This is a genomic window from Patescibacteria group bacterium (genome assembly GCA_024654625.1).
GTDB lineage: Bacteria > Patescibacteriota > Minisyncoccia.
The window spans coordinates 1-105,920 of record JANLHB010000005.1 but is presented as its reverse complement, the minus strand read 5'-3'; the positions used below and the strand labels follow the sequence as shown (position 1 = coordinate 105,920).

Sequence of the window (105,920 nt, the reverse complement as noted above, 5' to 3'; positions counted from 1 at the left end):
CCGTATTTGTCTCATTGTTTTTTGTGCCCCGTGAGGGATTCGAACCCCCGACCATCTCCTTAAGAGGGAGCTGCTCTACCAACTGAGCTAACAGGGCATATTTGATTATTTAATTCTTCATTTCACTCCTTGTGCCGAAGGAGGGACTCGATTTTCTTATGGAAAATCCCGAGGAATGACATTGGTCATTCCTTTCTCGTCCCTCATTTTTTAATATGCTTTCAGCATATGCCGAAGGAGGGACTCGAACCCTCATCCCTTGCGGGACATGATTTTAAGTCATGCGTGTATACCATTCCACCACTTCGGCATCAAAATATCTTTGAGGCCTGGGGGAGAATCGGCTACCACATAGCCAGGTGATTTTCCATCTCAGAACCTCCGGTTCTTCTATAAGGAAAATCCTTTCGATTCTCCACGAAAGCAAAGCAGTTTGCTTTCTCTATGCCTAATAATTCACTTCGTTCATTCTTAGGCCTGGGGGAGAATCGAACTCCCGCGTAAGGGTTTTGCAAACCCTCGCCTTACCACTTGGCTACCAGGCCATTGTCACTTTGTCTGTTTAACTGGAAAAGCTAGACTCTCGCCTGGACTCTACCCGCCTCTTCCTTGGCGGGACTTGGCTACCAGGCCAATTACTATCTCCTCTGTTGTTTATCTGGTTGTTAAGCGCTGTCAATCAGCTTATCCATTTTTCTTTCTTTTTTTAAAGATTCATCGATTCTAAATTCAAATGTCGGCAAGAATTTTGTCTTCATATTTTCTTTTACAAATCCCCTGAATTCTCCAGGCCTGATTTTCTCTAATATTTTATCCTCCTCTTTCTCTGGGAATACAATAATAAATACAGTGGCACTTTTCAAGTCGGAAGTTATTTCTATCCTAGTTACACTTACAAGTGTTTTCCTGTCTAATTCGCGAGATAAGAATTTTGCGGCAAGATTTCTTATCAGTGAATTTACTTTTTCTTGGCGCAAACTCATTGTAATAGATTAATCTAATTTTGTGAAAACTTCAAGATGGTCGTCTTTCACTATTTCAATTTTTGATTCAACTACAGCTCCGAATTGTTCGCCTGTTGGCGCGCTTTCAATTTTTTCAGCGCCTTTTTGAAGGCTTAGTATTTCTCCTTTAGATATAACAGACCCCCGCCGTTTTATATTTACAGCCATATTTGGCTTAATTTCCCCTTTGATAACTTCTCCGCCAAGAGTATATTTGTTTCCTTTAGTTTCAAAAATTTTTAAGACTCTAACTTCTCCGGAAATATTTTCTTGCTCAAATTTTGTTTTCTTTTCAGTTATAATTTCTTTTAACCAATCTGTTATGGCGTATATTATGTCAAAGTTTTTTATCTTTATATTGAATTTATCCGCAAAGTCGCTGACACCAGACTCTGTCTTCACATTGAATCCTATTATATAAGCGTCTTTTGCGCTGGAAGCTATTTTTGCGTCGTCTTTATTTATGGCGCCTACGCTCTGACGGAGAATATTTATCAATACATTTTCTTCCGACAGTTTATTTATTTCGCTTGCGATTGCTTCTAGTGACCCCATAACGTCAGCTTTTATGATGATAGATATGACAATTTTACCGCCTGTTTCAATTTGTCGCTTATCTTTATCTTTATCAAAAGATTTTGATCTAGATACTGCTTCAACGGCATCCTTTTTGGATTTATAAGTTTGGAATTTAGATCCTATTTTAGGTAATTTATCAAAGCCTATAATTTTAATGGGGGAAGAGAAACTCTTTTCTTCAGCTTGTTGTCCTTTGAAGTCTTCGAAAATTCTTACTGGCGCCAATGCATCTCCAGATACGACAAACATTCCTTTTTTAATTGTGCCGTCAAGTATGAGGAGCGTTGCGGTTATGCCTCGTTTTTGGTCCAAGTTGGCTTCTATAACTATACCGCTTGCATTGGCGTTTCTATCAGCTTTAATATCTTCCATTTCAGCCGTAAGAAGGATTGTATCAAGGAGGTCAGGTATCCCTTCTCCTGTTTTTGCGGATATATTTACTACAGATACTGTTCCTCCAAAACCTTCCACGAAGACATTGTTTGACGCAAGTTCATTCTTAATACGATCTGGTTCAGCGTTTGGTTTATCTATTTTGTTTATAGCTACGATAAAAGGAATTTTTTCCTCTTGGATTATTTTTATAGCTTCAATAGTTTGAGGTTTTACGCCTTCGTCCGCCGCCACCACAAGGATAGCAATATCGGCGACTTTTGCTCCTCTGGCCCTCATCTTGCCAAATGCTTCGTGCCCGGGCGTATCAAGAAATGTTATAAGTTCTCTTTTTTCTATGTTATTAGGCATAGGGTGAACTTCTACTTCATAAGCGCCTATGTGCTGGGTTATGCCTCCGGCTTCTTTGTCAACAATGTTACTCTTTCTTATATAATCAAGAAGTTTTGATTTGCCGTGATCAACATGACCCATCACTACCACAACAGGAGGCCTTTTTATTATATTTTTATTTTGTGATTTATCAGTCATAATAGTATTTAATAAGTAAGCTTGCGGTGTTAAGCTTAGTCTATGATTAGACGACCAATTTAATATTTAACGTTTTATAAAAATCCGGAAATCTAATTATTGGGTTCTTTCTTTATTACAGCTTCCTCTTCAGCTGTAAGTTTATGTTCAGATTGAAAGTTGGCGATAGGTTTTGCGTAGACATTGATTTTTTCTCTTGAGTGAAGGCCTGTTATAACAGCTCCATCTCCTTCTTCGTTTAAGAGAGCCATCGTGAAGCTCTGATTTGAACCGGAGTTGTTAAATGGATTGAAACGCAGCATTCTCACGCTCTTGATTGTATTTTTAAGTCTGCTTTCAACGCTTCTTAAATACTCTTCCATTTGCTTGTTGGATATATGAAGCGCTTTAAAGTCGGCATTAATATTCATTAATAGTCCTTCCAGCCCCTCAGGCTTTCCTCCTTTAAACAGCTTTTTTAAGCGGAGCTCAAGCATAATTACCCATATAAATAGGATTATTGAGAAAACTCCCAAAATATAAATAATTATATTCGCGGTTGATAACATTGCTATAAAGTATAGAATATTTCTTGATATTTTGCAAAACAATCAGAAAAGTTATATTTTAGATATATGAGTCTAAGACATTATACTTACAGTCATACGGGAAGAGCCAGCGACCTTGCCGGCAGAGACCGGTTATTTTATAGAGCGCTTGAAATTTTGCCGGGAACTTTATCTTGGGGAAGTATCCTTACTCTTATTTTTTTGTCTTGGGTGGTGCCTATCTGGGCGGCTTTTTTCATAATAACTTTTGATATTTACTGGCTTGTAAAAACGGCTTACCTTTCTTTCCATCTCAGGTCTAGTTGGAAGAGGATGAAGCACAATATGGCGCTTGACTGGGAAAAGAGAATGGAGAATATAAAGTATGATAAAATTTGGCAATTAGTTATTCTTCCTTTTTATAAAGAAGATTTTGATATTATTTCAAGAACAGTGGAATCGTTGATTGAGAGTAAGTGGGACAAAGAGAAGATGATTATCGTATTGGCGCGCGAGGCGCGCGCCGGAGATAGCGCTAAAAATACAGCAGAAGAAATCTTCAAAAAATATAGCTCATTTTTTGGAGAGTTTATAATTACCAGCCACCCGGATAATCTCCCCGGCGAGATGGCGGGCAAGGGTTCAAATATCAGTTTTGCCGCCGAAGAGGCGAGAGTTAGAGTGCTTGATAAGAATGATATAAAATATGAAGATGTATTGATTTCTGCTTTTGATATAGATACGCGTGTTTATCCTCAATATTTTCTCTGTTTGACTTGGAATTTTCTTACAGCTGAGAATCCTTATCGTTCTTCGTTTCAACCTGTGCCTGTGTATAACAATAATATTTGGGAAGCCCCAGCTTTCTCCAGGGTCGTTGCCACAAGCGGTACTTTTTGGCAGATGATACAGCAGGAGAGACCGGAGAGGCTCGCCACGTTTTCGTCTCACTCTTTAAATTTTAAAGCGCTTTATGATATAGGCTATTGGCAGAAAAATATGGTATCTGAGGATTCGCGTATTTTTTGGAATGCTTTTTCCCATTATAATGGAGACTACAAAGTGGTGCCTTTGTCTTATCCCGTATCAATGGACGCCAATCTCGCCATATCATTTCTTGAGACAGCTAAGAATACCTATAAGCAACAGAGGCGATGGGCATGGGGCGTAGAGAATATTCCGTATATACTTTTTGTATTTTTTAAAAATAAAAAAATTCCCCTTAAAAAAAAGATTTATATTTCTTTTGTGCAATTAGAAGGTTTTTGGTCTTTAGCCACTAATCCGCTTATAATATTTTTACTTGGCTGGACTCCTCTTGCTTTAGGCGGCCAGGCATTTAACAAAACGCTTCTATCTTATAATCTGCCTATAATCACAAGAGACCTGATGGCGCTTGCAATGGTCGGCTTAATCCTGTCAGTTATTGTTTCTATGAGTTTCTTGCCGCCTAGACCTAAACATCGCTCCAAGTTTATTTACTTCTTTATGGCAATTCAGTGGATACTCGTCCCTCTTACTATAAATATATTCGGTTCTATTCCTGCGCTTGATGCGCAGACCCGCCTAATGTTTGGCAGGTACATGGGCTTCTGGGTCACGCCGAAAGGCGGCACCCAGAAGCGGGAAGGGGGTTTCACCGCCAAAACGGGACAAGCGGGAATCCGCCAGTCGGCGGACTAGTTTCCCCGTGTAGGAAAACAGTAAGACGCTAGAAACCGAGGGTTTCTAGGGATCGAGCAAATCGAGCGACGCTTTTGTGGTGACGCCGAAGAATATGAAGAAAATTGATAAGCTAAATCAATCAAGTTAGCATGAAAATTGTGCACCACTCGGTGGTGCACAATTTTAAATGGTTTAACCGTCCAAGGTCTCACCTTGGACGGTAGTTTTTTCTTTTTTCTCGGAAATAATATATAATAGGGGGACGTATGGGAAGTGAATTTGTAAATTTAGGTAATCTTTCAATAGTCATTATCGTTTGTGGCTTTTTGTTTGCTTATTTTTACGGAAGAAAAACTAAACAATTTAAATGGAATGAATATTTAGCGATAATTACACCCCATTACTGGTAGTGTTTATGTATGTATATTTTATAAATATTAAAATACTATATTTATTTATTATAAGTTCGATTGTGGGTTTTATTTTAGAGTATATTGTGGGGCTTCTATATCATAAGACTTTAAATAAGAGACTTTGGACATACAACCGGTTATCTGTTGGAGGGTATACAAGTATACTTTCTATCCCTCTTTGGGGAGCGGCGGGCGTTGCCTTTTGGCTTTTGAGTAAAGCGCTTGGTTTGTAATATATTGATTTAAGAATTGTGCACCACTCGGTGGTGCACAATTCTTAAATGGTTTAGCCGATGATTGTGCAACATTGAATGTTGCACAATCATACACCTAAACGGCTCATCCGCCGATTTCAAAAGGTATTGAGGCGCTTAAATAGGTTTAAATAAAACTGTGGACAAAAATATGGCTTATTAGAGCCATAAAAATGCAAAATTATTTAAGATCATTGATTCTTTATAAAAAAGAATATATAGTAAATATGTGTTTGGGGGGTTTTTACCCCGTCACGGTCAATGGTTAAACTGTAACCAAACACACTAAAAAACACCAGCGTTAGCTGGTGTTTTTTAGTATTAGACTAATCTTCTTCTAAATTCCCAGAATATAACTTAAGCCCTTTGTTATTATTCCAAAAAGGAATGATGCTCCAAAAGTGCTTATTACCGCCATCTATTTGTCTAACTATAACCTTAACTCTTTTTTTAAAAGACCCATCTTCTATTATAGATATAAACCCGTAATAAGTCGCATTTTTTAAAATCTTTTCTTTTCTAGTGTTTGTCTTTACCTCAACAAAAATATTCCTTCTTTGAATTTCTTGGAGTGTTGAACTTTTTAATAAAATAATTGGAGCTAAATGTACATTCTTTAATCTCATAAATTGATCTTTTCTTTCGCGTGCCAATCTATCTGCTTTAAATTTTATATGCTTTACCCCTCTAGAATTAAAAGCCACTTTTTCACTAAAATAAGGACAATAAACCTCTTTAATGTCCTTAAATACTTTTTCTGCTTCTTTTTTTACTTTTTCCAGATTCTTATCAACTTCCACCTAAGGATTATAACAAAAATACTTAGATTGTAAATGATCAAACCCTTGTGCAACATTCAATGTCGCACAATCATATACTTAAACGGCTCACTCCTCCAGATGAAGGAATGATCCGTTTAGCTATCCAAGGGGCCCCCTTGGATAGCAGTTTTTTCTTTTTTCCCAAAAATAATATATAATAGATAAATATCTTTATGATTAATAATGATAAAAACTGGATAGATGTTTCCGCTCCTGGTAAAAAAGCGCCTCGCGGACATCTTCACCCACTAACTCAAATTACCGATAAGATTTCAGACATCTTTTCGGGTATGGGTTTTGAGATTGCTGAAGGTCCTCAAATTGAAGATGAGTGGCATAATTTTGACGCATTAAATGTTCCTAAAGATCATCCTGCGAGAGACATGCAAGACACTTTTTGGATTAAAGACAGGGAAAACAAACTATGTCTTGCTGGGGAGAAATCAAAAAAAGGAGAGAAGCTTCTACTTCGTACCCATACTTCATCGGTACAGATTCGTTATATGAAGAATCTGCCCATTGGCGGACATCCAATAAGGATTATTGCTCCCGGGCGAGTATTTAGATATGAAGCGACTGATATGACGCATGAATCGCAGTTTTATCAGTTTGAAGGATTGATGGTGGATAAGAATATTAATCTTGCTAATTTAAAAGCGATCATAGAAGTATTTTTTCAGAGATTTTATAATAGTAAAGATATTGAAGTGCGTTTAAGGCCTAGCTACTTTCCTTTTGTTGAACCTGGTGTTGAGATAGATATAAGGAGAGGTCGAAATGGGAAATGGCTTGAAGTTGGCGGTGCTGGTATGGTGCACCCGAGAGTCTTAGAGAGTGTCGGGTTAGACCCAAGGGAATACAGAGGGTTCGCTTTTGGTATGGGGGTTGATAGGCTCGCTATGCTTAAATACAAAATTGATGATGTACGGCTTTTTTATTCAGGGGATTTAAGATTTATCAAGCAATTTTAATATGATAGTAAGTTATAAATGGCTACAAAGTTATTTTAGTAAAGACATTCCTAAGCCGGAAAAATTGGCTAATCTTTTGACAATGCACTCTTTAGAAGTGGAGAGTGTTGAGAAGAAAAAAGGCGATTATATTATTGATATAAATGTTACTCCGAATAGAGCGCACGACTCCCTAAGTCATTTGGGAATAGCAAGAGAAATATCGGCTATCGTTGGCCTAAAATTAAAAACTGAGAAGTTAAAAATAAAAAGCTACAAATTAAAAATAGATTTTGATATTGATGTCAAAGAACTGAGTTTGTGTAGACGTTATGCCGGCGTGATGATTGAGGGCGTAAGGGTAAAGTTATCACCGAAATGGCTTAAAGATAGGCTTGAGGCAATAGGACAGAAATCTATCAATAATGTGGTTGATATTTTAAATTTTGTTATGTTTGACGTTGGTCAGCCTATGCATGCTTTTGACGCTGATAAGATAAGTGGAAGCGTTGTAGTAAGAAAGGCAAAAAATGGAGAAAAAATTACGACTCTTGATAATCAGGATATTGAACTTGATGAAAATATTTTAATAATTGCTGATGAGAATGGTCCGCTTGCCTTGGCAGGAATAAAAGGCGGTAAGAGGGCAGAGGTGGGTAGTGAGACGAAAAATATAATCTTAGAGGCGGCTAATTTTGAACCGATAAATACAAGGAAGACTTCTCGACGAGTCGGGATTAGAAACGATTCTTCTGTAAGATTTGAGAATGAAATTTCACTTAATCTTGCGGGACAGGCTTTAGAAAAGGCGACTTCTCTGATTCTAAAAGAGGTTGGCGGTAAAAGTAGTGCTGTAAAAGATTTTTACCCCAGGAAGGTCAGCCAATATAAGTTAGGTCTTCACCCTAAGGATGTGTCTTCGTTGTTGGGACTTGAGGTCTCAGAGAAAGATATCGTCAAAATATTGAAAAGTCTGTCTTTCGAGGTTAAGAAGATAAAACCGATTGATAACATTTTAAAAATTGCGCAAAGCTTAAAAGGCAAACCTTATAAATACGGCGCGAGTATATCATATGACGCGCCGGAGTTTTTTGATTGTTCTTCTTTTGTGAGTTATGTATTCGCTCATTCGGGTGTGCAGGTTCCGCGTATGACTATAGATCAGTATTTTTATGGAAAGCCAATTGAACAAAAAGATTTGAAGCCGGGTGATTTGGTTTTTTCAAATACAAAAGTTCTTATAAATAAAATACATTACGAATCGGTAAATTTTATGAAAGGAACGAAGATAAAAGAAGGAGTTGATCATGTCGGCTTATATTTGGGTAATGGAAAAATTATATATACATCGAGTTTCACTGGCAAAATAGTAATAAAAGATTTAAAAAAAATAAAAGAGTTTAAAAACCTTCGCGGATTTAGAAGATTCATCACTGAGGCAGATGATTTACTGCTCGTCACCGTCCCTTCTAGCCGACTGGATGTAAGGATAAAAGAGGATCTAGTAGAGGAGGTGGGCAGAATATATGGGTATGAAAATATACCGTCCGTTCTTCCGGAGAGCGCTTTGGTTCTGGCTATTAGAAACGAGGGCTATTACTTATCAAGAAAGATAAAGGATATTTTTGTCGGCGCCGGTTTTAGCGAAGTATATAATTACTCATTTGCAAAAAGGGGCGATATCGAACTTCAGAATCCAATAGCGAAGGGCAAAGAATATTTAAGGTCAAGCTTAGTGGAGGGATTTTTAAATAACGTTGAAGAGAACCTTAAATATTTTGACGAAGTTAAAGTGTTTGAGATTGGAGAAGTATTTAGGATTGATAATAACGGGTGTGTTAGTGAGAAGAAGATGATAGGCGGATCTATTGCCTATAAAGATAAAAAGAAAAATAAAGAACACGAAGTTTTTTATGAGATTAAGGGAGTCTTAAGCACTCTTTTTGAAAAACTCGGTATTTTAGGCGTACGTTTTGGGGATGACGGGGAAGATACAGCTCTGATAAAATATAATGGCAATATTTTAGGTATCATAAGTAATTTTTCTGCGCAAGGCGATCCAGTTCTAGGCTGGGAAATTGATTTTGATATATTGAAGAGTATCTCGAGTGAAGAGTTGGAATACTCTCCTGTTTCTAGGTACCCTTCTGCCGTTCGAGATCTTTCTATTTTTGTTCCGTTTCGTACAAAGGTTGAAGAAGTGCTTGATGTTATAGAAAATATGGCAGGCGAACTTCTTTTTGACACGGACCTTTTTGATATCTATGAGAACGAGGAGAGGAAATCTTTTGCTTTTCGCTTTATTTTCCAGTCTTATGACAAGACACTGTCGGACACTGAGATAAACGAGATTATGGATAAAGTGATGAAAGCTCTCGACGAGAGGCCTGAGTGGGAGGTGAGAAAGTCGACCTAGCGACTGACTAAAACAAGATTTTGTCATAACTTTTTCTGATTTTTTATCCGTTCTCGTCTTAAATAAATAATATTCGCTATATTTCGTTAAAATTTCTCCTCGCAAGCAGGAAGCCAGAAATTTTATACTCAATCGCTCATTTATTTATAATTAATCCTCGAAAGGATAAAAAATCAGAAAAAGTTATAAGTATTAAGCATCTTAATTTTTTATGGCAAAACATATTTTAGACGTTCCTTATTATTCTCAACACATTGATGTCTTGGATGAAAGTTGGCAGTCTCGTGCTTGCGGTGTCATCTGCCTCAAGATGGTTATGGATTTTTATAATTTAAAGTCCGGCAGGGTGATTATATCAGCGGATGATTTGATAAAAGAGGGCGCATATATAGAAGGGAATTTGCCTGCATACGGCTGGTCTCATAATCATTTGGTCTTGCTTGCCAGAAATCATGGTTTTATGGCTTATCCCCAAGAGTTTAGAAGCCACAAGATAGATTATGCCAATAAGAAAGAGGAGGTGAGCGAGTATGAAGAGGCTCTTATTGATAAGGGAATAGAAAAAATAATTTCTTCATTGGAGAATGGACATCCGGTGATAGTCTCTATTTTTAAAAATTTTGAAATTGGCGATAAATTTCACATGGTGCTCTTAACAGGGTTTGAAAGTGGCAGAGGGGAGGTAAAAGGCTTCTATTATCACGACCCGGATTCGGTAGATAAGGAGGAGGGAAAGCATAGATTTGTCCCCACTGAAACCTTTAAAAAGTACTGGAGAAAAATGGCTATTTATGTTAATATATAAATAATTATGGTGAAAAAAGATGCAGAAAATAAGCCTCATTATGGGGCTTCAGATATTTATGTCTTGGAGGGGCTTGAGCCAGTGCGTAAAAGGCCGGGTATGTATATCGGTTCGACCGGTATAGATGGCCTCCATCATCTTATATGGGAAGTCTTTGATAACTCGCGCGATGAGGCGATGGGCGGTTTTGCCAATGAAGTGGAAGTGGCATTGTTGCCGGGAAATAGGGTTAGAGTTGCAGACAATGGAAGAGGCATACCTGTTGATACTCATGCTAAAACAAAAGTCTCCGCTCTGGAGACGGTTATGACGACACTTCATGCCGGGGGTAAATTCGGCGGCGAGTCTTACAAGATTTCCGGCGGTTTGCACGGGGTGGGTATTTCTGTCGTAAATGCGCTGTCTATTTGGCTTAAAGCCGAGGTTTATAGAGATGGCGGGAAATTTGTGCAGGAATATTCCAAAGGCATTAAGAAGAACAATGTAAAAAGAATAGGGGCCAGTAAATTAAATGGAACAGTTGTAACTTTTGAACCTGATAAAGAAATATTTAAAGAGACGGATTTTGATTGGGAGAAAGTAGTAAACAGATTAAGGCAACAGGCTTATCTTGTAAAATCATTAAGAATTAGAGTAATGGACTTGAGAGATTATGAGGGTAAAATTGACTCTGACAGCGTATTATATCTGGACTCTCTTAATCTTCCTGTTAAATCTTATTCTTTTTATTTTGAAGGCGGCATCATATCGCTTGTTGAATATTTAAATAAAGACGAAGAGAAGATTAATGAGAATATTTTTTATGTTGATAAAAAGCCTAGTGACGGGTCAGTTGAGTCTGTAGAGGTCGCGTTGCAGTATACAGACAATATAACATTGAAAGAAATAAGTTTTGCTAATAATATAAATACTGGTGAAGGCGGCTATCATCTTACGGGGTTTAGGACGGCTCTTACAAGAATTTTAAATGATTACACCAGAAAAAATAATTTTTTAAAGGCAGATGAGGATAATCTCACCGGGGACGATGTGAGAGAGGGTATAACAGTTATTGTGTCTGTTAAGTTAAGGGATCCGCAATTTGAAGGCCAAACAAAAGCCAAACTTGGCAGCCCTGAGGCCAGGGGAGCTGTTGAAACTGTATTTGGCGAGGCTTTTTCCTCTTTTCTTGAAGAAAAGCCAGGTGACGCTAAATCTATTATCAATAAAGTGATTCTTGCATATAGAGCAAGGAAAGCCGCAAGTGCCGCAAAAGAAAGCGTATTGAGAAAAGGCGCTCTTGACGGACTTACTTTACCGGGCAAACTTGCCGATTGTCAGTCTAAAGACGCCAGTGAGTCTGAAATTTTTATCGTTGAAGGAGATTCTGCCGGCGGTTCTTCAAAACAGGCTCGCGACAGAAGAACTCAGGCAATCTTGCCGCTACGCGGGAAGATATTAAATGTTGAAAGAGCTCGTATAGATAAGATGTTGGCTTCAAAAGAGATCAGATCGCTTGTGATTGCTCTTGGTGCTGCTATTGCTGAGGAACTAAATGTTGAGAAGCTTCGTTATCATAAAATAATCATTGCCACAGATGCTGATGTTGACGGCGCGCATATCCGCACACTTCTTTTAACCCTGTTTTTTAGGTACTATAGGCCAGTTATAGAGCAAGGTTATCTATACATCGCTCTTCCTCCTTTGTACAAAATACAAAAAGGAAAAACTGTTAAATACGCTTATGCGGATGCGGAGAAAGATAAAATAGTAGATGAGATGAAAGAAGGAGTAACAATCCAGCGTTATAAGGGTCTTGGGGAGATGAATCCTGCTCAATTGTGGGATACGACAATGGATCCAGAGACCAGAACATTGAGAAATGTAACAATTGAAGATGCTGTGGCCGCTGATAAGATATTTGATGTATTGATGGGAAAGCTTGTAGAACCCAGGAAAATTTTCATCCAGACTCACGCTAAAGCGGCAAATTTGGATGTGTAATTTGACAATGATACTGCTGTAGTTTATAATAATAATGGGTCATCTAGTGACCTGCCTCCGCCCTAACCAAAGAAGAGCGCCAGCCTTTTTAATATTTCACCACTAAAAGGCCCGCACTCTTCTTGGTTAGGGCTATTTTTTTGTAATTTCTTTTGTAATAGTATCTATAAATTTATCAACTTCAATAGCGCCTTCATCTCCTTTTTCTTTTGAGCGGACTGATATTGTCTTATTCTCTTCTTCTTTTCCGCCAACAACGATTATGTAAGGTATTTTTTTTATTTCAGCCGTTCTGATTCTTTTTCCAAGAGTGTCATTTGATGTATCAATTTCTACCCTGATATTGTTTTCTTTTAATTTATCTAGAATTGTGTCGCCGTAATCATTGAATTTTTCTGATACCGGTATAATCATTGCTTGCACAGGAGAAAGCCATAGAGGAAATTCTCCGGCAAAGTGTTCAATTATGACTGACAAGAAACGTTCTAAAGATCCGGCAATGGCTCTGTGTATCATAACCGGAGTTTTTATCGTTCCGTCTTTGTCTGTGTATTTTAGCTCAAAGCGTTCTGGCATAGAGAAGTCCACTTGGATAGTGGCTAACTGCCATTCTCGTCCAAGAGAATCTTTGAACATAAAATCAAGTTTCGGCCCGTAGAAAGCCGCTTCGCCTTCAATTTTTTTGTAATTTAGGTCTTCGCTTTTAGCTACTTTTTCAAGAATCTTTTCAGCTTCATCCCAATGTTTTTCATCTCCAATATAGTTTTCCGGTGTTTTAGAATCTCTTACTGAAAGCGAGACCCAGTAATCTTTCTTATCAAACATTCCAAGCAGTGTATAGAATTCTCTTATTATGTGGATTATATTTTTTACTTCTTCTTCAACTTGTTCTAAGGAGCAGAAAATATGCCCATCGTCCTGAGTCAGTGATCTTACTCGTGAAAGTCCTAAGAGCTCCCCGGGCTGTTCGTCTCGGTAATTAGTGGTGATCTCTACAAAGCGTATAGGTAAGTCGCGGTAACTCTTTGGAGTAGAAGCGTAGATTTGAGTATGGTGCGGACAGTTCATCGGCTTCATTACAAATTCTGTGTCTGACTTTCCTTTTACATGAAAGAGACTGTCTTTGTATTTTGCCCAGTGTCCGGAAATCTCATATAGTTCCTTTTTCGCAATATGAGGAATCCACACTTTTTTATAATCAAATTTTGATTGTATTTCGTATATTTTATTTCCTATCAGATCGCGCAAAAGAGTTCCTTTTGGCGTAAAGAGAGGCAATCCGGAGCCGACAAGATTAGAAAATGTAAACAGATCAAGTTCTTTCCCTAATTTGCGATGATCTCTTTTTTCAGCTTCCTCTATATTTTTTAAATAATCATCCAGTTCTTTTTTTGTCTCAAAGGCTACACCGTAGATTCTTGTCAGCATTTGATTATTTTCATCTCCTTTCCAATATGCTCCCGCAATTTTTGTTAGACGAAATGCTTCCGGATTTATTTCTTTTGTTGATTCTATATGAGGACCTTGACAGAGATCTATGAGATCGCCGCTTCTGTAGATGGATACAGTGTCGCTTTTTTGCTCCAGTTCTTTTATTAGCTCAAGCTTATACGGCTCGCTTTTAAAGATTTTTTTGGCTTCTTCTATAGAGATTTCTTCGCGTGTGAATTGGATGTCCTGCTTTATCAGGCTCTTCATATCGTCTTCAAGTTTAGATAAGTCTTCCGAAGAAGGGGTATGATTTTGAAATTCAAAATCATAATAAAATCCATTTTCTATAGCAGGTCCCATTCCGAGCTTTGTGTCGCTCCATCTTCCTTTTACCATTAAGGCTAAAATGTGGGCAAGGGAATGCCTTGTTTTTTCTATATTTTTAGAATCTTTTTCCATAAATAGAATATTAGCATAATTTACTGAAATTAAAAATGACTCTTTATTTAAGTTCTTTTATCTTTTCTGCCAAGATTGAGACGCTTCCGTTTCGTCTTGATATAGTCCCTTCTATGGCGAGTATTTTATCCATTGTTAGCAAATCTTTATGGTCAGTGAATTTTTTCGGGAATACCACAATTTCAATATTATCAGAAAGATCAGCTATTTTCATAAAGCACATTTGTTCGTCTTTTTTCGTTGTTATTAATTTTATCGACTCCGCTATGCCGGCAACAACAGTTGAAATGCCATTCATCAGTTCTTTTGTATTTTTTATTGAGATATTTTTTTCTTTAAATCTCTCTTTGAATTTATCAAGAGGGTGTCCTGATATATATAGTCCGAGTAAATCTTTTTCCCAAGAAAGTTTTTCTTCCGGAGGCATACTTGGACTTTCTTTTAGAGTAAATGCCGGTATGCTTGTCTGGTCTTCCATCAAGCCGAAAAGTGAGTTTTGATTTTGTCCCGCTGATTTTGTTATTTCTTTATTGTATAGAAGCGCTTCTTCTATATTATTTATAAGTTGCCCTCTTTCGCCTAATGAATCCATGGCGCCGGCTTTTATAAGACTTTCTAGTGATTTTTTGTTTAGATTTTTATGACGGACTCTTTCAAGGAAATCAGAAAATGAATTAAATTTTCCATTCTTTTTTCTTTCTTCTATTATCGCTTCAGCTATTTCCGCGCCTAAGTTTTTTATTGTATATAATCCAAAGCGAATTTGATCTTGTCTTAGTGATGTATCTTGTTTAACATTGATTTCATTATGAGCATAATCGATAGCAGGCTTATTGGCATCTTTTCCTTTTATAACGGTAAATTTGCCGAAACTTTCATTAACATCAGGCGGTAATACCGGAATGTCCATTTTTTTACATTCATTTATTATTTCAGCGATTTTTTCAGTGTCTCCTGATTCAGCGGTAAGTACGGCTGTCATATATTCAGCAGGGAAGTTTGCCTTCATATAGGCTGTCTGATAAGCTACTCTTCCATAACTTGCGGCATGCGCTTTATTAAACCCGTAAGCGGCAAATGGCTCTATCAGTCTCCATAGCTCTTCCGCTTTATTTTTATCAAGTCCGTTTTCTGTAAAACCGGTTAATAGTTTTTCTTTTTGGGCGGCCATTTCTGCCGGAATTTTTTTACCCATAGCTTTCCTGAGTTTATCGGCTTCTATCCATGTGAATCCGGCTAAGTTTATGGCTATAAGCAGAACATCATCTTGGTATGTTATCACTCCGTAAGATTCCGACAAGATTTCTTCAAGCCTTGGGTCTAAGTATTGTATCAATGCCGGGTCATATTTTCTTTTGATGTATTCAGGGATGTTTTCCATCGGACCGGGCCTAAAAAGCGCAACCATGGCGTTAATATCGTGTATCGTTGACGGCTTTAGCTCACGAAGCCACCTTGTCATACCCGCTCCGCCCAATTGGAATAATCCCATTGTTTCTCCTCTTCCAAGAAGTTCAAATGTTTTTTTGTCGTCAAGCGGGATATTTTCCATATCTACATCTATGTTGCGAAATTTTTTGACAAGGCTCACCGCATTTCCAAGTATTGATAAATTTCTTATCCCCAGGAAGTCAAATTTTAGAAGCCCGGCATCTTCAACAGCATGCATATCGTATTGGGTTATAATTTTTTCTCCTTTTGGCTCAAGCTGAAGAGGAACAAAATCGGTAAGTTCAGTTGGTGATATAACCACACCGGCGGCATGTACGGAGATATGTCTGGCGCAACCCTCAATCTTCTTTGCCAGGTTTAGAATTTCTTTTACTTTAGCGTCTTCTTTGTATAGCTTGGAGAGCTCAGGTGTTATTTTGAGCGCCGTATCTATTGTCATTGGGAATCCTTGCGATCCTAGCGGAACGAGATTTGCTATTCTGTCTCCTAGATCGTAAGGATATCCAAGTGCCCGAGTCACATCTCTCACGCTTCCTTTCGCCATCATAGTACCGAAAGTTCCTATTTGAGCGACTTTGTTAGTGCCGTATTTTTCTTTTACATAATTAAGAATAATATCTCTTTTATCGTCTGCAAAATCCATATCTATGTCAGGAGGAGATGGCCTGTCCGGGTTTAAGAAACGTTCAAAAGGAAGTTTGTATTTAAGCGGGTCAATATTAGTGATACCTATAAGATAAGATGTAAAAGAGCCGGCGGCCGAACCTCTGGTGTTTGTAAAAATATTATTTTTATGAGCGTAGTTTATAATATCGGCAACTATTAAGAAATATGGAGCGTAACCTTTTGTGTTTATTATATTAAGCTCGTATTTCAGTCTTTCTTTTGCTTTATTTTTAATTTCATCGTTTAATTTTTCGCGATTGATAAAATCCTCAAGTTTTTCATGGGATACTCTACATAACTCATCTTCCGGCGATATGTTATCTTTAGTTTCAACTTTTGGAAAAACCCATTTGCCAAGTTCAAGCTCAATATTGCACATATCGGCTATCTTTAAGCTGTTTGTAATTGCTTCCGGAATATTTTTGAAGTTTTTTGCCATCACTTTCGGAGAAGTGAAAGAAAAATCTTCGTCTTTCATTGTGAGTCTGTTTGTATCGCTTAGCGTGGAGTTTGTCTGTATGGCAACTAGTGTATCGTGCGGTATATTGTCTTCCGGTTTTATATAATGCACATCTTGAGTAGCTACAAGAGGAATGCCGGTCTTTTTAGAAAGGAGAGGCATTTTTTCATTAAGAGCATTGAACTCATTTATTGTCGGATGATAGCCGGTTTCTAAGAAGAAATTGCCCTTGCCGAATATTTCTTCATATTCAAGCGCGACTTTTTCAGCCCTATTAAGGTCTGATTCATTTAATATCGCTTTTGGAACTTCGCCGGCAAGACAAGCAGAGAGTCCTATCAATCCTTCATGGTGCTTGCGTAAAATTTTTTTATCTATTCTTGGCTTGTAGTAATAGCCTTCAAGGTTAGATAAAGTTACAAGTTTTATAAGATTTTTATAGCCAGTTTCATTTTTTGCCAAAAGGACAAGATGGTATCTTTTATTGTCTATCCCTGGCCGTTTATCATGAAGCGATTCAAAAGCTACATAAACCTCTGATCCTATGATCGGTTTTATTCCGGCTTTTTTGCACTTCTTGTAGAATTCAATGGCGCCATACATATTGCCATGGTCAGTCAGGGCAAGAGCCGGCATTTCATATTCTTTGGCTATTTTTATCAGGTCGTCAATTTTAGCCAATCCGTCTAAAAGGGAATAATGACTATGGACGTGAAGATGTACAAATTCAGCTGGCATAAGATTCCCGTATTATAGCAGAAATAACTATCTCAAAGAATGTTGACAATTATTTAGTATAACCTTATAAATAGGAAGGAAATTTGTCTATCTAAAAAGGAGGCATAAGTTATGCACATAACAGAGATGTGCCGTGAAAAAGAGTAAGGACCCGTTATAGTAAGAATTTATCTTGATCCATATGAAGTATGTCCCATAATGGAAGGTTGCAAATTCACAGATTGTTGCGCGGGGATAAAGAAGACGAGAGACAATGATTTTACTTGCGACCTGGAGGAAATAAAGAGACTATTTGATAAACAAAATAAGCAAAAAAGTAAAATAGCGAAATTTAAGTAATAGACCCGGAAAATATCCGGGTTTTCTTTTTTTATTAGTATATATTTAGCAACGACCGCATCATTTTGTATACATTAGTGTATAACGAGTGTATAATGGAAACATGGATAGAAAAAAGCAAATCAAAGTTGCAAAAATAATTCTAAAAACCGTCGCCTTGGCTGGTGTTATAAGTATAGCCGTTTTGGCGCCCAATGCACTACAAGCCCTAGATATTTTTTACAATAAAAATAAAAGAAAATATAATAAGAATCAATATTTGAACCAAAGCATTGAAAGATTAAGATCCGGTGGCTATATTGAATTTAAAAAACAGAATGGTAAAACTTTTGTTAATTTAACTGAAAAAGGAAAAGAAAGGTGGCTTAAATATCAGCTCGGTGATATTGTTATAAAAAAACCTAAGAAATGGGATCAGAAATGGAGAATCATTACTTTTGATATCAAAGAAGAAAGAAAGAATTCAAGAAATATTTTAAGAAAAGAATTGATAAACTTAGGCTTTATTAAGCTTCAGAATAGTGTTTGGGTTTTTCCTTATGAATGTGAAAGTGTGGTAATTATGCTTAAATCATATCTAAAAACAGGAAAGGATATTTTGTATATCACTGCAGAGAAAATAGAAAATGATAAATGGCTTAAGAAAGAATTCAATCTTTTTTAGAAATATATATTTAGCAACGGTCGTCTCGTTTTATATACTTTCGTGCCGGTATATTTTTGAAGTTTTGAAGCGATATGTTTCTTTTTAGTGTAAAATATTACTTATGCATAGAAAGCCGAGATACATTGTAGGTGTAGATGAGGCCGGGAGAGGTCCTCTGGCTGGGCCGGTTTTTGTCGGTGCTGTTCTGGTGGATACTAAAGATAAACGCAAATTAAAGATTCTTAAGGGGGCAAGAGATTCCAAGAAGATAAGCAGTAAGAAGAGGGAAGAATGGGATAAAATTATTAGAGATAATTTTGAATGTCATACTGCATCTGTGAGTAATCATATTATTGATAAGATTGGTATACAGAAGGCGGTTCTCCTTGGGGTAAAAAGAGTGCTGGGTAAGATGAAAACAAAGCCAGACCTCGTTTTGTTAGATGGTCTTCTGAAAGCGCCGTGGCAGTATAAACAGAAGACGATTATAAAGGGAGATGAGAAGATTTCTGTCATATCAGCGGCATCAATTGTCGCCAAAGTTGGCAGGGATAAGAAAATGATGTTTATCCACAGCAGATTTCCTGAATATGGTTTTGACAGGCATAAGGGTTACGGGACAAGGCTTCATTATGAGAAGATTAGAGAAAATGGCTTATCCTCTTGCCATAGGAGGACTTTTTGTGTAAACTATAGAAACTATGTCAATCAGAATGAGGCACACAAGGGCTCACACCCGAAATAGGAGAAGCCATCACTTTTTAAAGAAAATCGGTCTTTTATCGTGTTCAAAATGCGGAGAACCTTCATTGCCGCATAGAGTATGTAAAAATTGCGGTTCTTATAAGGGAAAAGAAGTAATAGATGTCTTGGCAAGGCTTACTAAAAAAGAAAAAAAACATAAAGAGAAAGAGCTACAATCTCAAGAAGGGAAAACCAAAGAAGGGAAGACGCTTAGTGCTCGAGAACTTTCGCAAAAGTAAATTTATAGGTACAGTTTTTTAAAATTTTCAAATAACGTGGCAAACAGACATTTATCAAGAAGTGTAGCAATTCAGGCCCTCTTTGAGTGGGACTTTAACGATAATGGTAAAAAAAGTATTAATGAGATATTAGATCGTGATATCTTAGAATTTGCTCCGGGGATTGATGACGCAAGCTTTGCAAGAAAATTATCTCTTGGGGTTGTTAAAGAAAAAGAAAAATTAGATAAAATAATAGAAAAAGCAGCGCCTGAATGGCCCATTGACCAAATTTCTGTTATTGATAGAAATATTCTCCGGCTTGGTCTTTATGAATTGCTTTTTGGCAATAGGAAAGAAGTCCCGCCAAAAGTGGCGATTAATGAAGCAATTGAACTAGCTAAAGCTTTTGGCGGTGATTCTTCAAGCCGTTTTGTAAACGGTGTTTTAGGCACAGTATATAAAGAGCTGGGCGAGCCGCAAAAAGGAGATACTAAAAAAAATGACAATTCTCAGATCAACAGCAATAATCTTCCTGAAGATATGTTAGCCGGCGCAGTTGTTTATAGGAGAGAAGGTGGCAGAATTATATTTGCTTTCGTCCATGATGTTTTTGGCTTTTGGACTTTGTCTAAGGGCAGAGTTGAAAAAGGCGAGGATTTAATGGTTGGCGCAAAAAGAGAGATTAAAGAAGAAATGGGGTTAGATATGGATATAGAAAATGAATTGGGTGAAAATTCATATATAGCTTCTGACCCGGAGAGGGGAAAAGTAAAAAAGAGAGTTTTTTACTTTCTTGGGCAAGCAAAACAAAAAGAATTAAAAAGGTCTGATTCAGGCGGGCTTGACGGAGTAGATTGGTTTGAAGCAAGAGAGGTGGCGAACTTAAAGATGTATGATGATATAAGACCTATCATTATTAAGGCTGTAAAAATATTGTCGAATAAATCTGTCGCAGTGTAATCTTTTATTTTATTTATTATGAATTTTTCAAAATTTGAGAAGGATATAAACATTAATTTTAATAATAAAAATTTATTAAGGCAGGCTTTTACCCATAGGTCTTATATAAATGAAAATCCTGAAGCTGGCGAACATAATGAACGACTTGAATTTTTGGGTGATGCTGTCTTGGAGCTTGTTGTAACAAGGCATCTTTATGATAGATACCCGGATAAGACGGAGGGTGAATTGACGAGCTATAGATCCGGATTGGTTAACACTAATACTCTTTCCGACAATGCTTCAAAGCTTAATATGAATGACTATCTTCTTCTTTCAAAAGGCGAGTCAAAGGACATTGGCAGAGCCCGGCAATATATTCTTGCGAATACTTTTGAAGCTTTAATAGGCGCTATATATATTGACCTTGGCTATGATGCCGCTTCTCTTTTTATAGCAGATAATTTATTCGGATATATTGACAATATGGTTGATAAAAAATTATGGAAAGATGCTAAAAGTTTTCTTCAAGAGAAAGCTCAAGATATAAAAGGATTAACTCCTCATTATAAACTGCTTAAGGATGAGGGGCCTGACCATGCTAAGGAGTTTACAGTTGGTGTATATATCGGAGATGAACTTGTTGGTGAAGGTGTTGGTTTATCAAAACAAGAGGCAGAGCAAAAGGCAGCCGAAGATGGGCTCAAAAAAAAGGGATGGTATAAATAATTTATGCGTTTAAAAAGATTAGAATTATCGGGATTTAAATCATTTGCAAGAACTACCAAGCTTGAATTCAGCGAGCCTGTTTCAGGCGTTGTTGGTCCAAATGGCTCCGGTAAATCTAATGTTGCCGAGGCTTTGCGCTGGGTCTTGGGAGAGCAATCTATTAAAGCTCTTCGCGGAAAGAAAGGAGAAGACCTTATTTTTAACGGTTCCCAAACTGCTCCTAAGCTTGGTAAAGCCAGCGTTACTTTGGTTTTTGATAATACTGACGGGATCTTCCCGTTGGATTATGAAGAAGTGATTATAACGAGGAAAGTTTTTCGTGATGGGCTTAATGAGTACCTGATCAATGATTCTAAAGTCAGGCTTAAAGATGTGGTGGAGATTTTAGGCAGTGCCGGGCTTGGCACATCTGCGCACCACATAATAAGCCAGGGTGAGGCAGACAGAATCTTGAATACTGCGCCAAAGGAAAGGAGGAGTATGATTGAAGATGCTCTTGGTCTTAAAATTTATCAAATAAAAAAAGAAGAAAGCGAGAGAAAGCTTTTGAAGACGGAAGATAATATCAAACAGGTGGAGAGCCTCCGCAGAGAGATTCAGCCGCATTTAAGATTTTTAAAAAGTCAGGTTGAGAAATACGAAAAGACATCTTCTCTAAGGGAAGAGCTAACTACACTTTATACAGAGTATATCTCTAAAGAGGAAAATTATTTAAAGAAAGAATCCGATGAATTATATAGATTAAAATCAGAGCCGCAATTAGAGTTAGCTAAAGTTGAGGAAGAATTAGGCTCTCTTAGGAGAGAAGTTTCAAAAAAAGATAAGAAAGAAGATCATTCCCCGGAATTTTTGTTAATTGAGGAAAATCTTAGCGCAATGCGCAAAGATATAGTTTCTTTGGAAAGAGAAATAGGAAGATATGAGGGGGTGATGGAGTTTGAAAAAAAGAGAATTGCGGAGGATGAAGGAAAAACAATCCCTAAAAATATAATTAAAGATTTTATCCTGAAGATAAGGGGTTATTTGGAGAGAAACGAATTTTCTAAAATGAGAGAAGAAGTGGATTTTTTCTGGTCCAATCTTGATAGCCATGAAGAGTATTCGCAGACGAATATTTTAGAAGCTGAAGCTAAGCATAAAGAGCTTTTATTGAAGCTTGATGATTTGCATAAAGAGGAAAAGAAATTATCGGACAATCTTTCATTTATAAAACTGATGGCGGATAAAGAGATGAAAGATTACAGGGATTCTGAACATAAAATTTATGAGAAAGAAAAGATAGTGAATAATTTAAAAGGTATCATAATGGAATTCAGTATTAAAGAAGAACGATTAAACGCCCGCAAACAAGAAATCAATAATGAAAAAGATGAAGCAATGAGAATTCTCGGCAATGTGGAGATTGTATCATCATCCGCTATTCTTGATGATATAGAACGAGATAAGATAAAAAGAGATATTAATAGAATCAAGATAAAGCTTGAAGATTCCGGAAGTGTTAGCGAAGATATATTAGTTGAGTATAAAGAGGTTGAAAAGAGAGATGAATTTTTTAATAAAGAATTATCCGATATGAAGAATGCCACTCTGGTATTGAATGAACTTATGAAGGAGCTTGAGGAGAAGATTGAGAAAGGCTTTAAAGATGGAGTGGAAAAAATCAATAATGAATTGAATGACCTTTTTTCGCTGATGTTTGGCGGCGGCAAAGCGGAACTTAAGATAATAAAGCCGGTAAAACAGAAGTCTGAAGATGAAGACGGTAATTTGATAGAAGATGACGATGGAGTTGAATCCATTGAGTCAGCCGGCGGTGTTGATATTTCAGTCAATCTTCCGAAGAAAAGAATTAATACAATGTCTATGCTATCAGGAGGTGAAAGAGCGTTGACGTCAATAGCTTTGCTTTTTGCAATGTCCAGAGTAAATCCTCCTCCATTTCTCGTTCTTGATGAAACTGATGCCGCGCTTGATGAAACAAATTCATCTAAATACGGAAGGATGTTAAAAGAACTCTCCTCAAATATTCAGCTGGTTGTGATAACTCATAATCGCGAGACTATGAAGCAGGCCGGTATTTTATACGGCGTTACTATGGGGTCTGACGGTATCTCAAAGCTTCTGTCCGTTAAACTTAATAATTAATTTTCTATTTTAAAATCTCGCAATTTATGAGAAAATAAGAGATATGATAAGAAGAGACACTCTTGCTTCATCAAGAAAAATAAAGAGAAAAAGATTGGCGATAAGGGCATCTTTTTATCTTCTCGCCGGAGTCTGTCTTTTTGCCGTTTTTGTCGCTTTTTTTTATATACCTGAATTTAAAATAAAAGAGATTGAGATAATCGGTATTTCGGAATTTAATAAAGACAAATTAGCAAGCAAATTTTCCGGAGTTATAAAAGATAAGTATCTAGGTATTTTCCCGTATGGCAATATCTTTATTTTCCCCGAAAAAAGGCTTAAAGCTGAAGTGCTTAGCGCATATCCTGATATAAAAGATATAGAGTTTGAAATTTTTTTTCCGGAGAAAGTTTTAACTATAGCTTCAGAAAGAGAGCTTTTTGCCGTCTGGTGTTTCAAAGAAGGGGATTGTTCTTTTGTTGATGAAGACGGGTTTGTTTTTAAACCGTCCCCGGTCTTTTATGGCGGTCTTTTTCTTGAATTTTTTGATGAGCGCAGGGACAGTTCTTCTCTAGATATTGATAAGGGGAGACAAGTTTTGCCTAAAGATGATTTCAAGATGATTATTGAGTTTATCAATCTTGCTGCATCAAGAGATATATTTATTTATAAAATTTTCATTAAAGACGAGGATGTATATGACTTGGAGGCAAGTTTTGGTTGGCGCATAATTTTAAATAATCATAATAATCCGGAAGATGCATTTCAGAATTTAAAGATAATATTAGACAATCAAATAAAAGAAGATTATATGACAAAAATAGGATATATTGACCTGCGTTTTGGCAATAAGATATTTTATAAATTCAATGATGAATGATAATTTAAAAATATTTTTTCGTAAATTAATTTGGGCTTCTGCCGCTATATATCTTGGTATTCTAGTTTCATCTTTGGGTTTAAAAGCCGTTAAAGTCGCTTATGTGAATATAAAGCCAAATATTAATTTAAATACGAGTTTGGCAGTTGTATTTTTTTGGGCAGACGACCTTATTTCTTTGTATAAAGAAGATAACGCGGCAGAAGTTGCGCCGATTACCGCAGATATTTTTTCATCTGAAGTTAAATATATCAACGTCAATAACGATGAGAAAAATAATGAAAAAGAAATATCGTTCACATTTGTCGGAGATATAATGCTTGACCGTAATGTTCAAAATTCTGTTTATAAAAATGGCGGCGGTGATTTTTCTTTTATTTTTGAAAATGTTGATTTTTTGTCAACAAGCGATATAACTTTTGGCAATCTGGAAGGCCCTGTATCGGATAAGGGCATGGACTTAGGTAATTTATATTCATTTCGCATGAACCCTCTCGTTTTATCGCCTATTAAAGATGCAGGTTTTGATGTTCTTTCTGTCGCTAATAATCATTCTGCTGATTGGGGGGAAGGCGCATTTGTAGATACGCTTAATAGGTTGGAGTTAAACGGCATCAGTCCGGTTGGAGGCGGTATTAATAAAGATGATGCGGAGAGTATAAAAATTATAGAAAGGAACGGTCTTAAGGTCGGTTTCTTGGCATTTTCTGATGTGGGGCCTAAGTGGTTTGAGGCGGGGAATAATAAACCGGGCATACTTTTGGCTAAGACGGAGCTTGTTAAAGAGCTGGTGTTAAAAGCAAAGTATAAGGCAGATTATGTCGTCGTCTCTTTTCATTTTGGCAATGAATATGAAACGGTAGCAAGTTATAGACAGGAAGAGCTTGCGAAGCAGGCGGTAGATGCCGGGGCAAATATAGTGATTGGCCATCATCCTCACGTGGTGCAGAAGATAGAATTATATAATGGCGGACTTATTGCTTACAGTCTAGGTAATTTTATATTTGACCAAAACTTTTCCGAGGAGACAATGGAAGGATCGCTTCTTAATGTGGTTTTCAGTGGGCAAGATATCGTCTCTATATATAAGAAGAGAGTTGAGCTAAATGATTTTTTTCAGGTTTATCTTTCAGATTATGCTGATTAAAGTAAAAATTTTTCCCGGGATAAAGAAAGAAGAGGTGACGGAGAAAAATGAAGGAGTTTTTGAGGTGAAGGTGAAAGAAAAAGCTGAGCAAGGGAAGGCGAATAATAGGCTTATAGAGCTTCTTTCAAGGCACTTCCAAATTTCTGAAAGTCAGGTTAAAATTATAAGCGGATCTAAGAAACGCAATAAAACAGTATCTATAAAGATATAGATAGAAAGGAGGTTCTTTGTGGAGATAAAGAAAATAGACAGAGATGACGTGGAAGAAATATTCGTCTGGATAGGAGTATTGCTTAATGCTAGGCATTGTGATAATGCTGTAGCTTTGGACAGGATGAAAATTCTTCTGGAAAAATACAAAAAAGCAATTGGATTCTCTAAGGAGGATGAGAAAAAAATAAAATCGGTAGAAGATGAATATGGCCGTAGGATTGCCGTATTGAAAGAGAGCAAGAAGAAAGAAGAAGGGGAAAAATCACGCATTACTCTTGACGAAAGAAGCAAGATATTTATGGACATAGTCGGTGGTCACTGAGGGGCAGAGTAGGTTTACTTTGCCCCTTTTTTATTTATATAATTAAAATATGAAAGAAAAAGTAATTTTAAAGACAATTGATAATAAAGAAATAGTTGGCAATTATATAGAAGTTTCTGGCGCAAAAGGCGCCGGTTTATTACTTCATATGATGCCTTCTACTAAAGAAAGCTGGAATGGATTTGCCAAAGAACTGCTTGAGGCGGGATTTTCTTCTTTGGCTATAGACTTAAGAGGGCATGGCGAGTCAGACGGAGGGCCGGAAGGATTTATGCGGTTTGATGATAAGGAACACCAGAAGTCTATGTTAGATGTTAAAGCCAGCATTGAATTTCTTAAAAATAAAGGGGTGGCGATTGGTAAGATTTTTCTGGCAGGCGCTTCTATTGGGGCAAATCTTTCATTGCAATATCAGAAAGAGAACCCTGAGATTAAAGCCTCAATTTTACTTTCCCCGGGGCTTAATTACAGGGGCATTTTAGGAGGAGAGCTTGCTAAAAATTTAAATGACAATCAGGCAATTTTTGCCTCCGGTAGCGAGCATGATTGCGGCTATCAGGATGCTCGCGGATTGTCAGCCGATAAGTGCGCCAGCGATATGGCAAAAGATATTTTTGAAGCAGCACCATCTAAAAACAAGCAAATCAAAATTTTTTCTAACTCGGCGCACGGTACAACAATATTATTGAGAAATGAAGGCTTCTTAAAAGAGCTTATTTTATGGCTCGGTAAAATATATGTCTAAGTTTAAATTAAAGTCTAAATTCAAGCCTGCCGGTGATCAGCCGAAGGCTATTAACGAGCTTGCTAAGGGTATTCACAGCGGCTTATTGAGACAGACGCTTTTAGGTGTTACAGGTTCAGGTAAGACATTTACGGTGGCTAATGTCATAGAGAAAATCCAGAAGCCGACATTGGTCATAGCTCATAATAAGACCCTTGCCGCTCAGCTTGCTTCTGAGTATGAGGAGTTTTTTCCTGACAGCGCTGTTCATTATTTTGTTTCTTATTATGATTATTATCAGCCGGAGGCCTATATTCCAATAACTGATACTTATATAGAGAAAGAGACGCAGATTAATGAAGAGATAGACCGTCTTCGCCACGCTTCCACTCAAGCGCTTTTAAGCCGTTCGGATGTTATCATTGTCGCTTCCGTCTCTTGTATTTATGGATTAGGGAGCCCAAAGGAGTATGAAGAAAGCCTGTTAAAAATAGAAAAAAATGAAAAAATGTCGCGCGTAGATTTATTGCATAAATTGATTGCTATTTATTTTGAAAGAACTAATGCGGATTTACTTCCCGGGAAATTCAGAGTAGTCGGTAATTCTATAGAGATAATGCCTGTGAATGAAAGGGTAGTGTATAATATAAAAATTTCCGGAGATTCCATCGGCGAGATACTGAAGATAGACCCTGTTTCAAGCCATATTTTAAAGAGAGAAAAAACTATTTTTCTTTTTCCGGCTAAGCATTTTATTACCGGAAAAGATAAAAGAGACGCAGGTATAGAGTCTATAAAAAAAGAACTAAGGGCTCATTTAAAGAAACTTGAGAAAGAAGGTAAATTGCTTGAGGCAGAAAGACTCAGGCGAAGAACATTAAATGACATCGCTCTTATAAGAGAGATAGGTTATTGCAATGGAATTGAAAATTATTCCCGTCATTTTAGGGGCGTGCCGGCCGGTACAGCGCCGGAAACACTGCTTTCATATTTTCCTTATGCTAAAGACGGGAAACCTGATTTCCTGACTATTATTGATGAATCGCATGTGACCGTTCCTCAAATTGCTGGTATGTATGCCGGTGATGCGTCAAGAAAAAAGACTTTGGTAGAATATGGGTTTCGTCTGCCTTCAGCTATGGATAATAGGCCTCTTAATTTCAAAGAGTTTGAAGAACGTGTAGGTCAGGTCGTATATACTTCAGCGACTCCTGGAAATTATGAGAAGGAAGTAAGTGAAAATATAGTGGAACAGATTATTCGGCCGACGGGACTTATTGACCCTGAGATTAAAATTAAGCCGATAATTGAGAAAGGGAAATATAGGGCTAAACCACTTGGTGGTCGCCCGACTCAGCCGGAGGCTGAGTATAGGGGCCAGATTGCCGATTTTATAGAAGAGGCAAGAAAGACGGCTGAGAAAGGAGAGCGTTCTATAGCCACAACTCTTACCAAGAAGATGGCTGAAGACTTGGCTTCGTATCTAAAAGAACAAAAAATCAAGGCAGAATACTTGCATAGTGAAATTAAGACTCTTGATAGGATAAAAATACTCACAGATTTTAGAAGGGGTAAGTTTGATTGTCTTGTCGGCATCAATCTGTTGAGAGAAGGACTTGATTTGCCGGAAGTTTCTTTTATCGGAATACTTGATGCCGATAAAGAAGGATTTTTACGTAGTGAGACGTCTCTTATCCAGACCATCGGCCGAGCGGCTAGAAATTCTGCCGGAAGAGTCATTCTTTATGCTGATACGGTCACTGGTTCTATGAAAAGGGCAATAGGCGAAACAGAGAGAAGAAGGAAGATACAGATTGCTTATAATAAAAAGCATAAAATTACACCTAAAACTATTATTAAGAAGATTCATGATATTACAGAAGCGCTTGAGAGTCAGCATCAGAAAACGGTAAAAGCTGTGTTTGAAATGGATAAGAAATTATTTGAAAAAAATCCTAAGAAACTGATTAAAGACAAAGAGAAACAGATGAGTCAGGCGGTAAAAGAGCTTGATTTTGAGACGGCTGCTATATTGAGAGATGAAATAAAAGAAATTGAAAAGATGCGAGATGAAAAAATCAAAGAAAGAAACAGCTCAACGCGTTGAGCCGTTTCTTTCTTTGCGGCACGCGGGGCTTTCTTTTTTATCTAGTTGGTATAATATTCTCTATATACCCCTCATTGAATAAAAGAGGGAAAATTTTGGTTTTCTGAGGATATAAACAAGAACTCGGAGATTTGACTTCTTCCAGAACGGTCATAAGGGAAATTCTTCAGAAGCCAAATCTCCGAGTTCTTGTAGAAAAATATATGAAAGATAAAGATGAAAAAATAATAATAAAAGGCGCCAGAACGCATAATCTTAAGAATATTAATCTTGAGATTCCTAGGGGTAAGATGATAGTCTTTACCGGCCTTTCAGGCTCGGGCAAGTCTTCGCTTGCTTTTGACACTATCTTTGCCGAAGGACAAAGGCGTTATGTGGAATCTCTTTCCGCTTACGCCAGGCAATTTTTAGCTCAAATGCAGAAACCGGATGTGGATGAGATTCATGGCCTTTCACCAGCCATCTCTATAGATCAAAAGTCTCGTTCCTCAAACCCGCGATCAACAGTGGCGACCATTACTGAGATTTATGATTATTTGCGTGTGTTATACGCGAGGATAGGGAAACCGCATTGTATTAAATGCGGAAGAGAAATTAAGCGTCTTTCAAATGAAGAAATAATAAACGTTGTTTTAAAAAATATTTCAAAAGTTAAAAGCAATGTCAAAGCTGGTTCTAAACTAGGAAGTATATTAGTTTTTTCTCCGATTGTGCGCGGAAGAAAGGGAGAGTATTATCAACTTCTCTATGATCTTTTGGGAAAGGGTTATGAGAGCGTGAGGGTTGACGGTAAGATAAAGAAGCTTCGCGGGCAGATAATATTGGCAAAAAATAAAAAACACGATATAGATATTTTGATAGACGAGATATCTCTCTCCGGCAAGGAGGGGATTAAGGGTGATTTTAGGTCGCGATTGGCTGAAGCTATTGAGCGCGCTCTTCGCGAGGCAGACGGTATTGTTAAGATTAATTTTCCGGATACTGATGAAGAATTTTTAATGTCGTCTTCTTTTACTTGTCCTTACGACGGCTTCTCTTTCCCTGAGATTGAGCCTCGCTTATTTTCTTTTAATTCGCCTTATGGAGCATGCCCGGCTTGCCATGGCCTCGGGACAAAACATCTTTTTGGCGATGAACCGTGCGATATTTGCCATGGCGCTCGCTTAAGAGAAGAAGCTTTGCATGTGTTTGTAGATGATAAAAATATAGTTGAGCTTATCGCTTTATCTATTTCAAGCGCTGTAAAATTCTTTAAAGATTTGAAGCTCAGTGAACGCGACAGGGAAATATCCAAAGTTTTGCTTAAGGAAATTGAAAACAGGTTGCAATTTCTTCTGTCGGTCGGGCTTGATTATATGTCTCTTGATAGAAGAGCTAATACTCTTTCAGGCGGAGAAGCGCAGAGGATAAGGCTTGCTTCTCAGCTCGGCTCTCAATTGGTGGGGACTCTCTATGTCCTTGATGAGCCGACTATTGGTTTGCATCAGAGAGATAATGACAGGCTTATAAAAACGCTTAAAGACCTTCGTAACTTGGGCAACACAATTATAGTGGTTGAGCACGATGAAGATACTATCCTTGCTTCAGATTATCTTGTGGATATCGGTCCTGGCGCTGGAGTTCATGGCGGAGAGATTGTGGCGTCAGGTTATATTGAAGATCTTTTGACTGGAAAATCAAGAAAAGGCAAATCGCTTACTTTGGATTATCTAAGAGGCGATGCCAATATTCCTGTGCCTGAAAGAAGAAGAGTTTCGGAAAGAGGAGCTATCAAGATAAGAGGCGGAAAGATTTTTAATATAAAAGATTTGAATGTTGATATTCCTTTGGGTAAATTTTGCGTTATAACCGGTGTTTCAGGGAGCGGGAAATCAACGTTGCTTTATGAGATTTTGTATAAGAATCTCGAGGCAAGGTTTGATAGGAGATATAGAAGTAATGAAATTTTTAATTGCGAGTCTTTCTCAGGCACGGAATATTTATCAAGAGTTATAATGATAGACCAATCGCCGATAGGCAGAACTCCGCGTTCAAACCCCGCAACATATACCGGAGCTTTCACTTATATTCGCGACCTTTTCGCTTCAACCGAAGAATCCAGGATGCGAGGCTGGGGTCCTTCCAGATTTTCTTTTAATGTGAAGGGCGGAAGGTGCGAGGCTTGCCAAGGCAACGGTACGGTGGCTGTTGAAATGCATTTTTTGCCGACAGTTTATGTAGGGTGTGATATTTGCGGAGGGAAGCGTTTTGATAAGGAAACATTGGATGTCAGATATAAGAAGAAAAATATTTTTGAGACGCTTCAAATGACAGTTGAAGAAGCCCTCGTCTTTTTTGAAGATATACCCGCTATTTATGACAGGCTGAAGACTTTAAATGACGTAGGGCTTGGCTACTTGGAGCTTGGCCAATCGGCGACGACTCTGTCTGGCGGCGAAGCGCAAAGGGTAAAAATATCTTCTGAACTTTATAGGCCTATGGTTCAAAAGACTATTTATCTCTTAGATGAGCCGACTGTCGGTCTTCATTATGAGGATGTGAAAAATCTTCTTAAGATATTGAATAAACTGGTTGATAAAGGAAATACAGTTGTGCTTATAGAACATAATATGGATGTGATAAAAAGCGCCGATTATATTGTGGATATGGGCCCTCTAGGCGGTTCAGGCGGCGGTAATGTGGTAGCAAAAGGCTCCCCGGAAAAAGTGGCGAGTGAAAAAGATTCTTATACTGGTTCTTATCTTAAAAAATGGTTAAAGAAATAAAATCCGCCACTTTATTGAAAGTGGCGGATAGAATTTGAATCAAGGATTTGTGATTATTTGCACCCGTTATCTATGATGTCATAGATACTGGTTGCAAGCTCGAGCCTGTGTTCGCTCTCTCTTTCGTAGTAGTCTCCTCTTTCTTCAAGCGCTGTCCATAAAGGATTTGTGCTTTTTAGGTGATGAATGCTCATTAGAAAGAGCATTTCATTGAATACGCCCTTTTTTAAGTTTGAAATAATCGCTATTTCTTCGAGCGATTCACGGAACGATTTCAGGGCTTTTATTATCTGCTCTTTGTAAAAAAGGCCGTGTTCAAATGTTTCTTTGTTGGCATCATAATTCTCGCATTTTTCTTTGGCTTCTTCATTACTCTTATTTATATGATAATATATTACCATTTCGTAATCTATCAGTGTGTTTATGTGAGAATGTATTTTGTCCCAACTTTCCGCCATAATCGTTCTCTTTGATATGTTTTCGGCGTTTACTTTGGCGCTTAATAGTGTGAATACAAGTGCAAAAAGCAGAAGAGATATTGATATTATCTTTTTCATCATATCACCCCTCTTATTTATGGGTTAATTAAAGAGCATCGTATCCGTATTATTTATATAATATTTTATTGATATAGTAAATAGCCATAGCGGACTTAGCCGTTGAAAAACATTAAGGATTTATCTCTTCTTCCAGTGAATCCATAAACCTTTCAATAGAGTCTTCGCCCGGAAGGTCGAAATTCTCAGGCTTCTTTCTATCTCCACTTCCGGCGAGCAGGCGATACGCCTCATATTTATGAAGTTCATCTTCGCCGTGCTTTTCTTTTAGTTCTTGTCCAAACAGGGCTATTTTATTCGACATTAGATTTGCATCTTTTCTATTCAGTGATTTCAATTTTTCCCTCAAGACTTTTGCCTCAGGAGAATATTCAAATTCCTCCATTTTAAAATCAATTTCCGGCTCCTCGTTTTTATTTATATTTTCTCCGTTTTCCATAATTATTTTAGAAGTTGTGTTATAAGGGCAATCATCTGATCTTTTTTAGTCGGATTACTTTCAGCGATAAGGAGAGTGAGTGCGGTAAGTGCCGCAGGGTTAATGTTTCTACTCCGTTTACTGCGCGCTTTTCGTAGAAACCATATAAACGCAAATGCGCCGGAGCGTTTATTCCCATCGGTAAATGGATGATTCTTTACCATAAAGTAAAGCAAGTGCGCAGCCTTCTCCTCAATAGTTGGATATACCGGTTTGCCATTAAATGATTGCACGACGTTACCTACAATCCCTTCTATGCTTCCCGGTGAGCGTTCATGCGCGAAAATATCTGTTGTTTCGCCTCTTTTTATTAGATCTTGGCGTAGTATTGCAATAGATTCCAAAAGTTCATCAGTGGAAATTTTTACTGATTTTTTAGTAGCGCCAATCTTTTTGAGCGATTCTTTGTCATACGCGTCCAGCGACTGCCATGTATTTGAGAATTCTTTTACCAGTTCAAGTACAGACTTTGGGTCAAGCGCAATATGTTCCGGCAGTAATGCTTGAATGTCTCCTACGGTCTTTATAAAGGCATTGTAGTTCTTCATAACTTGCTTGCGGTTTATAGTATAACCGATGACAATGTGTTCTCTAAGTGTTTTAGTTGCCCACTGGCGGAATTGTGTAGCGGTCTTTGAATTTACTCTATACCCAACAGAAATAATTGCATCTAAATTATAATGATTTGTATTGTAAATTTTTCCATCAGATGCAGTTATCCGGAATTTCCGGATAACTGATTTTTCCTTCAATTCATGAAATTTAAATATGTTTTTCAAGTGTTCGTTGATTGTTCTTACATCAACTTTAAATACTTCAGCAAGTTGTCTTTGCGTAGCCCAGACTGTTTCGCGCTTCACATCCCCTTTCAACTCAATGGCCCCGCTCGGCGCCTGGTATATGATTATTTGGTTTTTTGTATTAACCTTTTTCATTTTATGTAGTCTTTATTTAATTATTTTTTAATACTAGCACTAGGCGAGGCTCTCCATCTCCGTAGAAATTTTCCTTTCGTGATTCTATAATGAATCCTAAAGATTGATATAGCTTAAGAGCTCTTACATTATCAGGGTGAGTTACCATGTCGACTCTTGATATATCTTTCAGTTTTTCCAATATTCTTATCATAGCTTCTCTGGCAATGCCTCGACCTTGAAAATGAGGATCAATAGCTAAGCCACTGATATAAACATGATTTTTATCTTTTTCTCTATATGAAATATTACCCACTGTGGCACCGTCATGTACTATCAGGTAGACATCACCTCTTTGTAATTCTTCTTCCCATTCATCAGCTTGCAGCATTGGTGAATAAATATTTGTTCCAGCAACACTTCTTTCAATTTCTATTAATGTTGGAATATCAGAAATGGTAGCCTTCTTGAGATTTATATTTTCTCCGTTTTCCATGGTTATTTTTATTATTTAAAATTACTGGTGGTTAGGATTAAATTTCTCGACAAAGTTTAGTAGGGATTCTACTGTATCCCCGACGAATACATTTGGCTTACCCTTTATACCATCAAGCTCCACCAAGGTGTCCATGTTGTGACTCGAGCCTTTAAGGTAAGCGCAGGGGAGCGCGTAGTCAGTCGCTCCGGAGATGAAGTCGGTCATAGTGCCCGTCCTTCCGGCAATAGCGATGATAGCGTCAGATCCTTGGACTTGGCGAAGGTTGCGGGTAGGGTAATCTTCTTCTACCATAATCTTCTCATCCGGCTCGAAGGTATATACTTCTCCTACTTTTGCCCGCGCCTCTTCTCTGGGGTAATACCCCACACTCTTAGTTCCTCCGGCGCGTCGATAGGCGGCGCCTACGGCGCCGTAGATACCGGCACCTGGAGCGACGACTGGGATATGCTCGCGCTCAGATATAAGCTTACCGAGCTCCTCGGTCTCTTTCGTAAATTGTCTGGCGATGTCGTTATGCCACGAACCGAGGATAAGTATGCGTAAAGGCTTCATCTATACAGTATACCGCATTTGGCCGGAGAATTGAAAATAGATATTATTTTTGATAATCTTAATATATGAAATTATTGGATCAAGCTAAAAAGTTGCCGCAAAGCCATGGAGTGTATTTTTTTATTGATTTGAAAGGGGAGCCCATTTATATTGGCAAAGCGACATCTCTGCGTTCTCGCGTACTTTCGTATTTTCGTGATTCGCAGGGAAGAATGGATTCAAGAATTAAGGAGATGGTGAATTCATCTATAAGAATAAAATTTCAAGAGACAGATAGCGTACTGGAGGCTCTGATACTTGAAGCGAATCTTATAAAAAAATATCAGCCGAAATATAATATTAAAGAAAAGGACGATAAGAGTTTCAATTATATTGCAATTACTGAGGAGGAATTTCCGCGTTTACTCGCGCTTCGCCGCCGTGATATTGAGAAAGATGAGAGGAAAGCCAAAAATATTAAAGTTAAATATTTATTCGGTCCGTTTCCTCAAGGGGGAAGCCTAAAAGACGCTCTTAAGATTATTCGCAAAATATTTCCTTTTAGAGACAAGTGCCTGCCCTTAAGCGGGAAGGCTTGTTTTAATAGGCAGATAGGGCTTTGCCCCGGAGTATGTTCAGGCGAGATTTCAAAAGAAGATTATGCCAAGATAATAAGAAATATAAAATTATTTTTTGAGGGAAAGAAAAAGAATATATTGAGAAATCTAAAGATAGAGATGAATCTTCTTGCGAAAAATCGCGAATTTGAAAAAGCCGATATTATAAAAAATAAAATTTTTTCTTTAAATCATATACAAGATGTGGCTCTTATAAAAGATGACGATTATCCTTATAAGCCGGTTCGTCGCATTAGAATAGAAGCTTATGATGTGGCTCATATCTCAGGCAAGTTTACAGTCGGTGTATTTACGGTCTTAGAAGACGGCAGACTTAAGAAGTCAGATTATCGTTTATTTAAAATAAAAGGAGTAAAGAAGTCCGATGATATCGCTTCTTTGAGAGAGATTTTGTTAAGAAGATTGTCTCATAAAGAATGGCCTCTACCTGATTTGATTGTTGTAGACGGCGGTAAGGCTCAAAAGAATATGGCTGAGAGAATACTGAGAGAAAATAGATTAAAAATATCGGTAGTCAGCGTGGTTAAAGACGAGAGACACAGACCGTCCGGCTTCTTGGGGTTAAAAAAACAGATTGATAATTTTAAGAAAGAGATACTTCTTTCTAATTACGAAGCGCATCGATTTGCCATCGGATATCATAAAAAATTAAGGTCTGTGATATAATCTGTGATATAATTATAAAAAAGAATTAAGAGAAATAAATTATAATAATTTTATGGGTAGGATAAAGGTAGGAATTTTTAGAGGAGGACCATCTGGTGAATATGAAGTATCTTTAAAGACAGGCGGAAGTATTATTTCCGCTCTTTTGCAGTATTTTCCTTTAAAATATCAGATAAAGGATATTCTTATTACAAAGGATGGAACATGGCATATAAACGGCTTACCCGCTTCTCCTCAAGAAGTTTTTAAAAATATTGATGTTGCGTTTAATGCTCTTCACGGCAGTTATGGGGAGGATGGAAAGATTCAGCAAATCTTTGACAGCTTCAGAACTCCGTATACCGGCTCCGGAGTTGCCGCTTCTCTTTTTGCCATGGATAAGGCTATGAGTAAAAAACTTTTTTCCGATGTCGGCATAATGGTTCCAAGGGGTATTGTTATTTCAAATGAAGTGACTCCAAAAGAGGCAGCCCTTTCCGTATTGAAAGTTCTCGGTCCTTCGTGGGTTGTGAAGCCGGCATCATCAGGTTCGTCTCTGGGCGTATCTGTTGCAAACGGCTTTAATGACCTTGTTTCTTCAATATCTCTTGCTTTTGAATATAGTTCTAAGATATTGGTTGAAGAATATATAGTTGGCAAAGAAGCGACTTGCGGTATTGTTGAGGGTTTCAGGGGGAGAGAGCATTATTCTTTGCCGGTTGTTGAAATTGTGCCGCCTAATAACAGATTATTCTTTGACTATAACTCAAAATACAGCGGAAAATCTGCGGAAATTTGCCCAGCTGGTTTTAAGAATGATATTAAAAAAAAGATTGAAGGTCTTGCCAGTTTAGCTCATAAAACTCTAAATTGCAGACATTATTCAAGGTCTGATTTTATAGTATCAAAAAATGGAATTTATTTATTGGAGACCAATACATTGCCCGGTTTGACTGCTGAGTCGCTTCTGCCAAAATCGTTAGAGGCTGTAGGGCTGTCGCTTCCTAATTTTGCGGATCATATTATAACTATCGCGCTTAAGCGATAGTAAAATGGTGAAATAAAATATAGTACTACTCAATACTTAGTATTTCACAGTCTTTTATTCCGCCTGGTGTTTCAATTTTAATTTTTTCTCCAAGGAGTTTCTCCATTAGAGCTCTGCCTATCGGCGATTGGTAGGAAATCTTTCCTTCAAGCGGGTCAGATTCGCTCGGACTCACTATATGGAAGGTCTTCTCCGAATTATCAATTTTTGCTTTGACCTTGGAGCCTATTTGAATTTTATCGCTTTTATTTTTTTTGGCGACTACTGAATTTCTTATTGCGTCTTCAATTTCCATTATTCTCTCTTCCATAAGACCCTGGGCGTCTTTGGCTGATTGATAGGAAGCGTTTTCTTTTAAGTCGCCGAAAGATATGGCTGTTTCAAGTTCTTCGGCTATCTCTTTTCTTTTAACAGTTTTTAGGTGTTCAAGCTCTTTTTTCATCTTTTCCAAACCTTCAAGTGTTAAGTACGTTGTCATATTAATAATAATTATACACAAATAATGGAAAAACAAAACCCCCGTCTGTGAAGAGGGGGTTTTGACGTTGTGGACCGGACAGGACTCGGCTATTACATATCCAGGTGATTTTCGATTCTCTCACCTCCGGCTCGTTCATAACGAAAATCCTTTCTCGTCCTGACACGAGCCAAACATTTGGCTCGCTTCGGGTCCACCAAAAAACAAAAAGCACCTTTTCAGGTGCTAATGTTTTAAATTGGTGGACCGGACAGGACTCGAACCCGCCACCTCCTCAGTGCAAATGAGGCGCTCTACCAGATGAGCTACCGGCCCAAACTTACTAAAACATTCTACCTTATTTTTATTCAAATGCAACCTTAGCGTCCGTGTTACTCATATTATATAATTTCCTAAGCGCCTGCCTCCCGCATGCGCAGGCATGGCGCATGCAGGAGGCAGGCCTCTCTTGAACGGCTCAGCTGGTCGAGCCGTTGGATTCATGTCAATCCGCCTCGGGGTTTGCTAAAGAGGTGCCTAGGATATAAACTTATATCTTATGCTAACGAACGCGAAGAAAACTAAGATAGTGGCGACCATCGGTCCGGTGAGCGAGAATGAAGAGACGCTCCTTAAGATGGCAAAAGCCGGGCTCAATGTCGCGCGCCTCAACTTCTCTCATGGTAACTACGCTGAGCACCTTGCCAAGATCAAGATGGTGCGCAAAGTCTCTAAGGCACTTGATAAGCCTATGGCTATCTTGGCAGACCTTGCCGGACCGAAGATAAGGATAGGCGACTTCAAAGACGGTAAAATATTCCTAAAGAAGGGCGCCAAGTTCACTCTTACCGTGGACGACATAATGGGGGACGAGAGTATCGTCTCTATCAATTGCAAAGACATAACCCTAAAGATAAAGAAGGGCGATTTTGTAATGTTGGAAGACGGCTCAAAGAAGCTTGAGGTGGATAAGGTCTCGGGAAATAATGTCTTCTCTACCGTCATTGTGGGAGGGGAGCTGAAGTCGAAGAAGGGGGTGAACCTCCCCGGTGTCTCCGTAGGTATTTCGGCTCTCACTGCTAAAGATAAGAAAGACTTGGAGTTTGCCTTAAAGCATGATGTTGATTTCGTGGCGCTCTCTTTCGTGAAGAAGGGGGAAGATGTGAAAGTGCTTAAGAAGATTATAGAGAAGAGTGGTTCTTCGGCGGGAGTTATCGCTAAGATAGAGACAAAGGAAGCCGTCTCAAAATTAGACGAGATAATAGACGAGGCTTACGGAGTAATGGTGGCGCGTGGTGACCTCGGCATAGAAGTGCCTTTAGAGGAGGTGCCCCTCATCCAAAAAATGATAATAAAAAAATGCAACGAGAAGGGGAAGCCCGTCATCACCGCGACTCAGGTCTTGGAGTCGATGATAAAGAACCCTCGGCCGACAAGGGCCGAAGTGAGCGACATAGCTAATGCAGTGCTTGACGGCACAGACGCTATAATGCTCTCTGAGGAGACGGCTCTCGGCGCTTACCCAGTGGAGGCTATTGAGACGATGGCCTCAGTCTGCCGGCACACGGAGAAGTCTTTCCCTTATGAGCAGGTTTTGAAGTCTATAAGCGACGGGATCAACCTCTCGGTGGTAGATTCTATAAGCGCATCAGTCTGTCGGACGGCTTATCGCTTGGACGCTAAACTTATCGTCGTTTTTACCAGCTCCGGTTCTTCAGCCAGAATGATCTCAAGGTGGCGGCCAAAGCAACCGGTCCTCGCCCTTACTCATGACGAAAAGGTGCGCAACATGATGGCCTTAAGCTTCGGCACATTTTCAAAAAAGATAAAAAATATAAAAGACCATGACGCCATGATAGATGTCGCTAAAGAAGAGGCGGCAAAGACCGGTCTCGTGAAGAAGGGAGATAAAATAGTGATCTCAGCCGGTATTCCCTTCGGCTCCTCGGGGACGACTAATCTTATCTTGGTGCAGGTCGTATAGTTATTCCTTAGGCGGGAGATTCTTGTAAACTTGCTTGAGGATGAATATTATCACGACGAAACTTAGTGTGCCGGCTATTATTTGATAAGAAGTTGGGAGTTCAACGGCGTAAGCAAATAAGAAAGCGAATGGGGTGAGGCCTATCACCGTGGCATACATAAATACACTAAAAGGTATTTTGGTGAGAAGTCCTAATGCGTAGCTTAAAAGATCCACAGGTAAAGCGAGTCTTAGAAATACAATTGTCCAGAAGACATGCTTGGACGGAACGATATTTTCAAAACGTTCTATTTTTTTAATGTTTATAAATTTAGAGACGAGCGGGCGTCCATATTTCCTTGCGAGATTAAAGGCTATAGCTGAACCGATAGTCCACCCGATAATGCTAAGTACGGCAGATATAAATCCTCCCCATAAGACTGAGGCGATAGCCAGAAATGGAAGAGTGCTTACTGGCGCGAAGACTACGGCGACTACGGTGATGAAGACATATAGAAGCATGCCAAGTATGCCGTCTAATATTACCATTTCTCTGATTATTTCCGAATAGCTTTGAGTAAGATAAGAAACGATTATAAAGAGCGCAATAATAATTATTATTGCGATAATATTTTTTAATGTTTCCTTATCTTTCACTATCATTATCTTAATGATAAGTTAAACATTCTTTCAGGGCAAATAATGTTGTCAACCTGCCACGTTGACATCGTGTCAGTTCTTGCGTTAAGGATTCTTTTGGGTTAGATTTTATATAGAAGTAAATTATCGTCCATTGGTTCTCTATAATTGAATAACGGAAGGTGAACAAAAAAAAGGAGGGTTTGCTTATGGCAAAGAGAGTGAAAGGCCGTCCACGTAAATGTGACAATGACCCTGACTCAAAGGCTTGTAGGAAGATGCAGAAAAATAGTCCCATCTGTAAAGATTGTACCGCTACCTCTGGTAAACCAATCTCGCGATAAGAAAGGCAGGTGTCTTATGTCAAAGAGAGAGAAAGGAAGAAGGAGATATTATAAAAGTGTTCCACACACACCTCAATGGATATGCGGTGAACCGGAGAGAGAATCTCACTGCCAGAAATATATAAAAAGAGTAGGCAGGAGTTATTGCGAGAATTGTATATATCGTAAAGTAACGTAACTCTAACTGAGAGGGTCGCCTATGGGAATATCGCAGAGGAAAAGGGGAGACAGGAATAAGGCAAAGAGAAAGAAAGAGAGAAAGAAAAAGAGGGTGGATAGATTAAAGAAGTTTTCCTTCCAAGGCAGGGACAAGTGTAAAGTTCTTAACAGGGAGACAGTTTGCCGTAGTGACATAAAGGAAACAGGAGGGGCCTGTTGTCTCGATTGTATTTCCCTTTACAGATCTTATTTTTAAGATTCATCTCAAGCGGTGCGCGGATTTTTTTTATCCGCGCGCCGCTTTTTATTTTTATGAGAATCTGTTAGATTAGTAGACATGTCATTATCTGTAGGAATTGTCGGTTTGCCAAACGTGGGGAAGTCCACGCTCTTTAATGCTTTAACTCAGAAAGGGGTTGATGCCTCTAATTACCCTTTCTGCACTATCGACCCTTCGGTAGGTGTGGTGGAGGTGCCGGACGAACGGCTCAGCCGGTTGAGCCGTTTACTGGACTCGAAGAAGATTATCCCTGCGGCGATGGAGTTCGTAGATATTGCCGGACTAGTGAAGGGTGCGGCCGAGGGCGAAGGCCTGGGGAACAAGTTCCTCTCCCATATAAGAGAGGTAGACGCTATCGCTCAGGTGGTGCGTGTCTTCAAGAATGATAATATTATCCATGTCCACAACAAGATAGACCCCTTGAACGACATTGAGATTATCGAGACGGAGCTTGTGCTTGCTGATCTTGATACTGTGACCAAGAGGGCTGACAAGCTTAAGAAGGAAGTGAAAATGCAAGACAAAGAGGCGGTGAAGAAGATGAGTGCCATAGAGAAAGTGAAAGCGGCCTTGGAGAGTGGTAAGCCTGCTCGGGAGAGTGGCTTCGATGAAGGGGAAGCGGAGCTAGTGAAAGATCTTCACCTCCTTACCATGAAGCCGGTCTTGTATATTTATAATTCCTCAGGCTCTTCTCTGATACCTGAGGAATTGAAAGCCAAGAGGCACATCGTCTTGGATATTAAACTTGAAGAAGAATTGAGCAGTATGACAGAAGAGGAGATGAGGGAACTTGAAGTGGAAAGTGATATAGATAAACTTATTACAGAGGCATACGAGCTTTTAGGGCTTATGAATTATTTTACTGTCGGGCCGGAGGAGACTCGCGCGTGGACTATAAAGAAAGGCTCTACAGCTCCGGAAGCGGGAGCCGCTATCCATACTGATTTTAAAGAGAAGTTTATACGAGCCGATGTTATAAATTGGCAAGATTTGTTGGCTGCAGGCTCATACGCAGTCGCGCGTGAGAAAGGGCTTTTAAGGACGGAAGGGAAGGAGTATATAGTAAAAGACGGCGATGTGATTGAGTTTAGGATATAAAATTCGAAAGAGCATTTTTAAATAAAAAAAGCCGCAAGAATTACATCAGGATGATAGTGCTGCGTACAATGTTATTGCACACTGGTTTTTCGCTCGTCGCTACTCAATCTCCTATCCCTGACTCTTGCGGCAGCCTAATTCATGTCGTCCCCTTTCGGAGAAATAGAAAAGGTGGCCAGTCCTCTCTATGAATAAGTTAATACTACCAATTTTATTATGAAAATCAATGCAGCGATGTAATGGATTTAAGAATCCAGCAATGTATACATTTTGAGACGGTCGTCTCATTTTGTATACATTAGGAATATAGCTGGTGTGGTGTAGATATTTCTACTCTTTACTAAATTCAGCCGTTGTGTTATAAGTTACACTAGATTTAGTGATGATAATTGTTTTTTGATAATCTGAAAACTTTTAAACAAAAAAAGGGGGTAGCGTGATGATTGTTAGAAGAAGGAGAGGAAGTTGCCGTATCAATCATAACTATTACAGTAGCGTCCTCAATGTTGTGGTTGGACGTTTTGAGGAAAAGAAAGTGGACAACATCATCCGTGACGTAGTCACGTGCCTGGGCGAGATGATTCTGGACGGGATAATCAGAGGAGGGAAGATTTTAAGAGTCAAAATAGATTATCGCCCTGCCACTGTAGGAATCCCTGTGGCGATTGCCATCGGTCGTGCGACGGCCGACCTCTACAGGGCTGTCGCGGTTTTTGACCCAGAACTTGCCAAGTACGTCGTGACGGCCACGACGTACGAGGGACACTACAAGTTGGGTGAACTGATTGATTAGTGCACCCCGTAGTCGCAGACTTCAAACTTCTAGCCCTGTTCCGATCCGTCGGAGCAGGGCTATTTTTTATTATTTATAATTAATCCTCAAAACGATTGAAGATCTTATTAGTTTATTAGACCAATGTATATAAAATCTACGACCGTAGAAAAAATATACTTATAGTTTTAAAGGTGACATAAAATTTTGTTAATTTATTAGATGTTTTCTTTATCTAAAGAAATAATATATAATAGTTTTCAATATGGCTTACGATTTTTCAAACATTAAGAAGAGGAAGACGGAGATAGAAGAGTGGTTAGGGAGAGAGTTCTCTGGCCTGCGGACCGGGCGCGCCACACCGGCTATCTTGGATAGTATCTTTGTGGAGTCTTATGGTAGTAGACAGCCGATAAAACATATTGCGGCTATTACTGTGGAAGATGCTAAAACTATTGTGATTAAGCCATGGGATCAGAGTTTGATGCAGGCTATAGAGAGCGCTATCTCTTCTTCAAATTTAGGGATAAACCCATCAACTTCAAATGTGGGTATAAGAATCTCTTTTCCTGAGTTAACTTCAGAGAGAAGGGAGACATTAAATAAGATTATCAAGGCCAAGCTTGAAGAGGCCAGAATTTCACTTAAAAAAGAAAGAGATGAGGTTTGGAATAAGATACAGAAAGATGAAAAAGACGGCAATATTTCAGAGGATGATAAGTTCAGATTAAAAGACGAGCTTCAGAAAATTATTGATGAAGGGAACAAGGTATTGGAAGAGATGTCTTTAAAAAAGGAGGTAGAAATAAAAGGATGACGGTCAATTACCAGTTATCAATGATCAATTTTCAATTAATTACCAATGATGCAATCTTCAAATAAATATGATTTGGAAGAGAGAACTTCAAAATTTGGTGAGGAAATTATTGGATTTTGTAAGAATGTAAAACAGGATATAGTTACGAAGCCGGTTATTAGTCAACTTATTCGTTCCAGTACAAGCGTGGGCGCAAATTACATGGAAGCTAATAATGCCAGTTCTAGGAAAGATTTTAGAAATAAAATTTTTATTTGCAAGAAAGAGTCACAGGAGACTAAATATTGGCTAAGAATGATTGAAAAGTGCATATCAGAAAATAAAGAGGAGATAAAAAAATTATGGCAAGAATCACACGAGTTAACGTTAATTTTTCAAAAGATTACTTCATCTTTAGGATAAGTGTTTATAAAATTAAAAAATTGATTATTTAATGAAAATTGAAGATTGTTAATTGAAAATTGTCTTATGAGTATTTTATTATTTTTTATAGTATTGGGTGTTTTGATATTTGTCCATGAATTCGGGCATTTTATCGTTGCCAAGAAGTCTGGTATAAGGGTAGACGAATTCGGTATAGGTTTTCCTCCGCGTCTATTTAAATTCAAGAAAGGAGAGACAGTTTATTCTATAAATCTTATTCCGTTCGGCGGTTTTGTAAAAATTTTTGGAGAAGATAATGAGAGCGGTCCAAGGAGTTTTGTGAGCAAGCCTATTTATATAAAGGTGGCAGTGATTGCTGCCGGGGTGATTTTTAATGTTATCTTGGCGTGGTTTCTTATAACAGCAGGTTTTGTTGCCGGTTTTCCTACTAGTGTTGCCGGTGCTCCAGAGGGCGCGGATATAAGGGATGCCAAAGTGCTTATATTGAATGTTAAAAAGGATTCTCCGTCTGAGAGAGCCGGTCTTAAAGCCGGAGATGCGATTGTAAGTTTGTCTTTAAAAGACGGTGAATCGCTTGTGTCTCCATTATCAACAGAGACCATCCAAAGTTTTATAGTTTCAAGTGAAGGCAAAGAGCTGGAACTTTCTTATAAAAGAGGAAAGGAAGTAATTTCTGTTTTTATACAGCCTGAGAAAGGTATCTTTGGGGAAAGTCCGGCTATAGGTATAGCAATGGATGAGATAGGCGTTGTGAAAATGCCTTTTTATAAAGCAATGTATGCCGGATTAAGAATGACAATAAATCTTACCGTAGGGACGGCTGTCGGTATGACAAGTTTCTTTAAAGATGCTTTTACGGCAAAGGCGAGTCTTTCTCAGATAAGCGGACCCGTTGGAATTATAGGCTTAGTTGGCGAGGCCTCTGAATTTGGTTTTATATATCTGTTAAGTTTCACCGCTTTTCTTTCTATCAACCTGGCTATTTTAAATATTATTCCATTTCCTGCGCTTGATGGAGGGAGAATATTTCTCCTCTTAATAGAGGCGATAAAAAGATCTCCTATAAATGCGAAAGTCACCGGGATTTTAAACGGAGTTGGGTTCGCTATCCTTATAATATTGATGATTGTTATCACATTTAATGATATTATTAAATTACTGTAGTATATATAATATATAAGTAGTATAATAAAATAAAGTATGAATAATAAAAAAAGTTTTATAAATAAATATTTTGTGATAGCAGTTATATTGATAGCGGTAGGAAGCGTGTATTATTTTAAATTTTATAGAACAGATGATTCGGTTATTGATAATGGCGATGGTGAAGCTGATAAAAGCGGCTTAATAGAAGAAAACAACAATGCTTTGATTGACGAGAATAATGTCCCCGCTCAAAAAGTAATACCGAAAGCTTCAAGCGAACCCACTTCTCAGGCCGAGCCAAATCAGACAATTCTTCTCAAAAATAATTTTATATCAATAAAAAATAATGCTTTCAGTCCGTCGGTAATTGTTATAAAAAGAGGAACCGAGATAACTTGGACAAATGAAGATAACTTTGCGCATCAGATAGCCTCTGATTCCAGTATTGTGAAAAATCCATTGCCCGAACTTGAATCTAAGATTTTGGCAAAAGGTCAGAGTTATATATTTATGTTTACAAGACCCGGCACATTTGATTACTATTGCAGGATACATCCTTTTATGAAGGGAACAATCATTGTTACGGATTAATAATAAAAAGATAAAAATAAAAATAATGAAAAATTATGCAAAAGTTGGAGGAAAGAAAGGGAAGCCCGGCTATAGGACGCCTTCTCAGTTCATAGCCATGAAATCTATTAATGTCTCCAAAATAAGACAGATACGAAAACCTACCAGTGGTTCTAAGGGGTAGGTTAGGTGAGTTTCATTATAAATCCACAGATTTTTTATTTGTTCTCGTCTTGGATAAATAATATTCCTTTTGCTTCATTAAAATTTCTCCTTGCAAGCAGGAAGCCAGAAATTTTATATTCAGCCAGTCATTTATTTATAACTAATCCTCAAAAGGATAAAAAATCTTGTGAATTGATGATGTATATAAAAAGCAACGACCGCATCAAAATGTATACTTGTTTAAACGCCTCACTCCTTCTCGAAGGAGTGAGGCGTTTTATTTATTTTTGACTAACAGGCGGTTTTCGGATATTATTATCTCTAATGCTACAGTCTAAACTCTTTACGAAAACAATTAAAGACGCCCCAAAGGATGAGGTGTCAAAGAACGCCTCTCTTCTTATAAAAGCCGGTTTTATAGATAAGACTATGGCGGGTGTCTATACGTATCTCCCTTTAGGCTTGCGTGTCTTAAGAAGAATAGAAAATATAATAAGAGACGAGATGAATAAATCAGGCGGGGTAGAGCTTCTGATGCCTTCAATGCAGCCGAAAGAGAATTGGGAAAAGACAGGCAGATGGGAGACAATGGACGATCTTTATAAACTCTCTGACTCGGGCGACAGGGAGACCGCGCTTGGTCCTACTCATGAAGAGATAGTTGTTCCGCTTGTTAAAAAATTTGTTTCGTCTTACAAGGATTTGCCTGTTTATGTTTACCAAATTCAAAACAAATTCAGAATGGAGCTTCGCGCAAAGTCCGGTATTTTGCGTGGAAGGGAATTTATGATGAAAGACCTTTACTCTTTCCATAAAGACGAAGACGACCTTAAAAGATATTATGAGATAATGAAGCAAGCTTATAAGAATATTTTCAAAAGAGCCGGTATAGGAGATGAGACTTATCTTACTTTTGCTTCCGGGGGGAGTTTCTCAAAGTATTCTCATGAGTTTCAGACTATAACTTCCGCTGGTGAAGATACCATATATGTCTGCAATAGTTGCAAGGTTGCCATAAATGATGAGATTATAAATGAGCAGAAAGTTTGCCCTGAGTGCGGTAATTCTAATTTCAAAACAGAGAAAGCCATTGAAGTGGGGAATATTTTTGAACTAAAGACAAGGTTTACCGATGCTTTTGATCTAACATATAAGAATGAAGACGGAGTAAATACTCCGGTTCTTATGGGTTGTTACGGGATAGGGCTAGGAAGACTTATGGGGACGATTGTTGAAATACACAATGATGAAAAGGGGATTATCTGGCCTGAGAACGTGGCGCCATTTGATGTTCATTTGATTCTTCTTAGTGAATCTATTAGAGATATTTCAGATGAAATATATGAAAGTTTGCAAAAAGCCGGCGTAGAAGTATTATATGATGAGCGAAGAGATAAAAGCGCCGGAGAAAAATTTGCCGATAGCGACCTTATCGGCATACCATGCAGGATTGTCGTAAGCGAGAAGAGTATGGAAAAAGGCGGCGTGGAGTTAAAGAAGCGTAATATGGAAGAGGCTAGTATTATAAAAAAAGAAGATATTTTAAATTATGTTAAAAAAGTTCAATAATTTTTTCTCTAATAATATAGGGATAGACCTAGGCACGGCTAACACTCTTGTGTATGTAAGCGGAGAAGGGATTATTATCAATGAACCGTCTGTTGTCGCCGTGAATCAAAAGACGGGCCAAGTGGTGGCAATAGGCTCAGAAGCTAAAAAAATGGTCGGCAGAACACCCGCTCATATAAATGCCGTAAGGCCGCTTGTGGACGGAGTTATCTCAGATTTTGAAGTTGCCGAGGAGATGATAGCTTATTTTATAAAAAGAGCTCAACAGAATAGAAAAAATATATTGTCTCGCCCGAGGGTTGTTATCGGTGTCCCTTCCGGCGTGACTAATGTTGAGGCAAGAGCGGTCCGCGACGCCGCTCGTAATGCGGGAGCCAGAGACGTGTATATAGTAGAAGAGCCGATGGCGGCGGCTATCGGTATGCGTCTACCCATAGGAGAGCCTGTCGGGAATATGGTTATTGATATTGGCGGCGGAACTTCTGATGTGGCCATTATATCGCTCGGCGGAATAGTTCTTTCAAAAAGCCTTAAGATGGCCGGCGATCGTTTGAATCAAGATATTATTCATTATGCGCGAGATGAGTTTAAGATTCTTTTGGGAGAGCAAACAGCTGAAGATGTGAAGATAGCTATCGGTTCCGTTCTTGAGGCGGATGACGATATTGAATCTGCAGTGAGAGGGAGGGACCTTATAACGGGTTTGCCGAGGGAAGTTATTTTGACCGCTTCTGATGTAAGACAAGCGATAGCCAAGACTACCAAGTCGTTAGTGGACTCTGTGAAAGAGGTGATAGAAGAGACTCCTCCTGAATTAGTGTCTGATATCATGCATAGAGGGATAATGCTTGTGGGCGGAGGGTCGTATCTTAAGGGGCTTGCCGAGCATTTATCTTCTGAAGTTAAAATTCCTGTTTACGTAGCCGATGAACCTTTGACAGCCGTAGTGAGAGGTACGGGTATTATTCTTGATAATCTTGATGACTTTCAAGATGTTTTAATCCAGAATGAAGATGATCTCCCGCCACAATAAAAAAACAGGAAAGAAGTTTTTAATACTTACATTGTTATTGGCAATGATTTTGATTGCTATAATGTTTGCTATCGGAAATAGAATCATTTCAAGCGCGACTCTCTCTATTGCTTCTCCTATTTTTGCCGCGAGAGGCTCTATTAATAATTGGTATGAATATAAAAGTCGCGTTATAAAAGATAAGGAGTTGCTAGTTGATGAGAATCTAAGAATGAAGGAACAGTTAATGGAAAAAGATATGAGATTGATGACTCTTGGCCTCTTAGAGAAAGAGAATAACGAGCTCAAGAATCTTTTAGGAAGGATGACGGAAGAAAGGAGGAGTATTATCGCTTCAGTAACACTGCGTCCTCCTCAAGTTCCTTATGATGTTTTGATTATAGATATAGGTCGAGATGACGGCATAGAAGAAGGAATGCTTGTGGGCGCATACGGCGATATTCTACTTGGCTATGTTGAAAAAGTATTCAAGGACGCCAGCCGGATAAGGCTTTACTCAAGCGCCGGAGAAAGTATTAATGTCCTTGTAGATAATACAAATATTTTTACTGTTGCAAGCGGTGTAGGAGGCGGGAATTTTGAGATTAGTCTTCCCAGAGTAGATAATGTCAAAGAGGGGGATTTGATTATAACACCCGGAGCTAACCCTTTTATCCTTGGAATGGCGGAATTTATTAAAGCTGATATGGCGGACGCTTTTCAAAGAGTTTTTTTCAGGACGCCTCTAAATATCCAAGAGCTTAAGTGGGTGGAAGTTTTTCCTGATTTATCAGCTTTGTCATCCGCAAAAGAAATGCAGATTCAAGAATAAATCCAGTCTTGGATGCGTGAAAGGGTCAGTTCAACAAGTAAGTGCAACACTTTGATTAAACAGATAATATCAAAGTGTTATGAAATACAAGCATTTAACGATTGAGGAAAGGGAAAAAATACAAGAAATGTTGTGGCAAAAAGCTTCGGTCAGAAGAATTGCCGCAGAGATAGGTCGAAACCCGGCCTCAATATCAAGAGAGCTGCAAAGGAATAATCCGATTGAAAGGAAAAGATATACTCCTCGCGCCGCTCATGAAAGAGCGCTCGGGAAGAGAAAAAGTCGTGGGAGAATGGAAAGGCTGAAAAATGATCAAATCCGGTCATATGTGGTCCAAAAGCTGAAGCGCCGATGGTCTCCAGAACAGATCGCGGGAAGGATACAAGCTGACCTAAAAGAGAAGATTTCCCATGAAGCGATTTATCAATACATCTATGCCCAGGTTCACCGCAATGGCTGGGGCTGTCTCCGCCCCGGACATGAAGATTTGCGCCGGTATTTGCGCCGAAGAAGAAAAAGGAGGATTAAAAATGGGACCAGAAGATGTCAAAGAATCTTTAAACCAAAGGGTGTTTCCATAGATATGCGGCCGGACATTATTGATACTCGTGTCAGGTTTGGAGACTGGGAGGGAGACAGCGTAGAGTCAGTGAACCATAAGCCGGGTATCAATACTGCCGTAGAGAGAAAGTCAGGGATTGTTTTCATAACAAAACTTAAAGACAAGACGGCTAAAGCAACAACGGATGCCATGGGGCAGAGATTTAAGGATGTCCCGAAAAGACTTAAACAGACAATTACTTTAGATAACGGGCCGGAGAACAGTGATTGGCCAACTATCGAAAAAGAGATTGGACTTAGTTGTTTCTATGCCCATCCGTATTGTTCGGGAGAAAGGGGGACAAATGAAAATACCAATGGTTTGATTAGAGATTATTTCCCAAAGAAAACAGACTTTAGTATAATTACCGACGAAGAGATTAAATATGTTGAAAGTGAAATTAACAATCGTCCGAGGAAACGCCTCGACTGGAAGACCCCATTAGAAGTATGGAGTGTTGCACTTCAAGGTTGAATTCAGGACTAAACCGCTTGACTTTTTAATCGGATTATGCTTCAATAGATATATCAAATCAGGTCTGTAAGAGAAACGAAGTCGGGTTTTTATCGTACAGTATTTTAGGTTTGAAATTTATTCGCACTAGTTTTTCTTATAGATGAATCAAGGAACTATAGCTCGTCTCACAGAACGTGGATTCGGCTTTATAGCTCAAGAGGGTGAGGAGAAAGATATTTTCTTCCATGCTAATGAGTTAAAAAATGCCAGCTTCGACGAACTTCGTGAAGGCGACAAAGTAACATTTGACACAGCAGAGGGCCCTAAGGGAGTCAATGCTGTTAATGTCAATAAGGCGTAATAACGCTTTTAACAAAAACATCCCGCAAATAGCGGGATGTTTTTGTTAAATCAATATACTTTTTATGAAATTGATGTTAATATATTCCTTTAACTTAACAGGAAAAATTAATCGCTTTTATATTTTATATCAAATAATTAATTTAAATAATAATTTTTAAAAAATGGAAATCAGAAATATAGCAATCATAGCCCATGTCGACCACGGCAAAACAACGCTTACGGACGCGATCTTAAGTCAAACTGGCGCGGTTGATACCGGAGTAAGTATGGACAGCAATACTCTTGAAAAAGAGCGCGGTATTACTATTTACTCTAAGAATGCTGCCGTCATATACAAAGGCACCAAAATAAACATCGTTGATACGCCAGGTCATGCCGACTTCGGATCAGAAGTGGAGCGTGTTCTTCGTTCCATTGATTCAGTGCTTCTTATTGTTGATGCTCAAGAGGGGCCGATGCCTCAGACACGATTCGTGCTTAAAAAATCTCTTGCGTTGGGACTTAAGCCGATACTCGTCATAAATAAAATAGATAAACCGGCCGCAAATCCGGCTCGCGCTCACGATCAGGTATTTGACCTATTTGCCGAACTTGGAGCAACAGACGAACAATTGGACTTTCCGGTTATTTATGCCATCGGGCGAGAGGGGGTAGCTAAAAGAGAATTGGCCGATGAATCAAAAGACTTAACACCGCTCTTAGATATGGTTCTAGAGAAAGTACCCGCTTCAACAGGGGATATTAATGCGTCATTTCTTGCTCAACCGTTTAATCTTGCTTATGACAACTTCTTAGGCAGAGTTGCCGTTGTGAGAATTTATAGCGGTAAAATTAATGCCGGAGATACAGTTTATACAAAAAAAGGGGATGATATAAAAAAATATAAAATAACTAAACTATTCGCCTTTGAAGGTGTGACAAGGACTGACGTAGATACACTAAAAGCGGGCGATATCGGGATGATAGCCGGAATACCGGATGTATATATAGGCGACACAATAGCCGGCTCACCTGAATCGCCGATACTTGAAACAATTGCCGTCGATGAGCCGACTATTGAACTTACATTTCTTGTTAATAATTCTCCTTTTGCCGGACGAGAAGGGAAATTCGTGACAAGCCGTCAGATAAGAGAGCGACTTGAGAAAGAGTTGGAGGTAAACGTAGGACTTAAGGTGGATTTTGATTCTGCAAGCGGAGATCAGTTTACCGTCTACGGAAGAGGGGAACTTCATATCGCTATCCTCCTTGAAAATATGCGTCGTGAAGGATATGAAGTGCAGGTATCTCAACCGCAAGTTATTACAAAAGAGATAGACGGTAAATTACACGAACCGTTTGAAGAGATAGTCATTGATGTCCCAAACGATTGCCAAGGCTCAATCATTGAAAAATTAAGCAAGAGGGGAGCTATTCTTAAAAATATGGAACTTCACGAAAACAGAGCTTTTCTTTCATTTGAAGGACCAAGCAGAGGGCTCTTCGGCTATCGCAACAAATTTGTGATAGACACAAAAGGAGAAGGCATAATGGCAAGCCGAACTATCGGATATAAACCATACGCCGGAGAGATAGAAAGACACGAAGCCGGTTCAATGATATCGCAAGTATCCGGAAAGACATTGGCCTATTCTCTTGATAATCTTCAGACTAGGGGCGTCTTATATATTAAAGAAAATACAGAGGTGTATGAAGGAATGGTAATAGGGAACACTTCAAAGGGGGAACAAATGACAGTTAATCCTACTAAAGGCAAACAGCTCACCAATATGAGAGCTTCCGGTTCTGATGACGCGGTGAAGCTTATACCTCCGCAACTGCTTACAATAGAAAACGGTCTTGAAATTATGGCAAAAGACGAATATCTGGAGATTACGCCTCAAAGTGTCCGCTTGAGGAAAAAAAATCTTAAAGAATCTGACAGAAATAAATCAAATAGGAAATAAAAAAGCCATTTTGGGACCGAGCTTTCAATTGGCTTTTTCAACGCTATTGAAAAACAATACTAAATAAGGCATTATAAAAAGCGGAATAGCTTCTTTAAAATAAATTCAAAATAATTCTTAAAATAAAGGGGGGGGTTATGCTTTTCAAGGACAATAACGCTGTCAGTATTTATTTTTCCTACATAAATAAATATCCTCTACTCAGTAAAAAAGAAGAGAAAAAGCTTTCAGCAGAGATAAGCAAATGGAGAGCTCTTGAAAAAAAGATTGAGAAAAAAAGAAAAAAAGGATTAAGCGACGAAGAGATCAAATCCTTCATTGAGGAAAATAAGTTACAGCCGGTGATTCAAGACGGAAGAGAAGCTTTTGACAAGATGACGAGATCAAACTTAAAGCTTGTCGTAAGTATAGCTAAGAGATTCATAGGCAGGTCTCCTCATTTAAAGTTTCTTGACTTAATCCAAGAGGGGAATATAGGGCTTATGGGGGCAGTTAAAAGGTTTGACCCAGAGAGAAAATGTAGAATATCTACTTATGCAACACATTGGATAAAGCAAGCTCTGGAGAGGGCGGTAGCTGATAATGATGACGATATACGTCTTCCTGTATATCTTAGTATAGACTTAAATAACTTTAGAAAGACCCACAGGAAGTTGTCTTTGAGATTAAGAAGAGATCCAAATAAAGAAGAGATACTTAGAGAAATAAAGTTAGATTCTAAGGTTGGGGAAAAGATTAGATCTAAGAGGGTAGGGCAATTGGAGTTGTTGAACAATAGAAGGTTCTATCAGCTTGAAGCTCCTATGGCTGGGCTAGAAGATATGGTCTTGCTTGATCTTATAAAAGACGAGATCAACTTGGGGCCTGATCAGTTGTTTGAAAAGATTCAATTGAAAAGACACCTCAGTGAGATAATGAAAGACACCCTGAAAGATAAAGAGTTTCAGGTAGTGAGCCTTCGTTTCGGTCTACTTGAAGATGGTAGTGAAAAATCACTGGAAGAAATAGGGAAAATGCTTGGCGTAACTCGCGAGAGAGTGCGTCAGATAGAGAAAGTAGCCATTAAAAAGCTGCAAAAAAGGTTAAAAAATCTTGAGAGTACAAGCCGTATGTATAGATGACATCATGTTATCTATACATACGGCTTTTTTAATACTCTAATTTCCGTTCATATCAAGAACCAACCCACCCCAAGTAAAGTCTCTTGCGCCAAGCCCTTCTCCTGTTAGAGGGTTAAAATATTCCCTAAGTCCTGAATTCTTTATAAGCTCAAGTGAGCTGTTTTTTATATCATTAGCTTCTTTGCTAAATCCATAGTTCAATAAGCCTTTATGGATAATCCAGTTAGTGGCAATCCATGTCGGACCGCGCCAGAATCCTTCAGGGTCAAAAGACGGTTCGTCCATCGCTACCGTAGAGACGGGATATTTACCCCAAAATTCTTCTTTATTTAGAAGATGTTCTTCTACGAGTTTTTTCGCTTCTTCTTGCGTCAATATCTTAGCAAAAAGAGGCGAGAATATTGCCCATGTTTTCAGTTTTATTTTCTGATAATCTTCTCCATATGTTGACCAAAATATACCATCTTCATACATAAGACTTCTCATAGCTTTTACTATCATATCTCTTTTTTTATTAAAATAAGCGACATCATGACTGTTGCCAAGCTTCTCAGCGATAAAAGAAAGCGCTCGCAGATTCTCCACCATAATCACATTAAACGGCACGTCTTTAACCCAGAAGAAATTCTTCATACAAAACGGCGCATCAAAATTACATTCTTTGTTTTCCTTTACTAAGAGGAGCCTCTTTTCTAAACTTTTCTCTCTTGTCTGCACAGGCGGTAAATTCAATAGAGTGTCAAACCTCGGGGAATTATCTTCTCCGGATTCATCGGGGTCTATGATGCCGATCAGATCATTTTCGTGCGGGTCACGGTCGTTTATAAGATATTTGTAAAAATGAAATAACGGTATATAAATACTTTTCAAAAATTCGATATCGTTATCTTTCTGAAATATCTGCCAAACGGCATAAGCAAGCATCGGTGGTTGAGTGATACTGCTTGTCCCATCTTTACCCCAGTCAAAATTTATCACATCTTTCTTCTCCCAGTAGATCATATGAGGGACCATTCCGTTGTTGAACTGCTTTGAGATTATGGAAAAAATTTCTTTTTTCGCGTCCTCTACGTCGAAGTGACTTAAGATTATAGCATGAAAACATGAGTCCCATAGCCACTGATAAGGGTATGTATCGGGAGAAGGGACAGTATATTGATAGCTGTTTAGCGTCCTCTTGTTTTTGAGCATTAAATCTTTTATCGATTTTTCAATATCATTCATAATATAAAACTTTGGTTAATATATCAACACTTGAACTTCTTTTATTATTTTATCTGCTCTTTGCCTGTCAAAATTAAATATCCTGACAAGGTCATCGGCAGAATAAGGAGCAAGATCGCGAGCAAGCATCATATTGTGTTTGACAAACTCCTCTTGGGCGAATTTGTTAACAGAGGGTAGCACAGTGATAGGATAAAGTTTGTTTTTGATTATAATATCTTTGAGTCCTTCTTTAGCGGGCCCCCTCCAGCTTGTGAGCTTAAGATTACGACAACGGCCGTACCTTAAAGCCGTCTTTGTAAACTCGGTATTTGTTATAAGCCACATTTTGTGATTATTGTGAGCGGATTCTTTCTGTTCTTCTATAAAAGCGATATCGGCAAGGCGCGCGTCAGCATACATTGCTACATCTATATGAGTCTTGATGCCAGAGCCATTATGATATTTAGCCTCAATGAGGAAGTGCTCGTTGCCTCTCTCAGCTGTAAGATCCACTTCGTGAGTTACGCAACGGCCTTTCATCATTTGATTTAATTTCACTTTGTAGCCTAAAGAACCGATAACGACAGCGAGAAATTTCTCAAAGTTAAACCCAGCCGGACCAAGAGCCGCAATTCCTCTTTTAAGGCTATAATTTGCCGCAACGACAAAATCGTCCTTCATAAGATATTGTGAAGCCTTTCTAAAGATTTGAGTGGTAGTCATGCCGGGTTTTAGTTCTTCGTTAATTTTAGAACAAACTTCATCCACTATATTGCCAGGTGCGCCGGCTTTTTTTAGAGAAAGGCAAAATTTACTCTTATTAAAAAGTTCTTTCTCCCCGGATGCTTTTATAATTTCCATAGTTAAATTATATACGAATTTAGAAAATTATAGAAATTTGACATAATCTGAAATATAAATTATGTTATATTAATAAAATATTGCGCCAAAAAGGGGGTTTAATGCTTAAGACTTTATTGAGAAAAATAGCACTCAGGAAAAAAGAAACTGAAAAATGGGCGAAAGGATCACCTGAAATAAGAAAAGCTTCAAGCGCAATAGATAGCAGTTCATTAAAAACAACGAAAAGGAGATGTCCTAATAACTTTTGCGCCTTTGTCTATGACAAAGGCGACACAAAGGAACTAGAGCTCCATTTCGAGGAAAATCACCCTCTCGATACGGAAGAGAGAGCAAGGCGCGCGGGATTTTAAATCTGCAGTCTGACACGCAAAAAGCACCCAAAATATCGGGTGCTTTTATTTTTTTACAGTCTTTATTCTTTAACAATAACCTCTTTTATAATAACAGGTTCAACAGGAATATCTCTTGATCCTGTTTCTACTTTAGCTATAGTGTCAACCAGCTCCATACCATTTACAACTCTTCCAAAGACAGAATGTTTGCTTTGAAGAGGCTCTTTATCAAAATCTAAAAAGGTATTATCAACAAGATTTATAAAGAATTGACTGCCTCCTGAGTTCGGTCCGCTGTTTGCCATTGATATAGTGCCTCTAACATTTGAAAGACCTTGGACAAACTCATCTTCTATAGCATAACCGGGTCCGCCAGTGCCATAGGCAGATGTCTCTTCCAAGCGAGAATTTGGATCTCCGCCTTGTATCATAAAGCCATCTATAACTCTATGGAATTTTGTCTCATTATAAAAACCTTCTTTAGAAAGTTTCAGAAAATTACCTGCTGTTACCGGCATCTTATCTATAAAAAGCTCTATCTCTATGTCTCCTTTAGTTGTCTTTAGTGTTACTGTTGGATTGCTCATTTTTTCTATTTCTATATTTATATTATCACTTTGATCCTTCTTGGGAGAATACACCCAAGCCAAGATACCTAAAACGATGATAACTATTGCTATTAATACTACTTTTACATTATTCATAATAAATTAACATTTATACTTTTAATTTACACCTGTATCTATTATAGTATAAGTATTATAAATTAAATTTCAAATAGTCTATGCAAAAGATAAATAAAAATTATATATATGTTGTTATCATAATACTGATAGTCGGCGGTTTGTTTTTGTTTCAATCAAGAGATAAAGACCTTGCGCTTGAAGTAATAAATGACGATTATACAGCAGAAGAAATTGAAAGTTCAGATATGACAGCCAGCCTATTATCAAGCGCTCCAAAAAAGATGATGACGCTTAAAATATATTTTCCGAATACAACTATGACAGCAGGCGGCACAAATAATTGCCAAGAAGTTTTTCCTGTAAATCGCTCTGTCGTTGAGACAATCGCTCCGGCAAGAGCTTCGCTTGAAGAGCTTTTCCGTGGTCCGACAATAGAAGAGAAAGAATTAGGCTTCAGTACCGTCATTTCTTCAGACATAAAAATCCAAAAATTAACCATAAACGAAGGAATTGCGACAATAGATGTTAACACCTTAACAGGAGAAGAGACAGGGGATAAATGCAAAGAAGCTTCAAGTCTCGCGGAGATAACGGAAACATTAAAACAATTCTTAACAGTAGACAATGTTTCTATCTCTGTTAATGGCGTGATTAAAGAAAAAATAACAGAATAGGGTAGTAAGACAAATACTCTAATAGACTATAATTTCGATTCAGTAAATATTAAAACACCCCGCCATGAGGCGGGGTGTTTTAATAAACAAAATTTATCTTAACCTCTATTCTTAGACCAGCAATCTCTGCACGAGACAGGGGTGCCTTCTCTAGGTTCAAAGGGAAGAGCGGTGATATTTCCTCCGCAACCGCTGCAAGTCCAATTGCCTTCAACCATTTTTCGCGGTGAAAAATCTTTTTTTCCTCCTGTGCTATGACAGTCTCTGCATGTAAGCTGGCTTAATCTTGAAGGGTCAGGATTAAACGGAAGCTCGTTAATATCTTTTCCGCACTTTCCGCACTTCCAATTGCCTTGAAACATTTTTTTTGGAGTATTGTCAAATTTTTTAAATGCCATACTATTTTCTTAATTTAAATAAAACGACCTTTTAATCTTAAGCCGCCTTACTTACTTGGGTATGCCTTAAATTCATTTAATGCTAAGCCCATTAAGACACCTCGACTTATTTAGAAATAATTTTATATCTACCGGGCAGAAAGTCAAGAAGAAGGGATAAATTCATAAATATATCTCGCTGACGCTGATATTAACCGGACAAAATATCAATCAATCTCAACTTATCGCCCAACTTGAAATCAAAATATTTTTTAGTTGCGATTGTAAGCAAATACGGGTCACACCCTGTTTTTTTAATCTTATCATCTTCCAGTATAAAACCCTCAGGGACACTTGTAAGTTTCCCATTTATAATAGAACTCACATCCTCAATCTTTTTTAATCCTTTGGATAAACGGGTAAAGCCGGCCTTTTCTATCCACATCCTATGTTTCTTAGCGCCTATATTTACCAGTGCTTGCTCAACCGGAAGGATAGACCTTAAATAATGCAGAGAACCCTTATGTGTATGCTTTACGCAATCTTCAGGAAAGGAACGATAACCAAAATCAGTCTCAAGCGCAAAAGAAGAATTGATGATACTCTCAATATGTTCCGGAGTAATATCCCCCTCATCAAGAAAAAATAACGAATGAAGAATATCCGAACTGACAGTCTTAATAGGGCCATTTCTATCAATAGCAAGACACAGTTGGCCTGTATTTCTGCTGAATAGATAATTTAAAAGATAATCTTTCATACATTCTATTATCTGACCAAAAGAATCGTCTTTAAGCAAAAATGACGCGCTCTTCAGCGCTCGCATATTTTGTATATGCGGCAATGAATACGAAACAGGGTAAACAGGCTCGCCATTTTCTCTTTCCGGCATACCCGTATCCTTCCAATATGTTACCTTAAGCGAAAAATGTTTTCCGCCGCAGAGAGACGGGTCCTCAATAAAAGAATATCCCTTTAAATGATTTCTTATAAATCCAACGGCTTTAATAATATTATCTTTATACCTGTCTGCAAAGAGGATATCACCAGACAGTTTTTGATACACTTCGTGCCCGATAAGAAATAAAGCGGTTGTGTCGCAGGCATTATACTCATTTGAAAGACCTCTTGATGCGGAGGCCGGAAATTCATTAAATATTTTACCTGGTTCTTCACCGGACAAAGGATTTTGTTTTAAGCCCTGTTTTTCGGCGCATAAAGAAAGCTGATCTTTAAGCATATTTTTATCAAGCATTAAGATAGCCGAGAGAAGGCTGTCTCGCGCTGAATTTTTCATAGCGTTTGGAAAACCGGAACAATAAATATTAAAATCTCCATAATGGACATTAAGGCGCTCCAATCCTTGGTCTGGAGTTAGAGACCCATAATCATCTGCAAATATCATATCTTATATTATAAACAATAAAAAAGAATTATGAAACAATAAAGTCTTAATATCTTTGGAAAACTCTTTGCCGAAGATTAAAAACTCTTTTTTATTTCAATATTTTTTAAGGCTTCTTTAACAATCTTTCTTATGTTAAATGCTTTCTCTGCCTTTTTTATTTCATTCAAATCCGCTTTTGTTTCGGGATTTTTAGGAAGAAAAAGGGAGCAGCAATCCTCGTGCGGAATTATAGAAATATCATAAGTGCCTATCTCTAAAGCTTTTTTTATAATCTCTTTCTTGTCAAAGCCGATAAGCGGCCGAAGTATGAGTATTTTCACGGCATCTTCTATTGCAATAAGATTTTCCACTGTCTGAGAAGCGACTTGCCCCAAAGCTTCTCCTGTCCCCAAGGCTATAATTTTCTCTTTTTTTGCGACTTCTTCTGCGATTTTAAACATAAAACGCCGGTAAAAAATTATCCTGAATTTATCCGGCGCATTGAGCATAACTTCTTTTTGAATTTCAGAAAATGGAACAAAATAAATTTTAGATTTATATTGAAAATTATCTAACACGCTGACAAGACTCTCTACCTTATCTAGGGAACTTTGCGATGTATAAGGCAATGAATGAAAATGAATATAACAAACTTCAAGGCCCCTCTTCATAAGATAATAAGCGGCGACAGGGGAGTCTATCCCGCCGGAAACAAGAAGGAGCGCTTTGCCGGATATGCCTATCGGCAAACCGCCAAGCCCTTTTAGTTTATCAAAATAAATAAATACAAAATTATCGGCTATCTCAATAAAACAATTAATAGCCGGATTTTCCAATTTTACTTTTATATTTTTAATATTATCTAAGACATGCGCGCCAACCTCAATATTAATATCTTGAGAGGTTAACGGAAAGTCTTTTTTTGATCTTTGAGAAGTAATTCTAAAAGTTTTAAACTTCTTCACGGCCATAAGGCTCAAGACCCTTGCCTTAATAGAGCCAATATCCTGAGACGAAGAGAAGGCAAAAGTAAAATAAGCAATACCGAAAGTTCGACCTAAAACTTCTTCTATTTCTTTAATATCATTCTTCCCTTTTTCGGAAAGTTTGATTATCACTCTTCCTGATATCCGCTTAACATATTCAAAACTACCAGGCGTTCTTAATACTAAGCCGTTCTTAATATTATCCACCAGCTTACCTTCAAAAACTTTCCTATTTCTGCCCTTAAGCCCTATCTCATCGTAATGACAGATTGCATAATCATAAAAAACATTCTTTTCCATATTTGATTTTTATAACACGTATAACCCCTAAAAACAATTATGCGTTATGGGCTTATAGTATAAAATAATTTAAACAGACCTTTACACTTATACAAAGGCGTCGTGACCCCTCACGACGCCTTTTTTTATTTGATTCATACTATGTCAATCCGCCGCGGCGGATTGACATTACTCCCCTTAATCTTACTATGAAGACTATGCAGAGCGAAATTTTAAACATTTATAAGCCCCTTGGCCTTTCACCGCTTGAAGCCATAAAGCGCTTTCTAGCCCAAAATGAAGCCCCCTGGGGGCTAAAAATGACCTACGCCGGCCGACTTGACCCCATGGCAGAGGGCGTACTTTTAATACTAGTCGGAGATAATGTCCATAAGAAAGACTATTATCTAAAAATGGAAAAAGAGTATGAGGCCGAGATTCTCTTCGGCTTTGAAACGGATACTTATGACATCCTGGGCTTACCATTGAGAGCAGAAAAGAATGAGGTCTCGGGCGAAGAGATAAAGAAAGAGCTTGAAAAATTTCATGGAGAAATCTCTTTACCGCTTCCTCCGTACTCTTCATACAAGATAAAAGGCAAACCTCTTTTTTCTTGGGCAAGAGAAGGGAAATTGAATGAGATTGAAATACCGCTTAGAAAGACAGAGGTGCGTGATATCGAATTTTTAAAAAGTTATGATATTAGATTAGAAAATCTTATTAAAACAATAGTTAATCGTATTGACAAAGTTTCTGGAGACTTTAGGCAAAGTGAGATAAAAAACAGGTGGGAGAAAATGTTAAAAGATAAAGGTGACCAAACATTTAAAATAGTGAAGATAAGATTCTTAGTATCAAGCGGTACATACATCAGATCCATAACGCATGAACTTGGAAAAAGGCTCGGCACAAGCGCAATCCTTTTCTCGCTCATACGCACCAGTGTAGGGGAGTATAAAGCAAAAGATTCTAAAAAACTTTCATAAGAATAACCTAAACGGCTCAACGCTAGCGTTTTTAAAAGGTGAGACCTTTTTAAAAAGGTCTCACCTTTTAGATTTACGCCCAGAACCGGTATTGTTTACACTACGTTTTTTAGTGATATAATATAGATATGAAAATTACTAAAAAATTACACCAATTTACAGGCGAAAAAGCGCTTATTATCGTAACCGGAGCAATGGAAGCTCTTTTCCATATAGCCTCAGACGGAGAGATTAACAAGATTGACTCATTCAAACTTGATAAAATTCATTTTTCAGACAATGAGGGATTTTTCGGCAGGGCTGGCAATGGCGGCAAAGTAGCTTCTTCCGGTTCAGTTAAAGAACCTTTAAAAAAAGAATATCTTCAAGAATTTTTAAAAGAGATGAAAGCGTATATCAAAAATATCCAATCTAAATATGAGATAACAAGTATTTATCTTTTTACTCCTGATTATTTATATAAAATGGTGGAAGAATCGATGCCGAAAAATTTACAATCAAAAATAAAATTCATAGCTAAGGGTAATTATTACCATGAGCGCCCTTTTGAATTAATAGATAAAATAAAACCTGCCGATTAAAAGAGACGAGGGAAACCACGCCCTTCCTATTGGCGGGGTAAAACCCTAATTTCAAATAGAAACGGGTAAATAAATATATGTTTGATAAACTAAGACAACTAAAACAAATGAAAGATATCTCAAGAGATATCCAAAATGAAAAGATAACAGTAGAAGAGGAGGGGACTCGTGTCGTAATAAACGGCGCCTTTATGGCAGAAGAAATCTTATTGAATCAGGAACTTAACAAAGAAAAACAAGAAATAGTATTAAAAAACTGCTTCAATAAAGCCGTTAAACAAGCCCAAATGGCAGTTGCCCAAAAATTCTCAGGCCTAATGTAAAAAAATCAAAGCTGTTGCCAAATTACGCCAAATAGTGTAATTTTTTGGCAATAACACCGTCTATATATATGAAAAAACGTTTTTTAACAGCCTACGACGATTATGCTCAAAATATACTGAGGCATATCTACTTTAGAGTAGGTAATAAGGAGCTTGCTGAAGATTTAACACAGGAAACTTTTTTCAAAACATGGCGATACATATCAGAAAAAGATAAAGAAATAGCAAACTTAAAGACCTTTCTCTATAAAGTGGCCAATAATCTTATAATTGACCATTACAGGCAAAAAAATAAAATCACAGTGGCAATCGATGACATAAGTGAAGAATTTATCGCCACTGAAGCCCAACAAGAAAAAGAAATTGAAAAATCGTTTGATAAAGAATTAATAGAAGCGTCATTGCTCAGGCTTAAAGACGACCAAAAACAGATACTTGTCTACAGATACATTGACGACCTTAGTATCCCTGAGATAAGCAAACTGACAGGCAAGACAAAAGAGAACATAAGAGTGATTATCCATAGAGGATTAAAATCATTAAGAGAGACGATAAAATATGATTAAAAAGATAAGAATAATCAGAGAATTAAAGAGGCTGCGAAGAAAGCCTGTTGATAAGATTTTCTTAAACTCATTAAAGACGAGGCTTGAAGTGTTGGTGAATACTTGCCCTGGCGCTGATGAAAGGAAAGCCCTAAACCCTATACACGAAACTCTAAAGAGCATATTTGGGTTGCGAGTGACCCAAGTTTCTATTGCTGTATTTATGATCATCGTACTTTTGGGCACTAGTGTTGCAACCGCATCACAGGGAAGCCTACCTGGCGAAAAACTATACCTTGTAAAAATATTTACCGAAGAAGTTCGCTCCGTAGTTGCACTAAAAAATAAAGAGAAAGCGAAACTAAGTATGGGCTTTGCGGAAAAGCGAATCAATGAAATAAAAGAAGTTTTAGAAAAAACAGAAATCGAATCTGAAGACCTGGAAATCGCTCTAAGTCAGCTTGAAAAGAATCTTACAAGAGTTACAGATATAATAGAAGCAGAAAAATCTCTAACCGTTAAACTTGAAGAAGAAACAACAAATATAAATCAAGATATAAATAGAAATAAAGAGACGTTAGAAAAAATACTAAAAGAAAAGAGGGTGAAAACAGAAAATAAGCAAAAAGAATTAGAAAAAAATATTAAAAAAACGATTAGAGAGGAATCAGCTGCCAAAGAAACATTAATAGACGAGCTTGTCGAAGTAAGAATCAACAAAGAAATCTTAGAAAGATTAGAGACAAAAAAAAGAGAAGAAACTAAGGAAATAAAAGAGAGTGAAAATAAGTATAACCTCGAAGAGGAGGAGTCCAATAAGGGATCGGGATATTCTATAAAGAATAAAGAAGATAAGAGAGGAGTTATTAAAAGCAGAGAAGAATCTAGGAAAGAAATCCGAGAAAAGGTAATGAAAGAGATATATGAGAATGAGGATAAATCTGAAGATCAAGAAAGCAACAGGGGAGACGAGGACAGGGATTAATTTCTTTGCTTTATATCTATTAGTATTTTTAAAAATAAGGATTATAATTAATAAATAAGATCAGCTAGTCGAAAATTATCAATCTAATAAAAAAATAATATGAATCAAGAAGATCGTATAAAAAAATATCTAAAAATAACCGGAATATTCATAATGCTTGTATTATCTTACACTGCGCTTTCATTGGCATCTTCTTACTCCAGGTCAATAGACCCGGCATCTCTAAGAAGTTTCTCCGTATCAGGCGAAGGGAAAGTAACAGCCATTCCTGACATCGCCCAATTTACTTTCAGTATTATAACTGAGGGAGGGGTTGATATAGCCGAACTTCAGAAAGAAAACACTAGCAAATCAAACAAAGCGATTGATTTTATAAAAGCAAATGGAGTTGAGAATAAGGATATAAAAACTCAAAGTTACAACATAGAACCAAGGTATCAGTATTATAATTGCGGGATAAGACCTTTGTATAGTACCGGAATAGATACTATATATCCTGCGCAAGAACCTTGTCCGCCAAGTGAAATAGTAGGCTACACCATAAGACAAACCATATCTGTTAAACTAAGAGATTTTAGCAAAACTGGCGAAGTATTAAGCGGAGTCGTTAAAAATGGCGCCAATGATGTGTCATCATTGACCTTTACAATAGATAATCAAAAGGAAATTGAAAAAGAGGCAAGAGACGCCGCTATTAAAGAAGCCCGCGAGAAAGCTAAAGAAATAGCAAAATCCGCAAAATTCAGAGTAGGGGATATAATCTCAATAAACGAAGGATATTCGACACCTTTTATCCGCTACGGGATTAGTGGGGCATCAATAACGGAAACTAAAGATGCTTCAGCGCCTCAAATAGAGCCCGGCTCGCAAGAAATTATTGTTAACGTCACTATACAATACGAGATAAAGTAAACTTCCTCAACTTCCTCAAAGTGCCTTGAGGAAGTTGAGTTCTGATATAATATATAGTAAACATGCCAGAAGGTAATAATAGTGAAAATCAAAAATTGGCAAATCAAAAGTGCCCATTTTGCCATAATGAACTTATCATAAAAAATGATCTTTTATTTTGTCCTAAATGCGCATTGTTTATAGGCGACCCGAAAACTTTTACCGGATCCCTTACTGCTCCCGACAAGATTGAGAATGATGCCATAGAAAGAGAGGAGGAAACAACGAGCAAAAAAAAGGGACGGGCAATATGGCAAGTAGCCATAATTATCCTTATGATCGGAGCGGTCTTTAGCATATACCAATTTAAATTATGGACATTTGTCATCGGTATCGATTATTCTTCCGTAAAAGAGATCCAGAAGGAAGCACCCTTCACTATATATCTACCGAAAAAGATTCCACTAGGGTACAATCTGGAAAAAGACAAAACTAATATAAATTACAATAAGTCAGGTAAGATTAATTCCATAGACTTTACTTATAAGAAGATAGGCGTGGGGGTTATAGAAGTATCAATATTCCCAATAAGATCTGGCTTCACACCGGACAATAAAACCACCGGAGAGCTCTTTACCAATGTCTCTTCCGGGAAAGATCTAAGCAAAACATCTATAGACGGACAAGATATATATACAAGTGAATCTGATCTCGTCCTCACGGATAATAGCACCAGTGTATATAACATAGTAGCTATAACAACATATAACGACCTAATGGTCAGAATAGAGTATGCCGGGTCAACATGGATGTCTAAATCCGAGATACAATTCATTGCCAGTTCTCTGAGGCCGGTAAACAGTCTGTAGTATAAATTATTTCTTCGTCTGCTTCAAAACAATAAATTCTTTTTTATTTCTAAAAGACAATATCTTATCTTGCAGTTTAGTTGGCAAGAGAGAGAGGAGTTTATTTAATTTTCTATCATCCGGTGTTAAAACTTCTTCCCACTTATTCTCCGGAAGCAATATTTCCTTTACCTTTTCCATATCAAATGAGAATCTTTCCTGCACATTTTTTGTGATAAACCCGCGCGAACCAAAGACACGCGCGACATTACTAGACTCCATAAATGCCAATATATCCTCACGGAGCTCTTTCAATCTTTTTTTATTTTTTTCTTCATTTTCTTTTATCTCAAAAAATTCAGTTATAGCTTCATTAATCTCTTTCTCACTTTTTGTTTCCGGTTTATCTTTCTTATATTCGTGCGACCACATTGGACAGATCTTCTTATATCCGCAATAATCGCACAATGCTGACGGGGAAGGGGAGAAACTGTTTTTTTCTTCCTTTTCCTTGACCTCTTTTATGGTGGCCAAGATAAAACTTCTCGTCTTCTTTATATCTTCTTCAGGATTTTCTTTCTCTGCGGTTATCTTTTCATTATGCTTAAGGAAATATAATGACAACTTTATCTTTGAAGCGGGGAGATTAGGCCACCTGTCTTGAAGAGCCATATGATAGAGAGAAAGTTGTAGATTGTCTTTCAGTGTTTCAGCACTCGGCATTTTCTTGCCTGTCTTATAATCAATAATCTCATACTCGTCGCTTTCAGGATCCTTATCTATCCTGTCTATGATACCAATAATAGTATGATCTTCGTCAGTTTCGTCATCGTGCAAGGTTACACTAAAGCGGCTTTCAAGTTCCACAGCGTTAAACTTCCACGGCTGATTTTTCTTGTAAAAATTTTTTATAATTTTTATCCCTTCTTCAAAATAAAGTTTTTCAAATGCTTCTTTCTTGTCAGGGTTTGGCCATTCTATCAACTCGGATTTCTTATTCCATTTATCGGTAAACACGTCAATAACCTCATCAAGTGCGGGGTATAGGGGACCGCGCTCAAACATAAATTTCAGCGCTGAGTGGACCAAAGAGCCAAAAACGGCCTCAATACGCTTTGGCGCAGGAATTTTATCAAGATTCTGGTATTTATACTTAAGCGGACAAGTCCTATAAGTGTCTAACGCTGAATAAGATGTTCTCATAAAAAAGATTATATCAATTATATCATATAAATAAAAAGCAGGCCCATAATAAAGCCTGTTTGATTTATATGATGTTTTATAGTTAAGGGGAGTAGAGTTAAGAAAAAGATACTATGTCGTACAATATACCTTTTACGTCGTAATATATCATTCTCTATTGAACGAAGTCTATCCTAGGGGCGTTTAGCATCATCTCCGTAGGCTCACCCGCTTTGATTCTCTCCATATTATCTACAAAAGATGTCCATAATAAGCTTATAAAGATATTATTCCAAAAATAAGTTACGGGATCAGAAAGATAATCAGACCAGACTATTTTTGCAAAATTCCAAATATAAGAGAAATTAGTCTGCACCTCTTCGCTTTCCACGATACTTCTTATATCTATATTCAAGACGCTCAATATAAGGATAACTATGATAAAAATGATAATCATCTTTATCAATCCTCCTTGGCGTGAAATTGCGCCATTCTTTAAAAACATATATTTATATTATAAACATCATTTATAAATAAGACAACGGGTTGAGATACCATTCTCTAGGAGCCAAAGGAAGAGTCATCTTAGTCCCACAAACCTTGCTTGTTATCATCCCGACATCAACGGCGCGCGCCGCATATACAGTAAAATGAAGATGCGGACCTGTTGTATATCCAGTATCTCCGGAATAGCCTATAACCTGGCCCGATGCGACCTCTTGCCCTTTTGTAACTTTTATAAGTGAAAGGTGCGCATAAAGTGTCGTTAAATTATTAGGATGCTCTATTAAAACCCACCTTCCATAAGAGACACCGGCGCACTCTTTATCCGTATCTCCCACCCCGATGACAATTCCCTTCTCAGCGCTTTTTAAAGGCGTACCTATGCTTGCACCAAAATCAACTCCATTATGACCGCCCCCATTATACACTTGCGGATTTTTTGTAGCAAAAGGAGTATTGCCGAAATATTGAGTTATTCTTACGTCATCAATAGGCCAATTCAAGACACCGGGCCCGACAAGCGGCAGTGAATCAGGGTCTATTTCCACTCTAAGTTTATTCTCAAAGTCCTTAATCTCTTCCTCCAAAGCTTCTTTTTTTGCAATTCTATCTGCAAGCAATTGTTTATAATTTGATTCTTTATTTTTTGTCTCTTTCAGTAAAGTATTTTTCTTAGTTTTATTTATAAGAACTAAAGAATTCTGATCTTTAAATTTTCCCCTCATCTCTTCTAATTCTTTTTTATTTTCTTCTTTATCATTTTTTTGTACCTCAAGCTCTTCTTTAAACCTGCTGAGTTCGTCAAGATTAACACCTATAGCCTCCTGAAAATTCTCCATCCTTTCCATGTCGCTGAAAAAATCAGAGAAATTATTATTTATAAGCGCCATCTCAATCATTGACATAGACTCATCTTCATTAAGCCCTCTTACAATTTCTGCTATAACTCTTTTTTTTAAATCAATATCTTCTTTTTTTTGGTCTATATCAATGGCAAGTTTATCTATACTAAGGCTTGCCTTTTCAATCTGCCCCTCAGTATAACGTATATTCGCCTTAAGTTTCTTTTCGGTAACATCCAACTTTTTTATTTCATTACTTAATGAATTTTTTTCTTTGCTTAGACTTTTTATTTCCGCTTCATATTCATCAATCTCTTTCTGAAGTTCTTTCAGTTTATTATTTCTGTCTAGGATATTGTTTTTAAGCTCGTTTACCGAAGCAATGCTAACTTGTGGCACAGAGAAAAATGGTGACACAAACAAGCTCAGCAATAATATAAAAAAGATTATTTTATATTTTCCCAATAGCATTTTTAAGACGTTTAACAGTTTCTTCTTTTCCCAACACTTCACTTAAGATGAACGGGTCAGGTGATTTTTGCCTGCCGGACAAAGCAACACGAAAAGGCCATAAGACATTACCCCTTCCTTCTTTATCGGCGTAACCCCAAATAAGATCCTTTATAGACTCTTTACTAAAATCACTATCTTTAATGTCGCACAATATTTTAACAATATATTCTAAATGAGATTTTGTTTTATTTATATCCTTTTCGTCTTTCCAGTTAAGCATTTCTTTTTCGTAATCGGGCGCTTGAAAAAAATAATCCACCGAATCTTTAATATCGCTAAATTTCTCTATCCTTTCAATTTCAAGCGCTGTAACCCTTTTCCATAAATCAGGCTTTTCTTCAGCTTCTTTTTTTAAATCATCAGACAAGAAGTCAAATAAAACATCCGCCAGATTATCTAACGGGGCATTTCTTATATACTGCTTATTTATCCAATTTAATTTATCAATGTTAAACACCGCTCCGCTTTTCTGAACTTTATTTATATCAAATTTTTTAATAAGCTCATCCATGTAAAAGACCTCTTCATTTGTTCCATCCTTCCCCTGAGGAGACCACCCCAATAAAGCGAGGAAATTTACGATTGCTTCCGCGATATACCCCTCTTCTCTATATTTATTCACGGAAACTGCACCGTGCCGTTTTGACAATTTAGACTTATCAGGGCCCAATATAAGCGGTATATGCGCATATATAGGCCTCATAGCGCCTATGGCGCCTTGGATAAGGATCTGACGAGGCGTATTAGAGATACCGTCATCTCCGCGGATTATATGCGTCACACCCATTTCAAAATCATCGACAGCGACCGCCAGATGATAAAGAGGGCTTTCCATGTCTCTTGCCACAACAAAATCCCCGAGCTCTGTTGTGTCAAATTCTATCTCGCCTCTTATCAAATCATTGAATTTTATTTTTATATTAGGATTCTTAAATCTTATCACCTCGCTCCTTTGACCTTCTTCTTTTGGCTCCTCTTTAGAAATGTAAGCCGTCCCCTCTTCTACCATTTTCTTAAGATATCTTTTATAAACTTCCTTTCTCTCAGACTGACGATAAAACTCATCATACTTTATTCCAAGCCAATCAAGACCGTCTATTATGTCTTTTTCATATTCCAGCTTGGATCTCACTGGGTCGGTATCTTCAATCCTAAGAATCATTTTCCCTTTATTTTGTTTTGAAAAAAGATAATTAAACAACGCTGTCCTGGCGCTTCCCAAATGCACCGGCCCTGTCGGACTCGGCGCAAAACGAGTTACAATTTTTTCTTGACTTTTTTTATTATCCATAGTAATTAACAGAAATCTTATACCAGATAAACATCTAATATAATTTCATATTAACATAAAAATCACAAAAAGGGAGGCTGGGATGATTGGAATGCACTCTTAATAAAATTATTTCACATATCGCCTATCATACTCCTCACCCTAAGTTTTATCCGCTATGGCGTTCAAAAAACCAAAAAACGCTTTTTTAATTTTTAATAAAATCTTCTAACTCTTTGTGCGGTCGTTAAATAAGTTTAAATTCTTGTTTCAACCATTTATCATTTTCTATTCTCTCCGCAACGACATATAGAATATCTTTTCCTACCCTTAAATAAGATTTAAGCATAATGACAACTTCTTCGCAGTCATAAGGATAAACCCAGACACTATTTTGAAGCTTGATAAAACCAAGGTTTACTAATTCTCTCCTTAGCGTATTTCTTACTCCCCTTCTTGATTCTCTTATGTCAAAAGTTATAATACGCCATTTTCTATCCCATCTTTTTGATTTTTTAATTTTAAGCTCTCCTAGTTGATACTTTAATAATTTTTCTTTTCCTTTCTCAGTCAGACTAACAAAGACTCTTCCGTTTCTTTTTTTGAATTCAATATACCCCCCTCTCTTCAATCTATCTATACTTCTGTCTAGGTACCCCTTTTTATAATATTTCTTTTTGTCCTTACCGTAAAAAACATCTAAAGCTTGTAAGGCGTTTGGCGCAAGTAAGATCATGCTTACCAAGCCGGCAGTTCCGATGATTTTCAAAACAATCATTGCCACTTTTACATAATTATCCTCTTTACACTTTTTCTGTTCTTTCATATTAATTATTCAACAACTTAATATTAACTACCTGCACATGTATATTATATAACATCCACGAAAACTTTCAAACTTTTTGTGCGGTCGTTAAATAAGTTTGAAAATAATTTGCTTATTAATTCAGAGGACCAGAAAGGTGGATGTGTTTTTATTTTCTACCGACCATGACCCTCGATACCCTCCTATGCATGTTCAAGCGCAAGGTTGATTATCTCCCTTGCAATTTGGCGTCCCGCCTCAGGCTTATAAAACTGATTGGCCTTATGTTTAATATCCTCCAATTGATCTTTCTGAGACAAAATCCTGCCTATCTCAGAAAGCAATATATGCGGGGATAAATTCTTTTCTTCAATCACTTCCGATGCGCCTGTCCTGGCAAAAGCATAAGCATTTTCTCTTTGGTGGTCTTGCGCCGAACCGGAGAGAGGGATAAGTATACTTGGTTTTCCCCATGCGGCAATTTCAAATATCGCCGATGATCCGGCTCGTGAGATAATAATATCTGAAGCGGCGGCGGCCATCTTCATGGCCGACTCATTTAGAAATCCAAAAACGCGATATCTGTTTTTAAAAGGAGACTTTTCAAGGGCTACAGCCGCTCTTCCTTCAACTTCTTTAAAATTATTTTTTCCGCACTGGTGGATAACCTGATATTTAGCGGCTAACTCGCTTGCCATATCAACGACAATATCATTTATCTTCTGCGCCCCTTGCGAACCGCCTAAGATGAAGACGACCGGTACACTCTTATCAAGCTCTAGAAATTCACTAAATCCTTCTTTAGGCAGGCGAACAAGATTTTCCCTGACCGGATTTCCAACAACCGCTATCTTCTTCCTTGTCTTCTCAGGAAAATAATTTATTGATTCAGAAAAAGAGATTGCTACTCTTCTGGCAAACTTTGAAGCCCACTTATTCACTCTTCCCGGCACCGCATCAGACTCATGTATAACAACAGGAATTCTGAAGAATCTTGCCGAAAAAAGCACAGGAAAACTGGCATACCCTCCTTTCCCAAACACGACATCAGGAAAATCAGTATAGATATTCCACATTGCTTTTAGAGTGCCAAAAATAATCTTAAAGAAATCTATTATATTGAGCAAAGAAAAATAACGGCGAATCTTCCCTGCGCTTATTTTTCTAAACTTAATATCTTTTTCATCAAGCAATCTCTTGTCATAAGGATCATCGGACATATAAATAAGTTTTGTATTAATAAGCTTTTCTTCGTCTATTATCTTGTTTAATTCCTCGGCAACAGCTATAAGCGGGTAAAAATGACCGCCTGTTCCGCCTCCGGTAAGAACGATTTTCATATTCTATATAATACCTTATTTTTAATATTTAAAAAAGTGGTCTAACGTGAAGTATGTTTTGAGATATTGAGCAATATCCCCACTTCAATCATCGCAAATATAAAGGCGGAAGAACCCTGAGAGACGAAGATAAGAGGTAGCCCGGTAAGAGGAAGTATCCCTATCATGGCCCCTATATTCACAAAAGACTGGCCTACTATTAAAATTATAATTCCTGCCGAAAGAAGCCTCCCAAATATATCAGGCGCGCGAGATGCGATCAAAAGACCTCTATATAAGAAAAAAAGAAACGCGCCTATTAAAATAATCGAGCCTAAAAATCCAAACTCTTCAGCCGTCACTGAAAAAATAGAATCACCAATCGGCTCGGGAAGATACTTAAATTTCTGAATACTCATTCCAAATCCCCTTCCATATAAACCGCCTGAACCGACAGCAATAAGAGATTGTTTTAGCTGATAGCCGATCCCTTGAATGTCATTAGATAGATTCAAAAAGACCATCATCCTATTCATAAGGTATGGCTTCGTGAAAACAAGCGCCACAAAAGAAGCAAGCCCGACAAGAATAAAAATGAGAATCTGTTTTATACTCGCTCCGCTTATATAAAAAATAGAAACGCTCGACATAACAATTACAAGAAGAGTTCCTATGTCAGGCTCAGCCGCCAAAAGAAGCCCGACTGACCCGACCATCAGTAAAAAAGGTATCAACCCGGACTTCAAAGAATCAATTTCCTTTTTATGATTAGAAAGCCAAGATGAGAAATATATTATAAATCCAAGTTTCAAAAATTCCGACGGCTGAAATGAAGTAAAACCCAAATCAATCCACCTTCTTGCGCCGCCATGCTTAAACCCAAGCTGAGGAACAAAAACCAAAAGAGAAACTAAAAATGAAAATACAAAAATAAATATGGCAAATCTTTTCCAATTCCTATAATCTATTTTATAAGCTAAAAGAAGAGCTCCGCCTCCGGCCAAAAATCCTACTACAAACTGTTTTATAAGTATTTTATAAAAAGAAGCGCCGTCTCTTGCAAGAAGACCCATCGCCGATGAGGAAAAAATTAAAAATCCGCCTAAGACTAAAAATAAAAAAGATGCTAAAAAAACCTTATCATATTTTTTCCGTGTCATAATAATGCATTATCTATACCTTAAAACCCTGCCTGCCATCTCAAAAGACGACTTGCCGTTTATAAGCACTCTCTCTATGCCAAGAGGCAAGCGATAAGGAGCATCATAAGTAGATTGATCCTCTATCTCTTCCGGATCAAATATGACAATATCAGCATAATTTCCTTTAGCGATAGCTCCTCTGTCCTTAAGCCCTAAGGCTTTAGCCGGCAGAGCCGTCATCTTATATATAGCCTGCTCCCAACTGATAATCCCCTTTTTGGCAAAAGTGTTTAAAAATCGCGGAAAAGCGCCAAAAGATCTCGGATGCGCAAGGTCTTTCATTATTTCTGAAGTGTTACTTGAAACATCATAGCCAACTCCGTCTGAGGCAACCATTGAATAATCTTCTTTTGCCAAATCCTCTATATTTTTCTCGCTTATTACTTCACTAAATATAGACACATGGAGATTATTCACCTCCAAAAGATTCAATATAACTTCCTCCCCGCTTAAGCCGGATTCTAAAGCGAGACTCTCTATGGTTTTACCAACGCTTGAAAAATCATGCAAGGTTGAAGCTATAGTTATTCTGTCATAATGCAAAGTAAGGCTCTTTAAGTAAGTCAGCAAATCCTTCCTTTCGTTTGAATCATGAGCTCTTAAAATTTTTAAAATTTTTTCTCTCCCCTCTTTCTTGATCCAAAGAGGCAAAAAATCAAATAAACTTGAACCTGTACGCGTGTAAGGGAAAAAATCGCATATTATATCCACCCCGTCTTCTCTGGCAGTCCTAATCATCTCAAGGCTCTGCGGCCAGACACTCCAAGCACTCCTCCCTAATGCCTTAAAATGAGAAATCTGCGTCCTTGCTCCGGAATTACGAGCCAAATGAAGCACTTTTGAAAGAGACGGTAAAATGTTCTTACCCTCATCTTCAAGATGATGTTTAACTAAAGCGCCGCGATCCTCCGCTTCTTTCAATATCTCAATAAAATTATCATCTCCGATCTGACTAATACTCTCGGCGCTCAAAGAAGCAGATAAGCCAAAAGCCCCTTCTTTAATAGAATTTCTCAAGACTAGCTTTAACTGCTTTAATATATCGTCATTAATCTCTATTGATTCTCCTACAATAGATTTATATAAAGTATCAAAACCCGCTAAAGTGCAAAAATTAACTCCCAGTCTGTGATTATCAAGTTCATTAAGCATCTCGCCAACCGTGCGCCAGTTAACATTAATCTTTGATATGTCCGTCCATTTAGCCAAGCTCTCTGTCGCATCTTTAGACAAAAGAGGCGCGAGAGACGACCCGCAATTGCCTCCGACAATTGTTGTCACGCCTTGCCGAAAAAAGCTTTCCTGCCTTGGCGAAGAAAAAAGCGTAAAATGAGTATCTGAATGAGCGGTTGTATCAATAAAACCAGGGCAAACATATTTACCCTCGGCATTTATAACCTCATCGGCTGTAGCGCCAGACAAGTTGCCTATTTTTTTTATCTCGTCACCGGAAATGCCAATATCTGTCTTAACACCGGTATTTCCCTTTCCATCAAAGACTGTGCCATTTTTTATCAAGATAGAATAGTAAGCCATTATTTTATTATAACTATTAATCTATTTCCCCGCTAGCGTTATAATCATCCCGATGATTGCGAATATAATACTTATAATCCAAAAACGCATTGTTACTTTATATGAAGGCCAGCCTAACGCTTCAAAATGATGATGAATAGGCGCGACTAAAAATACCTTTTTGCCGTTTCTAAACTTCTTTGAAGTGACTTGAATAATAACCGAACCGGAAGCCACAAAAAGAGGAAAAGCGATTATCGGCAAGACCACAACTGCCTTCGTTAAAAAAGCGACTACTGTAATAGCGGTAGTAAGCCCTAAAATACCCGTCTCTGTCATATAGAAACGCGCCGGCGGTATATTAAACCATAAGAATGCTAAAATTCCGCCTGCCACCACAGCGCAGAAGGCCGCTAAGTCTATTTGATTTTGAAAAAAGGCTATCCCCCCATAAGCGGAAAAAATTGCTGCAAAAATTCCGCCCGACAGGCCATCTATGCCGTCTATCACTCCGCCTGAAAACAGCGCCAACATCATAATCATAAAAAGCGGGATAAAAAGAAGACCTAGCGAAACTTCTCCGTAAAAAGGGACAAGAATACTAGAGATACCGAGCTTTATGAAAAACCACCAAGCGCCGATAGCCCCTATGGCAAGGACCATTATTATCCTCTCTGATAACTTAAGTCCGCCGGCGATATATTTCCCTTTGCCATAAATAACTAAAAGGTCATCTGCCAGCCCCACCATAGACCCGGCAAAAAGAGTAAAAATCGGAAGCCATGTTTGAGACCTGCTTAAGAAATCGAGCTTTAGAGCGAGCGGATTTGAAAATATTACCGATAACAACCGAAAAATAATTATTGCTAGAAGCGCGCTACTCCAGATCAAGATACCACCCATACGAGGAGTGCCAACCTCTTTTTCTTTGTGGATGTTGTTAAAAATAGGCGTCCCTCCGCCCCCAAGACCGTTTGTCCGCGCCTTTTTCTTCCACATCTTATATTTATACAAATAATGCGTCAGAAGCGGCGCTAAAAGAATACCTATGAAAAAAGCCACTGTAGCTGGCACGAAAACTTTAAAGACGTCTATAATCATTAGGCTAAATTATACCACTCTTCCCTCAAATATTCAAAAGGGATAAAAATAAAAAAACCCCACCTGTTAAACACTGGGTGTTTAACAGGTGGGGTTTTGGAGGGTGTTTTTGAGCTTGTTACAGGGGCATGAAGGACCCCAGTTTTTTCTCCACCGGACCCTTAAGGGACGATATGAGATATCTCCCCTTCTCATCCCTCTGGTCCTCGGAGGTCACCATTGAGCCTCCGTTCAAGCCTGCTTTCTTGGCCAGCTCTATTTCCTCCGTCGTTTTATAGACGGGGATCTGTCTCATGGCCCCGTCCATATCGACGATTATGACCTTCTTCGCCTTAACTTCGACGAATTTAGGCGCCGGACGCTCGCTCGCCACCTCGGAGGCGTTCTCTTTCTCTATCCTGCCTCCTTTTCCCTTCCTTATAATAAAGGCTTCTCTGGTCGGGCCACATTCGCCCGTCTCCTTGTTGAAGCTCTCGACGAGGATGACCCGGGTGCCGTTCGGCAGACACGGCCACTCGTCAGCTGTGACCGGCTTACCAAACCTACCAGCGCCGGTCTCAGTATACGCCGAGATGCTCTCACGCGCCATTATCTCAGCGCGCCTCTCCTCTTTGAGACGGCTCCTCTCAAGTCTCTCTGCCTCTTCCTTCTCCCTCCGCTTCACGGAAAGATAAGACGAGACTTTTTCCTCCAGCGGAGAAAGCTTAACTACGGCGCCGATCTCTTTTGCCGCGGCCTGCTTAAGGATAAGCCTCTCCCCCACGTCCATCGCGGTGACCATTTCACCATCAATAATCTGCGAATCACGCAGGTGCTCAAGTGGCACTATCCACTCGAGCTCGTTGCTATGAGAGAGGAAACAAAGGACGACTGTGTCGTCAACTTCCGTGACGACACAAATGCCGTTGTATCTGGCATTTTTAAAGTGCCAGATCTCTTTATCATCGGCCCTTATACTGCCGACAAGGAAATTATCCTTGACGGATATAACCTTTCTTATCAAATCTACAGAATACTTCACACTGTCGATGGTTACAAGGCCGAGTGCTACTTCATATAATCCTTCTATCCTCTTTTCCTTAATCAATAATCTCTTCATAATCCACCCTCCGTTTTTCGGTTTAAGATTTTACTGCATAAATACCTGCCTACCGGCAGGCAGGAAAAATCACTTTTTCAATGTACAAATTCAAACTAAATTATATATATTTATATTATTTTGTCAACCCCACAAAAAGGTCTCATCTTTGATCTATACAAAAAGGTGAGACCTTTTGATTATTTGAGGCGTGTGAGAGTGGCCTCCATTATTTTTTCCATATCTTCAAACCTCCCCTCTTGAGAAGAACCAAGGACTACCGCCACCACCGGATGCATAAATCCGGCATCAAAAATGACCGCTAAGTTCCCTCCTGCCAAATCTGTATAACCCGTCTTTGAAGCCAGTATACCTGAGACAGAAGCGGTTAATCTATTACTGTTTACTATGTTGTGCTTCATCTCTTTAGAGCTGACTTCAAGTGTAGAGTATTGTGTCGCGTCTAATATCTTGGGATTATTTTTCAACACATAGACAAAGAGCTTCGCCACATCTTCAGCCGAACCATAAGCGCCGGAAATGTTTCTATTCACATCAAGGCCTGTCTCATTAAGAAAGTATGTCTGCTCCAAGCCGATCTCCTTGGCAAGCTCGTTCATCTTATTTATAAAACTTTCTTTATCCCCGCCGAAAGAGAAAGCGCTTACTGTCTGAGCCAATGCCGAAGCGCCATCGTTTGACGACTTAACAACAGTAAAATCCAAAATATCAGAGAGTCGCCACCTCTCACCGACTAACAAGTTATCATCCCCTACTTCTTGTATTGCCTCTCCACTTATCTCTACAATAGTACCCGGCAGAGCTTCGCCTGAAGCTACTAAAGCCGTCATCACCTTCACTATAGAAGCGAGCGGGAGTTGGGCATTCTTATTTAATTCAAAAATCGGTTCGCCTTTTACAATATCAAAGACATACACCGCCTTCGCCTCAATACTTATACTCGCAAACGGATCTGCTTTCTCTGCGCGATAAGCTATGTCGTCGCTTATTTTACGCGCCGGCAAGAGAAGAAACAACAACGCAAACAAGAGCGCTACAGCAATAATTATAATTATTATCTTATGAATTCGTTTCATTTATATTTATACCGGTGTTAGCCAAATCCTCTTCAAGCTCTTTAAATGTTTCGTCCATTTTCTTTTCCACTTCATGCATACCGGCGACAGATTCATCCATCTTTTCGTTGAATTCTTTATGCTCCGGCAGATCACCCGCGTTATCAACTCCAAGAAACTGCAATAGTTCAAAACTTGGCCGATACAAGAAAGCCCTGCGGTCACTAGGGTTTGTCACTCTCTCAATAAGCCCCCTTATCAAGAGATTTCTCAATATAAAGCCGGAATTAACTCCTCTTATATAGTCTATCTCCGCCTTTATGATAGGTCCTTTATACGCGATAATCGCAAGCGTTTCAACAGCCGCTGGCGAGAGTTTAGAGTCATACTCCTCTTTTGCCATCTCTCTTACCACATCTGCCGCCTCCGGCGAAGTGGCAAGCATTACCGAATCGTCCTTCCTTAAGAGCCTAATCCCTCTTCCTTGGGATTTCAAGCTTTCTGCGAGTTTCAAGACCGCCTCCCCTGCCTCAGCTTCCGTTAACTTCAGAAGACTCGCTAAACTTTTAATACTCTGGGGCTCCCCCTTCATGAAAAGTATTGCTTCGATTTTATTTTCTAAATTCATCCCGTCTTATTTTATTAAATTTGATAATTATTTATTCAAACTGAGAACTTATAAAAAATCAGAAAATGCCATAAACATAATACAAATAAGTTAATAAAACACCCTACGCTTTCATAATATCAATATTTCCAAAATTATTTTCCTGATCCACCAGCACCAACCCTCGCTTCACAAGTTCAAGCACTGCAAGAAAATTCACTATCACCTCTCCCTTCTCTTGCCCTTCTTTGTTAAAATCATGGAAACTCATCTTTATTCCGTCCTCTATCCTTGAAACTATGTCCCTTATCTTCTCTTCCAAGCTGATAGCCTTCTTGATGGCCGCTTCAGGGATTATCTCTCTAATAGGCAGACTTACTAAAACTTTTTTCATCGCCTCAAACAAAGTGGCAGTCTCAATACCAACCGGCTCTACAAACTCCGGTTGTATGCCTGAGAAAGGTTCCCTGTTACAGAGAACATTTTTCCCAAATCTATCTTTAATATTCTGTCCTAGTAATTTTATCCTTCGGTAGACTACAAGCCTCTCCTCAAGGTCGCTGATACTCTCTTCCTCCTCTTCAGTCAGCTTAAGGCTAGGCAAGAGAGAGCGCGACTTCATAAGCATAAGAGTCGAAGCCACATGTAAGAAGCCGACCGCCTCATCTATAGGAAAATCTTTTAGATTCTTAATATACTCAAGATACTTATCGGCAACGTCAGTAAGAGAAATCTCATTTATAGATAATTTCCTCTCTTCAATAAGCTCCAAGAGAAGCTCAAAGGGCCCCTCAAACTCCCCTGCTTTTACCTTATAAGGTTGACCTATATTTTCGTCCATACGTCTTAGATAATACCATTTTAAAACGATTTTACCAGTATTATTGGCTATTCAGAAAGAAGAGAATCTATCCTGTTTAAATCTCGAGGGAAGAGGGTTGCCTCCTTAACATTAGCCAAGTTTAAGAGCTTGGCCGTCAGCCTCTCAAGCCCCATACCAAAGCCGCCATGCGGAGGCATGCCGTACTTGAAAGCCTGTAGATAAAAGCTAAACTTCTCAGGATCTAATCCTTTGTTTTTTATAGAAGAAACGAGCTTGTCGTATTCATGGATACGCTGTCCACCAGTCGTTATCTCTATCCCTTTAAACAAGAGATCAAAACCGTTTGCATAGCCAGGGTCTTTCTCATCTTCATAAGTATACATCGGTCTTTTTGATAGAGGAAAATGAGTTATGAAGATAAAATCCGAATTATGCTCTCTTTTGACATACTCGGCAATCCATCTTTCGTGTTGAGGTTCTAAGTCAGGCTCATTTCCACAATCCACTCCGTGCTCTTTCTTAATTATCTCTTGCGCTTCTCTTAGCTTGAGAGAAGGGATACTTTCAGGCACATCTGGAATATCCGCCCCCAGCAATTTAAACTCCTCACTACTATCTTTCTTTAACTCTTCAAAAATGTATGCGAGCATTTTTGTCTCTATCTCCATCACGTCAGTATGGTCTTTTATAAAGCCCATCTCTATGTCTAAGCTAGTGTATTCATTTAAGTGACGCGTGGTGCTATGCTTCTCCGCTCTATACACATTTCCGGTTGAAAAGACTTTCTCAAACACACCCACCATTATCTGCTTATAGAATTGAGGACTTTGCGCCAAGTGAGCCGTATGACCAAAGTAGTCAAAACTGAAAGAATTCGCTCCACCCTCAGCGTCTTCCCCTATTATCTTAGGGGCCTGTATCTCCACAAAACCCTGTTTTGTAAAAAAATTTCTAAAGGCTCTTATTATATTAGACTGCACTTTGAAAATAGCTTTTTTCTTTTCGTCACGAAGCGTAAGAGGAAGATGATTTAAGTAGGTATCCAAGTTCATATCGGCCCCTTTCTCAAAAGGCATCTCTTCCGCTTTTGACAGTACCTTGATATTTAAAACCTCTATCTCCATCATACCCAAAAGCTGATCAACGTTTATCATTCTCTCCGGTCTTTTATTTACTACACCTTCTATCTCCACCACCCACTCTGAGCGAGCTTCGCTTCCCACCTTGTGCGCCTCTTCATGATTAGGCAAAACAACCATTTGCACCTTGCCCGAGGTATCGCGAAGATCTATAAATATAAGCTTGCCGTGGTCGCGCCTTATATCCACCCAACCCGAAAGCAAGACTGTCTCCCCCACTTTATCCTTAATATCTTTAATTAATGTTCGTTGCATAAGCTTGATTTTACCATAAAACAAAGAAAATTGAAGTCCGGTTATCCCAATGTGATGATTGCCATAATTTTTGGCAACAGCTATAATTTTTAAATATAAGCCACGCTAATTTAGCGCAAAAAATAATTATAAATTATCATTATTAAGGTCGAGAACCATAAATTTAACAATTTTTAACAATATCAATTATGTTTGGAATAGAAAATATTTTTGGAAACAAAAGACAAGAGGAACCTAAAAATGAAGCAGAAGAAGTATCTACTGAAAAGAAAGAGGAGTCCGAAGAAGAGATGGATAAAAGAGAAGTAGGTCTCTCTCAAAAAACTAAAGAACAACTTAGCGCAAGACACGCGTTAAACCCGGACGGAACAGTGCATATACCTGCCGACGAAACATTTGGAAACGACCAAGAACGCGCCGCGTAAACAGGCAAACGACACAAACAATAAAAACACCCCATTTGGAGATTCGATCTCCAAATGGGGTGTTTTTATCTTATTTATTCAATCCGCCGTGGCGGATTGAACACTTGGACTTGGAAACTCGGTTTCCAAGTGGACCAAATGAATGGAGATGTGTTTTTATTAATCATTCAGCCCCACTTGGAATTCATGAAGGTTCCGATACACACCATTTTCTTTTTTTATAAGCTCATCGTGTTTGCCCATTTCCACAATCCGGCCTTTCTCAAAGACGATAATCTTATCCGCCTTTCTTACCGTGCTTAGCCTGTGGGCGATAATGAAGGTTGTCTTCCCTTTCATCAGTCTCTCTAGGGACTCTTGGATGATCTTCTCCGACTTGGCGTCAAGCGCGGAGGTCGGCTCATCAAGGATTAAAATCTTCGGGTCACGGAGTATCGCTCGGGCAATAGCCACCCTCTGCTTCTGCCCCACGGAGAGCTTCACTCCGCGCTCCCCCACAACCTGGTCCCACTTCTTGGGGAATTTTTCAATGAAGCTGGTGCAGTGAGCATCTTCCGCCGCCCTCTTCACATCACGAAGAGAAGCGCCGAAACTGCCGTACTTAATATTCACCTTTATCGCTTCGTTGAAGAGGACTACCTCTTGAGGCACCACCCCTATCTTGGAGCGGAGGAACTTCAAGTTAAACTGCTTCACATTATGACCGTCTATCAACACTTTCCCTTTATCCGCAAAATGATATCCGGAGATAAGGTCTATAAGGGTACTCTTCCCCACACCCGACTCGCCGACAAGCGCCACCACCTCCCCGGGGTTCACTTTGATATTTATATCATTCAAGACATACTTTCCTTTCTTATCGTAGGAGAAATAGACATCCTTAAACTCAACCTCGCCTTTTATGTCATCAAGTATCACCGCATTTTCAGGTTCATAATTTTCAGCAGGAGTGGATAATATTTTTTCAGCCTGTTCAATAGCAGTCAATCCATTCTGCACCACTTGCCAATTATTTCCCAACACCACAAAAGGCCCGAAAAACATCATGGCGTATCCATTAAACATCACGAGCTCTCCTATAGTCATAGACCCGTTCTGAATAAAGGCGGTCGATAACACAAAAACTGTGAGTTGAGTGAACATGACAATCACTCTCTGGTAGAAAGTCAGCCCCTGCCAACCGCGCATCATATTAATATAAAGTCGACCAGCTTGATTCTTAAATCTATTGGTTATATTTCTTTGTTCATAGTTCTCAGCTGTTGCCTGCTTGATAGCCTGAGCATTAAATATGGCATCGTAAGAATCACCGTAAACCCTGCCATAAGTTTTATTCATTTTCCTAGAGAGAACAGCGATTGGCGGGGCTGCATTTAGCATAACTACTACATAGGCGACGACCCCGAAGAACATCACACCAGCAAGGATATAATTTAGATACAGCGCTATCGCAAAAGCGATAAAGATACTCAAGAACTGAGGAGCAAGAGTAATGATCACACTATATGTCATATCAAAAAAAGCATTAGCTGCTCTGTTTATCTTCTCCCCAACTTCACCAACCTTATGTTCTTTATGGAAAGACATCGGTAACTCCAGCAAACGATTAAATCCCTTAATAACATAACCGCTATGCATGTTGGTACTTATTTCATTGCTTCTTATACCGCTCCTCCAGTCGACAAAATTAGCAATAAACTGAGCTATTCCCCATATAATTACAAAGAAGAGCCAGAAGGGCATCTCTATTGAGGTGCCGACAAAGATTACCCCCGGAGAGATGATTGCATCAAAGAGACGCCCCACTAAGTAAGGCACTGCTCCGTTGGCAAGCGCGGAGATTACACCGAGAACAGAAAGTAAGATTATATCATTCTTATACTCAGCCAAGTAACGCAAAGTGACTATAAACCCCGCGTAAAATTTTTTATTATTTTTTGTTCGTTTTTTATTTTCCGTCACAACGAGGTAATTATATCACGAACTTATATCGAGGTTAAGATTACATCTTCGTCACTTTATCAAAGTCGTCATCTTTTGATAGCCTGTTTATCTTCTCATGTCCGCATTTCTCACACTTATGGAGGATCCGCCACTCTCCACTCTTCTGCTCGGCAGAAACGGGCTTCATCATCCCTCCGCAGTCCGCTCCCCTGTCGCCCGGGTTCACATCCACATGCTTGCTCCACAGGCACTTGGGGCAATGGTTAGTGTAGCCGTTGCCCCTGACTCTCGCCCCGCAATGCCCGCACACGAAGTCCTCAATATTCCGCTGAAATTTTTTGGTCATTAATAATTACTCTTTAATAAACCACCTTATTTTTTTATAGAAACTCTTTTTGATGAAATTTTTTGCTGATAAATGCCCTCCCTTTTTCAGTAAAACCAGCTTACAGCCTGTCTTTTCTGAGAATTTTTTTGAGGGTATGTATGACACCACTTCGTCGTCTTTAGCGTGGATGATAAATATTTTCTTCCCATCTATATCCTTTGTCTCGGCAATAGGATTATAGAATTTGCCATTTTTTAATTTATTCCAATTTTTGATCGGAAAACGATAAGCTTCTCCGAAACCAGTCTTGACGAACCTGCCCAGTTGATCAAGAGGCTCCACCTTACTTGGAGACCTCCAATCGATAACGGGAGAAAACACCACCACCTTATCTACTAAAGGATACCCTGAAGCAAGAATAGCGGCCGGACCGCCAAAACTTGAACCAAAAAGATAAACTTTATCCGGATTCACCTTAAAGAGTTTACCGTCCCACGCGCTACGGAACCCTTTTGGCAATTGCTCTATAATGTCCAAGATATCTTGATGAGGCGAAAGCTTCAGGAATTCGCCTCCACTCTCCCATGAACCTCTATAACGCGGGTGAAATACCCAGTATCCCTTCTTACTAAAGAATTCGAGAAGGTCTTTCTTTGAAGATCCACTAGGCATCCCCTGGCAAAAGATGATAACTTTATTCTCTTTTAACATCCTTGATGGAGGTAAGAATTCAGCCACTATCTCTTTTTTAAATCTTGTCCTTAGTATATGCATGGCCTTATTCCTCCGTCCCCGATTCTGTTAAAATTTTTTTAAACAATGACCCAAGAGGAGGCAATTCTTCTATTGCAACATTCCAAACAATCTCTTCATCAATGCCAAAGTATTCATGGATTAGTTTATCTCTCATGCCCGACATATTCTTCCATGGAATATCTGAGTACTTATCCTTCACATCTTCCGGTATTTTCTTAACAGCTTCGCCGATTATCTCTAAGCTCCTTACAACCGCATTCATAGTTTTTTTATCTTTTTCAAACGAATTAAAATTCATCCCACCAACAAAACTCTCAATGTCATTTATTGAGTCAATAATATCTTGAAGATAATCCAGATAATCTCTTTTCATAAGATCAGACATTCACCACTTCTTCCAATATCTGCTTTCCTATCCTGGGCTTAAGCGCTTTCTGAGATACCAAATCAACTTTTATTCCTGTCAATTCTGAGAGATAATTTTCCAGTTCTATAAATTTTAACAATCCTATCGGCTTTTCAAATGTGACTAAAATATCCAAATCACTCCCTGCCTTTGCCTCATTTCTTACATACGAACCGAAAACACCAATGCTTCTCACATTGTATTTCTCTTTCAAAACCGACAGGCTTTTATCCAATTTTTTAATAATAACGTCTTTTTCCATAAGAACATTATACCATAAAAACTATTATCAAATCTACTCTCTCCCCTACGACAACTCCACGAAGAATGGGTCACATTATACATACTATCATCTTTACCTTCTATTTGATATATTATCCAGTATATTAATACATATAAGAATACACCATGTCAAAATCTAAAGAATTTTTATCTAAATACTACGGAGAAAAGGGTGATTATTTAAAGGATCATGATTCATTTCTAACTTCAGCAAGTATAAAGAAAGATTCTGACTTTTTAATTAAAGCTCTTAGTCTTAAAAAAAATGATACCATCTTTGATATTGCTTGCGGGCAAGGTCGCCACACAAAAGCCCTAAGTGAAAGAGGTTATTTAGTAGACGGTGTTGATTTTTCTAAATACCTACTTAGTAAAGCAAAAGATGAATCTAAAAAATCCGGCAAAAGAACGCCGAATTATTATAAAGCCAATATTGAACAACTAAAGTTAAGAAAGAAATATGACAAGGCATACTGGTTTTTCTCCGACTTAGCCAACATCAACATTGAAAAGGCAGTCTCTTCAATAGGTCGCAACATTAAACCCGGAGGCAAAATTCTGATTGATACGGATAATTTATTTAGGATCGTTTCTTACCTTGAGAAAAATCCTAACTCGCCATTTGCATTTGATGCGAAAAAATTAGAGCTTATCGATAAAAAAGCTAATCTTAGAATTCCATACCCACCTTATCCTGTTTGGAGTCAATGGATGGAAAAATCCGGTTTTTCTGTTGAGCGTGTTATCGGCAACTATGATTTTAGTGAATATTCTTTGACCAGTCCAAGGCTAATTTTAATTGCAAAAAAAATCACCCAATAGGGGTACCTGCAACCTAAAAGGTATATAAGTGATATAGTGTAATACTAACTATGACTATTAAATTAATCCAGAAAGCCGGCGCTATTATTTTGAGTAAGGATGATCAAAGTAAAATTGCCCTGCTTTATAGTGGGAAACAAAAAGATTGGTCCTTTCCCAAGGGACACATTGAGGATGGTGAGGATCCGACTAACGCAATGATTAGAGAAGTTAAAGAGGAGACAGGGCTATTAGTAGAAATTTTATGCGATTTACCGGACATAAATTACACACATCCAAATGGAAATAATATTTCAATAAAAATGTTTCTAGTGCAATCTGAGGACGACACCCTCTTAAGGCCGGAATTTAAAGGGGATGACATTAAATGGGTACCGACAAATGAGGTATCTTCGGTATTGAGCTATAACAATCTAAAAGAATATATCAAGGAAATTTATCATCTCATCAAAAAGTAAAACTATCCCCTACCCCCTCGGCAACTCCACGAAGAATGTGCTACCCCGTCCGAACGGGTTCATCCGGGCGAGCCTTCCTCTTTTTATCCCGCCACGGCGTGACACCAGCAAGCTCCTCACAAATTATTTCTCCTTTGGTTGTATTTCTCCTTTGGTTGTTTTTCAAGAAACTCTAAAATGTATCCGCAATATTTATGATAATCACGCAAGCAATCCGCGACTGAATTATAAATCCTAGTCTGGTCAATTTTATCATATTCATGCACAAGCACATTTCTCGTTCCAGCACTTTTAGAAATACTTTCCGCAAACTCTTTAGTATAGATACCCAACTTCGCCAACTCCAAGAAACTATCTGTGTAATCCTTCGGCGTAGCAGTATCAAGACCTGCAAGCTCTGCGATAATATGATTATTGATATCTATTGCTCTATTAATAACCCTTTCAAGAAAGCGTTCCAATGCTCCCTGCTTTATGGGGTCGCTTGCTATCTCATCAAAAGAATAATGCGAAAGACGCTCAAGATTACTGAGTTCATCTTGGATCAATGATATTTTCCTTTTTACAAAATCTTCTTTTATCATAGTAATTAAAGAACTACTTCTGAAAGTAATCGTTGCTTTTTCTTGATTAAAAAATCTTCAAGATCAAACAATCTCTTAGCGTCAATATACTCCCTAGTCGCAAAAGATTTAAATTCAAGATAATCGATCTCATCTCCAAACAATAACTGCCCGCTCGAAACAATCTCATATCTCAACAATATATTAGCATTGTTCAGATCAGTTAGATCAAACTTATAATCCGGTATTTCTAAGATAGCAGATAGGCCAAACAAAAGATTATTATAATTTTCCAAACTCTCAAAAATGCTCTTCTCCGGCGTTGTTAATACAGCAATATCAAAATCACTATCTTTTTTAGAAGTTTTTCTAGACTGCGAGCCGAACAAAACTATAAACTTTATACCATTTGCTTCGGCAAAATCAGCTAATTTAATTTTCTGCTCTCTGGATAAATTCATAGAAACATTATACCAGGAAATACCTCCTAACGCCATACTACCACCCCCCTCGGCAATTCCACGAAGAATGTACTCCCTTTGCCCTCCCCCGGGCTTTCCGCCCAGAGGCGGCCGTTGTGCTTATTGATGAACTCTTTAGCCACATAGAGGCCGAGGCCGGAGCCTTCGGTGTTGAACTTGGAGGCGTCTTTAGTGCGGTTGAACTTCTCGAAGATTTTGCTTTTATAAAAGAAGCAATTTCTTATTAAAAACAACTAGGGCGCTTACAACTTGTTGATGTTGACTTTCAATCATAATATATGCATTATACATATTAGAACTGTACTTTGTCAAATGATCTTTAAAAAATAAAAATAACCTTTATCTATACAACGCAAGGAGGATAAAATGAAAAACCGGGTGTTACTTACTTCCCCACTTAAAACGATGGTCCCAATCATAAAACCAGCGGGAGATTACTGCAACCTTCGCTGTGGCTACTGCTTCTATAACGACAAAGATCAGTCTACTCACAGTATCATGGATTTTGAACTGTTAGAGAAGTTTTTAAGCGAATACATACTTCTCTTTAACGAAAATCTTTCTTTCATCTGGCACGGTGGAGAACCATTGCTTGCAGGTATCCCCTTCTTCGAAGAAGCCGTCCGTATTCAATCGTCTAACACCAGAAACGGTCAAAAAGTTCAAAACTTTATACAGACCAATGCTACTCTTATCAACGACGAGTGGGCTGAGCTCTTCAAAAAATACCAGTTTCGAGTGGGCATTAGCTTAGATGGTAACAAAGAAAGCCATGACCGATTCAGAAAAAACAACAACGACAAAGGGACATTTTCTTCAGTAATGAGAGGGCTAGAGATCATCCGTAAGCACGGCATAAAACCGGGATTTATTCAGACTATTACATCCTCCAGTCTTTCATCCACAAAAGAAAATTTTCATTTTTTTGCGGATGAGCTTGGCATCAAGAAGTGGGGCACGAACGTATATCTTGACCTGGAACAAAATGGCTTAAAATCAAATAGCCATGGTCTGACAAACAAGCAACTGACGAGATTTCTCAAAGAACAGATCAATCTTTGGCTCGATAAAGACGATCCTAATCTTGCTCTTCGCGAGATTGAAAACTTTATCGCGGTCATCTTCGGGAAAAAGAGTTCTGGATGTTCATTTAACGGCTCATGCTCGGGATATTTCTGTCTTGAATACGATGGGAGAATTTACCCATGCGACAGGTCATCAGGTCAACCTAATTTCCTATTAGGTGATATCTCGAGATCTTCGCTCTTAGATATACTAAATGGATCAGAAAGAATGAATTATGCAAAAGGTGTGAACGATCTGCATCAGGATTGCATTATGTGCAAATGGGAAAAAGCTTGTCATAACGGTTGCACAATGCATAGGAAAGGAGGTGTAAAAGGAAAATACTACTACTGCGAGACTAGAAAAGAAATTTTTACTTACCTTGAAGATAAGGTGAGGAAAATAAACCATCCGCCCCCGCGGATAGAAAGGAGATAAAAATGACAGGCTCAAACGCAATCAAGGGAGCTTCTGAAAGGACAAGGAGTCTCCTCGACATAAACGCCACACCGCGCGAATGTCGAGAGCAAGAAGCACAAGACGTTAAGGGCTGGGATGACCAATGGGGTAATTGGGACGACCTCGGCGGCGGCGACCCAGGGTGGGGAGACATAAGCGGTTAACCCCCTCCAAAATGTCCGTTTGAGAATTTATTTTCTCAGACGGACATTTTTTTAATTCTTCTCCTTAATAATATCTATCAACCTATTGATAAAATTCCTGTCCAGTTGACTGCCTTTTTCAACATACTCCTTTGCCAAATTAATAATCATAATAGTTTGCCCTTTGGTAACTTGTGGCAATAATTGAGTAGATGGTTTATTCTTTAATATTCGTATACCTAAAATTCCATTTGGAAATAATGATCCAGCGGTTAACTCATTAACAAGGTCAGCTACCTGCTCATCTTCCTTAAAATAATCCAATAATAATGAAAAATACCGTTCTTGAAACATCAAATGTATTATTTCATGCCAAATAATACCTATGGCTTGATTTATATTTTCTATCGGGTAACGGGAAACTTCTAGACTAATCATATTGCGGTCTATATTGGCACCACCTCCTATGTGCTCAGGAGTAGAAAATAAAAGAGTGACAGAAACTTCTTGTGTATCAATATTGCTTTTGTATAAGATTTTTAATATAGACAATATTTTTATTATAAGGTTTTTATCATTAGATTCTTCACTCAATGCATCTTTCCATTTTTTAAGAAGAACTTCATCTTCTTTATACAGAGCATCAAACTTATCCTCTAAAACATTAAAAATTTCCTTCATTGTTAAATATTCTCTTTCAGATAAACATTTATTCAATTCTTCAAAAGGGCTTTCTGACAGAAAAAAAGCCCTTTCAAAACAACTTTTTGTCTTAGGGTATTTAAATCTAATCTCTTTAAATTTTTCTAATACAGATTCCTCATCTTTTGAGAAAGATTTGAGCTTTTCTCTCCAAAAAATATTATAATCTTTACGATTACTAAAATGCCATTCTGAGAGATTCTGGACAAAATAATAAAAATTCGCCCATTTTGAGATTCTAAATTCAAATTTCATTATAGAGATTATACCTCATTTTACCCCTTCTTCTCAACACCAGTCGAGATTAACGGCAACTCCACGAAGAATGTGCTACCTTTGCCCTCGCCGGCAGACTCCGCCCACAACTTGCCGTTGTGCTTGGCGATGAATTTTTACCCCTCACTTTCGCGATAAGCGATAGTGTTGGGGCTTTAGCCACATAGAGGCCGAGGCCGGAACCGGCAGTATTGAACTTGGAGGCGTTGTCTGCGCGGTTGAATTTCTCCAAAAAACTCTAAGGGAAAAAACTCATTTGCTTATCACCGAAACTTCTATCTTTTAATGATATCTTTCCTTCTAAAAACTGCTCTATAACTTGATCTACACGAAAGTGTCGACATTTACTTAAGTCACAAGCGCCCTTATTAAATGTTTTATAAGTTTTTTTAACAACATCAACATGGATAGAACCACTCCAAAGACTTTTTAGACTCATTGAATTAATGTTTCCAATACTAAAACTTTCCATTCCTATCCTTGGGTTACATAGAAAAACTTCTCCGTTTGTATCTAAATTTATTATTAAACCTAATACTACATTCCAACATAGCGTAGGGTTTATAACCACCGTATCATTTTTAATTTTATCCCGTAAACCCAATATATTAAATATTATCTCTTCTGATAAATCGGTTTCTTTGGTTAATATACTTTTTATCTGCTCTTTCTCCTTCTTAGTTAGCTCTATATCTTGAGGAATAATTTTTCTCTTTCTATATTCTTCTTCTATTTCAAAATTGTTTACGCATCTCAGGGAAATATCTTTGAATCCTAAATATTTTGCATAATTATATATTTCTCCGGAATATAAATAATTCTCTCTACATATCAATATTTTTGCTGATATATAGGGATGACTTTTACCTTCCCTATTTAAATCATCAGCTATTTCTATATATTTTTTAAGATTATCATTTAATACATCAAACTGACCACTTGAAGAATCTAATCCAGCTGTAGAATTATATGTATCTTTATTGTGTCCAATTAAACTGAGTGATACCCATTTTGTTTTTTCTAATAATTTTTCATGCGTAAATTTATCCAAATTCACACCATTTGTATTGAATCCATAATATAAATCATAATCATTAATAACTTCATTAAGTTTGCCTTTGCAGGCTAATAATGCCTCTCCTCCACCAACCAGCACACACCCTCCCCCTTTCATGCTTATAAAATCTTCAAAAACTTTCCTTAATTTATCCTCCGTTATTTCAATATTATCTTCTATATTTATCTTATTTCTTTGCCTACTAGAACAGAAAGTACACTGTCTATTACATACAGGGGTCGGATTGATCCCCATAGACCGAGGTCCTATGGCGTCGTATAAATTACCGAGATTTGAAAGTATCTTTTCTGGATCGTTTTTTGCAATATTCAATAATTCTAGATTATCACTAATTCCCAATATATCTTTTAATATTTCTATTCTTTCACTAGCTGCCTCCAGAGACTTAAGAACAGTAAATCCTCTGTATTGAGTTAATGCCTTTATTTTATTTTCTTTCTCTACCACTTACTTATTATTACTTTATCTTTTCTTGATAAAAACTCATTTATTCTTCTTTTTGTACCGGCAGATATGCTACCAGGGAGATTATTAATATTGAAATATCCAGCCTCTTCTATTTCAATATTTTTTGCTTTAGTTAAATTTAATTTTAAATTATCTAAGATAAACAGAAAGATATAATCGTTTTTATATTCCTGGAAATTATCATAAACTCCAAACAGATCGGCACTACTCAATTGACCTTCGTTAAGATCTATATTGAGTTCTTCTTTAATTTCTCTCTTAAGCGAGTCTATAATATCTATTCCATTTTTAGCACCTCCTCCGGGTAAATACCAGCTACTAGAATAAGTATGTTTTACAAGTAAAACTTCATTATTGTATATATTTAGAAGCCTGACCCCTATTGTGGTAGGCCTGAATATAAACCAATATATTTTTCTTAAAATATTTATAATTTTTATAAAATAAAACATATTTATCATCCCCCCTACTCCCTCGGCAACTCCACGAAGAATGTGCTACCTTTCCCTTTTTATCCCGCCACGGCGGGACGCTCGCTGACTCCGCCCACAACTTGCCGTTGTGCTTGGCGATGAACTCTTTAGCCACGTAGAGGCCGAGGCCGGAGCCTTCGGTGTTGAACTTGGAGGCATCTTTAGCTCGGTTGAATTTCTCGAAGATTTTATCCAACGTCTCTTGGCTCATGCCAGCGCCGGAGTCTTTAATAGTCACGAGGGCAGTCTAAATAAATTAAACTCTAATCTCTACAATCAGTTCTTCGTCACTTGTTATTTCGATTTCAACACTATTTGCCTTTGCTAAAGAAGTAATATCATCTAAAAAACCGTTTAATTTATTTTTTTGTTCTTCTCGACATCTTATTTTTAACAAAGTAATTTGTGTACCAAATTTTATTTTATTATCAGTCTTAAATCTTCTTATTTTTGAGATAACATCTAAGGCTAAATTGGCATTTTCATTATTTTCATGATTAGAATACTCAAGTGATGTTGATGGCCACTGAGTACTATGTATACTTTTAATATTTTCATTATTGGAAAAATAACCACCACCACTTTCCGAGCTAACAGATTCTTTTACAACTCCATTATCTTCTTTCTTTACTGTTTGAGCGTGGAACATTTCTTCTGTTATATGAGGGATAAAAGGAGAAGCCATCTTCATAACACTAAGAAAACAATTGTAAGACGTGAATTGCGCTGACATTTTCTCTTTATTATCGTCCGGCTTTATTGCCAGCCTCCTTTTTACAATCTCCAAATAATTATCACAAAAATCTTTCCAAAAAAAGTCTTCAAAAATCTGGCGCGCTTGGCTGAATTCATAATTTTCAAAAGATTCAGACATCTTACTTGCCGTCTCAAATGATCTGTCTAATATCCACCTGTCAATTGCCTCCAGCTCATCTTCTTTTATTTCTACTTTAGGATCAAATCCTTCCAGTTTACTAAGCACCAGCTTGCCGGCATTATAGATTTTAGTGACTAATTTTTTACCCTTCTTCACTTCCTTTTCGTCAAAATATGAATCTCTGCCTAACGAAGCGCCACACATCGCATACCTGACAGCATCCGCTGAATGTGTCGCAATTAATTCTTCCGGCTTATATTTTCCTCCACCGGTCTTCTTACTAATCTTTTCTCCCTCCTGCACCAAAATATGTCCGGAGATCATTAAATCTCTCCACGGAATCTCATTATGCTTATACAAGCCCATCAAGATAGAATACACAGCCCATGTTCTAATTATATCGTGAGCTTGAGGCCTCACCGACATTGGATATAACTTGCCATTCAATCCGCCATTTAATGGATTGTCATTATTTATGTCTGGCGATAAAGACGAGGTAAACCATGTATCCAAGACATTTTTCTCCGGGAGCATTTTACCTTCACCGCAAGCAGTACAATTATGAATATTTTTCTCTTTTTTGGGGTCAATCGGGAATTGATCTTCCTCTGGGATTAAAACGTTCTCACAATTATCGCAGCTAAATACAGGGATTGGTATTCCGTAAAATCTTTCTCTTGAAATACACCAATCCCACTTTAGACCATTAATCCAATCTTCATACCTTGTCTTCATATATGAAGGATGCCACTTTATTTGAGTTCCCGCATCCAAGAGGCGTTCTTTCATATCGAGTACTTTCATAAACCACTGAGTAGTCGGTAAAAATTCCACCAGGGTACCGCATCTCTCATGAACATCAACATTATGCTTGATCTGTTCTTCTTTTTTTATAAACCCGTCAGACTTTAATTTTTCAACGATAATTTTCCTAGCTTCATTTACTCTCCTCCCTTTCAAGTCAGGCAATTCATCTACATCTTCAAATTTTCCATATCTGTTTAATATGATTTTTTCATTCAAATTATATTTTTTTGTCCAATAGATATCTGTTTCATCACCATAGGTGCAGCACATCACCGCCCCGGAGCCTTTATCTTTTTCAACTTTCTCATCAGCCATTATTTCAACCCCATCTCCCAAGGGAGTGATAACTTTCTTACCGATTAAGTTTTTAAATCTAATATCGTCCGGATTAACAAAAACAGCACTGCATGCGGGCAGTAATTCAGGGCGAGTTGTTGCGACGATCAATTCCTGATCATCTTCAGTCTTAAATGATAAATCATAAAAAACAGCTTCTTTTTCTTTATCTTCTTTTTCAGCTTGAGCAAATGAAGTCTGACACTCTGTGCAATAAAGAGCCGGGGCATTTTTTTTATAAATAACCCCTCTCTCATATAACTCCTTAAAAGTGGACTGGGATTTCTTTTGAACTTCCGGCGAAATACTGGAATATTCTAGTCGCCAGTCTACACTAAGACCTATTGATTTCCATAGATCTTCATAAAGGTGTTTATATTTATTCGTAATATCAAGGCAGCTTTTTGTGAAATCTTCTAAATCCATATTAGCGCCTCTTATCCCAAGTTCCTTTTCCACCAACCTTTCTGTTGGCAAACCATTATTATCAAAACCAAAAGAATAACGAACATTATTCCCTTGCATTCTTTTAAACCGCGAGATTACCTCCGCTTGAGTATAAGAAAAAATATGCCCAAGGTGCAATGACCCGGAGATTGTTGGTGGCGGAGTATCTACAGTATAAAGAGGGCCCGGTTGCTCAGGATCAAATTTATAGATACCTTCCTTTTCCCAGAAATCTTGCCAGTATTTTTCTTTTTCAAAAGGATTATATCTTTCTTTTTCTTCAACTTTTTTTTCCGCTTCGTTTAAGTTTTTGGGGATATTAGGCATATCAGGTGGCTTTTCCATAAAAATTTACTTAATTTTCTGCCCTGTTAATAATAATTAAAATATAACACTATGTATTAATAGTTGCAATTACTTATTGAATGTGGCCCACGTAATATTGATATTATGCACAATATATATCTTAAGAATTATTATCTTTCTCTCTAGAAAAATAATCATCGCTAGACATTTCGTAAAAAATCAACTCTCTACCGGATGTTAAATCAATGCTAGTTTTAAATTTTTTATAACCAAGTTTCTCGTAAAGATTAATAGCCTTTTCATTTTCAATAAATACATCATGCCAAACTCTAGAATATTTTAATTTATCAAAAGCTAATTCCCAAATATTTTCAAAAGCTAGGACTCCATAACCCTTATTCTTGTATTCATCACATATAACGAGACGTATAAACTCTAGAGACAATTCATCCGGCGAATCCTTTTCCAAAATAGAGTACCCAACAGGAACAATATTATCACCTTTCTTACTAATTAGAAGGTGTAAGAATTGCGGATTATTTATTATAGATTCATGTTTTTCTTTAGTCCAAGATATTATATTTGGTTCTTTTGATTCCCAAGATGCAATAAGATCAATATCTTCAATTTTGGTGGGAACCATTTCTATGGCATTATGCATTCTTTCAATACGTTTTTCAAAAAAATTTGATTTCTCCATAAACAAATATATTAAATTATAATTCCAATAAAAATCCTAAGAGGAAGAAGTCTCACTATTACAATCATTAAGGCTATCAAAACTATGAATATAATTTCTAAAGGCTTCGATAAGAGCGTCGGCAAGTAATGTTGTTTCATTGTAAGATCTGTCTCCAGCCGACAATCTCAAGAAAGGCGGCGAATTTTCTGCCATAGCTGTTGCCGCTGATATTCTAGGGAGAGAAAATCCAAAACTTACACCTTTTGTCAATGAAATACCATATTTTTTCGCAACAGACAACGCGGTCTCTATGAAACTATTTAGTGAATCACGCTGATTAAGAAAAGGGTCGGTAAAAGTAAAAGTCACTAAACCTCCGACAGAATTAAACCTCTCTGCCAGCGCATAATCAGGATGTGATTTCAAATTAGGATAATGAACTCGCACCACCCGAGAGAGTTCATTATCTCGATTAATAGCATTACTGATTAAAATCGCATTTCTACTCATTCTTCTCATTCTTTTGCTATGTATCTCGCGTGAATATGTTGGAAATATATTACTAGCTGAATCATACATAATTGTCCCGGTATTTCTCCTTAATCGATCAAATAATGCGGTAAATTCAACTGGGATGGCGACAAGCCCACCCATGGCAATATCAAGTCCCAACTGAAGGTATTTACTGCAACTATCATAATATAAAACTTTCACGCGAGAATTTGCACCACTTGCGGGGAATGGATTTATTTCCCCTGACATCATTGTTCCATCAACAACAAAATAGATATCATTTTTAAGATTCTCTTTCGAGATATGTTTAATCACAGCCCCTACATCTGTCAAACGCAATTCAACAGTATTTGTCAATGGATCAAGAAAAACGACCTTGGGTTTATTTTTTTTAATGAGGTTGCATATTTCATTAATATCATGAGTATTAGCTCGTTTAATATTTATGTTTGGTAATTTCGATATCTGTTCATCAGTTTCAAAATATATATATTGGGGAATCAATACAGTGTCACCTGGCTTTAAAACATGTCGCTGAAGATAAGCTTCAATAATATTATAAGCCGCCATACCGGAAGATGTTACTAAAAGTCCAATTTCTTCTTGATTAAGCCCTAATACTTCAGCTAGTTGCCTTTCTACAGAAATCAATTGATTGCTTTCGTATCTATTATAATTAACCCCCGGATTCCCCTGACTATCCAAAGCGAAAAACATAGTATCCCAACTCTGACCATATGAAGCTGACCTCCAATCAAGCACCATCGAAGATACCATCACCATGTGAAGAAGTGACCTATATGCTTGTAATTTAGATGTAACCTGCCTACCATACTCAACAGGTGATAAATTTGAATTTAAATTTATCACTTTGTTTTGTTCAAGTAGTTCAGTAATATTTCTTTCGAGATTTGTTATTGTATACACCGCAGATTCATCAACATTCAATTTCTCTACATTACAATAATCCAAATATTCTTTCAGTCTATTTTGAATACGGTGGACAATCTGCTTTATTTCATCAAATCTTGTTGTCAAATATTCAATATCTTCTCGTGCATCCAGCTCTTGATTTTCTGAAAGAAATCCTCTTTGTTTATACCCTTGAAGAGAAAAATCAATACCCTTTAGTGGAACTTTGTGTAAGATTTTTTCTCCATGTATATTAATAAAATCAAATAAATTTTTATCTTGAAATGGGAAATTCATTATTTTAGTGAGATTCCCAGTCGTTATATTCCCTCCACTAAATATAATACCAATCTTAGCTCCAGTTCTGATTTTACCACTTATCACAGCCGCCAAACCTACAGCTCCAGACGGTTCAACTAATTGACTCTCATGATAAAGCAATGCCAACACTGCGGCGGCTATCTCTTCTTCATTCACTAAAATTATGTCATCTGCAATTTGTTTTATTATATCGAAAGTGATACTGCGGTCTTCAAGATTCACAGCCAATCCGTCAGCAAAAGTTGGATAATTAATTACTTTTTTTATTTTACCCGCTTTAAGCGAAGACGCTACTGAAGAATATGATTCTGCTTCAACTCCGATTATTTTTATCCCCGGTTTTATCTGTTTTGCTATGAGTCCTACCCCACTAATTAATCCTCCCCCTCCAACTGGAACAATAAGGACATCTATATCGGGGACCTGTTCTAGAAACTCTAAAGCAACGCTGGCTTGCCCTTGTATAATTTGAGAATCATTATATGGAGAAATAAAATCCCAATTATTTTTTTCTGCCACATTTTTCGCATAAATCGTTGACTCCTCAAGCTGAGTTCCTATTGGAACGATTGAATACCCGTAAGCAGCTAATCTGTTACGCTTTAGAGGACTTGCTGTTGTTGGAATACAGATTGTTGCATTTAATCCAAGAATCTTTGCGGCTTCAGCTATAGCTAAACCATGATTTCCCGCTGATGCTACTATTATATTTCTTAAATGATCATTGCGTCTTAATCTATTGTAAGCACCCCTAAATTTAAAAGAGCCTGTCTTTTGTTGATTCTCAAATTTCCCAACCGCATCAATCCCTGCAATACGTTTCAGCCACGACAAATTTCTCACATCTGTCTTTACACAAATTTTGCTAATAGCTTTATGCGCCTCATTTATTTCATCAATCCACTTATTTTGATATTTTTCTGTCATTTTTTATTTTTTACCCCTTCGGCAACTCCACGAAGAATGTGCTACCCTTCCCCTCGCCGGCACTCTCCGCCCAGAGGCGGCCGTTGTGCTTGGAGATAAACTCTTTGGCCACATAGAGGCCGAGGCCGGAACCGGCAGTGTTAAACTTAGAGGCGTTGTCTGCCCGAGAGAACTTATCAAAAAGCCTCCCCATAGTTTCTTGGCTCATGCCAGCGCCGGAGTCTTTAATAGTCACAAGGGCGACATCTTTATCTTTAGGTAAAGTAAAAATAATCTTCACGAAACCGGACGGCCCGTTCGGGTGGACAGGTGTGTATTTTATAGAATTATCTATCAGGTTGGAGAGGACTTGCTTGATCTTCCCTTCGTCGGCGTTTATCACGACTTCTCCTTTCACCTCGGTATCAAAGTAGAGTTTAGGATCCGTCTTCCCTTCCTCCTTCATCTTAAGACTAAACTCTTCGAAGAGTTCGTCGACGAGCTTACCAAGGTCAAACTTGGTAAATTCATAATCTATCTTCCCTCTCTCAATTCTTGAGACATTAAGGAAGTCGCCTATTACATTCTCTCTAATACATCAATACCTATCATGTTTAACCCTTGTTTTAACACTATGGACGTAGCATGAATAAAATTTAGACGTGCAGCAGTTAGTTCGTGGGGTACATCATCAGATATAACTTTGTGTTTGTTATAAAATTGATTAAAACTTCTTGATATTTCAAAAATATGGTTAGTAATGCGAGACGGATTAAATTCTTCGGCTGCTAGCATTATTTCTTTTGGAAATTGTATTAATTTTTGTAATAGTGCAATTTCTTCAGTGTTGCCTAAAGATGAAAAATCTTCGCTACGAAAATCTATATTTTCACTCTTTGCTTTATCTAAAATACCAAAAATTCTAGCGTAAGTATATTGACAATAAGGACCCGTATTGCCGTCAAATGAAATTGATGCTTGTGGGTCGAAATGTATATTCTGCGCAGGTTTAACAGACAAGAGATAATACTTAATAGCACCCACAGCAATTTTACTAGCCCTTTTCTTAATTTCTTCATCATCTAATTTATGGCCTAAATCACGTTTTCGTATTTCTTCTGTTGCTAATTCCGTCATTTGATTTATTAAGTCATCAGCATCAACTACTTTACCCTCTCGTGATTTCATTTTGCCTTCTGGTAGATACACCATTCCATAGGACAAATGATAACAACTATCGGCCCATTTATAGCCCACTTCTTTCAAAATAGAAAATAAACATTTAAAGTGATAATTTTGCTCACTACCTACCACAAATATCGATCTGTTGACTTTATGTTCTTTGAATTTTAAGACTGTTGTGGCTATGTCTTGGGTTATATACACACTCGTGCCATCAGGACGCAAAACCGTTACTTCTTTTATAGTGTCTTCTTTATTAAGACCAAACTCAGATTTTGATAATTTAAAAATAATATTTCCTTTTTCATTTTTTGAAAAAATCCCTCTTTTGATCCCGTCTTCTACTATGTCTTTACCTAATTTATATGTATTTGATTCAAAATAAAAAACATCGAATTTTAAACCGAATTTATCGTAAGTTTCGTTAAAACCTTTGTACACCCAATTGTTCATTGTTTCCCAACGCTTTATTGTTTCAGGATCTCCATTTTCCCACTTCCTCAATAAAGCCATAGCCTCTTCTTCCAATTTTGGATTTTTTTCAAGCTCTTGGTTATAACGTACATACCACTTACCAACAAAATGATCACCTTTCATGTTTTCTGATTCTGGAGTTGAACCTTTGCCCCACTTTTCCCAAGCCAACATACTTTTACAAATATGTACCCCTCTATCATTAATCAAATTAGTTTTTATCACTTTATTTCCGAGCCCCTCAAATATATTTGACATAGCCATACCCATGGCTCCGTTACGCAAATGACCTAAATGCAACGGCTTATTTGTATTTGGTGATAAATATTCAACCATTATTCGTTCATGTATTTTGGTCTTTATCTCGTCTAAATTACTATTATTTTTTATCAAATTAATATAACTACTAAATAAGGAGTTGTTGTTTATCTTAATATTTAAATATGGCCCTACGGCACTAGTATTTAATATAAGATTATCGATGACTAAATTGCCAGCTAACTTATTTGCTGCTTCTTTTGGATTAATGCCAAACTGTTCAGCTAAAGAAAAACATTCAATGGTAAAATCTCCCATTTTTGCTTCTGGGGGGAAAGATAACTCTAGTTTATCTGGGTATTTCCCAAATACGTCTTTAACAGTCTTTTTAATTTGTGATAAAATACTTTCTCTTAAGTTGTCCATAATTTTATTAGCTTTTAAATTCACCCCACTCTGTAATACCTTTTATGTGTTGTTTCCAATCATCTTTTGTCCAATTATCCATATTTTCTAATAATTCTCTATTCTTACTATAATACGGATTAGTAGATCTAGCACCCTGTGCATCTACCCCACAGCGTGCGTGGTATAAATGATATAAATCCATTAAAGAACCGTCCTCCCAACCAACGCAAGATTTTGATTTAAGCCAAAACGCATCGTCGCGGCACCCCCAACCTTTAAATAATTCTGGAAAGCCTTTAATTTTAAAAAAAGAATCTCTTTTGACCCAAATTGAACCCCCGTGTATAGTGTCACTTGGAAATCTTCCTATTTTATCACTATTTTTGACCTCAGATAAATCAACCTGCCCTCTTAACAAGCTATCGGAAAAACCCTTACCCAAATATACTATATTTTTCCATGTTGTACCAATCCCACTGCTTGAATGTATTTTTTTTTCTGTTTCACTAAGAAAACATTTGGGAACAACCACATCATTGTCATGAAAAATTAATATGTTACCGGAACTAAATTTAGCAGCTATGTTAAAAATCCAATAAATATCAAATGGATTTCGGGGAATAATATGTTTATATATATTAAATCTGGATTTTGTTTGCTCTTTAACTCTATATTGGTTATCTGCCTCAATTAATATATATTCAACATCTTTAGGGTAATTATTCGCAAAAAAGCTGTCCATAACCAAATCTAAATATTTGTGTCTTTCTTCGCCCCCCGTTCCAAAAATTACTGATATAGCTGGTGATTCCATAAGATTAAACTCGATAGTCTACACCCCGCCATGTAACTTTTTTTGAACCAAAAAAAGCATCGCATGAAATTATAAATAATAATAAATAACCTAAAGGATAATAAAAATATGTATACCAAGATTGTTCAGACCACTTCCTAATAGGCAAGAAAACCAAAGGAGTTATTAGATAATATATAACCATATACACTACTAAGTATATACTAAAGAAAGGAATCATCAATATCAAAGGGAGAAAGGATAAAATTAAAAAGAAAATTATCAAGGCTATTTTGACAATATAATTAATTTCCATTGTAGCCAGCCCCTTTTTAGTAGTTGAATATAGCTGTTTAAACGAAGAGTAGTTTTTTAAGAAAAATAATTTTGTGCCGTCAACTAATTTTATTTTTTTGCCATTTCTTTTTAATAACTCGGCAAAAGCATAGTCTTCAACTACAGATGAATAGACTGACTGAAACCCACCAACAGAGAGATATGTGGATTTATTAATAAGCCAACATGCCCCGACCAGAATCGCATGTGAAGTGTTATGGTCCTGCATTTTTTTAAGCTTATAGGAGCTACTATTAAACAAAAGATACGGGTTTAGCCAGCATTTTTCCCACCAGGTTGATGTAAAATGTTTTGGAACAAAAGAGATTGCCAAATTTTTACTCAAAATTTTACTTGTGACTATTGTTTTAATCGCATCATTAGCAAGCCAAATATCTGCGTCAATAAATAGCAACCAATTACCCTTAGCTTTTTGGACAGCATAATCTAATGATACCGCTTTTCTATTGTCAGGCAGATTGAAATCGCTATCTTTGATATAAAAATAACGTATCATATCTTTACACTTTATTTGGTATTTTTTTACTAGGGAACCTGTGCCATCATTAGAGCCATTGTCAATAATGAGCACCTCTTCTATGGCGCTTTTATCATTGGCCAATAATGATTCTAAACATTTTCCAATTCTATCTACCTCATTTCTGACTGGTATGATAACTGAAATCTTTTTTCTATTTTGTGTTAAATCATCAAAAATATTTTCAACTAGAAATAAGTTTCTCGAAGTCAGTATATATTGAGTTACTAAAAATAAAAAATGTAAACCAATAATTATAAAAAAGAAATAATACATATTATAAAATTGGCTTAATGGACAGCTCTGATTCGTCGCAGAATAATTTATTATTAGAAGCCAATTCTATCTTTAATAAATTAAAAATATCTTGCAAGTTTTTGCCAGCCAATTTTATCTGACTCATCCTGTCCATAGGCTTATCCAACGAAAACAATAAGCGAATCAAAGTATGCGATTCGCACCAAGAATAAGCTGGTGCGTGTTCAAGTATTTCTGGCAAAATATGCAACGGGACATCAAGTTCTACCTTTTTCCAATCACTGGGATTAATTCTGTTTTGACTATCCAAAACAGGAACATTATCAGACCACCAATCAGGACTATAAATGTGCCATCTGTAATAATCTATGGGCAAACTAGATCCGTATTTAAACGTGGCTTTCATATCGTCCAAGCTCTCTCCCGGAAGACCAGCTATAAACGTGGCTTGAGTTATAATATTATTTTTTTGTAATAGTTCAATCGCTTGTAATGCTGTTGTTTTATCAACCTTAAATACACCCTGAGTGTATTTGTTTATTTCATCATTAACTGACTCAACCCCAAACACTAACGATTTACAACCTGCTTTATGTATTTTTTTTAATTTATCTTTTTGATTAAGAATATCCCTGCATGTTCCCCAGGCTGACCAAGATATATTAACTTGTTCATTCAGAATATCGTCACACAAATCTTCCATTTGAGGGTAAGACAAAAATGTTGAATCTTCTATATTCATTTTTGATAGGCCTAGTTTATAGGCTCTTAGTATCTCAGCAAATATCTTTTTATGATTGAAAAAACGGTATCTACCTCCTCCCAAAATATTTTCAAAACAAAAACTGCATCGATAGGCACAGCCCCTGCTAGTAAATAAGCTATATGGTCTTTTACCATTATCCCAATTAAAAGAATTCCAGTTGATTAATGGTAAATTTGATAGTTCAGCTTGACTTAAAAATAAAGAATCATTTCTAATAAAGGAATTACTATTTTTACGATAAGATATGTTTGGTATTTTGTTTAACAATTTTTTATCTTTTGCGGCCTTATAAAGACTGTCGATTATCCCTTCACCTTCCCCATGAATTAATACATCAATATGTTTAGAGTCTAAAAAGGGCTGAAAACGTGTTTTAGGGCTCATGTCTAACATTTTTATAAAACTGCCACCTACAACTATCATAGCGTCTGAATATTCATTGCCACAGGCTTCTGCTACTCTCAAAGCCCGACCATAATTACCATAAGTATAAGAAGTTGATGAACTAGAGATTATAATTAAGTCGGCATCTTTACTAGTTTTTATAACCTTATTTATAAACTCATTCTCAAATTTGATAAATTCTTTGTAGGTTTTAGCCTCTTGTGCTTCTTTGGAAAAAAATTCCACAAAAGATGCGTCTATATTTTTGTTTTGCAATACAGAGAGCATATATGGCAAAGAAAATATATAACCCATACTAGGCCCGACATTACCAAAAGACCAACTAATATCAACTAATACTACTTTAGAATGTTTGCTCATATTAAACTTATTTTTTATCAAGATGACGACTGAAAATTTCCACTGCTTTGGCTAGTGGCTCTTGGTTAACTTGATATTCAATTAAACAATTGCCCAAAACCAGATAATCTAATTTAGCAAGAAAAAAATTTCGCAAGGCATCTTGCTCGGTGCAAACAATAGGTTCGCCATGCATATTAAAGCTAGTATTCATCAGCGATGGACATCCGGTTTTTTTATAAAATTTATTTAACAAACCATGAAAAAATTTATTAACTTCTTTTTTGACTAACTGAGGACGAGCAGTATTGTCAACATGTACGACAGCGGGGCATTTCTTCTTAAAATACGGTTTGCAATCAACTGTTGTGGTCATAAAACTAGCAGTATGCATCTTACCTTTTAAACCAAAGAAACACTTATCACTAATTTCTTGCATGACGGCTGGTGCAAGTGGCATAAATTCTGTGCGTTTTAATTTTCTACTCAAAATCTTATTAATATTTTTATTGACCGGGGAGGCCAAAATACTTCTATTACCCAAAGATCTTGGCCCCAACTCCATTTTACCTTTGGCAATCGCGATTATATTACCTTCTTCCAATAAGTTTGCGATTATATTAATTAATTTTTGTTGATTTGTTATCAACTTATATTTGATATTAAATTTTTTCAACAAATTGATTGGGCTACTAATTTTATATCCATTATATACATTATCAATCTTTTTTGGTTTTATATGTTTGTCCTGTAATAGCTTGTAATAGACACTACCAACAGCCAGCCCATCATCGCCCATTGGTGGAGATACAAAAATTTCATCAAAACCTAGTTCGTGAATTTTTTTATTAATTTTTATGTTTGCGAATAAACCACCAGCCAGAGCGATATTTTTTATTTTGATTTTGTTCTTCAAATATTCTATTAAATTTAAAACCTCTTTCTCTACTATATACTGAATAGCAAATGCTACATCTTCTTTGGAATATTTACTAATCTTTTTATTAAATTTATGCAAAATATGGCTATTAACTTTACAGCAAGGTATTACTTTGGACTCTAAGCTATTTAACCAAAAAGATATGTTGTATAATTCAGGATTTTTTATCAATTTATTTACAATTACTATGCAATCTTGATTAAACTTTCCGTAAGAACTTAACCCTGTTATTTTACCTTCGTCTTTGTTGGGAGCAAAACCCAATAACGCAGTAATCAGTGAATATGATTTAGCTGGTGAGTAATAAAGATTTTTGCTAAATTTAAATAAAGGCTTCATTCCTTCTCTGTTTGCTGTATGAACAGTTGCTATCCAAGGTTCATTGTATGCCCCATTATCAATAGTTACTATAATGGCTTCTTTAAAACCACTCATAAAGTAAGCTGACGCGGCATGTGATGAATGATGACCTGCATAATAGATTTTTGTTTTCGGAAAAACTTTTATTATTTTTCTTTCCCACTCTTTATTATAAACCCCATATCCAGGGGGGAGTTTTGGCGACCTCTTTGTTAATAAATCAATATTATACTCTTCCTCTTTAATTTTTAGATTTGGGTCTTCACACGGTACGCATATAGTTTTGGGTTTATATACTCCAAAATTTTCTTTTAAATATTTTAAACTTCTATTGGGCCATCTGCCATCTTTTTTAATTCTACTAAACCTTTCTTCATTGACGGCAAAAATTATATCCCCATTTTCATCCAATAGGGCTATATTACTGTCATGCATGCCTAAATATGATAACCCTAAGTAGTAGTTCATGTGTTTATTAAAAATTTATAGACCAAAAATATAATTCTATAGAACCTAATCTCACCTATACAAAAACCTGCGCAACTAATTATAACTATATTATTGGCTCACTTTCAGTATATCAAATTTTAAAAAAATTGGCACCAAAAGCATTAAATCTATTTAATTTCCCGCCAGAGCGGCGGCAAAGCCACCACAGGCGGGGCTCCCAGATAATACCATTATACTCTGGGTAGCTCCACAAAGAAGGTGGAGCCTTTACCTTCTCCCGGGCTTTCCGCCCAGAGGCGGCCATTGTGTTTGGCGATAAACTCTTTGGCCACATAGAGGCCGAGGCCAGAACCGGCAGTGTTAAACTTAGAAGCGTTGTCTGCCCGAGAGAACTTGTCAAAAAGCCTCCCCATGGTCTCTTGGCTCATGCCAGCGCCGGAGTCTTTAATAGTCACAAGGGCGACATTTTTATCTTTAGGTAAAGTAAAAATTATCTTCACAAAGCCGGACGGTCCGTTCGGGTGGACAGGGGTGTATTTGATAG

Annotated in this window: 103 protein-coding genes, 4 tRNA genes and 2 pseudogenes; 51 read left to right on the top strand and 58 right to left on the bottom strand. The window is 37.7% G+C overall.

Annotation, left to right across the window (positions count from 1 at the left end; genetic code table 11):
- Positions 1 to 24: 24 nt before the first annotated feature.
- The 6 genes from NUV40_00650 to NUV40_00625 all read right to left on the bottom strand — a co-directional run bounded on the left by NUV40_00650 (position 25) and on the right by NUV40_00625 (position 3,055).
- A tRNA-Lys gene (locus tag NUV40_00650) sits at positions 25 to 97 on the bottom strand.
- Between the two features lie 132 nt (positions 98 to 229).
- Positions 230 to 310 (bottom strand) — tRNA-Leu (locus tag NUV40_00645).
- A gap of 163 nt (positions 311 to 473) precedes the next feature.
- Positions 474 to 545, bottom strand: a tRNA-Cys gene (locus NUV40_00640).
- Positions 546 to 665: 120 nt separating this feature from the next.
- Positions 666 to 983, bottom strand: a complete 318-nt coding sequence (locus NUV40_00635; GenBank protein ID MCR4342397.1) for a ribosome-binding factor A — start codon at positions 981 to 983, stop codon at positions 666 to 668.
- A 9-nt stretch (positions 984 to 992) separates the two neighbouring features.
- Complete coding sequence (gene infB / locus NUV40_00630) at positions 993 to 2,507, bottom strand: translation initiation factor IF-2 (GenBank protein MCR4342396.1); 1,515 nt, start codon at positions 2,505 to 2,507, stop codon at positions 993 to 995.
- Between the two features lie 92 nt (positions 2,508 to 2,599).
- Positions 2,600 to 3,055, bottom strand: a complete 456-nt coding sequence (locus NUV40_00625; GenBank protein ID MCR4342395.1) for a DUF4446 family protein — start codon at positions 3,053 to 3,055, stop codon at positions 2,600 to 2,602.
- Positions 3,056 to 3,121: 66 nt separating this feature from the next.
- Between NUV40_00625 and NUV40_00620 the strand changes: the two genes are divergently transcribed.
- The gene (locus NUV40_00620) at positions 3,122 to 4,717 is read left to right on the top strand and encodes a glycosyltransferase family 2 protein (protein MCR4342394.1); all 1,596 of its coding nucleotides are present in this window, start codon (positions 3,122 to 3,124) and stop codon (positions 4,715 to 4,717) included.
- Positions 4,718 to 5,692: 975 nt separating this feature from the next.
- On the opposite strand, the gene NUV40_00615 is transcribed toward NUV40_00620, so the two are convergent.
- Positions 5,693 to 6,166, bottom strand: coding sequence for a hypothetical protein (locus NUV40_00615; GenBank protein ID MCR4342393.1), 474 nt, complete (start codon positions 6,164 to 6,166; stop codon positions 5,693 to 5,695).
- Positions 6,167 to 6,360: 194 nt separating this feature from the next.
- On the opposite strand from NUV40_00615, the gene pheS reads away from it, so the two are divergent.
- From pheS to gyrB, 4 genes are all read left to right on the top strand, one after another.
- Positions 6,361 to 7,158, top strand: a complete 798-nt coding sequence (gene pheS / locus NUV40_00610) for a phenylalanine--tRNA ligase subunit alpha (protein ID MCR4342392.1) — start codon at positions 6,361 to 6,363, stop codon at positions 7,156 to 7,158.
- Position 7,159: 1 nt separating this feature from the next.
- The gene (locus tag NUV40_00605; protein MCR4342391.1) at positions 7,160 to 9,553 is read left to right on the top strand and encodes a phenylalanine--tRNA ligase beta subunit-related protein; all 2,394 of its coding nucleotides are present in this window, start codon (positions 7,160 to 7,162) and stop codon (positions 9,551 to 9,553) included.
- Positions 9,554 to 9,764: 211 nt separating this feature from the next.
- Positions 9,765 to 10,358, top strand: a complete 594-nt coding sequence (locus NUV40_00600) for a C39 family peptidase (GenBank protein MCR4342390.1) — start codon at positions 9,765 to 9,767, stop codon at positions 10,356 to 10,358.
- Between the two features lie 6 nt (positions 10,359 to 10,364).
- Entirely contained in the window at positions 10,365 to 12,341 is a 1,977-nt protein-coding gene (gene gyrB / locus NUV40_00595) for a DNA topoisomerase (ATP-hydrolyzing) subunit B (protein MCR4342389.1), read from the top strand.
- A gap of 132 nt (positions 12,342 to 12,473) precedes the next feature.
- Here gyrB and thrS read toward each other — a convergent pair whose 3' ends face one another.
- The gene (gene thrS, locus NUV40_00590; protein ID MCR4342388.1) at positions 12,474 to 14,231 is read right to left on the bottom strand and encodes a threonine--tRNA ligase; all 1,758 of its coding nucleotides are present in this window, start codon (positions 14,229 to 14,231) and stop codon (positions 12,474 to 12,476) included.
- Between the two features lie 43 nt (positions 14,232 to 14,274).
- Positions 14,275 to 17,547, bottom strand: coding sequence for a DNA polymerase III subunit alpha (locus tag NUV40_00585; GenBank protein ID MCR4342387.1), 3,273 nt, complete (start codon positions 17,545 to 17,547; stop codon positions 14,275 to 14,277).
- A gap of 442 nt (positions 17,548 to 17,989) precedes the next feature.
- Here NUV40_00585 and cas2 point away from each other — a divergent pair, with 442 nt between their 5' ends.
- From cas2 to uvrA, 14 genes and pseudogenes are all read left to right on the top strand, one after another.
- Entirely contained in the window at positions 17,990 to 18,550 is a 561-nt protein-coding gene (gene cas2 / locus NUV40_00580; protein MCR4342386.1) for a CRISPR-associated endonuclease Cas2, read from the top strand.
- A 103-nt stretch (positions 18,551 to 18,653) separates the two neighbouring features.
- The gene (locus NUV40_00575; protein ID MCR4342385.1) at positions 18,654 to 19,277 is read left to right on the top strand and encodes a ribonuclease HII; all 624 of its coding nucleotides are present in this window, start codon (positions 18,654 to 18,656) and stop codon (positions 19,275 to 19,277) included.
- Positions 19,246 to 19,338 (top strand): annotated as a pseudogene (gene rpmF / locus NUV40_00570) (50S ribosomal protein L32). Before NUV40_00575 ends, rpmF (NUV40_00570) begins: the two are co-directional and overlap by 32 nt.
- Positions 19,339 to 19,341: 3 nt before the next feature.
- On the top strand, positions 19,342 to 19,515 hold the full coding sequence (gene rpmF, locus NUV40_00565; GenBank protein ID MCR4342384.1) for a 50S ribosomal protein L32: 174 nt from the start codon (positions 19,342 to 19,344) through the stop codon (positions 19,513 to 19,515).
- Between the two features lie 36 nt (positions 19,516 to 19,551).
- The gene (nusB, locus tag NUV40_00560; protein ID MCR4342383.1) at positions 19,552 to 20,457 is read left to right on the top strand and encodes a transcription antitermination factor NusB; all 906 of its coding nucleotides are present in this window, start codon (positions 19,552 to 19,554) and stop codon (positions 20,455 to 20,457) included.
- 18 nt (positions 20,458 to 20,475) lie between these two features.
- Positions 20,476 to 21,165, top strand: a complete 690-nt coding sequence (gene rnc, locus NUV40_00555; GenBank protein ID MCR4342382.1) for a ribonuclease III — start codon at positions 20,476 to 20,478, stop codon at positions 21,163 to 21,165.
- 3 nt (positions 21,166 to 21,168) lie between these two features.
- Positions 21,169 to 23,310 (top strand): AAA family ATPase, encoded by a 2,142-nt coding sequence (locus NUV40_00550; protein ID MCR4342381.1) that lies wholly within the window; start codon positions 21,169 to 21,171, stop codon positions 23,308 to 23,310.
- A gap of 43 nt (positions 23,311 to 23,353) precedes the next feature.
- On the top strand, positions 23,354 to 24,169 hold the full coding sequence (locus NUV40_00545) for a hypothetical protein (protein ID MCR4342380.1): 816 nt from the start codon (positions 23,354 to 23,356) through the stop codon (positions 24,167 to 24,169).
- Positions 24,159 to 25,316 carry a CapA family protein gene (locus NUV40_00540; GenBank protein ID MCR4342379.1) on the top strand — a complete coding sequence of 386 codons (1,158 nt, stop codon included), beginning with the start codon at positions 24,159 to 24,161 and terminating at the stop codon, positions 25,314 to 25,316. The genes NUV40_00545 and NUV40_00540 overlap by 11 nt, the downstream gene beginning before the upstream one ends.
- Positions 25,306 to 25,527: a DUF167 domain-containing protein gene (locus NUV40_00535; protein ID MCR4342378.1), complete on the top strand. Its 222-nt coding sequence runs from the start codon at positions 25,306 to 25,308 to the stop codon at positions 25,525 to 25,527. The genes NUV40_00540 and NUV40_00535 overlap by 11 nt, the downstream gene beginning before the upstream one ends.
- An 18-nt stretch (positions 25,528 to 25,545) precedes the next feature.
- Positions 25,546 to 25,851, top strand: coding sequence for a hypothetical protein (locus NUV40_00530; GenBank protein MCR4342377.1), 306 nt, complete (start codon positions 25,546 to 25,548; stop codon positions 25,849 to 25,851).
- Positions 25,852 to 25,900: 49 nt separating this feature from the next.
- Positions 25,901 to 26,596 carry a lysophospholipase gene (locus NUV40_00525; protein MCR4342376.1) on the top strand — a complete coding sequence of 232 codons (696 nt, stop codon included), beginning with the start codon at positions 25,901 to 25,903 and terminating at the stop codon, positions 26,594 to 26,596.
- Positions 26,589 to 28,682 (top strand): excinuclease ABC subunit UvrB, encoded by a 2,094-nt coding sequence (locus tag NUV40_00520; protein ID MCR4342375.1) that lies wholly within the window; start codon positions 26,589 to 26,591, stop codon positions 28,680 to 28,682. Before NUV40_00525 ends, NUV40_00520 begins: the two co-directional genes overlap by 8 nt.
- Positions 28,683 to 28,885: 203 nt before the next feature.
- The gene (uvrA, locus tag NUV40_00515) at positions 28,886 to 31,447 is read left to right on the top strand and encodes an excinuclease ABC subunit UvrA (protein ID MCR4342374.1); all 2,562 of its coding nucleotides are present in this window, start codon (positions 28,886 to 28,888) and stop codon (positions 31,445 to 31,447) included.
- A gap of 53 nt (positions 31,448 to 31,500) precedes the next feature.
- Here the strand turns inward: uvrA and NUV40_00510 are convergent, their stop codons facing one another.
- The 5 genes from NUV40_00510 to NUV40_00490 all read right to left on the bottom strand — a co-directional run bounded on the left by NUV40_00510 (position 31,501) and on the right by NUV40_00490 (position 34,447).
- Positions 31,501 to 32,007: a hypothetical protein gene (locus NUV40_00510; GenBank protein ID MCR4342373.1), complete on the bottom strand. Its 507-nt coding sequence runs from the start codon at positions 32,005 to 32,007 to the stop codon at positions 31,501 to 31,503.
- A gap of 109 nt (positions 32,008 to 32,116) precedes the next feature.
- The gene (locus tag NUV40_00505) at positions 32,117 to 32,443 is read right to left on the bottom strand and encodes a hypothetical protein (GenBank protein ID MCR4342372.1); all 327 of its coding nucleotides are present in this window, start codon (positions 32,441 to 32,443) and stop codon (positions 32,117 to 32,119) included.
- A gap of 2 nt (positions 32,444 to 32,445) precedes the next feature.
- Positions 32,446 to 33,417 carry a virulence RhuM family protein gene (locus NUV40_00500; protein ID MCR4342371.1) on the bottom strand — a complete coding sequence of 324 codons (972 nt, stop codon included), beginning with the start codon at positions 33,415 to 33,417 and terminating at the stop codon, positions 32,446 to 32,448.
- 16 nt (positions 33,418 to 33,433) lie between these two features.
- Positions 33,434 to 33,892, bottom strand: a complete 459-nt coding sequence (locus NUV40_00495) for a GNAT family N-acetyltransferase (protein MCR4342370.1) — start codon at positions 33,890 to 33,892, stop codon at positions 33,434 to 33,436.
- A 21-nt stretch (positions 33,893 to 33,913) separates the two neighbouring features.
- A complete protein-coding gene (locus tag NUV40_00490; GenBank protein MCR4342369.1) occupies positions 33,914 to 34,447 on the bottom strand; it encodes a hypothetical protein in 534 nt (177 codons plus the stop codon).
- A 65-nt stretch (positions 34,448 to 34,512) separates the two neighbouring features.
- Here NUV40_00490 and NUV40_00485 point away from each other — a divergent pair, with 65 nt between their 5' ends.
- Both NUV40_00485 and NUV40_00480 read left to right on the top strand, forming a co-directional pair.
- Positions 34,513 to 35,730 carry a GIY-YIG nuclease family protein gene (locus NUV40_00485; GenBank protein MCR4342368.1) on the top strand — a complete coding sequence of 406 codons (1,218 nt, stop codon included), beginning with the start codon at positions 34,513 to 34,515 and terminating at the stop codon, positions 35,728 to 35,730.
- A gap of 52 nt (positions 35,731 to 35,782) precedes the next feature.
- A complete protein-coding gene (locus NUV40_00480) occupies positions 35,783 to 36,757 on the top strand; it encodes a D-alanine--D-alanine ligase (protein MCR4342367.1) in 975 nt (324 codons plus the stop codon).
- 25 nt (positions 36,758 to 36,782) lie between these two features.
- On the opposite strand, the gene greA is transcribed toward NUV40_00480, so the two are convergent.
- On the bottom strand, positions 36,783 to 37,235 hold the full coding sequence (greA, locus tag NUV40_00475; GenBank protein ID MCR4342366.1) for a transcription elongation factor GreA: 453 nt from the start codon (positions 37,233 to 37,235) through the stop codon (positions 36,783 to 36,785).
- 239 nt (positions 37,236 to 37,474) lie between these two features.
- Positions 37,475 to 37,550, bottom strand: a tRNA-Ala gene (locus NUV40_00470).
- 223 nt (positions 37,551 to 37,773) lie between these two features.
- Here NUV40_00470 and pyk point away from each other — a divergent pair.
- Complete coding sequence (gene pyk, locus NUV40_00465; protein ID MCR4342365.1) at positions 37,774 to 39,198, top strand: pyruvate kinase; 1,425 nt, start codon at positions 37,774 to 37,776, stop codon at positions 39,196 to 39,198.
- Here the strand turns inward: pyk and NUV40_00460 are convergent, their stop codons facing one another.
- On the bottom strand, positions 39,199 to 39,840 hold the full coding sequence (locus NUV40_00460) for a VTT domain-containing protein (GenBank protein ID MCR4342364.1): 642 nt from the start codon (positions 39,838 to 39,840) through the stop codon (positions 39,199 to 39,201). It abuts the gene before it with no gap.
- A 519-nt stretch (positions 39,841 to 40,359) separates the two neighbouring features.
- On the opposite strand from NUV40_00460, the gene NUV40_00455 reads away from it, so the two are divergent.
- From NUV40_00455 to NUV40_00390, 14 genes are all read left to right on the top strand, one after another.
- Complete coding sequence (locus NUV40_00455; GenBank protein ID MCR4342363.1) at positions 40,360 to 40,575, top strand: hypothetical protein; 216 nt, start codon at positions 40,360 to 40,362, stop codon at positions 40,573 to 40,575.
- An 81-nt stretch (positions 40,576 to 40,656) separates the two neighbouring features.
- The gene (gene ychF / locus NUV40_00450) at positions 40,657 to 41,697 is read left to right on the top strand and encodes a redox-regulated ATPase YchF (GenBank protein MCR4342362.1); all 1,041 of its coding nucleotides are present in this window, start codon (positions 40,657 to 40,659) and stop codon (positions 41,695 to 41,697) included.
- Between the two features lie 436 nt (positions 41,698 to 42,133).
- A complete protein-coding gene (locus tag NUV40_00445) occupies positions 42,134 to 42,490 on the top strand; it encodes a CRISPR-associated protein Csx3 (protein MCR4342361.1) in 357 nt (118 codons plus the stop codon).
- Between the two features lie 244 nt (positions 42,491 to 42,734).
- A complete protein-coding gene (frr, locus tag NUV40_00440) occupies positions 42,735 to 43,286 on the top strand; it encodes a ribosome recycling factor (GenBank protein MCR4342360.1) in 552 nt (183 codons plus the stop codon).
- Positions 43,287 to 43,331: 45 nt separating this feature from the next.
- Complete coding sequence (locus NUV40_00435) at positions 43,332 to 43,688, top strand: four helix bundle protein (protein ID MCR4342359.1); 357 nt, start codon at positions 43,332 to 43,334, stop codon at positions 43,686 to 43,688.
- A gap of 66 nt (positions 43,689 to 43,754) precedes the next feature.
- Positions 43,755 to 44,834, top strand: a complete 1,080-nt coding sequence (locus NUV40_00430; GenBank protein MCR4342358.1) for a site-2 protease family protein — start codon at positions 43,755 to 43,757, stop codon at positions 44,832 to 44,834.
- A gap of 36 nt (positions 44,835 to 44,870) precedes the next feature.
- Positions 44,871 to 45,407 (top strand): cupredoxin domain-containing protein, encoded by a 537-nt coding sequence (locus tag NUV40_00425; protein MCR4342357.1) that lies wholly within the window; start codon positions 44,871 to 44,873, stop codon positions 45,405 to 45,407.
- A gap of 468 nt (positions 45,408 to 45,875) precedes the next feature.
- Positions 45,876 to 47,120, top strand: a complete 1,245-nt coding sequence (locus NUV40_00420) for a His/Gly/Thr/Pro-type tRNA ligase C-terminal domain-containing protein (protein ID MCR4342356.1) — start codon at positions 45,876 to 45,878, stop codon at positions 47,118 to 47,120.
- Positions 47,101 to 48,153 carry a rod shape-determining protein gene (locus NUV40_00415; GenBank protein ID MCR4342355.1) on the top strand — a complete coding sequence of 351 codons (1,053 nt, stop codon included), beginning with the start codon at positions 47,101 to 47,103 and terminating at the stop codon, positions 48,151 to 48,153. Before NUV40_00420 ends, NUV40_00415 begins: the two co-directional genes overlap by 20 nt.
- A complete protein-coding gene (locus tag NUV40_00410; protein MCR4342354.1) occupies positions 48,128 to 48,964 on the top strand; it encodes a rod shape-determining protein MreC in 837 nt (278 codons plus the stop codon). The genes NUV40_00415 and NUV40_00410 overlap by 26 nt, the downstream gene beginning before the upstream one ends.
- A gap of 79 nt (positions 48,965 to 49,043) precedes the next feature.
- Entirely contained in the window at positions 49,044 to 50,039 is a 996-nt protein-coding gene (locus NUV40_00405; protein ID MCR4342353.1) for an IS30 family transposase, read from the top strand.
- A 142-nt stretch (positions 50,040 to 50,181) separates the two neighbouring features.
- Positions 50,182 to 50,382, top strand: coding sequence for a cold shock domain-containing protein (locus tag NUV40_00400; GenBank protein MCR4342352.1), 201 nt, complete (start codon positions 50,182 to 50,184; stop codon positions 50,380 to 50,382).
- Between the two features lie 163 nt (positions 50,383 to 50,545).
- Positions 50,546 to 52,330 (top strand): translational GTPase TypA, encoded by a 1,785-nt coding sequence (typA, locus tag NUV40_00395; GenBank protein MCR4342351.1) that lies wholly within the window; start codon positions 50,546 to 50,548, stop codon positions 52,328 to 52,330.
- Between the two features lie 137 nt (positions 52,331 to 52,467).
- A complete protein-coding gene (locus NUV40_00390; protein MCR4342350.1) occupies positions 52,468 to 53,451 on the top strand; it encodes an RNA polymerase sigma factor RpoD/SigA in 984 nt (327 codons plus the stop codon).
- A gap of 36 nt (positions 53,452 to 53,487) precedes the next feature.
- On the opposite strand, the gene NUV40_00385 is transcribed toward NUV40_00390, so the two are convergent.
- Entirely contained in the window at positions 53,488 to 54,675 is a 1,188-nt protein-coding gene (locus NUV40_00385) for a hypothetical protein (protein ID MCR4342349.1), read from the bottom strand.
- A gap of 15 nt (positions 54,676 to 54,690) precedes the next feature.
- Positions 54,691 to 55,518, bottom strand: coding sequence for an ATP cone domain-containing protein (locus NUV40_00380; protein MCR4342348.1), 828 nt, complete (start codon positions 55,516 to 55,518; stop codon positions 54,691 to 54,693).
- Between the two features lie 101 nt (positions 55,519 to 55,619).
- Here NUV40_00380 and NUV40_00375 point away from each other — a divergent pair, with 101 nt between their 5' ends.
- Positions 55,620 to 55,871 carry a hypothetical protein gene (locus tag NUV40_00375; GenBank protein MCR4342347.1) on the top strand — a complete coding sequence of 84 codons (252 nt, stop codon included), beginning with the start codon at positions 55,620 to 55,622 and terminating at the stop codon, positions 55,869 to 55,871.
- A 62-nt stretch (positions 55,872 to 55,933) separates the two neighbouring features.
- On the opposite strand, the gene NUV40_00370 is transcribed toward NUV40_00375, so the two are convergent.
- Positions 55,934 to 56,440, bottom strand: coding sequence for a peptidylprolyl isomerase (locus tag NUV40_00370; GenBank protein MCR4342346.1), 507 nt, complete (start codon positions 56,438 to 56,440; stop codon positions 55,934 to 55,936).
- A 197-nt stretch (positions 56,441 to 56,637) separates the two neighbouring features.
- Here NUV40_00370 and NUV40_00365 point away from each other — a divergent pair, with 197 nt between their 5' ends.
- Positions 56,638 to 57,213 (top strand): GerMN domain-containing protein, encoded by a 576-nt coding sequence (locus tag NUV40_00365; GenBank protein MCR4342345.1) that lies wholly within the window; start codon positions 56,638 to 56,640, stop codon positions 57,211 to 57,213.
- Between the two features lie 98 nt (positions 57,214 to 57,311).
- On the opposite strand, the gene NUV40_00360 is transcribed toward NUV40_00365, so the two are convergent.
- From NUV40_00360 to thiI, 3 genes are all read right to left on the bottom strand, one after another.
- On the bottom strand, positions 57,312 to 57,611 hold the full coding sequence (locus NUV40_00360; protein MCR4342344.1) for a hypothetical protein: 300 nt from the start codon (positions 57,609 to 57,611) through the stop codon (positions 57,312 to 57,314).
- Positions 57,612 to 57,801: 190 nt separating this feature from the next.
- Complete coding sequence (locus NUV40_00355; protein MCR4342343.1) at positions 57,802 to 58,995, bottom strand: hypothetical protein; 1,194 nt, start codon at positions 58,993 to 58,995, stop codon at positions 57,802 to 57,804.
- A 77-nt stretch (positions 58,996 to 59,072) separates the two neighbouring features.
- Complete coding sequence (thiI, locus tag NUV40_00350; GenBank protein ID MCR4342342.1) at positions 59,073 to 60,263, bottom strand: tRNA 4-thiouridine(8) synthase ThiI; 1,191 nt, start codon at positions 60,261 to 60,263, stop codon at positions 59,073 to 59,075.
- Between the two features lie 197 nt (positions 60,264 to 60,460).
- Between thiI and NUV40_00345 the strand changes: the two genes are divergently transcribed.
- The 7 genes from NUV40_00345 to NUV40_00315 all read left to right on the top strand — a co-directional run bounded on the left by NUV40_00345 (position 60,461) and on the right by NUV40_00315 (position 65,422).
- Positions 60,461 to 61,228 carry a hypothetical protein gene (locus NUV40_00345; protein MCR4342341.1) on the top strand — a complete coding sequence of 256 codons (768 nt, stop codon included), beginning with the start codon at positions 60,461 to 60,463 and terminating at the stop codon, positions 61,226 to 61,228.
- A 128-nt stretch (positions 61,229 to 61,356) separates the two neighbouring features.
- Positions 61,357 to 61,809 carry a hypothetical protein gene (locus NUV40_00340; protein ID MCR4342340.1) on the top strand — a complete coding sequence of 151 codons (453 nt, stop codon included), beginning with the start codon at positions 61,357 to 61,359 and terminating at the stop codon, positions 61,807 to 61,809.
- A 77-nt stretch (positions 61,810 to 61,886) separates the two neighbouring features.
- Positions 61,887 to 62,132, top strand: coding sequence for a hypothetical protein (locus NUV40_00335; GenBank protein MCR4342339.1), 246 nt, complete (start codon positions 61,887 to 61,889; stop codon positions 62,130 to 62,132).
- A 68-nt stretch (positions 62,133 to 62,200) separates the two neighbouring features.
- Positions 62,201 to 62,698, top strand: a complete 498-nt coding sequence (locus NUV40_00330) for an RNA polymerase sigma factor (protein ID MCR4342338.1) — start codon at positions 62,201 to 62,203, stop codon at positions 62,696 to 62,698.
- Positions 62,691 to 63,662 (top strand): DUF5667 domain-containing protein, encoded by a 972-nt coding sequence (locus tag NUV40_00325; GenBank protein MCR4342337.1) that lies wholly within the window; start codon positions 62,691 to 62,693, stop codon positions 63,660 to 63,662. The genes NUV40_00330 and NUV40_00325 overlap by 8 nt, the downstream gene beginning before the upstream one ends.
- Positions 63,663 to 63,761: 99 nt before the next feature.
- The gene (locus NUV40_00320; protein ID MCR4342336.1) at positions 63,762 to 64,574 is read left to right on the top strand and encodes an SIMPL domain-containing protein; all 813 of its coding nucleotides are present in this window, start codon (positions 63,762 to 63,764) and stop codon (positions 64,572 to 64,574) included.
- 62 nt (positions 64,575 to 64,636) lie between these two features.
- Entirely contained in the window at positions 64,637 to 65,422 is a 786-nt protein-coding gene (locus NUV40_00315) for a hypothetical protein (GenBank protein ID MCR4342335.1), read from the top strand.
- A gap of 6 nt (positions 65,423 to 65,428) precedes the next feature.
- Here NUV40_00315 and NUV40_00310 read toward each other — a convergent pair whose 3' ends face one another.
- The 14 genes from NUV40_00310 to aspS form a co-directional block, all read right to left on the bottom strand.
- On the bottom strand, positions 65,429 to 66,604 hold the full coding sequence (locus NUV40_00310) for a PD-(D/E)XK nuclease family protein (protein ID MCR4342334.1): 1,176 nt from the start codon (positions 66,602 to 66,604) through the stop codon (positions 65,429 to 65,431).
- Positions 66,605 to 66,758: 154 nt separating this feature from the next.
- Complete coding sequence (locus tag NUV40_00305; protein ID MCR4342333.1) at positions 66,759 to 67,088, bottom strand: hypothetical protein; 330 nt, start codon at positions 67,086 to 67,088, stop codon at positions 66,759 to 66,761.
- 22 nt (positions 67,089 to 67,110) lie between these two features.
- Complete coding sequence (locus tag NUV40_00300; protein MCR4342332.1) at positions 67,111 to 68,346, bottom strand: peptidoglycan DD-metalloendopeptidase family protein; 1,236 nt, start codon at positions 68,344 to 68,346, stop codon at positions 67,111 to 67,113.
- A 34-nt stretch (positions 68,347 to 68,380) separates the two neighbouring features.
- Complete coding sequence (gene gltX, locus NUV40_00295; protein ID MCR4342331.1) at positions 68,381 to 69,733, bottom strand: glutamate--tRNA ligase; 1,353 nt, start codon at positions 69,731 to 69,733, stop codon at positions 68,381 to 68,383.
- 226 nt (positions 69,734 to 69,959) lie between these two features.
- Positions 69,960 to 70,538: a hypothetical protein gene (locus NUV40_00290; protein ID MCR4342330.1), complete on the bottom strand. Its 579-nt coding sequence runs from the start codon at positions 70,536 to 70,538 to the stop codon at positions 69,960 to 69,962.
- Between the two features lie 182 nt (positions 70,539 to 70,720).
- On the bottom strand, positions 70,721 to 71,857 hold the full coding sequence (murG, locus tag NUV40_00285) for an undecaprenyldiphospho-muramoylpentapeptide beta-N-acetylglucosaminyltransferase (GenBank protein MCR4342329.1): 1,137 nt from the start codon (positions 71,855 to 71,857) through the stop codon (positions 70,721 to 70,723).
- 41 nt (positions 71,858 to 71,898) lie between these two features.
- Positions 71,899 to 72,996, bottom strand: coding sequence for a putative lipid II flippase FtsW (locus tag NUV40_00280; GenBank protein MCR4342328.1), 1,098 nt, complete (start codon positions 72,994 to 72,996; stop codon positions 71,899 to 71,901).
- A gap of 9 nt (positions 72,997 to 73,005) precedes the next feature.
- Positions 73,006 to 74,574 (bottom strand): amidohydrolase family protein, encoded by a 1,569-nt coding sequence (locus NUV40_00275; protein ID MCR4342327.1) that lies wholly within the window; start codon positions 74,572 to 74,574, stop codon positions 73,006 to 73,008.
- A gap of 21 nt (positions 74,575 to 74,595) precedes the next feature.
- Complete coding sequence (locus tag NUV40_00270; protein ID MCR4342326.1) at positions 74,596 to 75,654, bottom strand: hypothetical protein; 1,059 nt, start codon at positions 75,652 to 75,654, stop codon at positions 74,596 to 74,598.
- 118 nt (positions 75,655 to 75,772) lie between these two features.
- Positions 75,773 to 76,753: a hypothetical protein gene (locus NUV40_00265; GenBank protein ID MCR4342325.1), complete on the bottom strand. Its 981-nt coding sequence runs from the start codon at positions 76,751 to 76,753 to the stop codon at positions 75,773 to 75,775.
- A gap of 179 nt (positions 76,754 to 76,932) precedes the next feature.
- On the bottom strand, positions 76,933 to 77,829 hold the full coding sequence (locus NUV40_00260; protein MCR4342324.1) for a serine hydrolase: 897 nt from the start codon (positions 77,827 to 77,829) through the stop codon (positions 76,933 to 76,935).
- A complete protein-coding gene (gene scpB / locus NUV40_00255; protein MCR4342323.1) occupies positions 77,813 to 78,436 on the bottom strand; it encodes an SMC-Scp complex subunit ScpB in 624 nt (207 codons plus the stop codon). Before scpB ends, NUV40_00260 begins: the two co-directional genes overlap by 17 nt.
- Positions 78,437 to 78,539: 103 nt before the next feature.
- The gene (locus NUV40_00250; protein MCR4342322.1) at positions 78,540 to 79,256 is read right to left on the bottom strand and encodes a segregation/condensation protein A; all 717 of its coding nucleotides are present in this window, start codon (positions 79,254 to 79,256) and stop codon (positions 78,540 to 78,542) included.
- Between the two features lie 47 nt (positions 79,257 to 79,303).
- Positions 79,304 to 80,632 (bottom strand): aspartate--tRNA(Asn) ligase, encoded by a 1,329-nt coding sequence (gene aspS / locus NUV40_00245; protein MCR4342321.1) that lies wholly within the window; start codon positions 80,630 to 80,632, stop codon positions 79,304 to 79,306.
- Between the two features lie 188 nt (positions 80,633 to 80,820).
- On the opposite strand from aspS, the gene NUV40_00240 reads away from it, so the two are divergent.
- Entirely contained in the window at positions 80,821 to 81,057 is a 237-nt protein-coding gene (locus NUV40_00240) for a hypothetical protein (protein ID MCR4342320.1), read from the top strand.
- A 159-nt stretch (positions 81,058 to 81,216) separates the two neighbouring features.
- Here NUV40_00240 and NUV40_00235 read toward each other — a convergent pair whose 3' ends face one another.
- Genes NUV40_00235 through NUV40_00215 form a run of 5 tightly spaced genes read right to left on the bottom strand, consistent with a single transcriptional unit; the run spans position 81,217 to position 84,753 of the window.
- Positions 81,217 to 83,019, bottom strand: coding sequence for an ABC transporter ATP-binding protein/permease (locus tag NUV40_00235; protein MCR4342319.1), 1,803 nt, complete (start codon positions 83,017 to 83,019; stop codon positions 81,217 to 81,219).
- Positions 83,020 to 83,059: 40 nt separating this feature from the next.
- Positions 83,060 to 83,347: an RNHCP domain-containing protein gene (locus tag NUV40_00230; protein MCR4342318.1), complete on the bottom strand. Its 288-nt coding sequence runs from the start codon at positions 83,345 to 83,347 to the stop codon at positions 83,060 to 83,062.
- A gap of 6 nt (positions 83,348 to 83,353) precedes the next feature.
- On the bottom strand, positions 83,354 to 84,103 hold the full coding sequence (locus tag NUV40_00225) for a prolyl oligopeptidase family serine peptidase (GenBank protein MCR4342317.1): 750 nt from the start codon (positions 84,101 to 84,103) through the stop codon (positions 83,354 to 83,356).
- Between the two features lie 4 nt (positions 84,104 to 84,107).
- Positions 84,108 to 84,470 carry a DUF86 domain-containing protein gene (locus NUV40_00220; GenBank protein ID MCR4342316.1) on the bottom strand — a complete coding sequence of 121 codons (363 nt, stop codon included), beginning with the start codon at positions 84,468 to 84,470 and terminating at the stop codon, positions 84,108 to 84,110.
- Positions 84,463 to 84,753, bottom strand: a complete 291-nt coding sequence (locus NUV40_00215) for a nucleotidyltransferase family protein (protein ID MCR4342315.1) — start codon at positions 84,751 to 84,753, stop codon at positions 84,463 to 84,465. The genes NUV40_00220 and NUV40_00215 overlap by 8 nt, the downstream gene beginning before the upstream one ends.
- Before the next feature lie 146 nt (positions 84,754 to 84,899).
- On the opposite strand from NUV40_00215, the gene NUV40_00210 reads away from it, so the two are divergent.
- Both NUV40_00210 and NUV40_00205 read left to right on the top strand, forming a co-directional pair.
- Positions 84,900 to 85,595 (top strand): class I SAM-dependent methyltransferase, encoded by a 696-nt coding sequence (locus tag NUV40_00210; GenBank protein ID MCR4342314.1) that lies wholly within the window; start codon positions 84,900 to 84,902, stop codon positions 85,593 to 85,595.
- Positions 85,596 to 85,645: 50 nt separating this feature from the next.
- Positions 85,646 to 86,053: an NUDIX domain-containing protein gene (locus NUV40_00205; GenBank protein ID MCR4342313.1), complete on the top strand. Its 408-nt coding sequence runs from the start codon at positions 85,646 to 85,648 to the stop codon at positions 86,051 to 86,053.
- A gap of 116 nt (positions 86,054 to 86,169) precedes the next feature.
- Here NUV40_00205 and NUV40_00200 read toward each other — a convergent pair whose 3' ends face one another.
- From NUV40_00200 to NUV40_00190, 3 genes and pseudogenes are all read right to left on the bottom strand, one after another.
- The gene (locus NUV40_00200; protein ID MCR4342312.1) at positions 86,170 to 86,637 is read right to left on the bottom strand and encodes a DUF86 domain-containing protein; all 468 of its coding nucleotides are present in this window, start codon (positions 86,635 to 86,637) and stop codon (positions 86,170 to 86,172) included.
- 5 nt (positions 86,638 to 86,642) lie between these two features.
- Positions 86,643 to 87,077, bottom strand: a complete 435-nt coding sequence (locus NUV40_00195) for a nucleotidyltransferase domain-containing protein (GenBank protein MCR4342311.1) — start codon at positions 87,075 to 87,077, stop codon at positions 86,643 to 86,645.
- Positions 87,078 to 87,103: 26 nt separating this feature from the next.
- A pseudogene (locus tag NUV40_00190) lies at positions 87,104 to 87,241 on the bottom strand (cell wall metabolism sensor histidine kinase WalK).
- Between NUV40_00190 and NUV40_00185 the strand changes: the two are divergent.
- From NUV40_00185 to NUV40_00175, 3 genes are all read left to right on the top strand, one after another.
- Positions 87,194 to 87,325 carry a hypothetical protein gene (locus NUV40_00185; protein ID MCR4342310.1) on the top strand — a complete coding sequence of 44 codons (132 nt, stop codon included), beginning with the start codon at positions 87,194 to 87,196 and terminating at the stop codon, positions 87,323 to 87,325. The pseudogene NUV40_00190 and the gene NUV40_00185 overlap by 48 nt on opposite strands.
- 178 nt (positions 87,326 to 87,503) lie before the next feature.
- Positions 87,504 to 88,601, top strand: a complete 1,098-nt coding sequence (locus NUV40_00180) for a radical SAM protein (protein MCR4342309.1) — start codon at positions 87,504 to 87,506, stop codon at positions 88,599 to 88,601.
- Between the two features lie 2 nt (positions 88,602 to 88,603).
- Positions 88,604 to 88,786 (top strand): hypothetical protein, encoded by a 183-nt coding sequence (locus NUV40_00175; protein ID MCR4342308.1) that lies wholly within the window; start codon positions 88,604 to 88,606, stop codon positions 88,784 to 88,786.
- Between the two features lie 51 nt (positions 88,787 to 88,837).
- On the opposite strand, the gene NUV40_00170 is transcribed toward NUV40_00175, so the two are convergent.
- The 13 genes from NUV40_00170 to NUV40_00110 all read right to left on the bottom strand — a co-directional run.
- Complete coding sequence (locus NUV40_00170; GenBank protein MCR4342307.1) at positions 88,838 to 89,722, bottom strand: hypothetical protein; 885 nt, start codon at positions 89,720 to 89,722, stop codon at positions 88,838 to 88,840.
- A gap of 259 nt (positions 89,723 to 89,981) precedes the next feature.
- Complete coding sequence (locus NUV40_00165; GenBank protein MCR4342306.1) at positions 89,982 to 91,268, bottom strand: SPASM domain-containing protein; 1,287 nt, start codon at positions 91,266 to 91,268, stop codon at positions 89,982 to 89,984.
- A complete protein-coding gene (locus NUV40_00160; protein MCR4342305.1) occupies positions 91,262 to 91,741 on the bottom strand; it encodes an NUDIX domain-containing protein in 480 nt (159 codons plus the stop codon). Before NUV40_00160 ends, NUV40_00165 begins: the two co-directional genes overlap by 7 nt.
- A gap of 277 nt (positions 91,742 to 92,018) precedes the next feature.
- Positions 92,019 to 94,574, bottom strand: a complete 2,556-nt coding sequence (locus NUV40_00155) for a valine--tRNA ligase (GenBank protein MCR4342304.1) — start codon at positions 94,572 to 94,574, stop codon at positions 92,019 to 92,021.
- A gap of 121 nt (positions 94,575 to 94,695) precedes the next feature.
- Positions 94,696 to 95,235 (bottom strand): GNAT family N-acetyltransferase, encoded by a 540-nt coding sequence (locus NUV40_00150; protein MCR4342303.1) that lies wholly within the window; start codon positions 95,233 to 95,235, stop codon positions 94,696 to 94,698.
- Between the two features lie 36 nt (positions 95,236 to 95,271).
- Positions 95,272 to 97,890, bottom strand: coding sequence for a pyridoxal-phosphate dependent enzyme (locus NUV40_00145; GenBank protein MCR4342302.1), 2,619 nt, complete (start codon positions 97,888 to 97,890; stop codon positions 95,272 to 95,274).
- 10 nt (positions 97,891 to 97,900) lie between these two features.
- Positions 97,901 to 98,335, bottom strand: coding sequence for an ATP-binding protein (locus NUV40_00140; GenBank protein ID MCR4342301.1), 435 nt, complete (start codon positions 98,333 to 98,335; stop codon positions 97,901 to 97,903).
- A gap of 113 nt (positions 98,336 to 98,448) precedes the next feature.
- Positions 98,449 to 100,233 carry an arginine--tRNA ligase gene (gene argS / locus NUV40_00135; protein ID MCR4342300.1) on the bottom strand — a complete coding sequence of 595 codons (1,785 nt, stop codon included), beginning with the start codon at positions 100,231 to 100,233 and terminating at the stop codon, positions 98,449 to 98,451.
- The gene (locus NUV40_00130) at positions 100,217 to 101,005 is read right to left on the bottom strand and encodes a galactosyltransferase-related protein (GenBank protein MCR4342299.1); all 789 of its coding nucleotides are present in this window, start codon (positions 101,003 to 101,005) and stop codon (positions 100,217 to 100,219) included. Before NUV40_00130 ends, argS begins: the two co-directional genes overlap by 17 nt.
- Positions 101,006 to 101,009: 4 nt before the next feature.
- On the bottom strand, positions 101,010 to 102,134 hold the full coding sequence (locus NUV40_00125; protein MCR4342298.1) for a glycosyltransferase family 2 protein: 1,125 nt from the start codon (positions 102,132 to 102,134) through the stop codon (positions 101,010 to 101,012).
- A 1-nt stretch (position 102,135) separates the two neighbouring features.
- On the bottom strand, positions 102,136 to 103,647 hold the full coding sequence (locus tag NUV40_00120; GenBank protein ID MCR4342297.1) for a B12-binding domain-containing radical SAM protein: 1,512 nt from the start codon (positions 103,645 to 103,647) through the stop codon (positions 102,136 to 102,138).
- A 7-nt stretch (positions 103,648 to 103,654) separates the two neighbouring features.
- A complete protein-coding gene (locus NUV40_00115) occupies positions 103,655 to 105,394 on the bottom strand; it encodes a hypothetical protein (protein ID MCR4342296.1) in 1,740 nt (579 codons plus the stop codon).
- A gap of 212 nt (positions 105,395 to 105,606) precedes the next feature.
- The coding region (locus NUV40_00110) for a cell wall metabolism sensor histidine kinase WalK (protein MCR4342295.1) at positions 105,607 to 105,920 on the bottom strand (314 nt) is incomplete at its 5' end.

What these genes read in the sequence shown, in the direction of transcription:
- NUV40_00635 (MCR4342397.1), bottom strand. Translation starts at nt 983, where the DNA reads ATGAGTTTGCGCCAAGAAAAAGTAAATTCACTGATAAGAAATCTTGCC.
- infB (MCR4342396.1), bottom strand. Translation starts at nt 2,507, where the DNA reads ATGACTGATAAATCACAAAATAAAAATATAATAAAAAGGCCTCCTGTT.
- NUV40_00625 (MCR4342395.1), bottom strand. Translation starts at nt 3,055, where the DNA reads ATGTTATCAACCGCGAATATAATTATTTATATTTTGGGAGTTTTCTCA.
- NUV40_00620 (MCR4342394.1), top strand. Translation starts at nt 3,122, where the DNA reads ATGAGTCTAAGACATTATACTTACAGTCATACGGGAAGAGCCAGCGAC.
- pheS (MCR4342392.1), top strand. Translation starts at nt 6,361, where the DNA reads ATGATTAATAATGATAAAAACTGGATAGATGTTTCCGCTCCTGGTAAA.
- NUV40_00605 (MCR4342391.1), top strand. Translation starts at nt 7,160, where the DNA reads ATGATAGTAAGTTATAAATGGCTACAAAGTTATTTTAGTAAAGACATT.
- NUV40_00600 (MCR4342390.1), top strand. Translation starts at nt 9,765, where the DNA reads ATGGCAAAACATATTTTAGACGTTCCTTATTATTCTCAACACATTGAT.
- gyrB (MCR4342389.1), top strand. Translation starts at nt 10,365, where the DNA reads ATGGTGAAAAAAGATGCAGAAAATAAGCCTCATTATGGGGCTTCAGAT.
- thrS (MCR4342388.1), bottom strand. Translation starts at nt 14,231, where the DNA reads ATGGAAAAAGATTCTAAAAATATAGAAAAAACAAGGCATTCCCTTGCC.
- NUV40_00585 (MCR4342387.1), bottom strand. Translation starts at nt 17,547, where the DNA reads ATGCCAGCTGAATTTGTACATCTTCACGTCCATAGTCATTATTCCCTT.
- cas2 (MCR4342386.1), top strand. Translation starts at nt 17,990, where the DNA reads ATGGATAGAAAAAAGCAAATCAAAGTTGCAAAAATAATTCTAAAAACC.
- NUV40_00575 (MCR4342385.1), top strand. Translation starts at nt 18,654, where the DNA reads ATGCATAGAAAGCCGAGATACATTGTAGGTGTAGATGAGGCCGGGAGA.
- rnc (MCR4342382.1), top strand. Translation starts at nt 20,476, where the DNA reads ATGAATTTTTCAAAATTTGAGAAGGATATAAACATTAATTTTAATAAT.
- NUV40_00550 (MCR4342381.1), top strand. Translation starts at nt 21,169, where the DNA reads ATGCGTTTAAAAAGATTAGAATTATCGGGATTTAAATCATTTGCAAGA.
- NUV40_00545 (MCR4342380.1), top strand. Translation starts at nt 23,354, where the DNA reads ATGATAAGAAGAGACACTCTTGCTTCATCAAGAAAAATAAAGAGAAAA.
- NUV40_00540 (MCR4342379.1), top strand. Translation starts at nt 24,159, where the DNA reads ATGATGAATGATAATTTAAAAATATTTTTTCGTAAATTAATTTGGGCT.
- NUV40_00535 (MCR4342378.1), top strand. Translation starts at nt 25,306, where the DNA reads ATGCTGATTAAAGTAAAAATTTTTCCCGGGATAAAGAAAGAAGAGGTG.
- NUV40_00525 (MCR4342376.1), top strand. Translation starts at nt 25,901, where the DNA reads ATGAAAGAAAAAGTAATTTTAAAGACAATTGATAATAAAGAAATAGTT.
- NUV40_00520 (MCR4342375.1), top strand. Translation starts at nt 26,589, where the DNA reads ATGTCTAAGTTTAAATTAAAGTCTAAATTCAAGCCTGCCGGTGATCAG.
- uvrA (MCR4342374.1), top strand. Translation starts at nt 28,886, where the DNA reads ATGAAAGATAAAGATGAAAAAATAATAATAAAAGGCGCCAGAACGCAT.
- NUV40_00510 (MCR4342373.1), bottom strand. Translation starts at nt 32,007, where the DNA reads ATGATGAAAAAGATAATATCAATATCTCTTCTGCTTTTTGCACTTGTA.
- NUV40_00505 (MCR4342372.1), bottom strand. Translation starts at nt 32,443, where the DNA reads ATGGAAAACGGAGAAAATATAAATAAAAACGAGGAGCCGGAAATTGAT.
- NUV40_00500 (MCR4342371.1), bottom strand. Translation starts at nt 33,417, where the DNA reads ATGAAAAAGGTTAATACAAAAAACCAAATAATCATATACCAGGCGCCG.
- NUV40_00495 (MCR4342370.1), bottom strand. Translation starts at nt 33,892, where the DNA reads ATGGAAAACGGAGAAAATATAAATCTCAAGAAGGCTACCATTTCTGAT.
- NUV40_00490 (MCR4342369.1), bottom strand. Translation starts at nt 34,447, where the DNA reads ATGAAGCCTTTACGCATACTTATCCTCGGTTCGTGGCATAACGACATC.
- NUV40_00485 (MCR4342368.1), top strand. Translation starts at nt 34,513, where the DNA reads ATGAAATTATTGGATCAAGCTAAAAAGTTGCCGCAAAGCCATGGAGTG.
- NUV40_00480 (MCR4342367.1), top strand. Translation starts at nt 35,783, where the DNA reads ATGGGTAGGATAAAGGTAGGAATTTTTAGAGGAGGACCATCTGGTGAA.
- greA (MCR4342366.1), bottom strand. Translation starts at nt 37,235, where the DNA reads ATGACAACGTACTTAACACTTGAAGGTTTGGAAAAGATGAAAAAAGAG.
- pyk (MCR4342365.1), top strand. Translation starts at nt 37,774, where the DNA reads ATGCTAACGAACGCGAAGAAAACTAAGATAGTGGCGACCATCGGTCCG.
- NUV40_00460 (MCR4342364.1), bottom strand. Translation starts at nt 39,840, where the DNA reads ATGATAGTGAAAGATAAGGAAACATTAAAAAATATTATCGCAATAATA.
- NUV40_00455 (MCR4342363.1), top strand. Translation starts at nt 40,360, where the DNA reads ATGGGAATATCGCAGAGGAAAAGGGGAGACAGGAATAAGGCAAAGAGA.
- ychF (MCR4342362.1), top strand. Translation starts at nt 40,657, where the DNA reads ATGTCATTATCTGTAGGAATTGTCGGTTTGCCAAACGTGGGGAAGTCC.
- frr (MCR4342360.1), top strand. Translation starts at nt 42,735, where the DNA reads ATGGCTTACGATTTTTCAAACATTAAGAAGAGGAAGACGGAGATAGAA.
- NUV40_00435 (MCR4342359.1), top strand. Translation starts at nt 43,332, where the DNA reads ATGATGCAATCTTCAAATAAATATGATTTGGAAGAGAGAACTTCAAAA.
- NUV40_00430 (MCR4342358.1), top strand. Translation starts at nt 43,755, where the DNA reads ATGAGTATTTTATTATTTTTTATAGTATTGGGTGTTTTGATATTTGTC.
- NUV40_00425 (MCR4342357.1), top strand. Translation starts at nt 44,871, where the DNA reads ATGAATAATAAAAAAAGTTTTATAAATAAATATTTTGTGATAGCAGTT.
- NUV40_00420 (MCR4342356.1), top strand. Translation starts at nt 45,876, where the DNA reads ATGCTACAGTCTAAACTCTTTACGAAAACAATTAAAGACGCCCCAAAG.
- NUV40_00415 (MCR4342355.1), top strand. Translation starts at nt 47,101, where the DNA reads ATGTTAAAAAAGTTCAATAATTTTTTCTCTAATAATATAGGGATAGAC.
- NUV40_00410 (MCR4342354.1), top strand. Translation starts at nt 48,128, where the DNA reads ATGAAGATGATCTCCCGCCACAATAAAAAAACAGGAAAGAAGTTTTTA.
- NUV40_00405 (MCR4342353.1), top strand. Translation starts at nt 49,044, where the DNA reads ATGAAATACAAGCATTTAACGATTGAGGAAAGGGAAAAAATACAAGAA.
- NUV40_00400 (MCR4342352.1), top strand. Translation starts at nt 50,182, where the DNA reads ATGAATCAAGGAACTATAGCTCGTCTCACAGAACGTGGATTCGGCTTT.
- typA (MCR4342351.1), top strand. Translation starts at nt 50,546, where the DNA reads ATGGAAATCAGAAATATAGCAATCATAGCCCATGTCGACCACGGCAAA.
- NUV40_00390 (MCR4342350.1), top strand. Translation starts at nt 52,468, where the DNA reads ATGCTTTTCAAGGACAATAACGCTGTCAGTATTTATTTTTCCTACATA.
- NUV40_00385 (MCR4342349.1), bottom strand. Translation starts at nt 54,675, where the DNA reads ATGAATGATATTGAAAAATCGATAAAAGATTTAATGCTCAAAAACAAG.
- NUV40_00380 (MCR4342348.1), bottom strand. Translation starts at nt 55,518, where the DNA reads ATGGAAATTATAAAAGCATCCGGGGAGAAAGAACTTTTTAATAAGAGT.
- NUV40_00375 (MCR4342347.1), top strand. Translation starts at nt 55,620, where the DNA reads ATGCTTAAGACTTTATTGAGAAAAATAGCACTCAGGAAAAAAGAAACT.
- NUV40_00370 (MCR4342346.1), bottom strand. Translation starts at nt 56,440, where the DNA reads ATGAGCAATCCAACAGTAACACTAAAGACAACTAAAGGAGACATAGAG.
- NUV40_00365 (MCR4342345.1), top strand. Translation starts at nt 56,638, where the DNA reads ATGCAAAAGATAAATAAAAATTATATATATGTTGTTATCATAATACTG.
- NUV40_00360 (MCR4342344.1), bottom strand. Translation starts at nt 57,611, where the DNA reads ATGGCATTTAAAAAATTTGACAATACTCCAAAAAAAATGTTTCAAGGC.
- NUV40_00355 (MCR4342343.1), bottom strand. Translation starts at nt 58,995, where the DNA reads ATGATATTTGCAGATGATTATGGGTCTCTAACTCCAGACCAAGGATTG.
- thiI (MCR4342342.1), bottom strand. Translation starts at nt 60,263, where the DNA reads ATGGAAAAGAATGTTTTTTATGATTATGCAATCTGTCATTACGATGAG.
- NUV40_00345 (MCR4342341.1), top strand. Translation starts at nt 60,461, where the DNA reads ATGCAGAGCGAAATTTTAAACATTTATAAGCCCCTTGGCCTTTCACCG.
- NUV40_00340 (MCR4342340.1), top strand. Translation starts at nt 61,357, where the DNA reads ATGAAAATTACTAAAAAATTACACCAATTTACAGGCGAAAAAGCGCTT.
- NUV40_00335 (MCR4342339.1), top strand. Translation starts at nt 61,887, where the DNA reads ATGTTTGATAAACTAAGACAACTAAAACAAATGAAAGATATCTCAAGA.
- NUV40_00330 (MCR4342338.1), top strand. Translation starts at nt 62,201, where the DNA reads ATGAAAAAACGTTTTTTAACAGCCTACGACGATTATGCTCAAAATATA.
- NUV40_00325 (MCR4342337.1), top strand. Translation starts at nt 62,691, where the DNA reads ATGATTAAAAAGATAAGAATAATCAGAGAATTAAAGAGGCTGCGAAGA.
- NUV40_00320 (MCR4342336.1), top strand. Translation starts at nt 63,762, where the DNA reads ATGAATCAAGAAGATCGTATAAAAAAATATCTAAAAATAACCGGAATA.
- NUV40_00315 (MCR4342335.1), top strand. Translation starts at nt 64,637, where the DNA reads ATGCCAGAAGGTAATAATAGTGAAAATCAAAAATTGGCAAATCAAAAG.
- NUV40_00310 (MCR4342334.1), bottom strand. Translation starts at nt 66,604, where the DNA reads ATGAGAACATCTTATTCAGCGTTAGACACTTATAGGACTTGTCCGCTT.
- NUV40_00305 (MCR4342333.1), bottom strand. Translation starts at nt 67,088, where the DNA reads ATGTTTTTAAAGAATGGCGCAATTTCACGCCAAGGAGGATTGATAAAG.
- gltX (MCR4342331.1), bottom strand. Translation starts at nt 69,733, where the DNA reads ATGGATAATAAAAAAAGTCAAGAAAAAATTGTAACTCGTTTTGCGCCG.
- NUV40_00290 (MCR4342330.1), bottom strand. Translation starts at nt 70,538, where the DNA reads ATGAAAGAACAGAAAAAGTGTAAAGAGGATAATTATGTAAAAGTGGCA.
- murG (MCR4342329.1), bottom strand. Translation starts at nt 71,857, where the DNA reads ATGAAAATCGTTCTTACCGGAGGCGGAACAGGCGGTCATTTTTACCCG.
- NUV40_00280 (MCR4342328.1), bottom strand. Translation starts at nt 72,996, where the DNA reads ATGACACGGAAAAAATATGATAAGGTTTTTTTAGCATCTTTTTTATTT.
- NUV40_00275 (MCR4342327.1), bottom strand. Translation starts at nt 74,574, where the DNA reads ATGGCTTACTATTCTATCTTGATAAAAAATGGCACAGTCTTTGATGGA.
- NUV40_00270 (MCR4342326.1), bottom strand. Translation starts at nt 75,654, where the DNA reads ATGATTATAGACGTCTTTAAAGTTTTCGTGCCAGCTACAGTGGCTTTT.
- NUV40_00265 (MCR4342325.1), bottom strand. Translation starts at nt 76,753, where the DNA reads ATGAAGAGATTATTGATTAAGGAAAAGAGGATAGAAGGATTATATGAA.
- NUV40_00260 (MCR4342324.1), bottom strand. Translation starts at nt 77,829, where the DNA reads ATGAAACGAATTCATAAGATAATAATTATAATTATTGCTGTAGCGCTC.
- scpB (MCR4342323.1), bottom strand. Translation starts at nt 78,436, where the DNA reads ATGAATTTAGAAAATAAAATCGAAGCAATACTTTTCATGAAGGGGGAG.
- NUV40_00250 (MCR4342322.1), bottom strand. Translation starts at nt 79,256, where the DNA reads ATGGACGAAAATATAGGTCAACCTTATAAGGTAAAAGCAGGGGAGTTT.
- aspS (MCR4342321.1), bottom strand. Translation starts at nt 80,632, where the DNA reads ATGCAACGAACATTAATTAAAGATATTAAGGATAAAGTGGGGGAGACA.
- NUV40_00240 (MCR4342320.1), top strand. Translation starts at nt 80,821, where the DNA reads ATGTTTGGAATAGAAAATATTTTTGGAAACAAAAGACAAGAGGAACCT.
- NUV40_00230 (MCR4342318.1), bottom strand. Translation starts at nt 83,347, where the DNA reads ATGACCAAAAAATTTCAGCGGAATATTGAGGACTTCGTGTGCGGGCAT.
- NUV40_00225 (MCR4342317.1), bottom strand. Translation starts at nt 84,103, where the DNA reads ATGCATATACTAAGGACAAGATTTAAAAAAGAGATAGTGGCTGAATTC.
- NUV40_00220 (MCR4342316.1), bottom strand. Translation starts at nt 84,470, where the DNA reads ATGTCTGATCTTATGAAAAGAGATTATCTGGATTATCTTCAAGATATT.
- NUV40_00215 (MCR4342315.1), bottom strand. Translation starts at nt 84,753, where the DNA reads ATGGAAAAAGACGTTATTATTAAAAAATTGGATAAAAGCCTGTCGGTT.
- NUV40_00210 (MCR4342314.1), top strand. Translation starts at nt 84,900, where the DNA reads ATGTCAAAATCTAAAGAATTTTTATCTAAATACTACGGAGAAAAGGGT.
- NUV40_00205 (MCR4342313.1), top strand. Translation starts at nt 85,646, where the DNA reads ATGACTATTAAATTAATCCAGAAAGCCGGCGCTATTATTTTGAGTAAG.
- NUV40_00200 (MCR4342312.1), bottom strand. Translation starts at nt 86,637, where the DNA reads ATGATAAAAGAAGATTTTGTAAAAAGGAAAATATCATTGATCCAAGAT.
- NUV40_00195 (MCR4342311.1), bottom strand. Translation starts at nt 87,077, where the DNA reads ATGAATTTATCCAGAGAGCAGAAAATTAAATTAGCTGATTTTGCCGAA.
- NUV40_00180 (MCR4342309.1), top strand. Translation starts at nt 87,504, where the DNA reads ATGGTCCCAATCATAAAACCAGCGGGAGATTACTGCAACCTTCGCTGT.
- NUV40_00175 (MCR4342308.1), top strand. Translation starts at nt 88,604, where the DNA reads ATGACAGGCTCAAACGCAATCAAGGGAGCTTCTGAAAGGACAAGGAGT.
- NUV40_00170 (MCR4342307.1), bottom strand. Translation starts at nt 89,722, where the DNA reads ATGAAATTTGAATTTAGAATCTCAAAATGGGCGAATTTTTATTATTTT.
- NUV40_00160 (MCR4342305.1), bottom strand. Translation starts at nt 91,741, where the DNA reads ATGTTTTATTTTATAAAAATTATAAATATTTTAAGAAAAATATATTGG.
- NUV40_00155 (MCR4342304.1), bottom strand. Translation starts at nt 94,574, where the DNA reads ATGGAAAAGCCACCTGATATGCCTAATATCCCCAAAAACTTAAACGAA.
- NUV40_00150 (MCR4342303.1), bottom strand. Translation starts at nt 95,235, where the DNA reads ATGGAGAAATCAAATTTTTTTGAAAAACGTATTGAAAGAATGCATAAT.
- NUV40_00145 (MCR4342302.1), bottom strand. Translation starts at nt 97,890, where the DNA reads ATGACAGAAAAATATCAAAATAAGTGGATTGATGAAATAAATGAGGCG.
- NUV40_00140 (MCR4342301.1), bottom strand. Translation starts at nt 98,335, where the DNA reads ATGAAGGAGGAAGGGAAGACGGATCCTAAACTCTACTTTGATACCGAG.
- NUV40_00130 (MCR4342299.1), bottom strand. Translation starts at nt 101,005, where the DNA reads ATGGAATCACCAGCTATATCAGTAATTTTTGGAACGGGGGGCGAAGAA.
- NUV40_00125 (MCR4342298.1), bottom strand. Translation starts at nt 102,134, where the DNA reads ATGTATTATTTCTTTTTTATAATTATTGGTTTACATTTTTTATTTTTA.
- NUV40_00120 (MCR4342297.1), bottom strand. Translation starts at nt 103,647, where the DNA reads ATGAGCAAACATTCTAAAGTAGTATTAGTTGATATTAGTTGGTCTTTT.
- NUV40_00115 (MCR4342296.1), bottom strand. Translation starts at nt 105,394, where the DNA reads ATGAACTACTACTTAGGGTTATCATATTTAGGCATGCATGACAGTAAT.